Below are 85,133 nucleotides of genomic sequence, written 5' to 3' on the forward strand. Positions count from 1 at the left end.
AATCTCCTCTAGTAGAATATTTCAATTTCTGTCTTCAACCGTACCGTCATGCCTTAAAAAACGGTATAATTCATCGGTTTTTTTGTTGTTTATTTTTTGCTCGGGGAAAAAGTATGAAAATCGTTGAAGTTAAGCATCCACTGGTTAAGCACAAACTCGGTTTGATGCGTGAAAACGACATCAGTACTAAGCGTTTTCGCGAACTCGCTTCCGAGGTGGGGAGTTTATTGACTTATGAGGCCACGGCAACGTTAGAAACAGAAGTGGTTACGGTCGACGGTTGGAATGGTCCCGTCGAAATTGAACAAATTAAAGGTAAAAAAATTACTGTAGTTCCTATCTTGCGTGCAGGCTTGGGGATGATGGACGGTGTTTTAGAACATGTTCCTAGCGCACGGATCAGTGTGGTTGGCGTTTATCGTGATGAGAAAACCCTTGAGCCTGTGCCTTATTTTCAAAAACTTGCCTCAAATATGGATGAGCGAATGGCTTTAGTGGTTGATCCGATGCTGGCAACCGGAGGGTCGATGATCGCCACTATCGATCTGTTGAAACAATCGGGCTGTCAAACTATTAAAGTACTTGTGCTGGTCGCGGCACCTGAAGGCATTGCAGCACTGGAAGCTGCTCATCCCGAGGTGGAGTTATACACGGCGTCAATTGACCAAGGCCTCGACGCAAACGGCTACATCATCCCAGGATTGGGCGATGCAGGCGATAAAATTTTTGGCACCAAATAAGCGCAATTTTATTCCATACCGACCTAATGGTCGGTTTTTTTATCTCTTATTCGGGGGTTACTATGCGTCGAACTATTGAAGTCGATGAGCGCTTACCACTGCATCAAACGTTACCGTTAAGTCTACAACACTTATTTGCTATGTTTGGCTCTACGGTATTGGTGCCAGTTTTATTTCATGTCAACCCAGCCACGATTCTTCTCTTTAATGGAATAGGTACACTGCTTTACTTATTTATCTGTAAAGGAAAAATACCCGCCTATTTAGGGTCAAGTTTTGCATTTATCTCGCCGGTATTACTGCTCTTACCACAAGGGTATGAGGTCGCATTAGGTGGCTTTATTGTTTGTGGTGTGCTGTTTTGTCTCGTTGCACTCATTGTGAAAGTTGCTGGAACGAGATGGTTAGATATTTTATTTCCCCCGGCGGCGATGGGCGCAATCATTGCGGTCATTGGTCTTGAATTAGCGGGTGTCGCTGCGAAAATGGCTGGCTTAGTCACTGACGTGGGAACGGTCGTAGATAGTCGTACCTTATGGGTTTCGATGATTACCCTCGGCGTGACGGTTTTCGGTGCGGTTCTTTTTCGTGGGTTCTTAGCAATTATCCCGATTTTAATCGGGGTGGTAGCAGGCTATGTTGTTGCAGCAGGTATGGGCATGGTGAATTGGCTTCCGGTACAACAAGCCGCATGGTTTGCCTTACCCACCTTTTATCATCCACGATTTGAGTGGGTGGCTATTTTAACCATTTTACCCGCAGCACTAGTCGTGATTGCCGAACATGTAGGACATTTGGTCGTGACGGCTAATATTGTTAAGCGTGATTTAATCCGGAACCCCGGATTGCACCGTTCTATGCTTGCAAATGGGTTATCGACGGTATTTTCCGGCTTTTTTGGTTCTACACCGAATACGACTTACGGTGAAAATATCGGGGTGATGGCTATTACCCGGGTCTATAGCACTTGGGTGATCGGCGGGGCTGCCATCATGGCTATCGCGCTATCCTGTGTGGGCAAACTGGCCGCAGTAATTCAAGCCATTCCTGTTCCGGTGATGGGTGGCGTCTCGTTATTACTATATGGAGTGATTGGCGCATCGGGAATTCGCGTGTTAATTGATGCGAAGGTTGATTACAGCAAAGCCAAAAATTTGATTTTGACCGCTATTATTTTGATTGTGGGAGTGAGCGGTGCGTCGATTCATATCGGTGCGGCCGAACTAAAAGGAATGGCGTTAGCAACGATTGTCGGGATAGTGTTAAGCCTGATTTTTTATCTGATTGAACGCTGGCTGCCGGAAGCGGCGGTAGAAGACTAGTAAAATAGGGGGAGGATAATTACTCCCCCTATTAAGCCTCAGATCGAACAGTTACTCACCCATTCAACACTTCCCCAAATTTATGCTAAACTGGCTAAGATTTTAACTGGCTCCCATTATTGAGGTTATTCTGAACACGCCAGCGCAACTCTCTTTACCACTCTATCTACCTGATGATGAAACCTTTTCCAGTTTTTGGCCCGGGTCAAACTCCGCATTACTTGCGTCGATTACTACGGTATTGAATCAGCCCCAAGGAGGGTATATCTACTTCTGGTCGCGAGAGGGTGCAGGGCGCAGTCATTTAATGCATGCAGCCTGCAGTGAACTCTCGGCGCGTGAGCAGGCCGTCGGATACGTTCCACTGGATAAACGGACGTGGTTCTCGCCTGAAGTGCTGGAGGGGATGGAACAACTTGCCCTAGTGTGTATCGATAATATTCACTGCATTGCTGGGGATGAAGAGTGGGAAATGGCGATCTTTAACCTCTATAACCGTATTCTTGAGGTTGGGAAAACGCGGCTGCTGATTAGCGGTAATGCGCCGCCACGACAGCTTGATCTACAACTGCCCGATCTGGCTTCCCGACTAGATTGGGGACAGATCTACTGGTTACAACCGCTTAATGACGATGAAAAAGTTCTCGCTTTACAAAAGCGTGCTGGGATCCGTGGCTTTGAGCTACCAGAAGATGTTGGCCGTTTTCTTATTAAACGCCTTGATCGTGAAATGCGTACGCTGTTTGAAACCCTTGACCAGCTCGATCGCGCTTCCATTCGTCTGCAACGTAAATTAACGATTCCCTTTGTGAAAGAGGCGCTTGGGCTTTAAGGCAGTATACATAAACTCTGGCGTGTTAACGGTTATCAGTATTCAAGCTACAGGATGGCTGAAAAGGCTCCTCTAAAATAGAGGAGATTTTTATCATTATCCTGTCTATTATGCTGGAGTTAACGATAGTTGCACTCGTCTTCTCCCTATAATAATACTCCTTGCACCGCCTGCATTACGCTTAATGCATATCTGCGCTATTAATCCTCTCTTTTTTTAAAAATAAAAAATTCCACTTTAGAAACTCGTCGGTTACAAATAAATATAAAAATACTCATTAAGTTTATATTTTATTTCAATTTACCACCGCTACATTAATAATTTTATTAATCGTTCATCTGAAAAGTTTTAAGAATATTTCTGGTTGTTGGTGTCAATTCTATAATGATAGGATTTGAGAGGTTGGTACTTGGTTTAGGTTTTTAATTATAATAGTATTCCTTATTCCCCTTATGGAAAAGGAATTCTTTATGGAAGTTGGTAATTTTACTGGGGCTGGAACATACATTGTTGTAGAGAGGTTGTATGATTTCTTGAGCCCAAAATGGAATAATATTGGGATGTCAAATACCCAAGTACATAGCGTTGTTTACCGTATACCTTGATGGTGAAAAAATGGATACTTCGACACTCTCGTTATGGCAAAGGGTTAAAATATTCTCTGGTCACCCATTAGTTAAGAATCCTTCGTTAGATAATTCGGCACTCTTTTCACTAGATGACTCTGGTTCAATAATTTTCACCTCACCCTTGAGATTACCTGATATTCATGAAAAGATTCTTCCAAGATTTATAACGGAAAATTATAGAATCCCTACCGGAAACTTATTCGCTTACGGAACTGATCCAATTCAAAATATACTACTTTATAAGCGTCTAGAAGTGAGATTTATAAAAGATAATGGAGGAATGGGTGAGCCTATTTGTGCAGCAAAATATGATAGTCACACGAAACAGATTAAGTTCATTGACCCTATTAATGAGCTTTCATCGCTGATGAGAGCATTGACTCAATTAAAATAAATGCTTGAGAATTTTATGCAACGGTTACTGGCGGTTTTACGATGTTACAAACGGACGTTTAGTTATCAGGGAGTTGAAAATAGGCGAGTCTATACTCTCTTTTTACTCCTTCAATCCTCTTGGTTTGCTCTCTACTTAAACACTCTCACCTCCACGCTGAATGAGATCTCTCTCTTACCCTTATTATTTTTTTTACTCCCCCTTATATCTATAGCCAGTAGAAGAATCAATGATGCAGGGTATTCACACTGGATAATCCTTTTAGTTTTTTTTATTCCCTATTTATTTTTCATTTTTCTCTGTTTTCCAAAAACAGTTGATAAATAACGCCAAGACATTAACAGTTCGTCATTCTCTATTTTTCTGCTTGAAGGCCTAGAAATTAATGAAAAAGATCGGCACGGGTTATAGGGGAAGTTAAGAGGGATAGCTAAACACAGAGTTATTCGTGATCAAACCCGTGTCATTACCCTTTCTGATATTGCCGAAAACGCTGCTGTAATAATCGCAGCTGGTCGATACGCGCATCGTAGCGTTGTTGGGCGAGGCTACCAGTTTTTTCTTGACCGCTGGCATCGCTTAAGGCCCTGATAGCTTGATCTAATTGACCGCTGAGTGCGAGTCCTTGTGCTTGAGCGAAGCGTTGTTCGTTCGTCATCCCTAAATCTCCCGTGGCCTGCACCATCAGATCCCAACCGATAGGATCATCTGGATAATCCCAAGTATAGCGATGTAGTATCTTGAGGGCATCAGTGGGGCGTTTGGCTTCGAGATAGGCATTGGCTAAGTTAACGCTAATCACCGGATTAGCCTGATTAGCGGAGGCCGCCGTTAATAATTTTACGGCTTGTTCGGGGTGTTTAAGGCCAATATCGACGTCGGTGGCTAAATCGAGAAACCAAGGATTAGTCGGTTGTTGGCTGAGTAATTGAGTGACTAAGCGATGAGCATTATCGAAACTTTTTGCCTGCATAAACATCACTGCACGGCCATAGGTTGCCGCTAATTTCTCGCGACCATTTCCTTTTTCGTACCGATTTAAAAGATCGTCCAATTGGCCGTTCTCACGCTCTGAGCCGTACATGGCCATTATCCTAACCTTAGCGAAATAAAATTCTTGAGAGGATTGGAGTATGGGATGTGGCATTTGGTTGGCACGATTTCGTGCATCCGCCAGTCGGCTATCCGGTAAGGGATGAGTCAATAAAATTTCTGGTGGCAGGGTTGAATAGCGAGTTTGGTCGGCTAATTTTTGCAGAAAATCTGGCATCGCTTGTGGATCAAATCCGGCACGTTGTAATACTTGTAAACCTATCCGGTCAGCTTCTCGTTCATTTTCTTGTGTAAAGCTGATTATGCCTTGTCGCGATCCCGCGAGCGTTCCTGTTAATGCCGCCATTCCTGCTTGTGGGTTGGCCATCGCCAACAGAATAGACCCTAGTGCACCGCCCCAAGTAAGTGGAGCGCTCTTTTGCTGCTCGGCCATCGCTCGGGCTAAGTGGCGTTGAGTAACGTGAGAGATTTCATGTGCCATGACCGAGGCGAGCTGGCTTTCGTTGTCAGTGTAACGAAACAGAGCGGAGTGTAAGACCACATTCCCGCCAAAAAAAGCGAAGGCATTGAGCTGATCATTGTGAATAAGAAAAAAGTGGAAGGGCGTTTTCACCGACCAGGCATTAGCGACCAAGCGCTGACCCAAGCCATTAATGTATTGAGTTAACAATGGATCATCAATCAGTGGGGCGCTGCCACGTAGCTCGCGCACGTAAAAATCGCCCATCTGTAATTCTTCATGAATGGATAGTGTGTCCCCTGCCGTTGTGCCGATATCCGGTAAGGTATCCGCTACATCGGCTAAGGCGAGGCTATGCCAAGTGAGTAAGGCGGCGATCGTCGTCGCGATCAACGTGCTTTTTGCTAACGACACTTCGCCCCCTCGCGAGCCTGATGTTATGGATGTGACTGTACGTAATCTAAAACGATATCATGATGGTTCGAGGTTTTAAAATCGTCGAATACTTTTTCGATACTCCCTTTGCCATCGATCAAGAAACTGATGCGATGGATACCGTCATACTTCTTGCCCATGAAGCTCTTTTCACCCCAAACCCCAAACGCTTCGGACACTTTGTGGTCTTCATCTGACAGTAGCGTAAAGTTTAAAAGCTCTTTTTCCACAAAACGGGACAGCTTTTCCGGTTTATCTATGCTGATCCCTAATACTTGAACGCCCGCTTTCTTCAAGGATGACATATTGTCGCGCAGACCACAGGCTTGTACCGTACAACCCGGTGTCATCGCTTTGGGGTAGAAATAGACGAGAACACGCTCACCACTGAAATCAGATAAACTCACCTCTTCGCCGTCTTGGTCGAGTAAAGTAAATTGCGGCGCGCTATCGCCTACTTGTAAAGGGGACATACGTTATCTCCAATCATTATTTGCTTACAGATGACGTGAGTCATCGGTTATCTATCTCCACGTAGATTAAGGCGGAAGATAGGTTTTTCAATTGTTAGGATAGAGGGTAATTTTATCTGCTTTCAAGTTAATTATGTGTCTCTTGTAAGAAAGTCTTTTTATAAACGTTCAGTTTCTTGGCGACCATCGGTATGTAGAACGCCTTTAGCCGATAATTCATAACAAAGCTGTTGAAAATTCTTCTCTAAATCGACGACTGCACGCGAAGAACTTCCATAAGCGTGGATTCGGATAGAGAGCATGGCCGGTGTCCCAGGATGCGCGCGTGTCATTAATTCTGCGATATGCATTTGATGGTGGGTCAGTAGCGCGGTAAAGCGTTCAATGATGCGCGGGGAGTCGGGCACTTCGACACTTAATGAGAAACCCTCGTGACGAACAGGTGTACAGCCAGTCGGCGTGCGCTTCATCACGATCAATAGTTCGAGTTCAGCCCCTTTAATCGGCAGCGTCGATTCAATCATATTAATCGCATTAGCGGAGCCCGAAAGCAACATCACGAAGGTAAACTCTCCGCCGAGTAATGCCAGTCGACTGTCTTCGATATTACATCCGCATTGACTAACATGTCGGGTAATAGTGTTAACGATTCCAGCACGGTCGCTGCCTAGCGCCGTGATAACTAAATGCACAGGTGAAGATGACAATGTGATATTTCCCAGTGTTTTACTAATTATCTTAAGGTAAACATAAAAAAAACTGCTGACAAGCGGTTGAGTGCATTCACCATCTTGCTTTTAGTGTGATGGACACCTTACCATGAAGACCTTGGGAAATGAGGGGATAGCTATGTTTACCGGAAGTATTGTTGCACTCGTCACACCGATGGACGAAAAAGGGCAAGTTTGTGAAAGTAGCCTAAAAAAATTAATTGATTACCACATTGATAGTGGAACGTCTGCAATCGTTTCTATGGGCACCACAGGTGAATCTGCAACTCTCACCCACGACGAACATATTAATGTCGTTCTGCGAACCGTCGAATTGGCAGCTGGACGCATCCCAGTGATAGCCGGTACCGGTACCAATGCGACCGCTGAGGGCATTGCGCTGACACAGCGCCTAGAAAATAGTGGTGTTGTTGGCTGTTTGACCGTTGTGCCTTATTATAATCGCCCGACACAGGAAGGAATTTTCCAGCATTTTAAAGCGATTGCTGAGAGTACCGATTTGCCGCAATTACTTTATAATGTGCCCGGACGCACGGGTTGTGATATGTTGCCTGAAACCGTTGCGCGCCTTTCCGAAATAAAAAATATTATCGGAATTAAAGAGGCGACCGGGAACTTATTCCGCGTTAGTCAGATCCAAGCGTTGACCAAAGAAGATTTTATTTTACTTAGTGGTGATGATGAAACAGCGTTAGACTTTATGCAGTTGGGTGGGCAGGGCGTTATTTCAGTAACCTCGAATGTGGCCGCTCGCGAGATGGCACAAGTCTGTGCCCTGGCGGCCGCGGGAAATTTTACTGAGGCACGTGTGCTAAACCAACGACTCATGGCGCTTCATCAGCACTTATTTTATGAACCAAATCCTATCCCAGTGAAATGGGTGGCTAAACAGCTGGGATTGATCGCAAATGACACCTTGCGTCTGCCAATGACACCTTTATCGGTAACATCTGAACCGATACTGTTGCAGGCAATTCGTGATGCAGGACTGCGATAAGTTAGGGAGATTTAATGGCTTACTCAGTTAAAAATTCGGCGGTAGTTAAGGTTGCGGGGCTCTCCGTAGCAATGCTATTAGCGGGTTGTTCGCATGACCAACACTACAAGCGTGAAGTGAATGGTAATGAAGAGTATCTCGATGCACCAGCACTGAGCCAGTTGAACGTGCCGCAAGGGATGATTCTACCGCTGGAGTCTGGAAACTATGTCGTGCCACAAGGGCGCAGCCAAGGCGCAGTCGGTAAGCAATTAGATATTCGCCCACCTATGCAGGCATTATCCTTGCTTAATGGCAGCCGTGCTCAGTTCCAAGGAACAACCGGGACGCTACAGATCGCCAATACCGGTTCTTCTTTGTGGGGACAAACTATCGCAGCCCTACGTGCGAATAATTTTGCCATTGCCCAACAAGATGATGCAGGCCAGCAGTTAACCACTGATTGGATTTCATGGAATCGTCCAGACGAAGACCATCAGTATCGCGGTCGTTATCAGGTCTCTGTGGTGACACAGGGGTATGAGCAGACATTAATGGTTAAACCTCTAGCCTTAGAGCAAAAAGGTCAAGCGGTCACTAGCCCTTCAGAAATTCAGCGTTACACCGCCCAATTACTGAATGTTATTTCTGCCCAGATCAATACTGTTGAAACTAATCGTCAAAATGCGGCAGCAGCAAGCCGTACTGGAATGATTGATGTACAGAGTGGTGCAGACGATACAGGACTGGCGAACTTAATTATTCGTGCGCCATTCGATGTGACTTGGCAGCGTCTTCCTAAGGCATTACCGCTGGCAGGGATGACTATTTCGGATAGCAATCGCGCGGATGGTAGTTTACAAGTGAGCTATAGTGACCTAAGTAGTAGTCAATGGGCTGCATTAGGTGCGACGGATCCTCAATTGGTTGAAGGTAAATACAAGTTACAAGTCGGTGATTTAGGTAACCGTAGTAGCTTGCAGTTTATTGATCCGAAAGGCCATATTCTTACGCAGTCACAAAATGACGCGCTGGTGGCCGTGCTGCAAGCAGCGCTCAATAAATAAATGGTATTTAGGCCGGAAATTTCCGGCCTTTTTTATTTTATTTTGGCATAATAGCGCGCAAGTAGGTAAACGATTGCGTAGTTGAAAATCGGCTACTACGCAGATAAATGATTAGAGTCGATGATAAGTGGAGTTAACAAGATGCAAAAGCAAGCTGAGCTGTATCGCGGTAAGGCAAAAACAGTTTATAGCACCGATAATCCGGATCTGCTAATTCTGGAATTCCGCAACGATACATCAGCCGGAGACGGGGCGCGTATAGAGCAATTCGACCGTAAAGGAATGGTGAATAACAAGTTCAACTATTTCATTATGGAAAAACTGGCACAAGCTGGCATCCCCACGCAGATGGAAGCGCTATTATCAGAGACTGAAGCTCTCGTTAAAAAACTCGATATGGTTCCTGTAGAGTGTGTCGTTCGTAATCGTGCCGCGGGTTCGTTAGTGAAACGTCTTGGCGTTGAAGAAGGGATAGTGTTAAACCCTCCGCTCTTTGATCTTTTTTTGAAAGATGACGCGCATCACGACCCAATGATTAATGAATCTTATTGCGAGACTTTTGGTTGGGTCAGTGGTGAGAATCTTGCACGTATGCGGGAATTAACGCTTAAAGCTAACCAAGTATTAACTGAGCTATTCGATGCTGCCGGTCTTATCCTCGTTGATTTCAAACTCGAGTTTGGACTGTTTAACGGCGAAGTGGTACTTGGCGATGAATTTTCTCCCGACGGCGCACGGCTGTGGGATAAAGAAACATTAGATAAAATGGATAAAGACCGTTTTCGCCAAAGTTTAGGCGGTGTTGTTGAAGCCTATGAAATGGTCGCTCATCGATTAGGTGTCAAGTTAGACTAATCTTTAAAGCACTCGCTCAGCGTAGCGAGTGCTTCTTCTTTATCTCCTTCCTACTACAGCAACTTTAGTTTTTCTACTGGTTATCCACGCGCTCAGCTATTACTATTTATGTCATACGATAATAGAAATGGAGAGAAAGGCTATGCGTTGGCAAGGACGTAGAGAAAGTGACAATATTGAAGACCGTCGTGATGACCGTTCAGCGCCTAGCGGTGGTGGCTCTGGCTTTCGTATTCCAGCAGGTAAAGGCGGTATTGTTCTGCTAATTGTCGTCGTGGTTGCCGGGTATTATGGCTATGATTTAACGCCATTGCTCGGCGGAAATGGCCAACATTCCTCAGTGACACAATCCCATTCTTCTTCTTCGCAGACTAGTGATGATGCTCAAGCGGCTAAATTTACTTCCGTCATATTGGCATCTACTGAAGATACTTGGGGCGAAATCTTTCAAAAAATGGGTAAGCAGTACCAAGCACCAAAATTAGTGTTATACCGCAATGCTACCCGCACCGGCTGTGGTACTGGACAGTCAGTCATGGGGCCTTTTTACTGCCCAGCGGATAAAACGATTTATCTCGATCTCTCTTTCTATGATGAGATGAAAAATAAATTAGGGGCAGGGGGGGATTTTGCACAAGGGTATGTGATCGCACATGAGGTTGGACATCATGTACAAAACTTACTCGGAATAGAAAGTAAAGTTCGTCAGCAAATGCAGCAGGGATCGCAAACGCAGGCAAACCAGTTATCGGTAAAATTAGAGCTACAAGCGGATTGTTTTGCCGGAGTCTGGGGGCATTATATGCAGCAAAAACAGGTTCTTGATACCGGTGACCTACAAGAAGCGTTAAATGCTGCGCAAGCGATTGGTGACGATAAACTCCAGCAGCAGAGCCAAGGGCGGGTTGTTCCCGATAGCTTTACTCATGGAACGTCTCAGCAACGCTACAATTGGTTTAAACGCGGCTTTGACAGTGGCGAACCAAGTCAATGTAATACCTTTGCGGGATAATTGTCGTGCAGCCAGCGTTTATCGTTGAGCAAATGCGTCGCAGTGGAGTGCGACGTATTTGCGTAATCAGTGGTTCAGCGGTATTTCGTGCTAAAGCGACCGCTGAATGGCAGGCTGATTATCCGGGGGATTGGCGACGTATTAGTACAGTAGCAACCGGACATCCAAAAGAAATCGTGGCTCAGGCTGCCCGTCAGTTTTTGGGACAAGAAGGATTACATGCTATCTACGATGCGTCGCGAGGTATGCATCTCGAAGTCTTTGCGGCGCTAGCCGGTACCTTAGTGGCAGGCAGCTGGTTATTGCTGCTACTGCCAAGTGATACCGATAAAGACGTAGTGGTCGATGAGGATAGTCAACGTTGGGCTGATTGCGAGCAGCCTATCACGACGCCAGTTTTTAATCGTCATCTTTGGCGCCAACTCACACAGTCTGCCGATCACCTAATCTGGCGAGAAGGATCGATAAAGCCTGATCAACGTCTACTGAATACGCGCGTATGGCAACCACAGGGTAATACCCAACAACAGGCAATTATCGATGAATTAGTGTCGGCAACGGCAGGCAATTTCATTGTCACCGCCCCGCGTGGGCGTGGGAAATCGGCATTAGGGGGAATGTTAGCAGCCAGACAAGCACCGTGTTTGATTACTGGTCCAGCCAAGCTCTCGACGGCAGTCATGGCTGAATTTGCCAAAGAACATTACCATTTTATGGCTCCTGATGCGATTTTAGCCGAAAATACAACGACGTCATGGCGCTGGCTAATTATTGATGAGGCAGCGTCATTACCGAGCGCACAGTTACAGGCACTAGTTTCCCGTTTCCCTCGCTGTTTATTGCTGACGACCACAGAGGGCTATGAAGGGACCGGGCAGGGATTTTTATTAAAGTTTAGTGCGTCGATCGCGGTTAACCATCATTACCGACTCCATAACCCGCATCGTTATCAAGCTGATGATCCACTCGAAACCTTTGTTGAACGTTTGTTAGTGCTGCATAATCCACAGCCATTACCCTCTCTTTTACCTCAAAAAAAGCGATTAACACTCCGGGCTTATCATCCTTCGGATTGGGATTTTCATGTTCAGTTAGCCGCAAGCACTTTTCATCTTTTACAATCTGCACATTATCGTACTACGCCATTAGATTTACGGCGAATGATGGATGCTCCGCAAAGTGGCTATTGGCAGCTCGTTGCCGATGAGCAATGCTATGGGGTAGTAGGGTGGATAGACGAGGGGGGGCAGAGTGCAGAACTGTCACAAGCCGTCTGGCGTGGAGAACGAAGACCCCGTGGTAATTTGATTGCACAATCCTTAGCCGCGCACAGTCGTTTCCCACAAGCAATGCAGTTAGCCAGCCGACGGATCAGTCGTATTGCTATTAACCAATCATTACGTCGAGAGGGTTGTGGACGTCGCTTAGTAGAGGCCGTATTTTCGCAGTCACAAGACAAAGATTTTATCTCGGTCAGCTTTGGCTTCACCCCTGAATTATGGCAATTTTGGCAACATTGTGGTTTTCAATTAGTCAGAATAGGGGGAATGCGAGAAGCCAGTAGTGGTTGCTACGCGGCAATGGCGCTCTTTCCGATTTCGGCTGCGGGACAGCAATTGTGTACACAGGCAGTCGCCCATTTTCAACGCGATTGGCCGATTCAACAATCACGCTTTTGCCCCGAAATAGAGTTACCCATCACCGCACGACTTGATCATCCATTTTCGGTTGCAGACCATCATGAGCTAGTAGGTTTTGCCCATGCTCATCGTCCATTAAGTGTTAGTTTTCCGTCCCTTGTTCGGGCATTGCACGCGTATCCTCAATTAGCGCGTTGGTCACATTTACATCATTGTTTAGTGTCGACGCAGCGACCTGAAGGTTGGAGTCATAAACAGTGGTTAGCACAATTACGCCGTGAAACGGCAGAGTTTCTCATGATTTTATCCGAGGTTTCGGCAAACGAGACTGAGGGTTTATTGTAAGTAAGAGGGGATATATGGCACATATTGATTATGTAATGGTTCAGCAGGGTAGTGGGCCACAGCCACAGCTATTTATACTATTTCATCGTAATGGGGATGACCCTCGTTCAATGGCAGAAATTGGTCAGTGGTTTGGAAAAGCCTTTCCGACCGCTTTTGTGATTTCGGTGGGAGCACCAATCCCGTTGGTCCAAGGGGGAAGTGCATGGTTTATTGAAGAAGATGCGCCGGCTTCCACCACGGTGATGCAACAAAAAATTGACCAGATTATGCCTCTTTTTATGCAAACAGTCCGCGAGTGCCAAAAACAGTGTGGGGTCTCGGCAGAAGCGACGGCATTAATTGGTTTTTCTGAAGGAAGCACGATGATTTTAGAAGCGCTAAAAAATAGTGAGCTGCTTGCTGGGCGCGCAATTATTTTCAGCGGTCGTTATAACAGTGCGCCGAATGCCGCGTCAATGCATACCACCATTCATTTGATTCACGGCGATGACGATGAGCATATCCCATTAATTCATGCGGTAAATGCCGAGCAGTGGCTAAAAGAAGCGGGGGGAGATGTAACGCTTGATATTATCGATGAGTTGCCGCATGCCATCGATGATCAAGGGATTGAGATTGCGTTAAAGCATTTAAGAGAGACCATTCCACAACGCTATTTCGATCAGATTTCACAGGGAGAAGCTCCCGATGACGATGATGTAATCCCAATGGTCTAAGGAAAGCGGACTGCGGGTACTTTCGCAGTCCATCACTGTGGCCTATTTTTTCTTGGGCCAATCGTCATCTTCGTCATCCCACTTATCATTAAAGTCACGATGAGGAGGAAGTTTAGGTTTGTTCTCTAAATATTTTTTTACATCAACGCGTTTTAAGTCTTTGTACACATTGACTAATAATCCAACCATAAAGAGGATGATTAGTATCCACCAGTGCTCTTTTACCCATTCCATGTACGACTCCTTAATTTAGCACTAATTGCATAATCCGTTGATACATTCGGCTCAAGGTTTGCAAGTCGGCTGCACTGACACATTCATTGATTTTGTGAATTGTTGCGTTAACAGGTCCAAGCTCAACCACTTGTGTACCCATTTTGGCAATAAAGCGTCCATCAGAGGTTCCCCCATTAGTGAGTAACTCTGGTTTAATTTCATTATAGTGCTGAACAGCATCGACTACCGCATCGACTAACGCACCTTTTGCAGTGAGAAAGGGTTGTCCGGAAAGATTCCATTCTAAGGTGTAGCGTAATTGATGGCGATCTAACAGCTGTGTCACGCTATGACGAATTTGTTGATCGGTCAATTCTGTGCTGAAGCGGAAGTTAAATTGAACAAATAATTCACCGGGAATAACATTGTTGCTACCGGTCCCCGCATGAACATTAGCGATTTGCATACTGGTTGGGGGGAAGAACTCATTTCCTTCATCCCATTGTGTTGCGGCAAGCTCTTGTAAAGCAGGTAGTGCGCGATGCACTGGGTTATCCGCTAAATGAGGATAAGCAACATGGCCTTGTACTCCATGAATCGTCAGGTTAGCCGTTATCGATCCGCGACGGCCATTTTTAACCACATCACCGACTCGTTCAGTACTCGACGGTTCACCGACTAAGCAATATTCAACGCGCTCTTGGCGTGCCATCAATTTCTCGACCACTTTAACGGTGCCGTTAATGCCACTGGCTTCTTCATCCGAGGTGATTAAGAACGCTAGCCGCCCTTGATGGTTGGGATGTTGTTCAACAAAACGTTCTGCGGCAACCACCATTGCGGCTAACGACCCTTTCATATCTGCAGCCCCGCGACCAAAAAGCATGCCATCGCGAATAGCCGGTTCAAAGGGAGGGTTAATCCATTGACGTTCATCGCCGACGGGGACTACATCTGTATGGCCAGCAAATGCTAGGGTTTGGCCTTGACCGCGGGTCGCCCAGAAGTTTTGGGTATCGCCAAAGTTCATAGGTTCTATATCAAAGCCAATCGCTTTAAGGCGTGCGATTAATAGGGCTTGGCAGCCTGCATCTTCAGGACTTAAGGAGGGGCAACGAATCAGTTGCTGTGCTAACTCAATGACAGGACAAAACATTTTAGTTGGCTCCTTGTAAAAAGGTGGACCAAGTCTCAGTATCGAAACCGACCAGCATCTTACCATCTGCACGGACTAACACCGGGCGTTTAATTACCGCCGGGTGCTTGAGCATAATGTTACGTGCGGCGAGCGGATCGGCCGTACTCTGTTTCTCTTCGTCGGTGAGATTACGCCAAGTGGTACCCCGAGTATTGAGTAATGCTTTGAGCCCAAGCCCTTCGATGAATTGCTCTAGGAGATGCGAATCTATCCCTTGCTGGCGAAAATCATGAAAGGTGACATCGATATGGTTGTCGGAGAGATACTTACGTGCTTTTCTTACTGTATCGCAGGTTTTGATACCGTAGAGGATAAGGGTAGGCGCGGTTTCTTGAGTCATGGGACAGTACTACCTAATTATAAAGTCAAAGGATCACAGTTAATTAAGGATAATGCCGCATTTAAGGTGCATTATCTACCTTTGTGAGGGATTGTCCGGGAATATCCAGAATGTCTCATTTTCGATAACAAAAACTGTGAATCATTTCATGATTTCATACAATCCTTTTTTTGAATGAAAAATGTTATTTATCAATAAATTGTCATTTTTTTAGAGAAAAAACGAAAACGTTATCCTAGATTAATTCTTTACAGGGGTTTACGAATTTAGCGACTTACAGGTAGGATTCACCACCCTCTGGTCAAATTTGCCGATTTTTACCTGTGCTGAGGCGGTAGAGGGGATTTGCTGTAGAAGTGGACAAACAGGAAACCTATGAAAAATACAAAAAAAACAGCGGCTGATTTACAACACGCCAGACGTAAATGGTTAAACTCCCATGACTCCGGATATCGTAAGGAAATGGGAAACCGCCAAGTTCAAATGATTGCTATCGGCGGAGCAATTGGTACCGGGCTTTTTCTCGGCGCAGGGGCACGTTTACAACTCGCGGGTCCAGCCCTAGCATTAGTCTATCTAGTCTGTGGTATTTTCTCGTTTTTTATCTTACGAGCACTCGGGGAGCTAGTGTTACATCGCCCTTCGAGCGGGAGCTTTGTCTCCTACGCCCGTGAGTTTATGGGTGAGAAAGCCTCTTATGTTGCCGGTTGGATGTACTTTGTCAACTGGGCGATGACCGGGATTGTAGATATTACAGCCGTTGCGCTGTATATGCATTACTGGGGCGCCTTTGGTGACATCCCACAGTGGGTCATTGCCTTAGGGGCATTAGCCATTGTCGGTACCATGAATATGGTCGGCGTTAAATGGTTCGCGGAAATGGAGTTTTGGTTTTCGTTGATCAAAGTTCTGGCTATCGTGATTTTCTTAGTTGTTGGCGTTATTTTCCTCGGTAGTGGAAAACCACTTGATGGAAACACGACGGGCTTCCACCTGATTTCTGATAACGGCGGGTTCTTCCCTCATGGGATTATGGCTGCGTTCGTGTTAGTACAGGGCGTTGTGTTTGCGTTTGCGTCTATTGAGCTGGTAGGGACCGCGGCTGGGGAATGTAAAAATCCTAAAATCATGGTACCGAAAGCGATTAACAGCGTGATCTGGCGTATTGGTTTATTTTACGTGGGCTCCGTTGTACTGCTAGTGCTTTTACTACCATGGAATGCTTATCAAGCAGGACAAAGTCCTTTTGTGACATTCTTTAGTAAACTGGGTGTTCCTTACGTGGGCAGTGTGATGAATATCGTCGTATTGACGGCTGCATTATCGAGCCTCAACTCAGGACTTTATTCAACAGGACGTATTTTACGTTCAATGTCTATGGGAGGGTCAGCGCCTCGTTTTATGTCTAAAATGAGTAGCCAACATGTCCCTTATGCGGGAATCTTAGCCACGATTGTTATCTATATCTTTGGTGTGGTACTGAACTACTATGTTCCAAGCCAAGTATTTGAAATCGTACTGAATTTCGCATCTTTGGGTATTATTAGTTCGTGGGCCTTTATTGTGTTGTGCCAATTACGTTTGCGTAAAGCGATTCGTGAAGGTAAAGCGGAAGATATTTCCTTCAAGCTACCCGGCGCACCGTTTACCTCATGGCTGACCCTTTTGTTCTTAGTCAGTGTGCTGGTTCTTATGGCTTTTGACTATCCAAATGGAACCTACACTATTGCCTCAATTCCATTGATCGCGATTTTGTTAGTCATTGGCTGGTTTGGCGTGCGTAAACGTGTTCACGAAGTTTCGTTACGTGAACAACAACATATGTCTCAACATCACGAAGAGTCATAATCTAAGGCTGAGATAGCTGGATGTGATAGTGAGTAAACGGTGTAGCCAATGGCTACACCGTTTTTTTTGATTAACGATTATTTGCTAATGCACTGACCAATTGGTTGGCACCTTCACTCATAGGGGTAAAGTGACTGCCTGGTGCACGGGCGACAACAACGAATACCCCTACATTGCTGCGAGGATCCATCACAATATAGGTCATAAATCCTCCCCCTCCACCGGTTTTTTCCACCAATGCGGGTTGGTTCCCAACGGCATCCATATGCACCCATCCTAGTCCTAGACCACTGGCAGGGCCTGCTACGTCCATACCATTCATTCTAACAAGCTGGCTACGTGGGTAGATCACACGTTGTAACGTGTTTGCGAGAGGCGATCGTGGTCTGAGTGAGCTTGATAAGAACTGCTGCATCCAACGCTCCATATCATCGGGCGTTGAATAAAGTCCACCACTGCCAATCGCCGCGAGTGTATTACCACAAGGGCTCGCATGGTCGCGTGGCACAATGAGACGACGGCACTGATCTGGTGAAGGAGTGAAGGTCGTATCTTTCATTCCCAAAGGACGGGTTATTAATGACTGCACTAATTGTGGATAAGGCTTACCCGTTGCTTGGGAAAGCGCATCCGCCAAATAGTCGAAGCCTAAATTTGAATAAGAGGCGACGGTACCGGGAATCGATTTGAGTTTTGCATGTTGTAGCCACTGCCAACGCACTCCTTTTTCTGGCCAGATAAAGACTGGCCGGTTGGCCCGTCCTCCGGGCATTTCACGTGGAAGGCCTGCGGTATGGGTAGCAAGATTTTGTAACTTAATCGTGTAGCCGTGTAAGGGCGGTACTTCCATTCCCCGTGGGGTATATTTACTCAGTGGATCAGAGAGTCTCACTACCCCTTGCTGGTCCAGTTTAACCAGTGTTTCACTGGTAAAGAGTTTGGTAATAGACGCTAAACGAAAAAGGCTCTCTTTGTTGGGGCGAACACCACTGCCGGGGCGTGTTTCACCTGCACTAGTAAAGTAGTGTTGGTTACCATCAATAACAATCATCGCCATCCCAGCTGCTGCGGTCTGGCGGTAAATTTGTTGTGCATAACGTTGTACGATATCGGCACTCACTTGCGGAGCAACTCTCGGGGTAGCAAAGCTGGTACTGGTCGCCATCAGGGAGAGCGTCGCAAAAAGGGATAATGTCAGTTTTTTCAAGAGAGAGAGATCCATACACAGTAGGCAATAAGAGAATTCAGCATGATAGCTGTTTTACTCAGGGCCCATCGAGAAAACTATTAATAATTATGTTTCTTTTTATGAGTGATAGATTGGACTATCTCGACGGATTACGTCGAGATATCAATATTATAACCACTCACGAACGGTCAGAAACTGTTCGGTCAGCGCTGCTTCAGGGCTCTCTTTTTCGGTTTGATAATCATACTCGAACCGCACAAGAGGGGGCATCGACATCAGAATTGACTCCGTCCGTCCACCACTCTGAATCCCGAATAAGGTTCCACGATCCCATAACAAATTAAATTCGACATACCGTCCTCGACGATAAAGCTGGAATTGGCGTTCTCGTTCACCGAATTTATATGCTTTGCGGCGTTCAACGATCGGTAGATAAGCATCTAAGAAGCCAAGCCCTACGGCTTGTGTAAACTGAAAGCAATGCTCAAAATTGGGCGCATTAAGATCGTCAAAAAATAACCCGCCAATTCCTCGTTGTTCATTGCGATGGCGTAGATAAAAGTATTCATCACACCACTTTTTATAACGAGGGTAGACGTCATCGCCGAATGGCTGGCAGAGTGCTTGCGCTGTTTGATGCCAATGCTTGGCATCTTCTTCAAATCCATAAAAAGGCGTTAAGTCAAAGCCTCCACCAAACCACCAAACGGGATCGGCGCCTGGTTTTTCGGCAATAAAAAAACGGACATTGGCATGACTGGTTGGAACATAAGGATTGTTAGGATGAATAACTAAAGAGACACCCATGGCTTGGAAACTACGCCCTGCAAGTTCTGGTCGATGAGCGGTTGCTGAAGCGGGCATTTCGCTACCATAGACATGAGAAAAGTTAACTCCAGCTTGCTCAAAAATATTACCTTGAGTCAGTACACGAGTTCGTCCCCCCCCACCAGCTTCGCGAGTCCAATTATCTTCGAGAAAAGTCGCTTGGCCATCGATAGCGGCGAGTTGTTGACAAATAGTCTCTTGCAATGACAAAAGAAAGTGTTTGACTTGTTCGATTTGTGTACTCATATTTTTTATACAACCTTTAGTGAACCTAAGGTGAATCAACTAACTCGTCGATTACGGCGTTGCTGTTCATTATAAAAGTTCACGATACCATCAGAAATAGCGCCAGCGATTTTTCTACGAAATGCAGCGGTGCCGAGAAGTTTTTCTTCACTTGGATTAGTAATAAACGATGTTTCCACTAACACAGATGGGATAGACGGCGACTTTAACACAGCAAACGCGGCTTGTTCGGTATGCTGACTGTGTAAATGGTGCACGGGACGAATAGTATCGAGCACATGCTTACCTAATGTCAGGCTATTTTTGATGGTATCGGTTTGTACTAAATCGAATAAAATTTGTTGAAGATATTGATCTTTTTGCTGCACTTTAACGCCACCGACGGCATCGGCTGCATTTTCCCGATCAGAGAGATAGCGAGCCATTGCACTGCTGGCCCCCCGATTTGAGAGCGCAAATACTGAAGCCCCCCGGGCACTGGGATCGGTATACCCATCCGCATGAATGGACATAAACAGTGACGCGCCATGTTGTGCCGCAATTTCTACACGCTGGTATAGAGGGATAAAGTGGTCACTATCGCGGGTTAAACGCGCATCGATATGCGGATGGTTACTTAACAGTTGGCGAACATTATTGGCAATTTCTAGCACAACGTGCTTTTCCATTGATCCTTCTTCGCCGACAGCGCCTGAGTCTATTCCCCCATGACCTGGGTCGAGCATAACGATAAACTTACCAGAGTGATTTTTTTTGGCTGGCGAATGGCGCTGATTAGATACCGAAATCCGCGACTCTTCTGCCAAGACTGCACGGGGAGAAAGCACCGCCAGTGCAAGGCCAGAAAAAAGTAATTGGCGGCGATTAACTAATTGTTTCAGTGAGGCCAATTTTTTCATTAGATTCAGATCCGTGAAGAGTTAATGAGAATTACTATTGATAATAAGGTTATATAATAACATTAGTGATATTGCTAACATTGAAATATTTCAGCCTTTTACGGAGTATTGCCTTTTCTAACACTTGCACTCGCACGCATAATAGATGGTTTTCATAAAGGGGAGGTGAATAATGGAAATTCGTGTTTTTGAACAACAAGATATCGACGAGGTGATTACCCTTTGGGAGCGTTGTGACCTCTTACGACCTTGGAATGATCCCGAACTCGATATTGAACGTAAATTACAGCATGATGCAGATCTTTTCCTTGTTGTCGTTCTTTCTGGACAAATAGTCGGCACCGTCATGGGCGGATATGATGGCCACCGAGGTTCAGCCTATTACTTGGCCGTTCACCCAGATTATCAAGGTCGAGGCTTTGCTAATGCGTTGATGAATCGCTTGGAAAAAAAATTGATTGCGCGCGGTTGCCCAAAAATCAATCTACAAATTCGTGATGACAGTGATCTGGTGCTGGGATTTTATGAAAAATTAGAATACGAAATTAACGAAGTGACGAGTGTAGGAAAACGTTTGATTGAAGATCGTGAATACTAGAGATGCCTCATCATGACTGATCTTCACGACGATGACGGGCGATATGCTCTGCCGTTTTTCTTGTGGGCAATATTATTGTTTCAAGCACGCGCATGGTTATTATTGGTAATGGCAGGTGTCTCACAACAACAAGGTGAGGAACTACTCCGCTTATTTGTCCCTGAGAGTACAACCTTATATTGGGGGCTAGGCCTGGGGCTGCCGGCCTTAATCTGCCTACTGTTAAGCGGTTATCGTCATCGTTACCCTCGATGTTGGCGAGCCAGTCGTTACTGTGTGCTTCTTAGTGGTGCATTGATCTGCCTGTGGCAATTAAGTCAATGGAATCGTTCTGCCTTAGAAGCATCGCCCGTATTACTGCTACTGACCGTGTTTGATATAGTCACTGAGTTAATGTTACTAACGAATTCTCGTCTACGGCATTGCTTCAATCAATAAATACGGTGCCAAACTAAACTTTTCGAGTGAAGATCACTCCTAGTAGCACTGATCCGAAATCCAAGAGGAATTGAAATGAAAGCGTTACCCTGTGCACTGCTCGCCAGTGTGGTATTGCTCAACGGCTGTGCCAGTTCAGGCCATCAGGCTGATACATCGAGCAATGCTGTACGCTGGTGGAATCCACTGAGTTATTCATGGTCATCGGCCCTTCCTTGGAATTGGTTTGGTTCTTCTGTTGCCATCAGTGAAAAGGGGGTCGGTAACATCACTGGCTTAACCGCATTTAACGCTGAGACAATCAGTCAAGGCATTGGCAGTGATTATCAGATACGTCAAGGAATGGGAACACGTAACGGACAGATTGAAAGTTACATTCAGGCGATGAAAGATCAAAAGGTCGCCATGACGTTCTATGGTGATACAACCGTCAGCAAAATTGATGTAACCGATACAAGCGTTCATACGCCAAACGGAATTGCCTTCGGTGCCCCATTCTCCGCGTTATTTCAAAAGGCCTATGGGCATTGTCAACCGGGACGAGATAGTCAACATGTGCAGTGCCAAGTGCCCAATAGCCAACATTTAGACGTCATCTATCATGGCGAATTTAATGGCCCTTCAGGCATTATGCCGGCCGATGACACGTTGAAACAGTGGACCCTGTCAGAAGTTGTGTGGCACGCCTAAGCGCGTTATATATTTTTTAGCAATTACACAGCAGTAATCGGTATATAAAACCATTACTGCTTTCCTAGCCTTATTTATACACTGATAACTTCTTGATTGGCTGACGTTGAGATTGGAATTTTCAGGTATGAAGAGACTTTGTGCACGATTAATGGCGGGATGTGTGGTATTGACTACCCCATTGGCCTATCCAGCTCAGTTACTCAATAGCTCATATGATGTCTCTCGCGAGCTTTACCAATCTCTTAACCCGCTGTTTATTCAACAATGGGATGCCCGGCATCCGCAAGATAAGCTAATAATCCGTCAATCACATGGCGGATCATCCAAACAAGCCTTAGCCATTTTGCAGGGGATGTCCGCGGACGTTGTGACCTTTAATCAGGTACCCGATATTCAAGTTCTGCATGATAAAGGCAATCTTATTCCTAGCGATTGGCAAACCCGTTTTGCCAATAACAGTTCACCTTATTATTCAACGATGGCGTTTGTCGTTCGTCAGGGTAATCCGTTGCAGATTAAAAGCTGGGAGGATTTGGTGAAACCGGGCGTTAAAGTCATCTATCCTAATCCGAAAACCTCTGGTAATGGTCGCTATACATGGCTAGCCGCTTGGGGAGCATTTTCGATTACTCATGGACAGAATTCACCTGCGGTACGTACTGCTATGCGTCAATTAGTGAAAAATACGCAAGTCGCGGATATTGGTGGACGCGGAGCGACGCAGAGTTTTGTTAATCATCAATTAGGGGATGTATTAATTACTTTTGAAGCGGAGGCTCGTGCGTTACAAGCACATTACCCCGCAGAACATTTTCAGGTGATTGTCCCACAAACGAATATTAAAGCTGAATTTCCTGTGACATGGATAGACCGTTATACCGAACGAGCTCGCTCAACCGAAGTTGCAAAAGATTACTTAAATTTCTTGTATCAGCCTGAGGCACAAAATATTTTAACGCGATTTTATTACCGGACTTATCATGCCACTCCTCAAGTAGTGGCGCAGCAGCATTTTCCACCCGTCCATTTTTTTACTGTCGAACAGCAATTTGGCTCATGGCAACAGGCTATGCAGTCACAATTTGCCCCGCAAGGGGAGTTCGATAGATTGCAGGCTGTAGGGTCATCACTATGATTTTTTCACGTCAACGTCGAGTATTACCGGGTTTTGGGTTAAGCCTGGGCACCAGCTTATTTTTTACCTGCTTAATTTTGCTACTGCCGGTCAGTGCTTTATTAATGCAATTATCAAAAATGACCTTAGCGGATTACTGGCGAGTGATCAGTGATCCCCAGCTTGTCGCTGCCTATAAAGTGACTTTGCTTTCTGCAGCCGTCGCATCGTTGTTTAATGCTCTGTTTGGCACCCTAATGGCATGGGTATTAACCCGTTACCGTTTTCCTGGTCGGACGTTCTTAGACGGTTTAATGGATTTGCCCTTTGCTTTACCAACGGCTGTTGCAGGTCTTACCCTAGCCGGACTATTTTCTGCTAATGGTTGGTATGGGCATTGGCTAGTTGAGCATGGGATAAAAGTGACCTACACGTGGTTAGGGATCGCCGTCGCTATGGCATTTACCAGTATCCCATTTGTGATCCGTACCGTACAACCGGTGCTGGAAGAGCTAGGCCCGGAGTACGAAGAGGCGGCAGAAACACTTGGCGCACGACCTTCTCAAGCCTTTTTTCGCGTTATTTTACCGGAAATTGCACCATCATTGTTGGCGGGAACAGCCCTTTCATTTACCCGTAGCCTTGGTGAGTTTGGGGCAGTGATCTTTATTGCTGGAAATATTGCATGGAAAACAGAAGTGATTTCACTGCTTATCTTTGTTCGCCAACAAGAGTTTGATTTCCCAGCCTCTAGTGCCATTGCTTCCGTCATTATGGGGGCATCGTTAATCTTGCTATTTACTATTAATACTTTGCAAAGCCGTTACGGCCGCCGGTTAGGGGGCAAATAATGTCTACGATGGCACGTCCTTGGACGAAATGGATCTTAATCACCGTTGCTGTGTTGAGCGCCGCGATTTTTTTATTGGTACCGCTCGTCTATATATTTTGGCAGGCGCTAAGCGAGGGGGTCGGTACAGCACTCCATAATTTACGTGATGGGGATATGCTTCATGCAATTTGGCTGACCGTATTAATTGCCCTAATTACTGTTCCTGTTAACCTACTTTTTGGCACCTTATTGGCGTGGTTAGTCAGTCGATTCAATTTCCCGGGTCGTCAATTGTTGTTGACCTTGTATGATATTCCTTTTGCGATTTCTCCGGTGGTGGTGGGGTTGCTTTATCTGCTTTTCTGGGGAATTAATGGGCCTGCGGGTAGCTGGCTAGATGCCCATAATATCCAAGTGATGTTTACTTGGCCGGGAATGGTGTTAGTGACGATTTTCGTTACCTGCCCATTTGTGATCCGTGAATTAGTGCCGGTCATGCTAAGCCAAGGAAGCCAGGAAGATGAAGCGGCGATACTACTTGGCGCGAGCGGTTGGCAGATGTTCCGTCGCGTGACCTTACCGAATATTCGCTGGGCGCTTTTGTACGGCGTTGTGTTGACCAATGCGCGAGCTATTGGTGAATTTGGTGCGGTGTCGGTGGTATCTGGAGCGATACGCGGTGAGACCTATACCTTACCTCTGCAAGTTGAGTTACTAAACCAAGATTATAATACCGTTGGTGCATTCACTGCGGCGGCACTATTAGCCGTTATGGCAATGGTAACCTTATGTTTAAAAAGTGTACTGCAATGGCGCCTAGAACGTCAGCAGCACGGCGTACAGGCAGGCGAAAATGAGCATTAATATTAAGCAAATTTCCAAGTCATTTGGTGATACTCAGGTACTTAACCAGCTAAGTCTTGATATTCCCTCAGGTGAAATGGTCGCACTATTGGGCCCATCGGGATCAGGAAAAACAACGTTATTGCGTATCATCGCTGGACTGGAAAATCAGAATTCTGGGGAAATTTTATTTCATGGGCGTGATGTCAGCCACGTTCATGCCCGGGATCGCCAAGTAGGATTTGTGTTCCAACATTATGCACTGTTCCGTCATATGACCGTATTCGATAACATCGCATTTGGGCTGACAGTGATGCCTCGCAAATCACGCCCAAGCAAAGCTGTGATCCGCGACAAAGTGATGAAGTTATTGGATATGGTTCAGCTTAAAGCGTTCGCTAACCGCTATCCCGCGCAGCTCTCTGGTGGGCAAAAACAACGTGTGGCTTTGGCTCGCGCGTTAGCGGTCGAGCCGGCGATTTTATTATTAGACGAACCTTTTGGTGCGTTAGATGCGCAAGTGCGTAAAGAGCTGCGTCGTTGGTTGCGCCAGTTACATGAAGAGTTAAAATTTACCAGTGTATTTGTTACGCATGATCAAGAAGAGGCGATGGATGTCGCTGATCATATCGTCGTTATGAGTCAAGGTAATATCGAGCAACACGGTACACCACAACAAGTTTGGCAAGCGCCAGAAAGTCGTTTTGTCCTGGAGTTTTTGGGGGAAATCAATCGACTGCCCGCAACCGTGAGTGGCCAATGGTTACAGGTTGGCGAGCAGCGTTGGCCATTGAGTCGTCCTTATTGCGTGGAGGGGAATATCGACCTTTTCCTACGCCCTTGGGAGTTAGCGTGGTCAGCACAGGCTGATGCACAACATCGCTTACCCGCTAAAGTGGTCGAAGTGACCCCACGAGGACATTTCTGGCAACTGAGTGTTGAGGTTGAGGGAATGCAGCTCGATCCACTGTCACTGATTAGTCAGCATTCTACCGCCCCTGAGCGTGGAACAACTCTCTACCTTAATTTGTCACAGGCCCGCGTATACCAACAAAACAATCTGTTGGCGCCTCTTGCCTTTGATTAAACGGACTGCTAATTTCGATATAAGCATGATTATCAGCCTAGGTTCTCGCCTAGGCTGATGCCGTTTAAGCGATAGGAAAAAAACGTGATCACCCTAGAAACCACGATAGGTAATACCCCCTTAGTTCGATTACAACGTCTTCCTGATGCCGGAGCAGGAGAGGTTTGGGTGAAACTGGAAGGGAATAATCCCGCGGGTTCGGTGAAAGATCGTGCCGCGTGGTCGATGATACGTGAAGCAGAGTTACGCAACGCCATTAAACCTGGTGATACATTGATCGAGGCGACCAGCGGCAATACAGGCATCGCACTGGCAATGATTAGTGCGCTACTCGGCTATAAGTTGAAATTACTCATGCCTGATAATATGAGTATTGAGCGCCAAGCGGCAATGCAGGCTTACGGTGCCGAGTTGATTCTTATCGATCAAGCACGAGGTATGGAGTATGCCCGTGATTATGCTCAAGAACTGGCAGCGCGAGGGGAGGGGGTGGTACTCGATCAGTTCAATAACCCCGACAATGCACTTGCCCATTTTCGTACAACCGGACCTGAAATTTGGCACCAGACAGCCGGACGGATTACACATTTTGTCTCCAGTATGGGGACAACGGGAACTATCAGTGGCACGGGACGGTTTCTTAAGCAGCAAAATGCCGCAATTCAGGTTATCGGTTTGCAGCCTGAGGCGGGGAGTCAAATTGCGGGAATTCGGCACTGGAAAGCTGAATATCAGCCAAGTATTTATCAGCCACAGTGGGTCGATGACATTGTAATGATGACACAAGTACGCGCCGAGCAGACGACCCGAGCTTTAGCTCAACAAGAAGGAATCTTTGCTGGTGTTAGCTCCGGTGCGGCAGTTTGTGCGGCATTAGCATTGGCTAAACAACATCCTGACAGTGTAGTGGTCGCCATCGTTTGTGATCGCGGTGATCGCTATCTCTCTACCGGAATTTTTAATGCCTCGGTACGTTAAAAGCGTAATAATTGTGTAAATCTAACAGAATATTGCAGGAAAAGCCGTCATGATAAGCAGATTACGTTAGAGGTCATCACATGAAAATTTTATTAGTTGAAGACGATCAAGAGTTAGGCCAAATGTTAAGCCAATATCTGGCTGGCGAAGGAATGAATACCGATGTTATTACGCACGGTAAACGCGCCTTAGAAGTGATTAATCAAACACATTATGATGCAATGATCCTTGATATTATGCTGCCAGATATCAGCGGAATAGAGGTTTTACGTCAGGTACGCCAGCACCACCGTTTACCGATCATTATGCTTACGGCGAAAGGTGAGAATATTGACCGTGTCATCGGCTTAGAAATGGGTGCTGATGATTACATGCCTAAGCCGTGTTATCCGCGTGAACTGGTCGCTCGATTACGTTCAGTAATGCGTCGTTTTGAAGAAATCCCCGCCACGCAGAATGATAGCCATCCACTGGTACTCAAAGAGCTAGTTCTCAATCCAGCCATGCGCTCAGTGATGTGGCAGCAGGACACCATTGACTTAACGGCCTCTGAATTCAACTTGCTGGAATTATTACTCGTTGCGGGTGATCGCGTCGTTTCAAAAGACGAACTTTCCGAAAAAGCACTTGGCCGTACGCGCGAGGCTTATGATCGCAGTGTTGATGTGCATATTAGTAATATTCGTCAAAAGTTAGCAAAAACAACGCATGATCAAATTTTTATCGAAACTGTGCGTAGTATTGGTTACAAAATTCGATGAAGCAATGTTATCCTCGGCGACTATTCACCAAGATGCTGGGCGCTTTTTTATTCGTGTTTCTGGTGATAAGCCAAGTGATTTGGCTTTGTTTTTCGCTATTGACCCACCACGATACTCCCTTTGAGAGGGACCAGCGTAGTTTGCAGCAAGTACAACTTTCGTCAATCGCGGCGGTTATTGCCGAATCAGGGCCCTCAGCAGTGCCGTCGATCGTCAGCCAATGGGATCCTGAAATTCAGCCTAAGGTAGAAATTCTCTCTCCAACAACCTCGCTTCCTGAAGCAGACGACGATAAATGTTGTATACCAATGGTTGTTTCGCAACGGATTGAAGATAAAGCAGGCAAACATTATCTTCTGATGCTCGATTACCGTGAACTGGATCGTTTCGATGGGCATGATCATCGTTCGTGGCATGATGCCATTCATATCCCTACACCCATGATGTTTTTTGCACCCTGTTTAGGCTTATTTTTTAGTCTATTCTTGGCGTGGAACGTGACTCGCCCGATCAGACAGTTACGAGAAGGATTTGCAAAAATATCTCAAGGCGATCTCACCGTCCGACTCTTTCCTTCGATGAGACGTCGTTACGATGAATTATCGCTGGTAGCCAAAGACTTCGATTCAATGGTCGAACGTATCGATGTTTTGGTCAAAGCGCGCGAGGCATTATTACATGATATTTCTCATGAGTTACGCACGCCGTTGGCACGAGTACAGTTAGCGGTAGGGCTTGCTCGTCAGAGTGAGACTAATATTCCACAATCATTGGATCGCATCGATCTGGAAACAGAGCGTTTGGATAGAATGATTGGCGAGCTACTGACGCTGTCGAGAGCAGAGCATGATGGGATCGATATTGATCAATATTTTGATTTTATAGCCTTGTTAGAAGCGATTCTGCTCGATGTTCGCTATGAAGCACAGCAACCTAAAGTCGATGTTGTTGCCCATTACGATAGTCTAAAGTCAGTAACAGTTCGTGGTAATGCTGAATTGATTCGTCGTGCGATTGAAAACGTGTTACGCAATGCACTACGTTATTCCGCACGTGGCCAAGTTATCGTTGTTAAATTAGAGGTTGATCGTGATACCTTGCAACTGACAATTTGTGATAGCGGTCCGGGTGTGGCGGAAGAGAAGATATCCAGTATTTTTGACCCCTTTGTCCGCTTACAGTCCAGCCTTTCTGGCAAAGGTTATGGATTAGGATTAGCGATTGTTCGTAAGGTGATCACGGCACATCACGGTGAAGTTTCTGCTACCAATCGCCCAGAGGGTGGGCTTAAAATAACGATTCGATTACCGCGTTGGCCTGAATAAGTTAACGCTCATCGTAGGATGAGCGTTGACCGCGACTATTTTTGAATCCGCATAATCGGTGTTTCGCCGACCGTAACATGACCGGATAGTTTAGACAGGGATTTAATTTCATCCATGTTGGAAATGACGACCGGCGTTAGGGTTGATTTCGCTTTTTCCTCAAGAAAAGCTAGGTCGAACTCAATAATGGGATCGCCTTTCTTTACTTTTTGGCCTTCTTCCGCGAGGCGTTTAAAACCTTCACCTTTCAGTTCAACGGTATCAATACCAAAGTGCACAAACAGTTCTACACCATTGTCTGACTCGATTGAGAATGCGTGATTAGTCTCGAAAATTTTACCAATTGTACCGTCTACTGGCGCGACAATTTGATTACCGTTGGGGCGTATCGCAATACCATCACCGACAATTTTTTCTGCAAATACGACATCAGGAACATCTTCAATATTCACAATCTCGCCCGACAGGGGGGCAATAATTTCTATGTTACTAGAATCGCTATCCGATTTGTCGCCAAAAAGTTTAGAAAACAATCCCATGATCTTCTCCTAAGCAATAACGTCGAAACACTTATGACAGGTTAGCAAAGTGTTTTTTCTTTAATAAACTTATCAACGAGTTTCGTTAAGTCTTCAGCGGTAGGTTGCGCGAGCGCTTCGGCAGCTAACGCCTCAACATCTTTGAAATTAGTGTTACGAATAATTTTTTTGATTCTAGGGATGGAGATAGAACTCATACTAAATTCATCCAGACCCATACCTAATAGTAACAGTGTAGCACGTTCATCCCCCGCTAACTCACCACACATTCCGGTCCATTTTCCAACAGCGTGAGATGCGTCAATAACTTGCTTGATAAGAAGGAGCACAGAAGGGCTCATTGGGTTGTAGAGATGCGAAATACGATCGTTACCACGGTCCACGGCTAACGTGTATTGGGTTAAATCGTTGGTGCCGATACTGAAGAAGTCGACTTCTTTGGCAAGGTGATGAGCGATGGCTGCGGAAGCAGGAGTCTCAACCATAATACCGACTTCAATGTTCTGGTCAAACGCTTTGCCTTCTTCGATTAGCTGGGATTTTAAGGTTGCCAATTCTGCTTTCAGTATCCGTACCTCTTCGACAGAGATAATCATCGGGAACATGATACGTAACTTCCCAAATGCAGAAGCTCTGAGGATTGCGCGCAGTTGTGCATGGAGAATTTCTTTACGGTCCATACCAATACGAATCGCTCGCCAACCTAAGAATGGGTTATCTTCTTTCGGTAGGTTCATGTAGGGAAGGTCTTTGTCCCCACCAATATCCATCGTCCGAATAATCACTGCTTGGGCTCCGACGGCTTCTGCGACGGCTTTGTAGGCTTCAAATTGCTCTTGTTCAGACGGTAAAGAATCACGGTCCATGAACAAAAATTCAGTACGATAGAGGCCGACACCTTCTGCACCGTTACGCTCTGCCCCCGCAACATCACGTACAGTACCGATGTTGGCACAGACTTCCACATGATGGCCATCTAAAGTAATAGCCGGTAAATCTTTCAGTTTGGCCATTTCGTGTTTTTCATCTAACCATGTGGTTTGAATGTCACGAAGTTCTGCGATCTCTTCTTCAGAAGGATTGACCAATACTTGGTTGTTCACCGCATCAAGAATGAGAAAATCGCCATTTTTCACTGATTGTGTAATCGTACCAATGCCCACAATTGCGGGGAGCTCAAGGGAGCGAGCCATAATCGAAGTATGAGAGGTTCTTCCCCCCAAGTCAGTGATAAATCCCAGCACCTTATCTAGGTTCAGTTGTGCGGTTTCTGAAGGCGTGAGATCTTTAGCTACGAGAATTGATTCTTCCGCGATAGCACTGAGATCGACAATGGTGAGGCCCAGAATATTTTGGAGCAAACGTTTTCCAATATCTCTAACATCCGCGGCACGTTCTTTAAGGTATTCATCATCCAACTCTTCGAGTGCCGTCGCTTGGTCCTCGATGACGGCATGGACTGCAGCATCAGCGCTCTGATGATTTTTACGGATAAGATCAATGATTTCTTGCTCAAGCTCTTCATCTTCCAGCAGCATGATATGCCCTTCAAAGATGGCCTCTTTTTCCTTACCAAATGTTTCGCCCGCTTTCGTCTTAATTGTCTCTAACTGTGAAGAGGCTTTCTGACGGCTTTCAAGAAAACGATTAATTTCTTGATCAACCTGGCTAGGATCGATTTTATGGCTATTGATGACAATGTCATCTTCTTTGAGGAGAAGTGCTTTACCGAATGCAATGCCGGGTGACGCAGGAATACCAGAAATCATAATCTTACCTTTAAATCAACGATGCTTAAGTGTAAATACTGGAAGTAAGCGCCCAAATGTAGCGACTCAACGGGATGATTGAGTGTAAGGCTATGCTTGATCAACAATCAATGGGCTTATCGTATTACGTGCTAATTATTCAAGTTCAGCCATTAATTTCACTAGATGTTCAATCGCTTGCTGTTCGTCTTCTCCCTCAGCACTCAGGGTAATGACTGTGCCTTGTGTTAGTCCGAGCGTTTGCAATTTAAACAGGCTTTTCCCACTGGCTGTTTTGCCTTGAGAGGTCACGGTAATTTCTGATTGGAAAGTTTTCGCTTCTTTTACGAATTGTGCTGCGGGACGAGTGTGTAATCCATTTGGTGCAGTAATCGTGACTTCTTGTTGAAACATATTTTTCCCCAAAATTTTCAAAAAGTGTATCGAGAAACCCTAATCATAAAAAGACAGTGGCATTCGCCAAGTGGCTTAACGGTGATAGCCAAGCTAAAAGTTATACTTCAATTAAGCCTATTACCCTACCGTTTTATTAGGCCGGGATGATCAAACGCATAAAATTTCTAGCATTATTTTGTCGTTGAAAATAAATCTCAGTGTTGATACCAGAAGAGGCAGGAACAAAGCAAATGTGAACTAAGTGGAATTGAGATCTACTGCACAAAAAAAGCACCTAAGGGTGCTTTTTATAATATGCTTTTTTAAAAGCAAGAAGAAAGTCGACTAACTATTGTCTTTTTCTGTGAACAGATCTGCAAATAACGCTGTTGATAGGTAACGTTCGCCTGAAGAGGGAAGGATAACGACAATATTTTTTTCAGCAAATTCGGGTTCTTGTTGCAGTTTTAATGCTGCGGCCACCGCTGCTCCTGAAGATATTCCCGCGAGGATCCCTTCGGATTCCATTAATTGGCGTGCAGTATTGATGGCCTCATCATTCGTGATGGTAATCACTCTGTCAATAAGACTGAGATCGAGGTTTTGAGGAATGAAACCTGCTCCGATCCCTTGGATTTTGTGCGGACCCGGAACGATTTCTTGGCCTGCTAGAGTTTGTGAAATAACTGGGGAATCAGTAGGTTCGACCGCAACCGCATAAAGACTGGTTTTCCCTTTGGTTTGTTTCAAATAGCGTGCAGTCCCTGTTAGGGTTCCGCCGGTACCGACACCAGAAATTAAAACATCGACTTCACCATCGGTATCTTCCCAAATTTCAGGGCCGGTTGTCTTTTCGTGAATTTCAGGATTAGCTGGATTACTAAATTGCTGCAGCATAAGGTACTTAACGGGATCACTGGCGACGATTTCTTCTGCTTTGGCGATCGCGCCTTTCATGCCCTTTGCCCCCTCGGTTAAAATTAACTGAGCACCTAGGGCTTTTAAGAGTTTACGACGTTCAACCGACATGGTGTCTGGCATGGTCAAGGTCAGTTTATAGCCTCGAGCTGCGGCGACATAGGCTAAGGCAATACCGGTATTGCCGCTAGTGGGTTCTACTAGTTCTACACCCGGCTTTAATAGCCCTTTTTTTTCGGCATCCCAAATCATATTTGCGCCAATTCGGCACTTAATACTAAAGCTTGGATTGCGAGATTCTACTTTGGCAAGGATACGTCCATTACCTAGGCGGTTTAACCTCACTAAAGGTGTGTGGCCAATCGTTAACGAGTTATCTTCGTAAATCTTACTCATATCCTGTCCTTAACTCTTTGAATTTTGCGGAACGTAGTGAGAATACGCTTTATATCTTTCCAGTGAAGTGACGAAATGATATATCGATATGTCAGAGTGCAATAACTCCACGTATTTTACGTTATATAGGTGTGACGATAACGGTCGACCCAAAGTGCGGTAGCCCCGCAAACGGCAATCGGCATAATCACCAAATTGATAATCGGGATCATCGTCAGAAAACTAATCAATCCACCAAATTCTAGTTGAAGCTGGCGATCTCGGGAAAGATTTCTACGCATGGTAGCAAAAGCAACTTTGTGATTATCAAAAGGGTAGTCACAATACTGAATCGCCATCATCCAAGCGCCAAAAATAAACCATAAAATGGGGGCGATGAGTTGACCGAACCCTGGGATAAAATGAACCAATAGTAAGCCTATTGCGCGGGGCAGATAGTAGAGAAATTTTTGCCATTCTCGTTTCATTATTCTCGGTAAATCAGCAATCAGTGACCACCAGCTCATTTCATTAAGCGTATGCCCGGTTAATCTTTGCTCAAGTTTTTCAGCCAATAAGCCGAAGAAAGGTGCGGCAATCCAGTTAGCCAATGTTGAGAAAAAATAACTGAAAATCAGCACGATAGATACGACAGCTAAAGGCCATAGTATAACATTTAGCCATGCGAGCCAGTGGGGGACATGACTCATCAATTGAGGGATCCATTGATGAAGTTTGGTAAAAAGCCAATAAAAGGCTGAACCGAGCAAAAGGATGTTAATCAGAAGAGGAACAATGACATAACGTCGAATCCCAGGCAGGCAAACTAAATGGCAGCCTATTTTGACATAAGTAAAGCCAGATGAGGGTAAGGGCTGTTGGCGTTGCGGCATATCTGAATACTCGTAATAGGAAATACAGCTTTATAGTAACGTTTTTTTTGCAGTGGCGAACCCTCTGCTGCTGCTAATTTAATCATTTACACCAGATTAATGGTATTATTCACGATAATTGGCAGTGTAGGCTTGCACTTATTCGCGCTGACCAATACATTTAGTGATATATAGGTGCCTATTATAGGCAAAGTGTTTGAACAACAGAGAATATAGTGATGCAGGATTTGCGTCTGATCTTAATAGTTGTTGGTGCTATCGCGATTATCGCGCTATTAGCGCACGGTTTATGGACTAATCGTAAAGAGCGGTCTCGTGTTTTCCGTGATCGTCCACATAAGCACTTTACACAACGTCGTGATGAGAGTTACGACGAAGAGGAAGAAGTGGCTTCTGTACAGGAGACATCTTCTGTATCGATGCCTCAACAGGCACCGCGTCGTGACACTGCGGCTGTTCAGCGCCGCGAGGCTACGCCATCTTCTTCTCACCCCCCCCATCAACCGTCAGCGAAAAGCAGTTCACTTCGTGACAGCGTGCCTTTACACGGTGATCCCCTGCTCGGTGACGATATACCCGTTGCTAAACAGAGTAAGCAGACGCCTCCTGTTGTGAATGATAGGGGTGATGAAGATACTCACGCTATTACACAACCTGTACCGGTTGATGCCCCCCTGAACGAGGAACCTGTTCAACCGGCTCAGCGCGAAACGGTTAACCCGTCAGCGGTTGCGGCGTCTTCCGAGGTCGCTAAAAGCGAGTCTGAATCGGCGAAGACTGCTTCACAAGGCGCGCCGGAGAGCAAAGAGCGGCTCACCGAAACGGTACTTGTGCTGCATGTCGCGGCTCATGCTGGGAGTGAACTCAATGGCGAGCCTTTACTGCAAGCTATCCTGCAAGCGGGTTTTCAGTTTGGCGAGATGAATATTTTCCATCGCCACCTTAGCCCTACAGGCAGTGGTCCAGTGCTTTTTAGCTTAGCCAATAGCGTTAAACCTGGTTCATTTGACCCAGACCATATGAGTGATTTTACGACACCGAGCATCTCTATTTTTATGATGGTGCCTTGTTACGGTGATGCCCATCAAAACTTTAAATTGATGCTGCAATCCGCTCAGCGTATTGCCGATGATGTCGGCGCTGTGGTGCTGGATGATGAACGCCGTATGGTTACCCCACAAAAACTTGAAGTTTACAAAGCGCGCATTCGTGAAGTCATTGGCCACTAATCTCTAGTGACTTCTCTCAAACTATCAACCCCCGCCTGTCGGGGGTTTTTTATCATGGTGCATTTATTATGGCTAACCTTCAACAACAGTTAGACCGCTTACGTCAGCAACTTCGTTATCACGAGTACCAATATCACGTGCTTGATGCACCCCAAGTACCGGATGCGGAGTATGACCGTTTACTGCAACAATTACGTGAAATTGAGTCATCACATCCTGACTTGATTACAGAGGATTCCCCTACTCAGCGTGTCGGGGCTAAACCACTGAGTGTGTTTGAATCCGTACAGCATGAAGTACCGATGCTCTCATTGGATAATGTTTTTGATGAAGCAAGTTTTCATGCGTTTATACGCCGGGTCACTGAACGACTCTCGGTGTCCGCCAATATTGACTATTGTTGTGAATTGAAACTTGATGGATTAGCCGTCAGTTTGTTGTATGAAAATGGTATTTTAGTGCGAGCTGCTACACGTGGCGATGGGGCGACTGGCGAAAATATTACTCAAAATATTCGCACAATTAGAGCGATCCCACTCTCTTTATCCGGTAGCGATATTCCGCGTAGACTTGAAGTTCGTGGTGAAGTATTTATGCGACAAAAGGGATTTGAAGCGCTTAATGAAAAAGCTCGGAAAAAGGGGGCTAAGGTCTTTGCTAACCCACGTAATGCCGCTGCAGGTTCTTTACGACAACTCGATCCGAGTATTACTCAACAACGTCCCTTGAGTTTTTATTGTTATGGGGTAGGCGTCCATGAAGGGGGAGCCTTAGCGCAGACCCACTTTGATCGCTTGAAACAACTGCGTGATTGGGGATTACCCATGGAGCCGCATGTGACAGTGTGCGACTCAGCACAGGCGGTGGTCGATTTTTATCATCACGTCATTGAACAGCGTACCCAACTGGGTTTTGATATCGATGGCGTAGTGATCAAAGTGAATGACTTATCTCAGCAGCAGCAATTAGGCTTTGTTGCCAGAGCGCCGCGTTGGGCGACGGCATTTAAATTTCCTGCCCAAGAGCAATTGACTTATGTGCGTGATGTTGAGTTCCAAGTTGGCCGTACCGGTGCTATTACGCCAGTAGCGCGTTTAGAACCGGTACAAGTCGCGGGTGTATGGGTGAGTAACGCCACCTTACATAATGCTGATGAAGTGGCACGGTTAGGGTTGAAAATTGGCGACCGCGTAGTCGTACGGCGCGCGGGCGATGTTATTCCACAAATTGTCAATGTGATTGAAGCGGAGCGTCCGATAGAGGCTCGAGACGTCATTTTCCCCCTACATTGTCCCGTTTGTGGCTCCGATACTGAGCGCGTAGAAGGGGAAGCGGTTTTACGTTGTACAGGTGGCTTAATTTGTGGGGCGCAGCGTAAAGAGGCGTTGAAACATTTTGTTTCCCGTAAAGCGCTAGATGTCGATGGCCTGGGCGATAAATTAATCGAGCAGTTGGTTGATAAAGAATACGTTATGACGCCTGCTGACCTCTTTCGTTTAACGGCCGGAAAATTGACGGGTCTTGAACGTATGGGCCCCAAGTCTGCCCAAAACATTATTGATGCGTTAAACAAATCTAAACAGACAACGCTTGCGCGTTTTATTTACGCCTTAGGGATACGTGAAGTCGGTGAAGCAACAGCCTTAGCACTCGCGACCCATTTCGTTACGTTAGATGCGTTTATCAACGCGTCAATGGATGAGTTAATCGCGGTGTCGGATGTGGGAACGGTAGTTGCCACGCATATTCGTCATTTCATGGACGAAGAGAGCAATCGAAAGGTCATTCGTCAACTGATTGATGATGCGGGTATTCATTGGCCGATAGCGGAGAGTGTCGTTGATGCTGAGGTGGCAGACTCCCCGTTTAATGGTAAAACAGTGGTTCTTACCGGAACGCTTTTTCAAATGACGCGTGATGAGGCGAAAGAAAAGCTCTTACAACGTGGGGCGAAAGTGACAGGCAGCGTCTCGAAAAAGACAGATATGTTGATAGCTGGCGATGCTGCAGGCTCCAAGTTAGAGAAAGCGCAGGCCTTAGGGATTACTGTCATTGACGAGCAACAGTTAATTCGATTGTTGGGGGAGTAATGCCAGATAAAGAACAGTTAATAGAGCTTGCCAATTGGCGTATGCCTTTTGGTAAATACCAAGGTCGACGCCTTATTGATTTACCAGAAGAGTATCTTTTGTGGTTCGCCCGCAAGGAAGCCTTTCCTGAGGGACATCTCGGTCAGCTTCTACAACTCGCTCTCGCCATTCGTATCGAAGGCCTCGAGCACTTAGTGATGCCACTTAAAGGTTAAACTGCTTCGCCCGGATGACGGGCGAAGCATCATTAATGACTCGTCACGCTAGCTTGCTCTGCTTCCCCAAACACCGAATAGTGTGGTAGTGAAACGGAGGACTGTTGTTCCCAACCGCCACCAAGTGCTTTGTATAGCGCAACTAAATCGATGACAGTTTGTGCCTGAGCCTTAATGGCCTGTTGCCGGGTGTTGGCTAATTGCCGTTCGGCATCGAGTACTGTGATATAGGTAACAAACCCATTCTTATAGTTCTCGCTAGCAAGTTGATAGGCACGATTTAGAGCATCACTTGAGAGGGTTAGCGCCGTTACTTGTTGTTGATCTGTTTGATAACTGACCAATGCATTTTCCACTTCTTGTAAGGCATTAAGTACGGTTTGCCGATAGTTAAGCACTGCTGCAGCCTGCTCGGTTCGTGCTAATTTAACATTGGAGACTAATCGTCCCCCTTCAAAGATCGGTAAATTGATCCCCGGGCCGATGCTGTAGAAATGACTACTCCAATTGTCCATATAGCTGATATCACTATTTCTAACGCCTAATTGACCCGTTAACGAAACGCTAGGAAATAACTGTGCAACCGATACGCCAATATTAGCGGTTTGGGCGTGTAAGTTCGCTTCTGCCGCACGAATATCAGGTCGGCGTCGAGTGAGTTGTGCTGGAATTCCCACCGATACCCATTTGGGTAAAGCGGGAAGCGGTTGTGAGGCGGTAAGTTCGTTATCTAAAGCTCCCGGTGTTAGACCGAGTAATACCGCCAGGCCATTTTTGGTCTGGGCAATTTGTGATTCATATTGTGGGCGTTGAGCTTGTAACGCCGTGAGCTGAGCCGTGGCACTTTCTACATCACTGCTTGGCGCTAGGCCGTTTTGGCTCTGACTCTGCGTGAGTTCGAGAGTTTGTTGCGCGATAAGGATTTGTTGACTAACCGATGCTTGCAGAGCTTGAGCCGCTCTCAACTGTAGATAGGTGCGGGTCACTTCCGCTTCAAGAGAGACGAGTGCATCATTGTGTTGTTCTATCTGTTGTTGTGCGCTAGCTTGTGCCATCTCGATTGTTCGGCGTGTTTTCCCCCACAAATCCAGTTCCCAACTTGCGTCAAAACCACCTTGATAGAAATTGATGCTCCCCGTCGCTTGATGGGCAATATCGCTAGGTAACGTGTCGTAGAAACCTTGAGATTGGAGTTCGCCTTTAAGCCCTAATTGTTGTTTCGAGTAAGTGGCTTGGCCATTGAGGATCGGGAATAACCCCCCTTGTGCACTCGAAACTTGCTCGCGTGCGCCGGCGATGCGTAACACGCTTTGCTGTAAGCTCAGATTCCCTTGTGTTGCACGTTGGATCAGGCTATTGAGCTCTGGGTCATTGAAATTATGCCACCAACTTACTTGGGGATCGGTCATCTGTAGTTGCGAGGCTTGTGAACCCTTTGCATTATGCCAGGTTGCCGATAAATGATTGTCGGGTGCTCGGTAATCAGGTCCTACTGCACAACCCGAAAGTGCAAGCACGAGTAAAGACAATAATAGTCGCTGAGTCTTCATGTTTTTTGCTTCCATTTAGTGGCCTCCTGCGCTGCCTTCACTCTTCACGGGAGCGAGTAAAAAACAGAAGGGGATCATTATAAGCGCGATCAGACAAAGGCCATTGAATACATCGATATATGCTAGAAAGCGCGCTTGGCCAATCATCTGTTTATACAACTGTGCGGCAGCGAGTTGGGAGCTGTCTCCTACCAAAGAGGTAAAATTATGGATAGCCGCACCGATTTTTTGAAGAGTGAGGTTGAAGGGTTCATTTAGTTGCCCGGTATGGTCGGCCAGATAAGCGGAACGTGTTTGTTGACGTTCGGTAATTGCCGCGGTCGAAAGTGAAATACCGATCGAACCTGCCACGTTACGAAATAAGGTAAACAGTGCCGAAGCATCGGCATTTAATCGCTGTGGAATAGTGATAAAGGCAATCGTAGTTAAAGGCACGAACAAAAAGCCTAACCCGATCGACTGGAGACTTCGCATAATGACCAGTGAGGTAAAATCTAACGTTGGGGTCATCTGTAAACCTGAATACAAAAAAGAACCCATAAGACATAAGAAACCAAACATAATGATTAAGCGAGTTTGCACAATCGGCATTAACTTCAGTACTAAAGGGATGGTGAGAATAATAAATATAGCACCGGGAGTTAATACAAGACCCGCAAGGGTCGCGGTATAGCCTAAATCTTGTTGGGCGAGTTGTGGGATGACGACTGAACTCCCATATAAAATAAAAGCCATTGCCGCCATTAATAATCCAGCAACCCAAAAATTACGATCGCGCATCACGAGAATATCGACCACTGGACGACGTGCATACATCAACCAGTAAACGGCACCGACTAATCCTACCGCGGCGAGTATCGCAAAAGTGATAATAAAAGAAGAGTTAAACCAATCGGCGTCTTCCCCACGGTCTAAAAAGACCTGCAAGCACCCTAAGCCGAGAGTAATTAAACTGATGCCTATATAGTCAATCCGCAATTCCCCTTTTTTCGCCTTGCGTTCCCAAGGCGGATCTTCGAGGAGTTGATAAATGGCTAGTGTAGTGAGAACACCTACGGGGATATTAATAAAAAAAATCCAGCGCCAACTATAATTATCAGTGATCCAGCCACCAAGCGTAGGACCAATAACCGGGGCGACAATGATGGCGATCGATGAGAGGCCGAAAGCCTTACCGCGATCTTGCTTACTAAAATAATCTAATAATACGGATTGTTGTACAGGTTGCAGTCCCCCGCCAAAAAAGCCCTGTAAAATTCTAAATAAGATCAGTTGCCATAATTCAGTGGCAATGCCACATAGAAAAGAGCAGATAGTGAACATCACAACACAAATAAGAAAATAGTTTTTCCGGCCAAACAGTCGGCTAAGAAAGGCAGAAATAGGCAGAACAATACCGTTAGCGACTAGGTAAGAGGTCAATACCCAAGTCGCCTCATCATAACTGGAGGAAAGCGAGCCGGCGACATGGGGGAGGGCAACGTTAACAATAGTTGAGTCCAATACCTCCATAAATACGGCTAAGGTGACGGTGAGGGCAACCAGCCAAGGGTTATAGCGTGGTTGCCAGCGTTGAGAATCACTCATCAACGCGAACCTTAGGCTCTACCGATAAGCCTAAAGGGAGAGGGTGTTGAGGATCAAGGCCCTTATCAATAATGATTTTTACCGGAACACGTTGCACGATTTTTACGAAGTTTCCTGTGGCATTTTCCGCAGGGAAGGTGGAGAAATGCGATCCAGAACCCATTTGAATGCTGTCTACATGTCCTTCTAGCTTAAGATCCGGCCACGCATCGACGGTGATACTGACCTTGTTACCTGGATGCATATATTCAAGTTGTGACTCTTTGAAGTTCGCGGTAATCCAAATTTGCGGTGAGACCAAGGAGAAGAGCGCCGATCCTGCTTGAACAAGACTTCCTACTTGGACATTGCGCTTAGTCACGTATCCGTCGTAAGGGGCGCGAACTTCGGTATAAGAGAGATTCAAGTTTGCGGTCGCTAATTGTGCTTCTGCTTGCGCGACTTGTTGGCGCCGGGTGGCAATATTCGTTTCTTGCTGGTGGAGTTGTAGAGGAACTTGGGAGGCAATTTCAACCTGCGCTTGAGCTTGTTGGAGGTCTGCTTGTGCAGCTCGCCATTGCGATGTTGCGCTGTCGATATTACTCTGCGTGGTTGCTCGTGGATCGACGCCATGTTGGCGACGATAGACGGATTCCGCATTGGCTAAGTTTGCTTTCGCTTTTGCTTGATCGGCTAAGGCTTGATGTAATTGAGCCGGATATTGGACTTTAGCTAACGCATACTGCGCTTGTGCTTGTTGGAGTTGTGCTTGTGCACTACCTAGTTGTGCTTGTGCTTGGTCACGCTGAGCGGTGGCATTACGGGGATCAATAAGGATTAACAGGTCACCCTGATGCACAAATTGGTTATCATTAACCGCGAGCTTTACCACATAGCCGCTAGTTTGTGGGGAAATTGTCGCCGCATTGCCATCGGTAAAGGCATCATCGGTTGTTTCAATCCCCCGGTTCATCAACCAAAAAATAAGCGCTACGATGAGAACAATTAATGTAATCACCGCTAAAATAACAAGTGGCTTTTTACCCGGACGTTGCCGCGGGGGTGTTTCAGTATTATCTGCCGACGTGGACGGCTGATCTTGCTCAGCATTATTCTGTGCGCTTGCGTCTCGCGTAGTGTCTGTCATGGCTTATTCCATCCTAAAAATAACCAGAAAGTGACGTTGTCCACGTCTTCTTTGAAAGAGTGTAGATAGAATATAACCTTTTAGCGTTAAGAATGGAGAGAAAGTTTTCACCCAGTGAATCGGTCACTGAGTGAAACAATCCCTCGAGGGATCAGTCGTTCTGAGCCTGTTCAGCGGCTTTCTTATAGCGCTGGGCAATCCATGAACAAGTCATTAGCTGAATTTGGTGAAAAATCATTAATGGCAAAACAATAATCCCAACACTACTCGCAGGGAAAAGAATGTTTGCCATCGGTACACCGTTAGCCAAACTCTTTTTCGAGCCGCAGAAAAGAATGGTAATTTCATCGGGACGGCTGAAGCCAAAAAGACGTGCGACCAGCAGGTTGATAAGTAGGGCGATGGCTAATAACAAGATGCAGCCCACAAAAATCCATCCGAGTGTCGTGGCATCCACTTTATGCCAAATACCGTTGACGACGGCCTCACTAAAGGCGGTGTAAACAACCAGTAGAATTGAGGTTTGGTCGGTTTTACCGATTAAACTACGATGGCGTTCTACCCATCCGCCAATCCAACGGCGTGCAATATGGCCCAGAACGAAAGGTAAGAATAACTGAAGTAAAATTTTGCCTATCTGTTCAAGCCCATTACCTGGCATACCACTGTGTACGTTCATCACTAAATTGACCAATAGTGGTGAGATAAACACGCCAAGCAGGCTGGATGCTGAAGCACTACAAATCGCTGCGGCAACGTTTCCACCGGCTAATGAAGTGAAGGCGATCGCGGATTGGACGGTAGCCGGTAAAATACACAGATAAATAAATCCCGTATAAATATCATTGCTGACATTGACGGGGTGCCACCAAGTGAGTAGACAGCCAAGGATAGGGAATACCACAAAGGTACTGCACATGATCCATAAATGCAGTCGCCAATGGCTGCTTCCTGCAATGATTTTCTCTCGCGAGAGTTTAGCGCCATGCATAAAGAATAGTAGGGCGATAGCCGCTGTCGTGAGTAACTCGACAATCGGTACAAACCCCCCTCGAGCGGGGAAAAAAGTGGCGAGTAATACGGTAATAATTAATTTGACCATCATTGGGTCGAGACGAAGAAAGCCCATAAGTGTTTCCATGCAGTAGATAATAATTGGATTGTGCGTCAAATTAAGTTAGAAATATAATTGATTTATTATATGAATATATGAAGAAAATAGATGAATTATAGTTTACGACAACTACGGATTTTTGTAGCCGTTGCCGAACAGCAAAGTTTCAGTCGCGCGGGTGAGTTGATTGGGTTAAGTCAATCGGCGGTGAGTCATGCGGTTAAAGAACTCGAACAAACATTATCACTGCGTCTGATTGATAGAACGACGCGAGAGGTCGTATTGACCCTTGCGGGTAAACAGTTGGCATCACGTATGGCGCTATTAATTGATGATATGGATAGCTTGATTAAAGGTCTGCATAGCTATGGTGAACAGCGAACTGGAACGGTAAGAGTTGCCGCGAGCCAAACTATCTCGGCCCAGTTAATGCCGCATTGCCTCGCTGCCTGTCAACAACGTTATCCTGATATACGGTTACTGCTACAAGACAGCGTTCAGCAATCCGTTGTGCAAGCTGTGCGACAAGAAGAAGTCGATTTCGGGATTGTGATCGAACTACAAAATACCGGTGATTTTGAAACGCAGCCTATTTTGCAAGATTCCTTCTTATTGCTTTGCCGTGAAGATGACCCTTTGGCGAAACAATCATTAGTGACGTGGCGTGATATTGCACAGCGGCAATGCGTATTACAAGATTATGCGTCAGGAAGCCGCGTGTTAATCGATGCGATTTTCCAACAACAAGGCGCTTATCCTGATGTTGTTCAACAAGTCGGACATCCGAGCACATTGTTTACAATGGTCGATGCGGGAATAGGAATAAGTATCTTACCTGCTCTAGCGCTTCCCTTACCACGCGAAAGTGAGCTAGTGGTCAGACATATTGAACCGGAAAGAGGGCGATTATTAACCCTTATTCGGCGTAGAAACCGCTCTTTAACTCCCTCGGCAGAAGTCATTTGGCAATTAGTGGTAGAGCAAGCACAGCAATTGGCGAAAAGGCGGAAGATTTCGGTAAGGTAGAAACGAAAAAAGCACCCAGAGGGTGCTTTTTTACTGAATTTGGTGGGTCGTGCAGGATTCGAACCTGCGACCAATTGATTAAAAGTCAACTGCTCTACCAACTGAGCTAACGACCCGAAGTGGTGGGTGATGACGGATTCGAACCGCCGACCCCCTCCTTGTAAGGGAGATGCTCTACCAACTGAGCTAATCACCCCCGCTGTGTGGAGTCGCATTATAGGGATAGTTGATGTTGAGTCAACGCTTTTTATCAGTTAATTTTCTGTTCGGTTTAAATTTCACCATTCTGTCTCCCAATTAACCTATTTGATGGAAATTGACCCAACAATTTCATCCCGGACTGAGATTAGTCATCTCTTGTCATTGAGGAATAAGCGCTAACTGTTACACTGTGCAAAGCGTAATTCTCTTCCACACGGTTTTATCGGGTCTTCAACCCTATGTACGTAAAGGCAAATCTCAAATGAAAATCAAAACACGTTTTGCACCTAGCCCTACAGGCTACCTTCATGTCGGTGGCGCGCGCACCGCACTCTATTCGTGGCTCTACGCACGTCATAACCAAGGTGAATTTGTACTGCGTATCGAAGATACCGACCTTGAGCGTTCGACCCCCGAAGCGATTGAAGCCATTATGGACGGGATGAATTGGTTGAGTCTGAATTGGGATGAAGGCCCTTATTATCAGACCAAACGCTTTGATCGTTATAATCAAGTTATTGACCAAATGCTTGAAGCAGATACTGCTTACCGTTGTTACTGCTCGCGTGAGCGTTTGGACGCGCTGCGTGAACAACAGATGGAAGCCGGTGAGAAACCGCGTTATGACGGATGTTGTCGCGATACCGACCATGGGCATACGGCAGATGAACCTCATGTGGTACGTTTTCGTAATCCCCAGGAGGGATCGGTAATTTTTGATGACCAGATCCGTGGGCCAATTGAATTTAGTAACCAAGAGCTTGACGATTTGATCATCCGTCGTACAGATGGATCACCGACCTATAATTTCTGTGTCGTTGTAGACGATTGGGATATGGGGATCACGCATGTTATTCGTGGCGAAGATCACATCAATAACACGCCACGTCAAATTAACATCCTTAAAGCGATTGGTGCAGAAGTCCCGGTTTATGCACACGTCTCAATGATTTTAGGTGATGATGGTAAAAAACTGTCGAAACGTCATGGTGCGGTTGGTGTCATGCAATATCGTGATGATGGCTTTTTACCTGAAGCGCTGCTGAATTATCTGGTAAGAATGGGCTGGGCGCATGGCGATCAGGAAATCTTCTCTGTCGAAGAGATGGTTAATTTGTTCCAACTTGAAGCCGTGAGTAAATCGGCCAGTGCCTTTAACACCGAAAAACTGTTGTGGTTGAACCATCACTATATTACGACGCTGGCTCCAGAATATGTCGCGACGCAGCTACAGTGGCATATCGATCAACAACAGATTGATACTCGGACGGGACCAGAGCTCGCGAAGTTAGTCACGCTATTAGGCGATCGCTGTAAAACATTGAAAGAAATGGCAGAAACTTGTCGTTACTTCTATGAAGACTTTACGGCGTTTGATAGTGATGCAGCGAAAAAGCATCTTCGCCCGGTTGCTCGTCAGCCGCTTGAATTGGTTTCGCAGAAATTGGCAGCAATTACTGAATGGAATACAGAAGCCGTACATCAAGCAATTGAACAAACCGCAGCAGAGCTTGACGTTGGAATGGGTAAAGTCGGTATGCCATTACGCGTTGCCGTGACAGGGGCTGGTCAATCACCAGCTTTGGATGTAACGGTTGAAGCGATTGGTCAACAGCGAAGTGTCACGAGAATTGCTCAAGCATTAGCTTATATTACCGAACGCGAAAGCCAAGCGTAATATTCTGATTTACCGGCAGTTTTTACTGCCGGTAAGTATTAAGAAGTGATCCCAAGACGATGTAATATACCGCTAATCCCCTCTCGCAATAACAGTGAAGTAAGCTGTGCTTTCTCTTCCTCACTCATTTGCTGAAGCGTACTTAGCAATATTTGAGTCAATTGATCTTTGCGAACCGTATAATGATTTCTGGGTTCCGCAGCGTGACGTAATGATTTTAGAAACTCGGTGACTTGATAGTCGATATGCACTAGCCGCGCTTTTCCGCCTTGTACACCCGGTTTTGCGACAGTGGTCCATCCTTCACGTTTAATCCATTTATTGATCGTTTGGCGCGAGTAACCCGTTTCCTGTGCAATTTCTTCAGGTGTCATCCATTCCTTATTCACAATCAGTCCCTTCTAGTTGATTGTTTAACGTTAACTCGTAATTATGAAAAATAGCGTGAAGCGGGATAAAATAAAAGGGTTAATCATAGAGATTATGCGTTTACTCATATTTTCTTGAATTAACACTGTCTATAAATGAGAAAAAGGCTAATAAGCGTTTTTAGGGTAACTTCCTCATTTTTTGCTGTTATTTTAAGCGGTTGCACTGCGCTAATAAAAATGACGTTGACAGAGATTAACGAGTTACCTATTATTCCGGCGTCGGTAACATGACACCTTCGTTGAAGGGGCTATAGCTCAGCTGGGAGAGCGCTTGCATGGCATGCAAGAGGTCAGCGGTTCGATCCCGCTTAGCTCCACCAAACTCTTTTATGGGTTCGGGTAATGAAGATCTCAGATGTGGGGGTATAGCTCAGCTGGGAGAGCGCTTGCATGGCATGCAAGAGGTCAGCGGTTCGATCCCGCTTATCTCCACCAATTCATCATTTTTCCTCTTTATTTTTAATCTCTTAAAAAAAATTATTTGTTTACTTCAGTGGCATTTATTACTTAATCAGTAATAATTAACAGGTGAGCCATTGAAGGTTTTACAACACATATCTAATTTTTATCTGTTAATTGAGATTATCCTATGAAGCTCAAGGGAATTAATGAAGGTTTCTTCATACTATTGCTGCTGTTAACCAGCGTTGCATTCTGCTTGGTTCTAAAAGCCTACTATTCGTCTATCTTCTGGGCAATTATTTTATCGGTCTTATTCTATCCTTTAAAAACACGGTTACGTACATGGCTTGGGGATAGGAATACACTTGCCTCTTTTATCACTCTCTGCCTGATCTGTTTAATCGTATTTATCCCATTAGTATTGGTGACTACCTCTCTGGCTTATGAAGGAAATCAGCTTTATCAAAGTGTTTCACAAAATCGGGGCAATTTAGCCGGGAGTATTACTCAGTTAATCCAACACTTACCGGGTTTTGCACAAAACTTTCTTGAACGTTATGGATTGACGGACGTCAATACGTTGCAACAGAAAGTTTCCGGATTAGCGATGCAAGGGAGCCGTACACTGGCTAACAGCGCATTAATGATCGGTCAGGGAACATTCAGTTTTACCGTTGGTTTTGGCATTATGCTGTATTTGTTGTTCTTCACCCTGAAGGACGGTTCCTATCTTGTTAGTTTATTGCTGGATGCGGTCCCGCTCACTCAGCATGCTAAGCATCACTTGTTACTAAAATTCGCCGCCGTATCCAAAGCGACCGTGAAAGGAACCGTGGTTGTTGCTATCGTACAGGGTGCTTTAGGTGGTATAGCTTTCGCATTCCTAGGTGTTGAGGGAAGCGTGTTATGGGGGGCTTTGATGGCGTTCCTTTCATTAATTCCTGCTGTGGGCTCCGCAATTATCTGGGCCCCTGTCGCTATTTATTTTTTAGTGCTCGGCCCGGTATGGAAAGGCGTATTTTTAATTGCTTTCTTTATTGTCGTAGTAGGGTTAGTTGATAACTTCTTAAGGCCACTTCTCGTCGGTAAAGAGACGAGAATGCCAGATTATTTAGTATTGATTTCTACGCTAGGCGGTATGGAACTCTTTGGCATTAATGGCTTTGTTATTGGTCCGCTCATCGCAGCATTATTTATTGCGTGTTGGAATTTGCTGTCTGGAAGAGAAAATAAAGATAATGCTCAAGAAATTGATGCGGATTTCATCGCTGAAGGCAAAGATGACACTGAGGTGTTGAACGCTAAATCAGCTAAAGAAGAAGCCAAGTAAAGTAACGTTAACTTGTATTGAAGTCTTACTCTAAGAGTCCATTATTTATGGGCTCTTTTTTTTGCGTGTAATTTGCTTATTCAACTGAACTACGTTCTGTTGGGGGATCTATAAGCTAGAAATCTCACACACACGGCGGTGAGCGCCATGTGTGTGAGAGATAGGGAAGGCTATAGGACAGCCCCTGCAAACGCGGCGGATAATAGACTGACCAGTGTCGAGCCATAAATCAGTTTTAGACCAAACCGAGAAACAATATTTCCTTGTTTTTCATTTAATCCTTTGATTGCACCGCTAATAATGCCAATGGAGGAGAAGTTGGCGAAGGAAACTAAGAAAACAGAGAGGATCCCTGCAGAGCGCGGAGACAGCTGTCCCGCCATTTTTGTTAAATCAAACATAGCAACGAATTCATTCGACATTAGCTTAGTTGCCATAATGCTACCAACGCGTAGCGATTCATGGGCAGGAACACCAATAATCCAAGCCAGTGGATAGAACAGGTAGCCTAAAATATTTTGAAAACTTATTCCGAAAATAGCGGTAAACAGGGCATTGATAGCAGAAATCAGCGCGATAAAGCCGATCAGCATAGCGGCTACAATCATCGCAACTTTAAAGCCAGCAAGAATATACTCGCCTAACATCTCAAAGAAGCTTTGTCCCTCATGCGTATTTTTCAGTGAGAGCTCTTCTTCTTGTTGTTCTTGATAAGGATTGATTATCGATAAAACGATAAAAGTACTGAACATGTTAAGTACTAATGCAGCCACCACATATTTCGGTTCTAACATTTTCATGTAGGCGCCAACAATAGACATTGAAACCGTTGACATCGCGGTGGCTGCCATCGTGTATAAGCGGCGTTCAGACATTTTTCCCAAGATATCTTTATAGGCAATAAAGTTCTCCGACTGCCCAAGGATGAGTGAACTTACGGCATTGAAGGACTCTAATTTTCCCATACCGTTTATTTTAGACAGTAGGGTACCAATAATTTTAATCACCAGAGGAAGGATTTTAAAATGTTGTAAAACTCCAATTAATGCAGAAATGAAGACGATAGGGCAGAGTACATTAAGGAAGAAGAAAGCCATTCCCTTATCGCTCATCCCGCCGAAAACGAAGTTTGTTCCTTCTGCGGCAAACTTGAGTAACGCGGTGAAAAAGTTAGAGAATCGCTCAACAACATATAAGCCAGAGTTAGAATGCAGGAAAAACCATGCCAAAAGCAGTTCAAAAACAAGAAGCTGCACAATATAGCGGTAACGTATACTTTTACGGTCTTTACTTACAATCAGCGCTAGAACGGCTATAACTATCAGAGCGAGTACAAAATGGAGTGCTTGTGACATGCTTAGTGCCTTAAAACTAAAGGGATAGATCGTGGGAGGCTATTCTAGGGCAGAGTTGATTGAAAAACGAGTGTAGTTGTCCGTTATAAGCAATAGATCTCAATGTTTTTTTTTAAAGAAAAAACAACTTTGTACTATTTGTTATCAATAATGCATTCATAAGTGAAAGACGGGCGCGTAAGTGAGTTTTCAAGTAATAAAACTGTTGCTGATCAGCGAGTGAACGGGTACCTTAGCAGAAAGTATAGCCTTTGCTATACTTTATCTTTAACGCTATCAGAGTGATTACTCATACCTATTTCTCACCGCGAGTAGGATGACGTAAAGTTGGACACAATGTTAAACAGGATTCATTTATGTCTACTCGGCACAAAACGACAGAGAATGCAGTGGTTCAGCGTAAGATAAAAATGTCGTTATTGGGACCCGCATTTATTGCTGCTATCGGCTACATCGATCCAGGTAATTTTGCTACCAATATTCAAGCGGGTGCCAGTTACGGCTACCAACTGCTATGGGTTGTCGTTTGGGCCAACATTATGGCGATGTTGATTCAACTGCTCTCGGCAAAACTGGGTATCGCAACCGGGAAGAATCTTGCTGAACACATTCGCGATCGTTTCCCTAAATCATTAGTTTGGTTTTATTGGGTGCAAGCAGAAATTATTGCAATGGCGACGGATATCGCTGAATTTATTGGTGCCGCACTTGGATTTAAGTTATTGTTTGGCATAACTTTGCTTGAAGGTGCATGCATTACTGGAGTAGTCAGTTTTCTGATATTACTGTTGCAAAGTCGTGGTCCAAAACCCTTAGAATGGTTAATTGGATTGATGCTGTTATTTGTGGCAGGTGCTTATATCGCTGAGTTATTTTTTTCTCAGCCTAATCCACATGCACTATTAATTGGAATGGCTGTTCCAACATTGCCGGATACTAATGCGCTTTATCTCGCAGCGGGAGTTTTAGGGGCCACGATAATGCCGCATGTTATTTACTTACATTCAGCATTAACACAGCGTGGCGATGATAAGAATAAAGCCCAGCGATACGCTGCAACGAAATTAGATGTGGCAATTGCGATGACTATCGCCGGCTTCGTTAACTTGGCTATGATGGCAACGGCTGCTGCAGTCTTTCACTTCAACGGCCATACTGGGATTAGTGAACTCGACCAAGCGTATATGACATTAAAACCGCTATTAGGGAACGCTGCTACGCTAGTTTTTGGAATAAGCCTGGTCGTTGCGGGACTCTCTTCTACAATTGTGGGAACTTTAGCGGGCCAAGTTGTAATGCAGGGTTTCGTTCATTTCAGTATTCCGTTATGGTTACGTCGTTCAATTACTATGTTGCCTTCGTTTATTGTGATAGTGGCTGGTATGGATGCGACAAAGATATTGGTTTTGAGTCAAGTTATTCTAAGTTTCGGTATTGCACTTGCTCTGATTCCATTGTTGATGTTTACTAATCAAACTGAAACTATGGGTGACCTGGTCAATACACGCTGGATAAAGTTCGCAGCATGGGGGATCATTCTGGTTGTTGTTTGCTTAAATCTAGGATTATTATTCGGGGACTTTTTGGGACTCACCGATTAATGGTTATCCTGTAATGAATTTGAGTCGTTCACTCTCGTCATCGACGATTGCTTGGTGTCTGACTCCAAACTTAGCCTAGATAGTATCGCTATCAGGTATGAACTATCCCGAGTGGAGCATTAAAATAATGACTAAATATGCATTAGTCGGCGATGTGGGTGGCACCAACGCACGGTTAGCTCTTTGTGAGGTGGCTAACGGGTCAATATCGCAGATTGATACTTTTCCGACATCAGACTATCCAAGTCTTGAAGCAGTTATCCGCCACTATTTAACACAGCAACATGTTCAAGTTGTTGATGCCTGCATCGCGATAGCTTGCCCTGTTAAAGGTGATCTTATTGCGATGACCAATCATCATTGGGCATTTTCAATTCAAGCGATGAAAGACAATCTCAATTTTGAGCACTTTGAAGTTATTAATGACTTCACGGCAGTTTCAATGGCTATCCCTATGTTAGGGGAAAGAGACGTATTAAAGTTTGGCGGTGATGAGCCTGTTGCGGACAAACCGATCGCAATATATGGAGCAGGAACCGGATTGGGTGTCAGCCATCTTGTTCACGTCGATAAGCGTTGGGTTCCCTTATCCGGCGAAGGCGGTCACGTTGATTTCGCACCGAATAGTGAAGAAGAAGACCAAATTCTTGAAGTCTTACGCGAAGAAATGGGACATGTCTCTGCAGAACGGGTTCTATCTGGTGCGGGATTAGTTAATCTTTATCGCGGAATCGTTAAAGCAGATAATCGTGAACCTGAAGATTTAAAACCTCGTGAAGTTAGCGAACGTGCATTAGAGGATAGTTGTACGGATTGCCGTCGCGCCTTGTCACTTTTCTGCGTCATCATGGGGCGTTTTGGTGGCAATTTAGCTTTAACACTCGGTACCTTCGGCGGCGTCTATATTGCCGGTGGGATAGTCCCACGTTTCCTCGATTTCTTTAAAGCATCAGGTTTTCGTGCAGCCTTTGAAGATAAAGGCCGCTTCCGCGATTATGTAAAAGATATCCCGGTCTATATGATTACGCATGAGCAGCCAGGCTTGCTCGGTGCAGGCGCGCATTTGCGCCAAACATTAGGTACTGTGCTGTAATAGAATATGTTAAACAGGGCTGAAGCCCTGTTTACCTATTTAAGAAGTAGAATGAAAGTCCCTAGCCATAACGCAAAAAAAAACGAAATTCCCATTAGTGCATACTTCATCAGATATCCTCAATTATCTTTATATAGTGCTGAATACCTTGTTTACTGCTTGTCAGTCGATATTACTCGGTGATCCGTATCACGATATTGACCTGGCATAATGTACGTCTATTTAACGCATTAAGATACATTTAATTACTTAAAATTAACATTGGTAATGTTATATCTACTGTTACAAAACAACGCAATAAACTACCTCGTTGAAAGAGAAATGACTTGAGTCATGACAAAAAAAAACAGTAAAGTGAAGGTTGTACTAATCAATGGATGATGCAATGAATACATTATTAATGGCGATTGATCATCGAAATACACTCTCTTCAAGTATTGGTCAACTTACCCTCGACGAAGCGCAGAGTCGCAAGGCATCGGTGGTGATTATTTGTTGTATCGAGGCCGAAGACGATGTTGAAGGGGAAGTGATGACCATCGATTGTGCGATTGATGAAAATTCACACCATACGCTGCAACGTAAAGATCTGTTAAATTGTGCAGAAATGGCGGTTAGGGCAGCATTAGTGCCTTTTCAACAGGCCGGTATTCCTGCCCGTGGAAAGGTTTGTAGAGGAGATGCCGCTCGATATATCGTTGATCAGGCAAACCAATTATCTGCATCGATGATTATTATGGGACGCCGACATCTTTCACCCTTTAACCGTTTTCTCCGTGGTTCTGTCAGTGCGGCTGTTCTGGAAACGGCCAGTTGCCCAGTATTAATTGATTTAAGCCATGTCGCAGAGTAAGAGATTTACACATATTGCTAATGCTCATCAAGGGCGCTTATTTTGTCCCGGTATTTCTGCGTATTTTTGAGTTCTAATGGATACTATTCGTGCGTAAAGTTCCCCTTACTTTTATCGTACTTATTGCGCTTTTCGCAGTAGGTTATGGCTTCTATGCAGCTACGTATAAACCTCATCAAGCTGTTGAGCAACAGGCTTATGAGCGCTTTACTCATCTCCCAGGTTATCGACTTATTAAGCAGCAAGATCCAGAACTGTGGCATGACCTGAGTGAGACATTTCGACGCTCTTTCGCTGAAGATGCTTCTTTTCAAAAAGCAGTGGGTGAGGTAAGGGGGCAGTTAACCGCGCTGGTGAATTTACGCATTGTGAAAGCCGATGACACGACAGTGACGAATTATATCGCCGTAGCAGTGCAGCAAATGCAAGCCTTGAATAACATTTCAGCAGAGAGTTGTTTTCGATTCCTCTACCCGCAGGTGTCAGGAGGGGTGAATATTGGTGTGTTATTAAGTCCTGAAATGAATGATGCGGATCAACAGGCGCTAGAAGCGTTATTTACGCATAGTCTTGGCCACGAATATCCGCGAGATGTTGCGGCTGCTCACGCTAGCTTAAGCCAGGTTGTCAGCGAACTCTATCCACAATGGGGAAATCAGCTCCAACAACTTAATCAATCTGAAGATCTTGCAACGGATCATCAGAAATTATGCATTATGTCTATTGACCTTTATCGCACTATCCTCAAATTACCTAAGCCGGCAGCGGCGAACCTTATTCGACAGATGGTCGTTGGCTAGCGATTCATCAGAATTGACTGATAATTAAGATAATTTATAAATAAACGTGAAAACCATAAAGCGGCTCGGTTATAGTGGCCGTAGATAGCGTTCTGAGTGGAGAGTGAAGACGTTGAAAAGAATTATCGCTTTATTAATCGTTTTGACTTCATGGTCTTTATTAACCGGATGTGCGAAACAACAACCCGGTGGGTTTAGCCAAATAGGACATGATCCTATTGCGCATAGTTACCAATTCCGTTACCAGCCGACTCAGCTTGATCATGCAGCCTTAAATGCTTACCTACAAAAACGCTGCTCGCAAGAAGGATTCGATAAAGTTGAAGCGTTACCGGAAGAAGCGGGAGTACTATCTGGATACAAAACACGTTGGTTCCAATGTAACTACAAAATAAAAAATTAGTATTATTAGCCAGCAATTTGCTGGCTATATGTTGATCTTTTTTACAATTTATAAACAATTTAACCTCCTTTAATGATCTTACCCGTATTTCTAATTACATGCCCATTACCTCCTTTTTACCACTTATCTATATTACCTATTTACTTAAGTAAAAATTCTTAAATAATCATTATTAATTCTGTTCATACGAAATGATAAGCGTAAAATAGTTTGATATAAATCAACGTGTTAAATGAAGTTATTATTTGTTAAGTAATTTCGTTAATTATCTTTTAATTGTAATGTAAGGGGTGGCAATGTTCGGGCTTGATGCATTTCATCTGGCAAGATTACAGTTTGCGTTTACTGTATCTTTCCATATTTTGTTTCCAGCGATCACGATCGGGCTAGCGAGTTTCCTCGCAGTGCTAGAAGGTCTGTGGTTAAAAACGAAAAACGAAACCTATCGTGACTTATACCATTTCTGGGTAAAAGCTTTCGCGGTTAACTTTGGTATGGGGGTTGTGTCGGGTCTGGTCATGGCCTACGAATTTGGGACAAACTGGAGTGGATTTTCCCAATTCGCAGGAAGTATTACTGGGCCAATGCTGACTTATGAAGTCTTGACCGCTTTCTTCCTTGAAGCTGGATTCTTAGGCGTCATGCTTTTTGGTTGGAACCGTGTTGGACGGGGGTTACACTTTTTTGCAACCTGTATGGTCGCTTTAGGGACTATCCTTTCAACCTTCTGGATTTTAGCATCAAATAGCTGGATGCAAACCCCACAGGGTTACAGCATCCAAAACGGTGTAGTGGTTCCAGAAAGTTGGATGCAAATCATTTTCAACCCTTCTTTCCCTTTCCGCTTATTACATATGAGTACCGCAGCATTCTTAGCAACGGCGTTTTTCGTCGGTGCCTCTGCGGCATGGCATTTACTGCGTGGTAATAAAACGCCTGCAGTTAAAAAAATGCTCTCTATGTCATTATGGATGGCATTAATTGTTTCTCCTATTCAAGCATTTCTAGGCGATGCGCATGGGCTGAACACCCTTGAGCACCAACCGGCTAAAATTGCTGCGATTGAAGGACACTGGGAAAACCCCCCTGGAGAAGCTACACCGCTTATTTTGTTTGGCATACCTGATATGGAACAGGAAAAAACAAAATATGCGGTTGAAATCCCTTATTTGGGAAGCCTCATCTTAACGCATAGCTTAGAGAAGCAAGTTCCAGCGCTTAAGACTTTCCCGAAAGAAGATCGTCCTAATTCAACCATCGTGTTTTGGTCATTCCGTGTGATGGCGGGGCTGGGAATGCTGATGATCCTCTTAGGGGTTACCAGTCTTTGGTTACGCTACAAAAAACGTCTGTATGATTCACGTCCATTCCTCTGGTTTACCTTATTAATGGGACCATCAGGTTTGCTGGCGATGGTAGCAGGATGGTTTACAACTGAAATTGGTCGTCAACCTTGGGTCGTTTATGGTGTATTACGCACTCGTGACGCTGTATCACCGCATAGTGCGCTACAAATGACTTTTAGCCTTATCGCGTTTATTGTTATTTATGCATCGGTATTTGGCATAGGTTACGTATACCTGATTCGCTTAATTAAGAAAGGCCCAGTAGAAGGTGAGGGTAAGGAAGAGATCCACGGTGGTCCAGGTCAACACCATACGCCATCTCGTCCGTTGTCTGCTGTAGATGCCTCTAAGAAGAAACCTGAGGGGAAAGAATAAAATGGGTATCGATCTCTCTATTATTTGGTTCACCATCATTATCTTTGCCATTCTGATGTATATCGTGATGGACGGTTTCGATCTTGGGATTGGTATTATCTTCCCATTTATCAAAAACCCAACTGAACGAGACATGATGGTTAACACTGTCGCCCCAGTTTGGGATGGCAACGAAACGTGGCTAATTCTTGGTGGTGCGGCATTATACGGTGCATTCCCACTGGCTTACTCCGTGATCGCTGATGCGTTATCGATTCCTATTACGCTGATGTTGTTTGGCCTGATTTTCCGTGGCGTAGCGTTTGAATTCCGTTTTAAAGCTACCGAACATCACCGTGCTTTCTGGGATAAAGCCTTTATTGGTGGTTCCTTCTTAGCGACCTTTATGCAAGGTGTTTCAGTCGGTACTATTCTCGATGGTATTCCAGTTACCGGGCGTGTTTTCAGCGGTGATACCATGGGATGGCTATCGCCATTCCCGCTATTCTGTGGTGTTGGCTTGTTATTAGCCTATGCACTGTTAGGAAGCACTTGGTTGATCATGAAGACGCAACACGATCTACATGACAAAATGTCCCAGATAACTAAACCATTAATTATTGCTCTGTTAATTGTTATTGCGGTAATTAGTGCTTGGACACCTGTCTCGCATCTGGCTATCTCAGATCGTTGGTTTACCTTGCCGAATCTTTACTGGTTCTTACCGGTACCGGTGTTAGTAATTCTGTCTGGGATAGGCATTCTGCGTGCGGTTAAACGTCGTGCTGATTATGCTCCTTTCTTGCTGACGTTATGCATCATTTTCCTTGGCTTTACTGGTCTTGGAATTAGCGTATGGCCAAATATTATTCCACCTTCAGTCACGATTTGGCAGGCAGCTTCACCGCCGCAAAGCCAAGGCTTTATGCTAATCGGTGGTTTACTGGTTATTCCAGTTATCTTGATGTATACCTTCTGGAGCTACTACGTTTTCCGTGGAAAAATCTCTGAAGATGAAGGATACCACTGAGTTGTCAATGAAAGAGAAACATCCTCAATCAGAGGGCAATTCGCCCTCTGGTAAAATAGCGCAATGGCGTTGGCTGTTATTGCTGTGGTTAGGCAGTGTAGCTGCACTCGGCGTGCTGGCAGGGATTATCTGGTTATTGATGTACAGTGCAGGAATGACGCGTTAAAAAGGCCCATTGGCTCGACTATAACGAATAAACCCCGTAGTTGCCGTTCAGTGACTACGGGGTTTTTATATTCAAGTTAACAGTTACAACGGCGCTGTTTGAATGGTAGGTAACTCATAGCAGACGGTCAGTAGACTCAAGTCCTGACAGAGATGCCAAGACTTGTTAAGAACGGTGTAGTGAATATTATTGCAAACTTAAATCGGTGTAACGTTGCATTTTGACAAATTCAATACCGTCTTTAATGAAAGGCTCACTGCAGATTTGAAAGCCAGACTTTTGGTAAAAGCGTATGGCGGTACGGCGGCTGTCTAAACTTACTTTTTTTATACCCGCTTGGTCAACGATAGCTAATGTCTGTTGTAATAGTTGGGTACCATAACCACGGGATTGGTACTCCTCTAAAGTGGCAAACTTACGAATAACCCAACAATCATCGTTAGACATAAACAACGATACACAGCTAATCAATTTATCCTGAACGAATAAGCCGAAATGGCGGGCAGTATCCTTATCATCTTCTTCTAGGCGTAATGATTCACGAGGACGATCTGGCCACAACACGTGTTGGCGGAGATCTAGGCATTGTTCAAGAGTAATCGGCTCAATTTTCACAGTTATCTACCACAAGCAAAGAGTTAAAGACACACAGGCTAATGTGGACATAACTGCAAGAAAATTCAAGTAACTTATGTGCTGAACCACTGAATTTCTTGAATAAAGCGTAGGTGTGATCATCGAGGTGAGCGATTGGGAAAAACGAGAGGGTTTCCCCTCTCATCGCGATAGTTAGAAATCGGCTTTCAATACGACACGGAAATTTGCTTTCCCCTGACGGACATGGTCCAGTGCATCGTTAACCTTAGACATCGGGAAGGTTTCAATCTTCGGTGTGATGTTTTTGCGTGCGGCTAACTGCAGCAGCGTGCGTAATTCACCTGGAGAACCTGTTGACGAACCACCAATTGATTTATCGCCGGCGATCAAATCGAAAGCGGCAACTTGAATCGGTTTCATTACGGCGCCGACAGTGTGGAATTTACCTTCAGGCGCGAGCGCATCGAAGTAAGGTTTCCAATCAAGATCCACCGCAACGGTACTCACGATCAGGTCAAAACGCCCAGCTTGTGCTTTTAATGCTTCCGCATCACGGCTATTGACCACTTCGTCGGCCCCCAAATCGAGAATCGATTGCTTCTTACTGGGGTTAGAGCTAAAGGCCACTACTTCAGCCCCGAGGGCTTTAAGTAATTTTATGGCAAGATGCCCTAAGCCTCCAATACCGATAACCGCAACGCGGCTCATAGCATTGATTTGGCTCATGAGCAGGGGTTTAAAAACGGTGATCCCGCCACAAAGTAGAGGCCCTGCTACAGTCGGATCTAAGGATTCTGGCAGTGGGATTACCCACTGCCAGTCGGCACGCATCTTTTGAGCAAAACCCCCACGATTCATAATGGTCGGTGTTGTGCCTGCGGCACAGTTGGAATGGTTACCACGGATACAAGCGTCGCAGTGTTGGCAGCTTTTTGCTGTCCAACCGATACCAACCATTTGCCCAATTTTCAGTCCCTTGTTCTTGGCGTTTGCGCCGAGAGCTGAAACACGTCCAGAGACTTCATGACCAGCAATGAGAGGATAGCTGGAGATCCCCCATTCATTGTCGATCATTGAGAGATCAGAGTGACAAACCCCACAGTAATCTACAGTTACTTCAACTTCTTCTTCACCCAAGGGGGCTGCCTCATATTCGTAGAGTTCTAACGGTTTGCCGGCAGCAGGAGCAGCATAACTTTTGATCTTCATCTCTTTTCCCATTTTGGTGATGGATAACAAATATTAATCAGAATAATAGGGCAGCTATTCTGCCATTAGAAAAGTGTAGTCGACAAAGCCACTTTGTGCGGCAAGTTGCGTAATATCGGACGCTACACTAGCCTTAAAGGATATTTTTAAATTTTGTCGTGACGAATGCGGCGAAGTCTATTCTTTAGTCAGAGTATTTCAGGAGGAGTTATGAGCAAGAAGACGGTGTTAATTACCGGTGCCGGCAGTGGATTTGGTCGAGAAACTGCCTTCCTTTTAGCGAAGAAAGGTTTTGACGTCATTGCTACGACGGAAATTATTGCTCAAGTTCAAACTCTTAAGAATGAAGCGCATGCATTGGGGCTAACCCTGCAGGTTGAAAAATTAGATATCACTGATGAGAATGACCGGCTACGCGCCGCACAATGGTCGATCGATGTGTTGATTAACAATGCGGGTATTTCAGAAGGCGGGGCAGTTGTTGATTTGCCGGAAGACAAGTTACGCCGACAATTTGAAGTCAACGTATTTGGTACCATTCTGTTGACACAGCTTTTCGCTCGTCAGTTTATCGAGAAAAAACAGGGTAAAATCGTTTTTATCTCATCGGTAGCAGGAATTACCACCGATCCTTTCGCAGGCGCTTATTCTGCCTCTAAGCACGCGCTAGAAGGTTTTGCTGAGGCATTGAATACTGAGCTTCAAGAATTTGGTGTTCAAGTCGCAACGGTCAACCCTGGTCCGATATTAACCGGTTTTAATGACCGTATGTTTGAATCTTGGACGCATTGGTGGCCAGAAGACAAGTTAGATACTGTTTTTGATTACCAAGAAATTGCATTTCCGCATGAGCAGTTTCATCCCTATCAGGTTTCAGAGGTGATTGCTCGGGTAGTCAGCGGTGAAATCACTCAATATCGTAATGTTGTGCCAGAAGAAATTATTGAGGGTACGCAGCAACAAATGAATGAGGTTTGGTCTCGTCAGGTGACAGAAAAAGCCTCGCGGCACCCATTGGTACAGAAAGCCTATGAGATCGATCCTGAAACCCCTAATGGCCGATAACGGGTGGGGAAAATTTAGTCATAGCTGATGGGATCAATAGTATTGTTGCGCGATATTTAAGGCTCTGTTATAGATATTATTTTGGACAGAGGACTCTTAATGAGTGTAATAATTCGTCCGGTAACCCGATACGACGCTTCGCGGTTGGCTGAAATCTATAGTCAACCCGACGTCCAGCAGAATACGTTACAACTTCCTTATCCTTCTACGCAGCTTTGGGAAGAACGAATCCTTAATTATCCCAATATTGGCCATATTGGTTTCGTTGCGGTGATTGGGGAAGTGGTGGTTGGCAATATCACTCTCTTTACCGAAAAAGTTATCCGGGTAAGACATAATGTCTCGTTTGGTGTTGCGGTTGATGCCAGTTATACGCGACGTGGGATAGCACAACAATTAATTGATTTTGCGCTCGATTACGCATTCAACTGGTTGGCAGCACAACGTGTTGAGCTACGGGTTTTTAGCGATAACCTTCCAGCTATTTCCCTCTATCAAAAATTGGGGTTTGTCGTGGAGGGGACACTTCGACAAGCGGCATTTAAAGATGGTCGTTATCAGGACATAATCGTTATGTCGAAACTTGTGAGTGAATATTTCTGAGTGTCGTATCTTACTCTCCCATCTTGTTTGTCGCTATCTTGATAATTCAGGCTATTTCCCCTTATTGTTTTATTTTGGCCGAGTTTATTTACGTACTACTTATCATCTATTTTCTCATCGTGTATTGCAATCTCACGGTATAACCGGAGGCGTTAGTGAAAAAAAGTCAACTTCCGACTAAAATTTGTACTGTTTGTGGGCGTCCTTTTACGTGGAGAAAAAAATGGGAGAATTGTTGGGATGAAGTAAAAAAGTGCTCAGAACGTTGTCGACGCAAGTCATTGGGCAATTAGACGCACACTACTAGTATTTCCAGCTACATACCCTTTTTTATTCGGTACACAATCTGTACATAGAGGCAAGCAAACGAAGCGGCACCAAAGCGAAGCAAATCCAGGACATTAAACTGAGAAGTCATTGATAATAAGCCAGTAAATGCGGTATCATCGAAACAAGGTGAAACACTACCGCGCAATGTCTCCTTAGTTAAACGGATATAACGAGCCCCTCCTAAGGGCTAATTGCAGGTTCGATTCCTGCAGGGGACACTTTTCACGCTTCCACCGACCTCCGCCTACCTCCACAGGATTCCCGCCAACCCTGATTAAATCAAAATTAACTTTCCACTGACCTCCATCAATGTCCATTGATAGCCGCACTCTATTTTGGGTAAAAGTTGGGTAAAATAATTTACCTGAGATTTTTTACCCATGCTGACGGTCAAACAGATAGAGGCAGCCAAGCCAAAAGATAAGCCCTGTCGACTGCTAGACTCTGACGGACTTTATCTATACATACCTGCTTCAGGAAAAAAGGCCAACAGTACCGTACCACCAATATGGACGTGTTAACCCAGTTCAAAGTGGCGCGTAAGTTACTCCCGGTACTAGCAGAGATGGTAACCGGGCGACTGGCGCAGAAATTCCCCGAACTGAATAAATTCCTCCAGGCGTCGAAAGAGGAAGTAACAGCGCTATGGGATGCGTTTGTAATGCTGTTTACCGATCCGCTGCAATTCCTTGAAAACCTGAAAGGCGAAATCAAAGGGCTGCTGGATTCTCTATTGTGGGAGGGTGCTGGCAATACGATTTTTGATTTCCTCACCAGCGCAGGCAAAGAAATAACCGAACTGTGGAACGGACTGGAAAAGCTGATTGATAAAGTGGTGGGTATCGCCCTGAAAGGCTTTGGCGAAATCGGCAAAGCGTGGCAGAAGGTAAAACGCTGGTTCGGTATGGGCGAGGACGAAGTAGCGAACCGGCAGGTTTCGCAGCGTACAGACGTGCGGATTGACAATATCGAGATCCAGACGCAGGCCACCGATGCGAAAGGTATAGCGCAGGAGATCCCCGGCAATTTGAAAGATGCCACTTGGCATTTTGATGATGGTCTGAGAGCATAAAGCGTCCACTATCCCCCTGCCCGGAATCTGCAAAAAATTATGGGCAGAGGCTGTACAACGTTTACACTTCAACCCACCAGTGCGTATTATTCCCTGTGAAGACCTCCACGGACGATAACACAAGGAATGTATCACGATGGCCGCACTACAGCTCCCCTGTACTTTATTCAAAACTCAAAAATGGATGGACGATTACAGCGCCAGTGATATGCGCTGCGGGGATCTGACCGAAGCACAGTTAAAATCCCATTACCGACTGGATTATATTTCTGACCGGGTTGATCCCTGGACGCTTACCCGGCGTTCCTCAATGGATCGTCCTCAGTCCATGTTCTGCTGCAATCTGCGCGGCCAGGGTGAAAAGATTACCCGCCAGCAGTGTGCCACAATGCTTTTTGATGAATTCCGCTCATTATCCCGTAAATTTTCTCTTTACGGGCCGTACAGTCACCTGATCGAAAAGATGATCACTCACATGCAGAACGGCAACGGTACACCTTTCAGGGATATGTCGCTGGACAGGGCATTGAAAGAGCAGATAGTTAGAGATATTTCGGAGAGAAACAGTACACGCATTTTGTTATCGAAAGCCTTTAGAACAAACATAGACTGGGAAAGCAAGCATTTTCCAGTAGAAAACCGAGACAGATTAAGAGATGCAGTGCTAAGTGGTAAATTACCAAAGTTTGACAGATTCCAAGATAACTTTAACGGGATGGGGATCACTGTTCATGATACCTGGGCAACGCATATCACTATTAAATCACTGCATATTGAAAATGACCGATACCGGGCAGTGGTGCATTACAAAGTACAGGATCACTTTGGCCTCGACAGTGACGATATTATGGAAGCCACTGTAGAGATTACCGGGGGCCGTTATGAAATCTAAAAATAAAAAAATTATTTGTGCGTTATTACTGGTTATTTGCGCCCTGCTGAGTTACTTCCTCTGGTTATCGTTGCGCCCCGTGGAGATCATAGCCGTTCACCAAAGACGTAACTATAGCGATGTTTTGGTGAAAAATTTCCCATTAACCGAACAAGGGAGAATCAATTGGTGGTTGAAAAACAAGAAAATGCTCAAGGACATGTATAACATCCCCAAACCTGCCCAAGATGGTTTTTTTACCATCATTTTTTGGTATTTTGGTGATGGATATAAAGAAACTGATGGGTATGACAGACTCTGTTTTGATGATATGAAACCACCAATAAATTGCATTGATAAAAATTCGCTCATTATGGTGAACAACAGTAAGAATACCGGGCTTTATTTCATTTTAGATAGCGGAACATATCGTATAAATGACAGCGGTAAGAGGGTAAAAAATAAGTCAGATTAGGTTTTCCCCTCGCGTAGAGACAGCAATAAAACCATCGCCCCTACCCGGCTTGCGGTATTCGCCTGGCTTCGCTGAAAGGCACTGAATACGAGGACGATGCAAAAGCGTTATGGCTGGAATATAGCACCCGTTCTCCAGCATACAGAGAGAACTACGCCGAAGAAAAATGGGAAACCTTCGTCGCCGAGCGCTCCAGCTATCGGGGAATTTTTGCAGATTCGCAGGCGATGGGCTGGGAGAACGAAGCGACTAAACGCGCTGCTGCCCGTCTGCAACCACGGATAGAGGCCAGAACCAACGGCCTTTATCACGTCACGCCGAAAGTTAACAAACAGACCGGAGAGATTGAAGAACCCGCCGTGTGGATGTGTTCCCCCCCTCGATGTGATTGGGCGGGGTACAGACGGCTCAGAGGAATACCTGACCCTTTCATGGGCGTGTAACGGGCGCAAAGTGACAGAGGCGATCCCGCTCTGTGACATTGGCGAACGCGATGGCTGGCGGCGTATGAAAACGGGTGGGCTGAACGTGACGACAAAAACCCGTGTCCGGGCAGTGCTGGGGGATTATCTGCAACTGCACGGCGATTCGACCCGCTGGAATGTGGCAAAAACTACAGGCTGGCAGTACGGCGCGTACATCATGCTTTTTTCAGCAAGTTTCAGATAGACCAAGCCTTAGAAGGGTACTGAAACAGAAAAACAGGTGAAACAGGTTTTTTTGAGTCTACGTATATAATGGAATCTTAAATTTTATAAGGTGTATATCGCTATCTGTGACAGAGGGGCGATGAACGTAAAATTGTTGAGAAATGTTGAGGTGCAAAAAAGCGTAGCAAAACGTAGAGATTGAATTGGTTCTGTGTTTGAAGTTCGGTTTAGCATCGAACATAATACAGGGGCAAAAAACATTAGGGGGCATAAAAAGGGGCACCAAAATCATAATTCAATTAAATTACTCTTGATTTCATCGACCTACAGAAAAGGACGATTCCTGCAGGGACACCATACCCACCTCTCCGTGACGGATGTTGTGAATGGTTGCACAATCAGTCCGGTATCCTCCAGCTATATACTCATCGACTCCTGAAGTTGCCTCATTCTAAGGAATTATGATACTGACATGATGCTCTCTGGCCGTCACAGACGTGTTGTAGCATCGAGATATTGCTGCTGCTTTAAATGTCTCAACAGAACCCGCCCCTCCGGCATAAACTCAGTGCCATAGCGCACCAGGCCAATCCCCCTGAGTTCAGCATCAATGGCATAGCGCAGCTCGCCGGGAGTATGCTGGTCGAGCAGGGTGACGTTGATGCTTTTCAGGCGCGGCTCATATTTGAGTAACACCTAGGAAAATGTCTTCAATAACTGATGTGCGGTGCCCGGCATGCCTTGTAAGATTTTGGTCATATCCGGCAGGCCATAGTCCGGCAGATGTGCCAGCGTGCCGACGCGGCAGTTAAGGATCCGCTGCATGTTGTCGAGCACAGATAAAATCATCTGGTTTTGTTCATTGACCTGATGAAGATCGAGGCCGCCAACAAAATTACCGTAAAGCATCTCGTATAATGAGGGCGAATTGCGTGGCATGATTAGTTCCTTTCCCTAGGCGTCACAGCAAATACGCTGCCATCATTATCTCTTTCCAGCAGCGACCAACGGGCCGGGTGAATCTGACCCTGTTTATCTTCAAACTCCGGCATAATCTGCCGCCATGTACCACGAATCAGTTTCTTGTTCTGTTAGGTTCAGATATTCCTGTCGATTTTTTGGGTAGTCTTTGTCTGTAATAGATACCCATTTAGGGGTGAGTGTTTTAAGTTGAGACTTACACTCAGCGTAGTAACGATCCACACACGCAACCATGTTATGACGAACCTCAGTTGTATAACCCTCTTTAAAAAATACGGTGATTATCAGGTCAAGATTCACTGCCTGGCTGCCGTCCTTGTAATTAACAGGCGCTTCTGGCAACCTCTTTTCGATATAATTCATGTTTAGTTCCATTATCGTTCCTTATTGGGTTGCCAGCGTGCCGACGCCTCCCAAGCAGTTATGGCCACATTCGTCAGTGCCTACACCCAGTCGATCTGTTTCAGCATCTCCAGCGTCATATTGGTGGCTTTCTGGATTTTAAGTCATGCAGCCCGAAGTTGTTTATCCGTCCATGAAACCGCAGCATATCGACTCGGGCTGACTGAACTTTTTCTGCAGCTTTTCTGATAGTGCACGCCAGCTGGCGGCGATATTGTTGATAGCTCCTTCGCTGAGCTCAGCCACGGCTTCGAGGCTTAGGTCCACGGATTGGCGCAGGTGGATGAGGAGTAAATATTGGTGGGCATATCACGCTGATATTTTATCGCCTCCGGCATCAATGCATCTGCCGGAACATCAATAAATTGCTGGTGTCCCCCGGTCAGGGTGGATCATTGTCCTGCCAGTCTGGCAGGTAATCCGCTCACCCAGTACATCATCCAGAAAATACTCTGACTCATCCGGGATAACGCCATCACAGTAGCGCGTATCTTCCCAGACCAGACGCCAGTCAACATAGCGGTAATCAATGGGGTCATCGGTAATAAGCATCTCCGTATCACTTTCCATCAATACGTCGTAATAAACTTGCCGGGGAGCAGTCGTACCGCGAATAAAATAGTTGTAAGCCCCGAGGTTTTTTAAACCACGGATGCCGTCTTTAATCACCAGAAACTTATGGTTGTACAAAATCTTTACCGGCTCCCAGATGCCGTCACAGGGCACCAGGTCGTCAGTCTCAATAATAATATCGCTACGTTCAGGAACGGGGGGAAGGTTTTGGGGGAATACCGGGTAAGGTAACGTTTTCAGGGTATGGTGATAGTTTTCAGGCTTCAGTAAATATTCAGCATCAAAAAAATTACATACACTGTTTTGAGGTGGATATAGCAGATTATCGCCCCGGTATTCTGCAGCAATTTTCAGTTTATTCAGTTTTTCTATTTTTGGCGGATAAGCTATTTCTTGCCCACCCCGCTCATGGCATGGTAAATAAAAAAATGAATTAACTAAACTCACCGGCCGGAAAAGTTGATCGAATTCACCGGTTTTAAACTGCCATACCTGTCGGTTGCCCATCGCCAGTTCAGGCAATCCTTCATCATAAAGACGCAGTGCATCGTATGCCCAGATAATAACCTCTTTATCAAATCCCTTGGTGATTTCCTCCGGCCAGGTTTTCAGTGCCTGTTCATATTGTTGGGTAAAACAGGCCCAGGCATCCCGTTTGCGCTGCCACAGACTGTAGCTGCTCAGGCGCTGTAACAGCCAGAATAGCTTGCGACGTACCTGCTCATCGCTCATCGGGTATTTTGTTTTTTCGATGCTCATCATTGTTCACCTCCTTTTGTTGTCTGGTGCTCCACACGGGCAGCGTTAATTATTGTTCTCTCTTTTATCTTGCTGCGCAGTTCATCGTCATGCAGCTTTCGTGTATAGGTGGCATAGGGTGGGTCAATACCCTCAGGTTTGTTATAACCGTGTACGCCTTCCACATCTTTCCAGCCGGTAGGATAAAACTCCGCTTTTACCCCGTTTATCTCGACGCTGGCAGATTGCCCGGTGGCTTTTACCTGCTCACCGATGCGGTTAAGCTCTGCTTTCAGCATTTCATCCAGATTAATTATCACCTGCTCGCCGCCACCTTCAAGGTACTGGTTGGTTCTCTTTTGTCCGAACTGTTCAGCTATTTTACCGTACCAAGCATTAGTCCCCGGCATCCGCATAGCAAGGTCTTCCGGCAGATGTAATACCACCAGAAAACCGTTGCCGTTCCACTCATCCAGTACCGCTGAGAGCTGCCGCCACTCTTCCGCACTGTTAGGCACTTTCTGATAACCCCAGAATCCTCCCGCCGCCCAGGAGCCACCAGGCGCTGTTGTCAGCGCAGTGTCGTTGCCAAAAAGTCAATATCGGACTCACTCACTGAGAAACTGATAAACTGCTGATTATCCGTGTTGGATTTTCGTAAATAACTTCGCATACCAGGGCCCATCTCAACAGTGATCGGGCCGTCCGGTACATTATCGAGATGCAGATACCCGGCTCCATCGAGATTCCCGGTACGTAACCGTCCGCCAGTGTCGCGGTAAACGGTGCACCAATCACCGGTGCATCATCGTGGTAGAGGTACTGTATCAGTGCGTCATTACGGTCTTTCAGAGGAGCAGCTAGCCACGGAACATCCGGGATCTTTGACACCCCACTTTCCGTATCCAGTCGGCTAGCTTTACGTGTATAAGCCATTCCTTCGAGTACTGAGACCGAGCAGCTCCTAGTGAAGCACTGCTTGCCAGTGGAAGCCGATTTTACGGGCATGCACTTGTAGGCTGTCGTTTTCAAGTTTATGCCAGGGAGCAGCAATGCCCGCAAACCCGACAACCGTATCAATATGAATGATTTTGTCAGCCTTAAGGCCAGGAGCATATGTTTCGCGGGCCTTGCTGAAGATATCGCCGGAGGCCATCTGGCCACCGCTGGTCCAAGCCCGATTTAGACTAATTTTATCAAGCCCTGACCACATCATTACGCGTTCAAATGCCAGATTCAGGTTACCATCGCGACAAATCTGCGGCCGGTGAATTTTGACTGACACGTCCGGGATATCCTTCAGACGGCAGTTGGTCAGCAGTAACACGGAAATGGCTTCACCACTGTCCTCTGGCGGGTGTTCGTAAAGCTGAGCGCTGACTACAAGTAAGGCAGCAGCACGGTCATAATGGCAGTCCAGCCAGTAGTCGAGAAGTTCCAGTCCCGTTAGATCGCGAATACGCACTCTGGACGTGGGCGATTATCTCCTGAAGATAATGCGCCTCCCGGTCAGCCATTTCTCCGGTGGCCGCCAGCGCGCGGTGACGAACCGGATAGCCCCCATTAATGGGCTCACAGGGCATCATCAGCGGTTTTCTAGCTAACACAGCCTTGTGCGTCGCTGGACTGGCAGACACTAGCCCGTTAATCAATACTTCACCGATAAGCCAGGTAAAACGTTGACCGAGCACAACGTCTGCGCGGTAACGGGCGGTAGTCGTGGCATTTTTTCTTTCACAACGCCCACGGAGAAGTGCGTAGCCAAGAGAGCGTCCGACAACCAGCAGCCCCCACAACACGACAGGTAACCCTGTTGCTAGCCCCCAGAACGCGACGCCTGAGTGCTCGTCCTCCCATAACAGGAATGTGGCCGCAGCCCCTGTTAGTAGCATCACAAGTCCTAGGAGCAGCCAGCGTTTGAAACGTGGTTGAGGAGGGGGATTCTCCTGCGCGGGGATGCGCTCAAGTTCAACCGGCATGTTTACCCCACCAGAGCATTAGGTAGTGAGCTGATAAGCGTACAACCGCAACCACACTTGTGACCGTGGAAGGCCACAGGGACCCCCCGATCGCGATAATTTGGGTTACCTTCGATGATAGTTGCATCGCCATGTTCCGGGCAGGAAACACAGTCACCTTTACGGGCCACGCCGATATCGCCAAAAGACATGGTTGTGGAACAGGATAGCACTGCACCACCGTGAGTGGTTTTATCACCAAGACGAATTATCCCTTGCATATTAATCCTTTAAATTAGTGATTTCCGTTGATAGATATATATTCTGATGGTTATCTGAAACCCTCGACTATCAGAACGTCAATTCTTTGTAGTATCGTTTTTATTTGATATTCTTTTTTATTGAGATAAATTTTACTTTTATCGAGTCATTCAATCTTGCCGGAGATTTTATTGTCTAGTCACCTCATCGTAGCACGAGCTCTGGGTATTGAAATTATAATTAACACTTACATTATCACCTGGCGCTATAATAATTAAATAAAATGTGACAGTCCTTATTTTATATTTTTTTAAAAGGGTTCCATGTAATAACTAAATTCATAGTCTCATCGGGAGAATCAGAGTCACTAAACATATCAATTATTTTGTTAGAAGGGTTCTGAAAAAGCATTATTAAATGTATGTTCTTTGAATGGAACTTGGGCCATTATACTGGGGTTATCACTCCAAACATAAATTAATGTTGACGTTAATAGAAAGAGCAATAGAAAGTTGTTAATACTATAAAACCCCATACTCAACCCATAACAATTCAGTTGAATTTTTTGAGGTATTCGATCCACATATTTGTTTTATCCAACAAGCATTTCTCATATATACTGGAAAATGCAGTCCCTGTTTTGAATTCGTAACCGTGCTGGCAGCGCATGACATACTTGCAATACTACAAATAGCGCAACAACAAACACAATAATTCACTTCAGTTCAAAACTCTCAGACCTTATCCAATACGACAGCTGTTTCCCAGATGATGTTGTATATTCAATTTGATAAAACGAACCATCATCGGACATATCAGAAAGTTTAAACTCATCACCCTTAACTAAATATGCCTTTATTTTAGCTTGCTCATTGGGTTGTGAATACAAAGAAATTTTTTGAACTACAACAACACCATTTAAAGGCTTCCTTGTTGATAAATCATCACCTTCTGACATCAGCTCCTGCTGACTTCGTATACCGTCTTTATAATAAACTCGCTTAACCTGCTGACAATTAGCGAAAAAATCAGAAAACAGCAGTGTCCAGGGCTGCCCTGATTAAACTTAAAGCGGTAAGTGTTATTATTTTCTTAAGTAACATTACTCTAACCCCCATTCCTTTTTAATTGCATTACTCATCACCGAAGCGATTAACTCAGAGTTTGCGACACAATCAATGCCAGAATAACTAGAGAAACGTCGATAGTTATTCTTCCATGTTAACTGAATGAGTCCTCTGCCTTTATAACGAGGGCCGTCACCAATAACTGTATTTCCATTCTTAATGGCATTTTTATGCTCCCCTGGATTATAATTATGTCTAGAACACAAACTCTAGTGTTGTGTCAAAGTGTGCAGACTCATGCAAATATTGGGAAAGGAAATGTGCTTTATGAAAAGCGCCAGTAATACCATATGTAATTAATTGCTCATTAAATTCGCTCACAAAACTTTGCTTATCAAATTCATAAACATTAGGATAATTATTTTTGAAATAGGTCGAAAATACCTTCCCGCCCCTTTTGCCAGCAAACCAAGGATTTTTGTGCCCTAACAATTATTCGATTAGCTCAACAGTAACTTCTTACTCCACACCTGTGTTGATTGCATCCAAAAACACCACCGGATGCATATGCCAGACAGGCTCATCACTGCTGAATCCTTCCACCTTGCTCATCCATTCCATGTCGTCAAACCATTGTCTGACATAGCTGATACACAGGGGGTCTAACTGTATTAAAAACGTTCTCCATCGATGATGGCTGCTGCCACCTAACCATTCACTGTCATGTTTGACCACCATCCGTGCTGCAATGTCCCTGACATCCAGCTCTGCGTAATTCACCGCGTGACGTAGTTCTTCGCCGGAAAGGTCACCGCTGTTATCACTGTCCATTTTTCTCAGCGGGGCTTTGTAGTAGTCCGATACCTGTTTTTCCCGGATACCGCGTTTAGGGCGTACCCACTCCGCCATTCTGTTAAATCCGTTTTTAATCCACCCTTCATGCAGGGATTTCGTCATATCGGATGTGGGCTGCTCTTCAAACGCTTTAAAGCCCAGTTTATCCAGGTCGTACTGCCCGATATCCGCTTCGACATCGTCTTCGCTTATCCAGGCACCGTCTCCGATATCAAACCAGCGCTTACCGCTGCTATTGGTGAACGGATGACATTTGTGCTGCGGCATAATTTTGTGAATATCTTTCTTTACCTGTGCCTTATTGCTCAGGAAATCGACCATCCGGCTGTCGGTGCTGAGCACTTCAATGTGCACAAAAGCACTTTTCTCCACACCGTGTAAGTTACAAAACAGAACAGGACTTCACTACGGTGGCGCTTTTGTCACCGAGACAACAGACTTTCATTCTAGGAAGAATTTCAATGAGTATTAATCAAGACATTTGTTGTTATTGGCACCCAAGAGAGCTTCCTTTATCACATTGAAGCTTACTAATTAAATCAGAAAGTTTATCCACACCTTCACCCTTACAATTATAAGTATATTCTCTGTTATTTTTCATATTGGTGACAGTAACTCCTTTAGTGCTCTCCCCATCTTCGTAATTACTAAATACAGTATATTTGAAGTTATCTTTAGTAAACGCTACATTTATATAGTCAGTTTGATACCGCGAGTAATGATTATATAAAAAATCACTATAAGCGGGAGATGAAGATGAAAATACCTTGCCATTAGCATTTTTCATCTCATATACCAACTGATCGGTATTAGACTGTAAGGATAGTTCACCCTTCGATGTTGAACATGAAAAGTAATTCTCAGCACCCAATGCGAACGAAGACAAGGATAGCAATCCACTTATCAACAAGATGCTATTTACTCTTTTCATAATTATTCCTCATTCTTGAATCGTATCCTTTCTGCCTCGGCCCATTATATCTCAAAGCAAAAGACAGCTAATCCTTATTTCTAATTGCATTCAAAAGTACAGAATCAGAATTGATGAAATTAACGAAAGCTGCCAATTGATTTTTTTCTGACTCTGAAATCAACTTAACAAACTCTTCTGGCGATGAATAACCTGCTGCTTATAGTTTGAAGCAAGGATTTGAAACTTGCCCCACGATGTTGCCATTAACGCTGAACGCTTATCAAGCGCATACGCTTTCAAGTTTTTTAGACATTGCTCTGAATTTTTACCTTACGCACCTGCATTTTTATTTCAAATATCCGATTGAGAATAAAAACTGCCATTTGTATATTTATGGAAATGATGCCTTTCAAACAAAATTGCTGGAACATAATCATCATGACTCTTAAATTTAAAATAACTGCCTTAACTGCCTCTCTCAGTATTAGCTACAGCTTTTATTGCAGCAACTTCGCATCTCAATTTATTTGCCGCCAATTTGTAATCTGGTTCATCAATAACCTCGCCATTATAAAAATTAACGAAATCCAACGACACCAATTCACCATTAACTGGCGTTTTTGGAAGACTAAGGGCATTGATTGAACTTAAAAACACCACCGGATGTATATGCCAGACAGGCGTACCGCTACTGAATTCGTCCACCTTGTTCATCCATTCCATATCGTCAAACCATTGTCTGACATAGCTGATACACAGGGGGGGGCTAACTGTTTTAAAAACGTTTTCCATCGATGATGGCTGCTGCCACCGAACCATTCACTGTCCTGTTCAACAACCATTCTTGCTGTATGGTTGTTGAACAGGATAGCACTGCACCACCGTGAGTAGTTTTATCACCGAGCCTGATTATTCCTTGCATATTCACACCTATTCTCAACAAATCAGCAATTTCAATCGTTAGTATCTAAAGAAAGATTAGTTAAAAAGATTCAAGTCCTGACAAGAAATGTATCCATCAATAATTTTATTCTTAGTATTAGTATATTCAATCAAACACCCATTCTTACCGATGTTTAAGAGGGTTATTTTATCACCCTTGACCAAATAAGATTTCATCTTCTTCCCAGTCGATGACACAAAATAAGCTTTTGAGGATTTAACTTCAAAGGATGAATGCCCATCAGCAACCAAATCTACTTTTTTAGCATTAGCTTTCTCAAAAGTAGACTTGCCATTTGAAATCTTCAAGACATCAAAGTCTATAGATGGATTTGGCGCATTCTGAATTACCACCCAGGTATCACTTCCATATAGCTCACAAGCTCCGCTATTATTTTCACAAGAAATTATTTTATAGTTCCCATTTTCTAAGTCTCTTTTGCTTTCATATAACTTATATACATATCTCTTTTTATTCTGAAATAAGATTATTGGCAAGTATTTAACCGTGTCATTCATAAAGTACGATGTCTGGATTTTATTATTGTGATTAATGATTCCATTGATAAAATCGTCGCCTTCGCCCCCTGAAATAGATGATTTATTATCAATTTCCTTATCTAATCCACAAAGCCCCTCTTTGGACACAATTCCATTGTTGCCGCTTTTAAACTCCGCATAAACGCAGTTAATTCTAAAGTTAATATTATCTCGTTCGATTACTGAGAACACAGAGTAAGAGTCTAAAGAATCACTATCATGCACAACAGCAGAGTTTCCTCCAAAGTAGTCAAAATAATACGCTGTATTCCCTTCATCCCGCTCTTCAAAATTAAGAAATGACCGACCATCATCTGACTTTATTTGCTGCAAACCTTTATCGTAAGATAATTTAGAACCTGTATCATTGTCTGCAAATGATACACTTGTGCTACAAAAAAAGAAGCCAACAATAAATGCACTGGTTTTTTTTATATCAAAATCCTTTAGGTGCTGATGAAGTTTGTTCCAAAATTTCTTCAAATCGCTTCGCATATGATGCAATCAGGGGAGTCAACAAAATTTACACCAAACTTATCTTGAGCTTTCTTATAATTATTTTTCCATGTTAGATGCACACAACCACGGCCTCGGTATTTAAAACAGTCACCTTGTGCTGTATTGCCGTTCTTGAACGCTCTCTCTCTTCTTTTTGGTGTATCAGCTGGCACGGGGTCATATTTATTAAAATAGCTCATACCACCGATTTCAGGTTACATTGTATAAATGATCATACACAGCATTAAAAAGAAAGTGCTGCTGCTTTTTAGTTAAATACTGGTCCGGTATCCTCCAGCCATATAGTCATCTGCTCCTGAAGCTGCCTCATTCTCAGGAATTATGATTTTACTGACATGACGTTTTTCGGCCGTCACGGACGGGTTGTACCATCGAAATATTGCTGCTGCTTTAGATGTCTCAACAGAACCGGCCCCTCCGGCATAAACTCAGTGCCATAGCGCACCAGGCCAATCCCCTTGAGTTCAGTATCAATGGCATAGCGCAGCTCGCCGGGAGTATGCTGGTCGAGCAGGACAACGTTGATGCTTTTCAGGTGCGGCTCATATTTGAGTGACACCTAGGAAAACGTCTTCAGTAACTGATGCGCGGTGCCCGGCATGCCTTGTAAGATTTTGGTCATATCCGGCAGATGTGCCAGCGTGCCGACGGCTACAGCATCGTGGACGGCTGTCAACGCCTCCCAGGCAGTTATTGCCAGACGAACAATCAGTAAAATGTCGCTAGTGGAGTTTCCAGAACTCCTAACTTCGCCACTATCCCCCAGCTCAAAGGCTATTTATTTAACTCAAAGGACTCGTAACCATTTTTTCCCGGATAAAAGAGATAATGTTTTTCGTTGTAAATATATTCAATGCTATCAGAAGCGCCTAGGTTTGAGGTACCATAAAAAATAGAGGGTTTAAATATAATGCAGTGATTTTTATCGTAGAGAATAAAATAGTAATTTTCGTTTTGTAGGAGCTTGTAAAATGAATACGGTGATATGATTTTTGTTCTATACACTACGGCTGTAAATTTCTTATCAGGACTGATATGTGAGAAAACCTCATCACGATCACTCACGAATAATGTTGATGGTAAAAAAAACCATATTATAAATAGGATGGCGACAATAATTAACGCTTTCAGCCTCATAACTTTATTACCTTTTTGTTAGGTAATGGCTCAGTCCAGTATACGTCGGAGAAAACGATGTAGTCCCCTCCAGAGTTATGCTTTTTCTGCCATTTTCGGAAATATTCATTAAATACAGGAACAAACCCTGAAAATTTTCGGAATAGAAGCCCCCAAAAGCCTGACAAATAAGATGATAGATATACAGATGATTCTGCCTTGCTGAGAGTTCGGTCTTTACTCCAAATGCCTAAAGGTTCAGGATATCCATTATCAATAAAATCGTAAGTATCTTTTAAATAATAGCCAACCGATTCAACAATTTAAAATACACCTTCCTTACGTATTTCAGTATTCCCACGAATGCAGACCTTTAAGTTGATATTTCCTATAGCTCCATACCACTCATTAATAGTGTCTGTTTTTTTCCTATTAATGTTACATTGACTTGTGCTGTATCTTCCAGTTTCCTGATATTATCAGTGTAACCAATTGATACGTTCTTTTTTAGATAATCATCTTTTGGGGATAGTCTTTTTTTTAGTAACTCCCTACCTTTTGGGCTATCCCACGTGCTGCTTAAGGATTCGATTCCTTTAATTACTTGTTCAAACTGAATGGCCCAAGCCATTTTGACAATATCACAATTAACTACTCCATCAGGAATAGCCTGCGCCTTGCCATGCTGATATTGATCTTTGGTCTTTAAGGTAAAAACCAATGCTGGTTTTGTATTAAACCAATGCCTCATTAGCTTTGCAGCTACAGGCCATTTCATTTTATCCATGGCATCCGGGATCATGTCGATATGGAAAAAATTAACCTCAACCTTTTTTTCCTGCTTTTCTTTCTCATCTGTCGTTGCTGTCGTTGCCTGAACCATTATCGTGTCCCTGCTCTAATTTGAAAAACATAATCCAGAGCAACTGGCTCTGCGGCATCAGTATTCACTGAGCGAGTCAGTGAAGAGTCAGTAGTTGTCTGGATCACACCCGTTGTGGTGCTTACCCCAAATGATAAAAGGCAAGCCTAGGGCTGTTACCCATAATGAAACCCTGCGGTGATTTCCGGACCATTGCTATGCCGTCAGCGCCATGCCCACAACAATGATGGCAATCAGAAGAATCACCCAACGTAATATTGTTGGACGGGAAAAATTGTCTTGAGCTTCAGGGATTTCATCCAGATAAAACGGCATATTTAGTTAACATCTGCCATAGAAAAGGAGCTTATTAGCGTACAGTCACAGCTGCATTTATGACCTTCAAACGAAATAGGGATCCCATCTTCATCAAGATAGTGTGGGCTACCCTAATAAATAGTGGTATCTCTATGCTCAGGGCAGGAGACTTTATCCCCTTTACGAATAATTTTTAGCATTTGAGCTCCAATTTTTACTCGGCGATTAATGTTAATAACCTTATGCAGATAATAACCACTTCGCTTTAACCCAATATACTTTACTTTTTTCGCTGCTTAGCTTGTTATTAGGCTTATAAAAAATCTCAGAATTATCAATAAATGAGAAACTATCCCATTTTAATCAAATGAACTTTTATTTTTATTTATCAGGTAGAGTGTAAAATGATTTTCTATCAGAGAATTTATTCTTTAATGATTTCTATTTTTATCATTATTACCTCCAGATGTTAGCTCCTCATGATTTTTAATGTAATTTTATACGGTATATTATTTTTACTTGCTGGAAGTCGGTAAAAAGTATGTGAAAAATAATCATTCATTAGAAGAAACCGGATAAACATAAATTTACCAAAGGTTTTGATTTTTTTGGATTTTATTAATTATTTATTACTCTCAGTTACATTATGTATTTTACCCTCTGTGCCCGCAGGTAGAATTTTTATATGCAATTATTATTCACCTTAAAAATCATCAAGGCATTTTTTAATATCGTTATTACTCCTCAAATATAGATATTTAGTATTATTGAAAATAAGATATCATGGATGTATTCGAGTGATTTTTAAATACGAAACCCTTCACAATTTCAGGCAGTATTAGTTCATCATATGTCGTAAGAATTTTTTCTGTTTAGTCGGGAAATTTATTGAGAGTTATAAGACTTAGTAAGGTTAAAAATAAATCTAAGTTTATGTTATTATTTTAAGCCCAGCCATCCTGCTTTTAATCTGTCGATAACCCGGGTTATTGCTAGCTAAAAGATTCACTCTTTGAATATTTTATTTAAATATTTTTTAATCAATGTAGTATTTTTATAGTTGAACTTAGTTCCGTTTCCTTCACATCCGGATAGATTAACATCATCATTTATAGCAATGTTTTTCGAGATATCTCCTTTGTTATCGTAAGTATAAGCATAGACTTTATAGCAAATCCTATCATGAGCACTCCCCCATGATATTAAGTTTATAATATTCATTTCAGAAGAAAGAACCATGAAAAAAACAGATAAATTCACAGGAGACAGGTTGCCTTTAATTTTATAAGTATCAATAGTAGCATCGCCCAACTCGCTTTCTTTAACAAGATTTAGCCCCTTATCTGTAACATATTTTATATGTACATTTGGAACATCTTTCAAAACAAAGGGACCATCAGCAATAACTTCATAATTCTCTACGTAATCTTTACCCGTCCGGTTATCTTTTTTTACGCCTTCCCTCTCATGTCTACAGACCGAGTGATTAAGTGAAAGTGGCGTGTAAGGTGTTTTTGAATTCATTACAGCATAGGATTTTGCGAAAATATTAGATAGTTTCTTATCAAAAAAATAATAAGAATAAATAGTCATTACACCGTCACCTGTTTGTGACGACATTCCAATACTTATACCATCAGCCGTTCCCCACTTACAATAAAATTTAAGGCGGTCTCTAATAGTTACTGTATTTGCATTTCCTTCTAAAGCAATATCAATATTTTTTTGTCCATTAGAGTTTTTTGCTGTCAGTGTATAATATTTCGTACCATCAATATCTTCCATTCCTGGTTTTAAATAAAATTCTGTAGCATAAACATTTGTAGAGATAAAAATAAAAGTTAATAAGCTAAAATACTTCATTAAAGACTCCGTCACGTAACAATCTATTTAAATTTTCAAACCGATCATCGTAGTGATCATCATACTTATTAACTAATAGTTCATCTGCAGTCGCTTCCGACATCGCCTGTGCGTCCTGCCAGATTTCCAGCGCACTCAGCTCGGACACCGGGTTCAGATTAATTTTTTCAAACAGGGACGCATTAACCCCATCTGCAACAGAGCGTTCCAGTACCACGCTTTCGCCACTCGTCCCTTTCTCATTTTTTACCGACATCAGCATCTTCCCTCGGTTTATCGCTGTGCGCACTTTCAGACTAAAGTGATTTTCACACGATAATAGAATAATGATCGAATTAAGATCAGATAAACCGAATATTAAATGAAATATTTAAGAATTTTACACTAAAAGATAATGGTTGATTAAACTCTTATGAAAGTAAAATGAACTACCACTAGCTAACAAAGCAAAATATTTATATTGCAGTAGTAAAAACAAACGGATAATTGTTATCGAAAAGATTTTGAACTGATTCACATTAACATCAGGAGGGGGTTGAAACGCCCACGTCTTTTAAATATAGGATTTTAGATTAGAAATAGATAAAAGATGTAGAGAGCTATAGCCATAATAAAAACTCCAGAAACATAAGTGATTTTATATTTCAGCGAAGAACGTTTCATGAAGTCTTAGGATTGTATTGCGATCCTGTCAGGATTTCAGGGTATTATATTATTTTTAAATAAAGAGAAAATAATGTCCTGGTTATATCTTTCAGCAACAATTATTGAAGATGATAGAAAGTATGAGTTCTACTAATGTGGTGCGCACCGTCGGCGACCGGTCCGGATAATCTTTATCGGTTTCAACCGCTCTAAGTTCGCTGACCGGAAAGCCCATCCCCGGCCATGGGCGAAAACGTACCGGATCTGCGGAGAGTTTTTCGGTACTGCCGAGCTTTGGTGCTTCCGGGTTCTCCTGCTCCAGTAGCTGACAGAAGCGGTAGAAGTTAACCCGCCAGATATCGTCACGAAGCTGCTCCGTCAGCCCGGAATGTGCTGGCTGTGATTCTCTTTCCATCGTAGTCGTTTCCCTGTAGGTTGCAGAACCAGTGTGAGCTGATTAAAGAGGTGGACATCGGCATAGAGGGAAAAGAAGCGGTGCAGCATTTCCCCAAATAGGGTGACATCGCCTTCTCCGGAAAAATTGTCCGTATTAAGGGTGATTTCAATGTCCACTCCGCGCAGCATAAAGCCCTTCTCGAAGCGGCGGGTAAGGGTGTGTTTTACCGCCACAATCGCCTCCAGACGGCGACGGTTCATTTCATCATCGGTCCAGTCATAGAGTGCCAGCGTACCGCGCAGTACTTCCGGGTTATCCATCATGCTTAAAAAGCTTGAGCCTAGGTGGCTCATCACCCGCCAGTGGAAGCGGTCGTTCGCCGGTGGATACAGCGGCAGGGTCGGCACTTTCAGGTTCAGGACACTGACTGGCACTTTGCCTGCCTTCATTACCCGGTCAAGCAGGGGACTTTCCAGCGAGCGACGAGGCAGCTGGCCGTTGGTGCCGGTGATACGAATAGAGAGCGACTCCGGAGCCTGTGAAAGTTGCTCCCACTCGAATGACTTCCCCCCAGGATAAGCCAGGCGACTACCGCAGTAATAATTATTGTCAGCCCGAAACGCCCCCAGTTCCCACGCCATACAGTATCCTCAACTGCTTTCATTCTCATTCCCTGTTGTCACGGTATTAATAAAACGCTGCCCTTCACCTTCCGATAACATCAGACAGTCTGTCTTCAGTAGCTGTACCGCATCACTGACTATGGCAGTCATTATCCAGGGGGAAAATGGCCCGCAGCGCCCGGCATATGTCTCAAGCCAGTGCAGTTGTTCTGTTTTCCAGTACCCCTGATATAACTCACTGGCTTTAAGCATCAATGAAAACGACTGCCCCCAACGAACGTGGTCACCAATGACATGCTGAGTATTGATAGACTGGGTCTGAGTAGAAAAGTAGAGATCAAACTCACTGAGCATGTCATCGTCTTCCAGAGACATAGGACGGAGCAGACGTACGTTGTGGCCTAGTTCATATTTGGTCGCAACATCATCAGTTGTCAGCAACAGCGTAGCAAGCGCATCGCTATATCGATCACGACCACACAGCTGTTGCACTATGACAAGCTCAACAGAAATATCTGGCGTTTTAATTCTTTGTTCTACAGAATCAAAAGAAAGAGATCGCAGCACTGACAATGTGGGGGCAGGGCGCTCCGCTGGCATCAATTCACGCCAGCATTCATCAAAGATCGCTTTTAGCGCAGCGTCTTCCTCAGGTGAATCAGTTAGCAGAAATGCCTTCAATGCTATATCTGTTGGTAATCGGATCAGCGCAACTTTAACGCCGTCGAGCTGTTTTAATGACGCTGCTATGGCTGGGCTAATATCAAGCCGCCTGACCAACCCGTTGAATTCCTCTAATTCGGTACTTCCAGGTAAGAACATTGGCACTGTCAGTGACTGAGGCAGGATCACTTCACTGCCCATTACAGCCAGATAACGCCCGGCCCATTCGGTCCATCGCTGTTGAGAGTAGTCAGCTTCTTTCGATTCAAATTCGTGCTTATCAACACCATTGTTATAGAGCCAGGCTCTCAAGCAAATGCAAAAAATCCAGATAAGTGGTGGAGAGCCGGACACAACCCAAATATTGTAGCTCTGTCCTGCTCCCAGCAACTGATTAGCATGGAGAACGAAGATCAACCCTCCTGCGATCAAGGCAGCGAGGCCACCGATAAGCCAGATAAGAAGAGAAGGTTCTTCCGGCATCGGAGTAACATGTGATTTTTGACGCTCCCAACTCATTAATTATCCTATAGCGCAATCCGGCGCGCTGGAGATTACCTGACAACCACATTCACAATGGCAACCATCCACGACAACTGAATTACCATCAGAGGACCATTCAGGCGAACCCTCTATAATGGCATTTATTCCGTGGCCTTCTTTATGACAACTTACTTTATCTCCTACTAAGGCCACCTTTTTGTTATTAACTATCATAGTTGAAGAAGCAGAGATCACTTCTCCACCATGCGTTGTTTTATCTCCCAGCAATACAAAACCGTTAGACATATTGAAACCTCCGCAACCATTTACGATCTAAAAATAAAGCCAATAGCAAAATCAATTCAGCTGTATTTAAATCTTACACACCATTTAATATCGATATATTGACCAACTATTACGATAAACGGAGCAGATATCCACATCCAATAGCCTAAGGCATAAGAGATTATTAATCTGTCTCGACCTCCAGCGTCTACAATAATGCTTTTCACTCCTAAGAAAGAATCTGATACGGACTAACATTGCTGTCGTCCTGGCAGCTGTTCGGACTAACATTGCTGTCGTCCTGGCAGCTGTTCGGACTCATCATGAAGCCGACGTGGCGCAATAAGCTCTTTTACGGGTTTGGAGTCCCAGAGGGAAATCGTGCTGCCACGTCGGGTAGAACGCAGTAAAACTAATCTTTGTACAGCAACTACAAACATACAATAGAAAATATAAAGCAGCTAAAAAATATAGTGCTGAAATCCCGTAGAGAATTATTGAAAAATATTTCATAACCACCATATATTTTGATCGATAATTCAAATTTAAAATCATTATCTAAATACAAATAATAATCAATCACTACCTTTTGCAAGCAACTGAAGCTTTTTGTAATTAGGGAAACATGGCCCATTCTCAACGGTTCCATCTGGGTACAACACTGACATATATACCCCGACCTTTTGCACCGATGGCTCTGTGGCGCGTAAGGCTTTTAAAAAATGAAGCCTAGGCTCAAAAATAACTTCCTTTACCGATGTTGATTTATAAATCACATCAGGTGAGGACCTGACAATGGAATATTCAACGGAACTACCAATTTTCCTACGCTCTGTTATTAAAGGGAAATAATCCTCATTCAGAGTGACATTTCCATTAATAACTTCATATGATCCACTTAGCCGTTGAGGTGAATTTTCATCAAATACAATAATTTCTTTAATTGGAATGTTTTCAATTTTTTCATTTTTATCTGATGGGGGTTCTTTTAAATTAAACCCTAAGGTTATATTGCTTAATCGCCAATTACACTGCCCGCCACCATCGCGTGAAACGTCTAGATTAAATATACTGTCACCAGATACATGATTGAATTCTTTCTTGATAAAATGATACCCTGGTTCTTTTACTACATCTCCATTTGAATTTTTACGGCTCTTCAAGCAACTGGTTGAACGATACATAATTTCCAATGGCAGTATTTTACTGTCAGTAGGCATCTTTGCAATTACAGAAACCACTTCACTATCAGGCGGAGGATTCAATGACTCATCTTTATCACAGCCTAACAAAAAAAAAGGAAAGATAAATGCCATATTCTTAATTAATATTTTCATGTTCTTCCTTTGCAGTATTTTTAAATCTGACCAATGCATTCACCCAATTGCTCTCGGTCTTTGATATCCCTAATGTTTTTGGCATCATTTGTTGCAATGATAAAAAAATCTTATTCCTTTCCACTTCGTTTTTCGAGGTGTTTTCTGTTGATTTCGATGCATTATCAACAGTGCGTGAGAATTTATCTCGATTCGTTTTCCTTTCCATTTTCCGTTCAGGATCTAACAACTCAATCAACTCATTATTGATAAATGGCATGTATTTATTTGACATAGAGTGATTTTCTGGATTTGTCCAAGAGTCAAGATTTGGATTGGTATTTTTAGGAAAGTAATGCCTTAAACTCTCAGGAGATAAACATTTTACAAATTTATGTTGCTCTTCTGCTGTAGTGCAAAACATTTGTTCATTAAGTTCTGGAACAAGATATAGCTTACATTTATAAAATGAGATCTCTCTTATTGACATATAAGGGTTGCTAACGTCCATGCCTATAAGTGGCATTATTCTTTTTGAATATTTAACAATAGACTGCTCAGCCTTAAAAAAGCAGACAGTACTACCATGATGCCAATAAGGATCACCAAACTTAATTCCAGCACCTTGAATTTCCATAGCCCAAACAGAACCAATGAATCCATATACGACACCGTAGAGCCCCCAAAGGTCATAAAGTTTATTATCTAACTCTAGTTCCGGTGGAACGCTTGTCACTGAGTCTGAGTCGTTTACATGCCTATAATGAGAAATATTTTGCATCTCATTAATAGTCGATGCCGTAAACACTCGTGGCATCCCATATGTATAAATTACTGGTTGATAATCACGCAGTACAGTAGCATGAATTAGTGTCAACGCCCCGCCTAAACTATGCCCAGCAATAAAAAGCTCACGTCCATTGGATAAGCTCTGAATTTGCTTGAATTGGTCCCCGAATTTTTTTCCAACTAAATTAAAAGCATCTAAAAAACCTTTATGGCAATGACCTGCAGGCACTATATCTGGGCATGGTACCGGCCTGAATGTTCCATCAGCACTAAGATCTGCTAGTTTATCTGGCTCAGTACCTCTCCATCCTACTATTAGCTTAGTTAAATTACTGACGAAGAAAAGCTGTGTTCCTCCTTCCCCAATATCACCTTCCGTAGTATCGAGAAATACTGGATTTACATAACGTTCTCTGAACGGCACATCCACAGAAATGGTTTCATAGAGCATATATGGAACTTTAGATAAGTCTTGGCATTGGTCATTAAAAAAAGATAATACTTTTTCTTTGTCAGAATAAGCAAACTCAGCTAAAAGCCCCAAATTAAATGCATTTATAATAGAGTAATCTTTGGTATGATGAAGAAGGATATTCCATGCTCTAAATGGACATACCTTCACTATAACCCTAGAATTAAAGTAAATATTTGAAATGGTTAACCCGGAAAAATCAGGGTCAGGGAAATGAAAAGCCGGTAATTCTTTATTATTCCAGTCAGGAATGTTTGGTGCTTTATGGCACAATTGCCCTACAACAACATAATAACAAATATTATGAGTGTTGGCATCGACAGTCACTGGCGACATTTTCATAGAATAGGAGTATGTTCTTTCTATACTTAAAGGCCTTTGCTCCATTTCATCAACAAGTGCTTGAGCTTCAACAAAAAGAGTCAGATCAGGATGAAGCAAATCATCGATTCTCAAAATACCTTCTGAATCAGTAACTCCGCTATAAGGCTGAATAACTTTATCTCGGCTAGCCTCGTTTTCTCCCCGCCATGGCATGTTAGCTACTGCGTTATTATTCTCATCAATCAATTGAATCTCAATCCAGCATTTCTTTTGCGCTGGAGCTTGAGCTTTTCCGAATGTCCCTACCGCTGATGTTCTTGATTCACTCATGATGATACTTCTTGCTCGCTGTCAGTACTGCTTAAGGGAAACTCAATTTTCATTGATGATGGAGACGCAGTATAAATTGGCATAGTATTTCCGAGCTTATCTGTTGTCCCTGAGTAAACATCACCTTCAGCGGTGGTAACCTTATAATAGGTGTAAGGCATCACTTCACCCGTTTCCTGGTTAGTTATTGCAAATCCGCCTTTAAATCCTTTAGGCAGTTCCTGAGGAGACAGATTAAGATTTGCCGCCCCCATTTTTTGCACATTCGTTGCTTTCAGCAGGATATTTCCCGGACATCCAAGTTCAATATTTCCGCCACTGATCTTGATATAAGCCCCATTACAAACAAGGGTTAATTCCTTACTGGCATTTACCGTAACGTTACCGTTATTGCTGGTAACTGTGACATCCTTCAATGCCTGAATATTCAATGCATCGCCTTGCGCCTGCACATCCACTTTTCCCTGCCCTGCAAAAAGTTGTATCCCTGCTCGTTGTGCAAATAGGCTGACAGTTTTCGACGCCGCAACAGTTACCGACTGAGCTGCGCTTATGTCTGTATTGAGACCAGACACTATTCCTACACTTTGGCTTCCAGACGCAATCCGAACGGCTTCGGGACTGACCATCCCAATTCCCATCGGTGAATGGGCTAATATCCCTGGCTTTTGCAGTCCGGAGAGCGCATTATTCAGACTCGATTGGCTATCTGAATCTGCCGAAGTTGCTTTTGCTGTCTCAGCTGCTTTGCTCAGACTTTTTGCGAGGGCAAGAGCCTGTTCCAGCTGCTGTACAGCTTTACGCATATCGAGCATTACACCTTCAGCATTCGGTTGAGAATCAGCACTTAGTAAAATCCCTTTTCCCCCCCGAACAGCTACCCAATCATCAGTGCGTAACTCTGCACCTTCTCCTCTAACAACGCGCTCCTCATCGACGTTGTGCCCTAAATTAAGTTGGGTCTTACCACCGTACTCTGTACTAAGCTTGACGTGCTCTTCTCCGCGCTTGTCCTCCATCCGCAGCTTGTTCAGGCCAGCTGTGCGGATAACGTTACGCGT

88 protein-coding genes, 5 tRNA genes and 8 pseudogenes are annotated in these 85,133 nt (G+C 44.4%); 47 read left to right on the forward strand and 54 right to left on the reverse strand.

The window, feature by feature from the left end; genetic code table 11:
- Positions 1–113: 113 nt before the first annotated feature.
- The 5 genes from upp (at position 114) to HGT73_RS09690 (ending at position 4,244) form a co-directional block, all read left to right on the forward strand.
- Positions 114–740, forward strand: coding sequence for a uracil phosphoribosyltransferase (gene upp, locus HGT73_RS09670; RefSeq protein WP_214214215.1), 627 nt, complete (start codon positions 114–116; stop codon positions 738–740).
- 62 nt (positions 741–802) lie between these two features.
- Positions 803–2,062, forward strand: coding sequence for a uracil permease (gene uraA / locus HGT73_RS09675; RefSeq protein ID WP_214214217.1), 1,260 nt, complete (start codon positions 803–805; stop codon positions 2,060–2,062).
- Positions 2,063–2,177: 115 nt separating this feature from the next.
- A complete protein-coding gene (gene hda / locus HGT73_RS09680) occupies positions 2,178–2,894 on the forward strand; it encodes a DnaA inactivator Hda (protein ID WP_304374017.1) in 717 nt (238 codons plus the stop codon).
- Between the two features lie 615 nt (positions 2,895–3,509).
- Positions 3,510–3,917 (forward strand): hypothetical protein, encoded by a 408-nt coding sequence (locus HGT73_RS09685; protein WP_214214219.1) that lies wholly within the window; start codon positions 3,510–3,512, stop codon positions 3,915–3,917.
- A 15-nt stretch (positions 3,918–3,932) separates the two neighbouring features.
- Positions 3,933–4,244, forward strand: coding sequence for a DUF805 domain-containing protein (locus HGT73_RS09690; protein ID WP_214214221.1), 312 nt, complete (start codon positions 3,933–3,935; stop codon positions 4,242–4,244).
- A gap of 139 nt (positions 4,245–4,383) precedes the next feature.
- Here HGT73_RS09690 and bepA read toward each other — a convergent pair whose 3' ends face one another.
- From bepA to HGT73_RS09705, 3 genes are all read right to left on the reverse strand, one after another.
- Positions 4,384–5,844 carry a beta-barrel assembly-enhancing protease gene (gene bepA, locus HGT73_RS09695; protein WP_214214230.1) on the reverse strand — a complete coding sequence of 487 codons (1,461 nt, stop codon included), beginning with the start codon at positions 5,842–5,844 and terminating at the stop codon, positions 4,384–4,386.
- A gap of 23 nt (positions 5,845–5,867) precedes the next feature.
- Positions 5,868–6,338 (reverse strand): thioredoxin-dependent thiol peroxidase, encoded by a 471-nt coding sequence (gene bcp / locus HGT73_RS09700; protein ID WP_214214232.1) that lies wholly within the window; start codon positions 6,336–6,338, stop codon positions 5,868–5,870.
- 158 nt (positions 6,339–6,496) lie between these two features.
- Positions 6,497–7,045: an ACT domain-containing protein gene (locus HGT73_RS09705; RefSeq protein ID WP_214214234.1), complete on the reverse strand. Its 549-nt coding sequence runs from the start codon at positions 7,043–7,045 to the stop codon at positions 6,497–6,499.
- Positions 7,046–7,187: 142 nt separating this feature from the next.
- Here HGT73_RS09705 and dapA point away from each other — a divergent pair, with 142 nt between their 5' ends.
- The 6 genes from dapA (at position 7,188) to ypfH (ending at position 13,683) form a co-directional block, all read left to right on the forward strand.
- Entirely contained in the window at positions 7,188–8,066 is an 879-nt protein-coding gene (gene dapA / locus HGT73_RS09710; protein ID WP_214214426.1) for a 4-hydroxy-tetrahydrodipicolinate synthase, read from the forward strand.
- A 14-nt stretch (positions 8,067–8,080) separates the two neighbouring features.
- On the forward strand, positions 8,081–9,112 hold the full coding sequence (gene bamC, locus HGT73_RS09715; RefSeq protein ID WP_214214236.1) for an outer membrane protein assembly factor BamC: 1,032 nt from the start codon (positions 8,081–8,083) through the stop codon (positions 9,110–9,112).
- A gap of 141 nt (positions 9,113–9,253) precedes the next feature.
- Positions 9,254–9,967, forward strand: coding sequence for a phosphoribosylaminoimidazolesuccinocarboxamide synthase (purC, locus tag HGT73_RS09720; protein ID WP_214214238.1), 714 nt, complete (start codon positions 9,254–9,256; stop codon positions 9,965–9,967).
- A 142-nt stretch (positions 9,968–10,109) separates the two neighbouring features.
- Positions 10,110–10,979 (forward strand): KPN_02809 family neutral zinc metallopeptidase, encoded by an 870-nt coding sequence (gene ypfJ, locus HGT73_RS09725; RefSeq protein ID WP_214214240.1) that lies wholly within the window; start codon positions 10,110–10,112, stop codon positions 10,977–10,979.
- 5 nt (positions 10,980–10,984) lie between these two features.
- Positions 10,985–12,964 (forward strand): tRNA(Met) cytidine acetyltransferase TmcA, encoded by a 1,980-nt coding sequence (locus tag HGT73_RS09730; protein ID WP_214214251.1) that lies wholly within the window; start codon positions 10,985–10,987, stop codon positions 12,962–12,964.
- A gap of 14 nt (positions 12,965–12,978) precedes the next feature.
- On the forward strand, positions 12,979–13,683 hold the full coding sequence (ypfH, locus tag HGT73_RS09735) for an esterase (RefSeq protein WP_214214253.1): 705 nt from the start codon (positions 12,979–12,981) through the stop codon (positions 13,681–13,683).
- Between the two features lie 42 nt (positions 13,684–13,725).
- Here the strand turns inward: ypfH and HGT73_RS09740 are convergent, their stop codons facing one another.
- From HGT73_RS09740 to HGT73_RS09750, 3 genes are read right to left on the reverse strand one after another with little or no spacing between them, the layout of a single operon-like run.
- Positions 13,726–13,917 carry a YpfN family protein gene (locus HGT73_RS09740; RefSeq protein ID WP_214214255.1) on the reverse strand — a complete coding sequence of 64 codons (192 nt, stop codon included), beginning with the start codon at positions 13,915–13,917 and terminating at the stop codon, positions 13,726–13,728.
- A 10-nt stretch (positions 13,918–13,927) separates the two neighbouring features.
- The gene (gene dapE, locus HGT73_RS09745; RefSeq protein WP_214214257.1) at positions 13,928–15,055 is read right to left on the reverse strand and encodes a succinyl-diaminopimelate desuccinylase; all 1,128 of its coding nucleotides are present in this window, start codon (positions 15,053–15,055) and stop codon (positions 13,928–13,930) included.
- A 1-nt stretch (position 15,056) separates the two neighbouring features.
- Positions 15,057–15,437, reverse strand: coding sequence for an ArsC family reductase (locus HGT73_RS09750; protein ID WP_214214258.1), 381 nt, complete (start codon positions 15,435–15,437; stop codon positions 15,057–15,059).
- 375 nt (positions 15,438–15,812) lie between these two features.
- Between HGT73_RS09750 and ansP the strand changes: the two genes are divergently transcribed.
- Positions 15,813–17,285: an L-asparagine permease gene (gene ansP, locus HGT73_RS09755; RefSeq protein WP_214214260.1), complete on the forward strand. Its 1,473-nt coding sequence runs from the start codon at positions 15,813–15,815 to the stop codon at positions 17,283–17,285.
- A gap of 70 nt (positions 17,286–17,355) precedes the next feature.
- Here the strand turns inward: ansP and ampH are convergent, their stop codons facing one another.
- The 3 genes from ampH to amiA all read right to left on the reverse strand — a co-directional run bounded on the left by ampH (position 17,356) and on the right by amiA (position 20,447).
- Complete coding sequence (ampH, locus tag HGT73_RS09760) at positions 17,356–18,507, reverse strand: D-alanyl-D-alanine-carboxypeptidase/endopeptidase AmpH (RefSeq protein WP_214214262.1); 1,152 nt, start codon at positions 18,505–18,507, stop codon at positions 17,356–17,358.
- Positions 18,508–18,642: 135 nt separating this feature from the next.
- Positions 18,643–19,548, reverse strand: coding sequence for an oxygen-dependent coproporphyrinogen oxidase (hemF, locus tag HGT73_RS09765; RefSeq protein WP_214214264.1), 906 nt, complete (start codon positions 19,546–19,548; stop codon positions 18,643–18,645).
- 35 nt (positions 19,549–19,583) lie between these two features.
- Complete coding sequence (amiA, locus tag HGT73_RS09770) at positions 19,584–20,447, reverse strand: N-acetylmuramoyl-L-alanine amidase AmiA (RefSeq protein ID WP_214214267.1); 864 nt, start codon at positions 20,445–20,447, stop codon at positions 19,584–19,586.
- A gap of 172 nt (positions 20,448–20,619) precedes the next feature.
- Here amiA and HGT73_RS09775 point away from each other — a divergent pair, with 172 nt between their 5' ends.
- The 10 genes from HGT73_RS09775 (at position 20,620) to HGT73_RS09820 (ending at position 29,116) form a co-directional block, all read left to right on the forward strand.
- Positions 20,620–21,045 carry a GNAT family acetyltransferase gene (locus tag HGT73_RS09775; RefSeq protein ID WP_214214270.1) on the forward strand — a complete coding sequence of 142 codons (426 nt, stop codon included), beginning with the start codon at positions 20,620–20,622 and terminating at the stop codon, positions 21,043–21,045.
- A gap of 12 nt (positions 21,046–21,057) precedes the next feature.
- Positions 21,058–21,483 (forward strand): DUF2919 family protein, encoded by a 426-nt coding sequence (locus HGT73_RS09780; protein WP_214214272.1) that lies wholly within the window; start codon positions 21,058–21,060, stop codon positions 21,481–21,483.
- A gap of 75 nt (positions 21,484–21,558) precedes the next feature.
- Complete coding sequence (locus HGT73_RS09785) at positions 21,559–22,173, forward strand: RpoE-regulated lipoprotein (RefSeq protein ID WP_214214274.1); 615 nt, start codon at positions 21,559–21,561, stop codon at positions 22,171–22,173.
- 127 nt (positions 22,174–22,300) lie between these two features.
- Entirely contained in the window at positions 22,301–23,311 is a 1,011-nt protein-coding gene (gene cysP / locus HGT73_RS09790) for a thiosulfate ABC transporter substrate-binding protein CysP (RefSeq protein ID WP_214214276.1), read from the forward strand.
- The gene (gene cysT, locus HGT73_RS09795) at positions 23,308–24,141 is read left to right on the forward strand and encodes a sulfate/thiosulfate ABC transporter permease CysT (protein ID WP_214214278.1); all 834 of its coding nucleotides are present in this window, start codon (positions 23,308–23,310) and stop codon (positions 24,139–24,141) included. Before cysP ends, cysT begins: the two co-directional genes overlap by 4 nt.
- Positions 24,141–24,986: a sulfate/thiosulfate ABC transporter permease CysW gene (gene cysW / locus HGT73_RS09800; RefSeq protein WP_214214280.1), complete on the forward strand. Its 846-nt coding sequence runs from the start codon at positions 24,141–24,143 to the stop codon at positions 24,984–24,986. The genes cysT and cysW overlap by 1 nt, the downstream gene beginning before the upstream one ends.
- Positions 24,976–26,052, forward strand: a complete 1,077-nt coding sequence (gene cysA / locus HGT73_RS09805) for a sulfate/thiosulfate ABC transporter ATP-binding protein CysA (protein ID WP_214214287.1) — start codon at positions 24,976–24,978, stop codon at positions 26,050–26,052. The genes cysW and cysA overlap by 11 nt, the downstream gene beginning before the upstream one ends.
- A gap of 84 nt (positions 26,053–26,136) precedes the next feature.
- Positions 26,137–27,030 (forward strand): cysteine synthase CysM, encoded by an 894-nt coding sequence (gene cysM / locus HGT73_RS09810; RefSeq protein WP_214214289.1) that lies wholly within the window; start codon positions 26,137–26,139, stop codon positions 27,028–27,030.
- A gap of 80 nt (positions 27,031–27,110) precedes the next feature.
- Positions 27,111–27,791, forward strand: a complete 681-nt coding sequence (locus HGT73_RS09815; protein ID WP_214214291.1) for a response regulator transcription factor — start codon at positions 27,111–27,113, stop codon at positions 27,789–27,791.
- Positions 27,788–29,116: an ATP-binding protein gene (locus tag HGT73_RS09820; RefSeq protein WP_214214293.1), complete on the forward strand. Its 1,329-nt coding sequence runs from the start codon at positions 27,788–27,790 to the stop codon at positions 29,114–29,116. Before HGT73_RS09815 ends, HGT73_RS09820 begins: the two co-directional genes overlap by 4 nt.
- Positions 29,117–29,151: 35 nt before the next feature.
- Here HGT73_RS09820 and crr read toward each other — a convergent pair whose 3' ends face one another.
- From crr to cysZ, 5 genes are all read right to left on the reverse strand, one after another.
- Positions 29,152–29,655 carry a PTS glucose transporter subunit IIA gene (gene crr / locus HGT73_RS09825; RefSeq protein WP_214214295.1) on the reverse strand — a complete coding sequence of 168 codons (504 nt, stop codon included), beginning with the start codon at positions 29,653–29,655 and terminating at the stop codon, positions 29,152–29,154.
- Between the two features lie 41 nt (positions 29,656–29,696).
- Positions 29,697–31,424: a phosphoenolpyruvate-protein phosphotransferase PtsI gene (gene ptsI / locus HGT73_RS09830; RefSeq protein WP_214214297.1), complete on the reverse strand. Its 1,728-nt coding sequence runs from the start codon at positions 31,422–31,424 to the stop codon at positions 29,697–29,699.
- Positions 31,425–31,559: 135 nt separating this feature from the next.
- Positions 31,560–31,817, reverse strand: coding sequence for a phosphocarrier protein Hpr (gene ptsH, locus HGT73_RS09835; RefSeq protein WP_214214301.1), 258 nt, complete (start codon positions 31,815–31,817; stop codon positions 31,560–31,562).
- 327 nt (positions 31,818–32,144) lie between these two features.
- Positions 32,145–33,113, reverse strand: coding sequence for a cysteine synthase A (gene cysK, locus HGT73_RS09840; RefSeq protein WP_214214303.1), 969 nt, complete (start codon positions 33,111–33,113; stop codon positions 32,145–32,147).
- A gap of 116 nt (positions 33,114–33,229) precedes the next feature.
- Entirely contained in the window at positions 33,230–33,985 is a 756-nt protein-coding gene (gene cysZ / locus HGT73_RS09845) for a sulfate transporter CysZ (protein ID WP_214214305.1), read from the reverse strand.
- Between the two features lie 215 nt (positions 33,986–34,200).
- Between cysZ and zipA the strand changes: the two genes are divergently transcribed.
- The 3 genes from zipA (at position 34,201) to HGT73_RS09860 (ending at position 37,519) form a co-directional block, all read left to right on the forward strand.
- Positions 34,201–35,214 carry a cell division protein ZipA gene (zipA, locus tag HGT73_RS09850; RefSeq protein ID WP_214214314.1) on the forward strand — a complete coding sequence of 338 codons (1,014 nt, stop codon included), beginning with the start codon at positions 34,201–34,203 and terminating at the stop codon, positions 35,212–35,214.
- Positions 35,215–35,282: 68 nt separating this feature from the next.
- Positions 35,283–37,304 carry an NAD-dependent DNA ligase LigA gene (ligA, locus tag HGT73_RS09855; protein ID WP_214214316.1) on the forward strand — a complete coding sequence of 674 codons (2,022 nt, stop codon included), beginning with the start codon at positions 35,283–35,285 and terminating at the stop codon, positions 37,302–37,304.
- Positions 37,304–37,519 (forward strand): DUF3820 family protein, encoded by a 216-nt coding sequence (locus HGT73_RS09860; RefSeq protein ID WP_214214318.1) that lies wholly within the window; start codon positions 37,304–37,306, stop codon positions 37,517–37,519. Before ligA ends, HGT73_RS09860 begins: the two co-directional genes overlap by 1 nt.
- Positions 37,520–37,551: 32 nt before the next feature.
- Here the strand turns inward: HGT73_RS09860 and HGT73_RS09865 are convergent, their stop codons facing one another.
- The 4 genes from HGT73_RS09865 to HGT73_RS09880 all read right to left on the reverse strand — a co-directional run bounded on the left by HGT73_RS09865 (position 37,552) and on the right by HGT73_RS09880 (position 42,911).
- Positions 37,552–39,084, reverse strand: coding sequence for an efflux transporter outer membrane subunit (locus HGT73_RS09865; RefSeq protein ID WP_214214320.1), 1,533 nt, complete (start codon positions 39,082–39,084; stop codon positions 37,552–37,554).
- Positions 39,085–40,656: a DHA2 family efflux MFS transporter permease subunit gene (locus HGT73_RS09870; protein WP_214214322.1), complete on the reverse strand. Its 1,572-nt coding sequence runs from the start codon at positions 40,654–40,656 to the stop codon at positions 39,085–39,087.
- Positions 40,649–41,782 (reverse strand): HlyD family secretion protein, encoded by a 1,134-nt coding sequence (locus HGT73_RS09875; RefSeq protein WP_214214325.1) that lies wholly within the window; start codon positions 41,780–41,782, stop codon positions 40,649–40,651. The genes HGT73_RS09870 and HGT73_RS09875 overlap by 8 nt, the downstream gene beginning before the upstream one ends.
- Before the next feature lie 151 nt (positions 41,783–41,933).
- A complete protein-coding gene (locus HGT73_RS09880; protein ID WP_214214327.1) occupies positions 41,934–42,911 on the reverse strand; it encodes a bile acid:sodium symporter family protein in 978 nt (325 codons plus the stop codon).
- Positions 42,912–43,004: 93 nt separating this feature from the next.
- Here HGT73_RS09880 and HGT73_RS09885 point away from each other — a divergent pair, with 93 nt between their 5' ends.
- The gene (locus HGT73_RS09885; protein WP_214214329.1) at positions 43,005–43,922 is read left to right on the forward strand and encodes a LysR family transcriptional regulator; all 918 of its coding nucleotides are present in this window, start codon (positions 43,005–43,007) and stop codon (positions 43,920–43,922) included.
- A gap of 40 nt (positions 43,923–43,962) precedes the next feature.
- Here the strand turns inward: HGT73_RS09885 and HGT73_RS09890 are convergent.
- Positions 43,963–44,038 (reverse strand) — tRNA-Lys (locus HGT73_RS09890).
- A gap of 4 nt (positions 44,039–44,042) precedes the next feature.
- A tRNA-Val gene (locus tag HGT73_RS09895) sits at positions 44,043–44,118 on the reverse strand.
- Positions 44,119–44,385: 267 nt separating this feature from the next.
- On the opposite strand from HGT73_RS09895, the gene gltX reads away from it, so the two are divergent.
- Positions 44,386–45,801 (forward strand): glutamate--tRNA ligase, encoded by a 1,416-nt coding sequence (gltX, locus tag HGT73_RS09900; RefSeq protein WP_214214337.1) that lies wholly within the window; start codon positions 44,386–44,388, stop codon positions 45,799–45,801.
- 38 nt (positions 45,802–45,839) lie between these two features.
- On the opposite strand, the gene HGT73_RS09905 is transcribed toward gltX, so the two are convergent.
- A complete protein-coding gene (locus tag HGT73_RS09905) occupies positions 45,840–46,190 on the reverse strand; it encodes a YfeC-like transcriptional regulator (RefSeq protein WP_214214339.1) in 351 nt (116 codons plus the stop codon).
- Between the two features lie 286 nt (positions 46,191–46,476).
- Here HGT73_RS09905 and HGT73_RS09910 point away from each other — a divergent pair.
- From HGT73_RS09910 to HGT73_RS09920, 3 genes are all read left to right on the forward strand, one after another.
- Positions 46,477–46,552 (forward strand) — tRNA-Ala (locus tag HGT73_RS09910).
- A 39-nt stretch (positions 46,553–46,591) separates the two neighbouring features.
- A tRNA-Ala gene (locus tag HGT73_RS09915) sits at positions 46,592–46,667 on the forward strand.
- Between the two features lie 154 nt (positions 46,668–46,821).
- Complete coding sequence (locus tag HGT73_RS09920; protein WP_214214341.1) at positions 46,822–47,964, forward strand: AI-2E family transporter; 1,143 nt, start codon at positions 46,822–46,824, stop codon at positions 47,962–47,964.
- Between the two features lie 170 nt (positions 47,965–48,134).
- On the opposite strand, the gene HGT73_RS09925 is transcribed toward HGT73_RS09920, so the two are convergent.
- Positions 48,135–49,319 (reverse strand): NupC/NupG family nucleoside CNT transporter, encoded by a 1,185-nt coding sequence (locus HGT73_RS09925; protein ID WP_214214343.1) that lies wholly within the window; start codon positions 49,317–49,319, stop codon positions 48,135–48,137.
- Between the two features lie 356 nt (positions 49,320–49,675).
- Between HGT73_RS09925 and HGT73_RS09930 the strand changes: the two genes are divergently transcribed.
- Both HGT73_RS09930 and glk read left to right on the forward strand, forming a co-directional pair.
- Positions 49,676–50,920, forward strand: a complete 1,245-nt coding sequence (locus HGT73_RS09930) for an Nramp family divalent metal transporter (protein WP_214214345.1) — start codon at positions 49,676–49,678, stop codon at positions 50,918–50,920.
- A gap of 127 nt (positions 50,921–51,047) precedes the next feature.
- Positions 51,048–52,013 (forward strand): glucokinase, encoded by a 966-nt coding sequence (gene glk, locus HGT73_RS09935; protein ID WP_214214347.1) that lies wholly within the window; start codon positions 51,048–51,050, stop codon positions 52,011–52,013.
- Between the two features lie 35 nt (positions 52,014–52,048).
- Here the strand turns inward: glk and ypdK are convergent, their stop codons facing one another.
- Positions 52,049–52,123, reverse strand: a complete 75-nt coding sequence (ypdK, locus tag HGT73_RS15065; RefSeq protein ID WP_214214428.1) for a membrane protein YpdK — start codon at positions 52,121–52,123, stop codon at positions 52,049–52,051.
- Positions 52,124–52,398: 275 nt separating this feature from the next.
- Between ypdK and HGT73_RS09945 the strand changes: the two genes are divergently transcribed.
- The 6 genes from HGT73_RS09945 to HGT73_RS09970 all read left to right on the forward strand — a co-directional run bounded on the left by HGT73_RS09945 (position 52,399) and on the right by HGT73_RS09970 (position 56,965).
- Positions 52,399–52,866, forward strand: a complete 468-nt coding sequence (locus tag HGT73_RS09945) for a universal stress protein (protein ID WP_214214349.1) — start codon at positions 52,399–52,401, stop codon at positions 52,864–52,866.
- A gap of 89 nt (positions 52,867–52,955) precedes the next feature.
- Positions 52,956–53,666 (forward strand): hypothetical protein, encoded by a 711-nt coding sequence (locus HGT73_RS09950; RefSeq protein ID WP_214214351.1) that lies wholly within the window; start codon positions 52,956–52,958, stop codon positions 53,664–53,666.
- A gap of 112 nt (positions 53,667–53,778) precedes the next feature.
- Complete coding sequence (locus HGT73_RS09955; RefSeq protein WP_214214353.1) at positions 53,779–54,069, forward strand: lipoprotein; 291 nt, start codon at positions 53,779–53,781, stop codon at positions 54,067–54,069.
- Positions 54,070–54,365: 296 nt separating this feature from the next.
- Positions 54,366–55,790 (forward strand): cytochrome ubiquinol oxidase subunit I, encoded by a 1,425-nt coding sequence (locus HGT73_RS09960; protein ID WP_214214356.1) that lies wholly within the window; start codon positions 54,366–54,368, stop codon positions 55,788–55,790.
- Position 55,791: 1 nt separating this feature from the next.
- Positions 55,792–56,799: a cytochrome d ubiquinol oxidase subunit II gene (gene cydB, locus HGT73_RS09965; RefSeq protein ID WP_214214363.1), complete on the forward strand. Its 1,008-nt coding sequence runs from the start codon at positions 55,792–55,794 to the stop codon at positions 56,797–56,799.
- Positions 56,800–56,806: 7 nt separating this feature from the next.
- Complete coding sequence (locus HGT73_RS09970; protein WP_214214365.1) at positions 56,807–56,965, forward strand: DUF2474 family protein; 159 nt, start codon at positions 56,807–56,809, stop codon at positions 56,963–56,965.
- Between the two features lie 186 nt (positions 56,966–57,151).
- On the opposite strand, the gene HGT73_RS09975 is transcribed toward HGT73_RS09970, so the two are convergent.
- Positions 57,152–57,580: a GNAT family N-acetyltransferase gene (locus tag HGT73_RS09975; protein WP_214214374.1), complete on the reverse strand. Its 429-nt coding sequence runs from the start codon at positions 57,578–57,580 to the stop codon at positions 57,152–57,154.
- Positions 57,581–57,754: 174 nt separating this feature from the next.
- Entirely contained in the window at positions 57,755–58,771 is a 1,017-nt protein-coding gene (gene ahr / locus HGT73_RS09980) for an NADPH-dependent aldehyde reductase Ahr (protein WP_214214376.1), read from the reverse strand.
- 210 nt (positions 58,772–58,981) lie between these two features.
- Between ahr and HGT73_RS09985 the strand changes: the two genes are divergently transcribed.
- From HGT73_RS09985 to HGT73_RS10020, 9 genes and pseudogenes are all read left to right on the forward strand, one after another.
- Complete coding sequence (locus HGT73_RS09985; RefSeq protein ID WP_214214378.1) at positions 58,982–59,836, forward strand: SDR family oxidoreductase; 855 nt, start codon at positions 58,982–58,984, stop codon at positions 59,834–59,836.
- 99 nt (positions 59,837–59,935) lie between these two features.
- A complete protein-coding gene (locus HGT73_RS09990) occupies positions 59,936–60,439 on the forward strand; it encodes a GNAT family N-acetyltransferase (RefSeq protein WP_214214380.1) in 504 nt (167 codons plus the stop codon).
- Positions 60,440–60,594: 155 nt separating this feature from the next.
- Positions 60,595–60,732 carry a DUF2256 domain-containing protein gene (locus HGT73_RS09995; RefSeq protein WP_214214382.1) on the forward strand — a complete coding sequence of 46 codons (138 nt, stop codon included), beginning with the start codon at positions 60,595–60,597 and terminating at the stop codon, positions 60,730–60,732.
- Between the two features lie 183 nt (positions 60,733–60,915).
- Positions 60,916–60,987 (forward strand) — tRNA-Arg (locus HGT73_RS10000).
- A gap of 162 nt (positions 60,988–61,149) precedes the next feature.
- Positions 61,150–61,254: pseudogene (locus HGT73_RS14830) on the forward strand (Arm DNA-binding domain-containing protein); the annotation flags it as partial.
- 23 nt (positions 61,255–61,277) lie between these two features.
- Positions 61,278–61,841, forward strand: a complete 564-nt coding sequence (locus tag HGT73_RS10005) for a hypothetical protein (protein WP_214214384.1) — start codon at positions 61,278–61,280, stop codon at positions 61,839–61,841.
- Between the two features lie 136 nt (positions 61,842–61,977).
- Positions 61,978–62,733: a YPO3983 family protein gene (locus HGT73_RS10010; protein WP_214214386.1), complete on the forward strand. Its 756-nt coding sequence runs from the start codon at positions 61,978–61,980 to the stop codon at positions 62,731–62,733.
- On the forward strand, positions 62,723–63,187 hold the full coding sequence (locus tag HGT73_RS10015; protein ID WP_214214387.1) for a DUF943 family protein: 465 nt from the start codon (positions 62,723–62,725) through the stop codon (positions 63,185–63,187). Before HGT73_RS10010 ends, HGT73_RS10015 begins: the two co-directional genes overlap by 11 nt.
- Positions 63,188–63,640: 453 nt before the next feature.
- Positions 63,641–63,856 carry a hypothetical protein gene (locus HGT73_RS10020; protein WP_214214388.1) on the forward strand — a complete coding sequence of 72 codons (216 nt, stop codon included), beginning with the start codon at positions 63,641–63,643 and terminating at the stop codon, positions 63,854–63,856.
- A 470-nt stretch (positions 63,857–64,326) separates the two neighbouring features.
- On the opposite strand, the pseudogene tssE reads toward HGT73_RS10020, so the two are convergent.
- The 29 genes and pseudogenes from tssE to HGT73_RS10150 all read right to left on the reverse strand — a co-directional run.
- A pseudogene (gene tssE / locus HGT73_RS10025) lies at positions 64,327–64,776 on the reverse strand (type VI secretion system baseplate subunit TssE).
- A gap of 99 nt (positions 64,777–64,875) precedes the next feature.
- A complete protein-coding gene (locus HGT73_RS10030; RefSeq protein WP_214214389.1) occupies positions 64,876–65,181 on the reverse strand; it encodes a hypothetical protein in 306 nt (101 codons plus the stop codon).
- Positions 65,182–65,577: 396 nt separating this feature from the next.
- Entirely contained in the window at positions 65,578–66,555 is a 978-nt protein-coding gene (locus tag HGT73_RS10035; RefSeq protein WP_244968518.1) for an Imm72 family immunity protein, read from the reverse strand.
- Entirely contained in the window at positions 66,552–67,049 is a 498-nt protein-coding gene (locus tag HGT73_RS10040) for a hypothetical protein (RefSeq protein WP_241609547.1), read from the reverse strand. The genes HGT73_RS10035 and HGT73_RS10040 overlap by 4 nt, the downstream gene beginning before the upstream one ends.
- A 94-nt stretch (positions 67,050–67,143) precedes the next feature.
- Positions 67,144–67,467, reverse strand: a complete 324-nt coding sequence (locus tag HGT73_RS10045) for a hypothetical protein (protein WP_244968519.1) — start codon at positions 67,465–67,467, stop codon at positions 67,144–67,146.
- A gap of 28 nt (positions 67,468–67,495) precedes the next feature.
- A complete protein-coding gene (locus HGT73_RS14835) occupies positions 67,496–67,996 on the reverse strand; it encodes a hypothetical protein (protein ID WP_241609549.1) in 501 nt (166 codons plus the stop codon).
- The gene (locus tag HGT73_RS14840; RefSeq protein ID WP_244968520.1) at positions 67,935–68,510 is read right to left on the reverse strand and encodes a hypothetical protein; all 576 of its coding nucleotides are present in this window, start codon (positions 68,508–68,510) and stop codon (positions 67,935–67,937) included. Before HGT73_RS14840 ends, HGT73_RS14835 begins: the two co-directional genes overlap by 62 nt.
- Positions 68,511–68,512: 2 nt before the next feature.
- Entirely contained in the window at positions 68,513–68,770 is a 258-nt protein-coding gene (locus HGT73_RS10055; protein ID WP_214214391.1) for a PAAR domain-containing protein, read from the reverse strand.
- Between the two features lie 695 nt (positions 68,771–69,465).
- On the reverse strand, positions 69,466–69,708 hold the full coding sequence (locus HGT73_RS10060) for a hypothetical protein (protein ID WP_241609551.1): 243 nt from the start codon (positions 69,706–69,708) through the stop codon (positions 69,466–69,468).
- A gap of 628 nt (positions 69,709–70,336) precedes the next feature.
- Positions 70,337–71,026, reverse strand: a complete 690-nt coding sequence (locus tag HGT73_RS10070) for a hypothetical protein (RefSeq protein ID WP_244968521.1) — start codon at positions 71,024–71,026, stop codon at positions 70,337–70,339.
- 133 nt (positions 71,027–71,159) lie between these two features.
- The gene (locus tag HGT73_RS10075; RefSeq protein WP_244968522.1) at positions 71,160–71,459 is read right to left on the reverse strand and encodes a hypothetical protein; all 300 of its coding nucleotides are present in this window, start codon (positions 71,457–71,459) and stop codon (positions 71,160–71,162) included.
- 211 nt (positions 71,460–71,670) lie between these two features.
- Positions 71,671–71,885 (reverse strand): annotated as a pseudogene (locus HGT73_RS15070) (N-acetylmuramidase domain-containing protein).
- A 165-nt stretch (positions 71,886–72,050) separates the two neighbouring features.
- The gene (locus HGT73_RS14850; RefSeq protein WP_244968523.1) at positions 72,051–72,377 is read right to left on the reverse strand and encodes a hypothetical protein; all 327 of its coding nucleotides are present in this window, start codon (positions 72,375–72,377) and stop codon (positions 72,051–72,053) included.
- Positions 72,361–72,507, reverse strand: a complete 147-nt coding sequence (locus HGT73_RS10085; protein ID WP_214214396.1) for a PAAR domain-containing protein — start codon at positions 72,505–72,507, stop codon at positions 72,361–72,363. The genes HGT73_RS14850 and HGT73_RS10085 overlap by 17 nt, the downstream gene beginning before the upstream one ends.
- 56 nt (positions 72,508–72,563) lie before the next feature.
- On the reverse strand, positions 72,564–73,562 hold the full coding sequence (locus HGT73_RS10090; protein ID WP_244968524.1) for a hypothetical protein: 999 nt from the start codon (positions 73,560–73,562) through the stop codon (positions 72,564–72,566).
- Between the two features lie 376 nt (positions 73,563–73,938).
- A pseudogene (locus HGT73_RS10100) lies at positions 73,939–74,286 on the reverse strand (hypothetical protein).
- A gap of 74 nt (positions 74,287–74,360) precedes the next feature.
- Positions 74,361–74,723 carry a DUF6201 family protein gene (locus tag HGT73_RS15075; protein WP_407073154.1) on the reverse strand — a complete coding sequence of 121 codons (363 nt, stop codon included), beginning with the start codon at positions 74,721–74,723 and terminating at the stop codon, positions 74,361–74,363.
- The gene (locus HGT73_RS14945) at positions 74,720–75,025 is read right to left on the reverse strand and encodes a DUF6402 family protein (protein ID WP_338111607.1); all 306 of its coding nucleotides are present in this window, start codon (positions 75,023–75,025) and stop codon (positions 74,720–74,722) included. The genes HGT73_RS15075 and HGT73_RS14945 overlap by 4 nt, the downstream gene beginning before the upstream one ends.
- A 65-nt stretch (positions 75,026–75,090) precedes the next feature.
- Positions 75,091–75,585, reverse strand: a complete 495-nt coding sequence (locus tag HGT73_RS14955; protein ID WP_338111606.1) for a DUF6402 family protein — start codon at positions 75,583–75,585, stop codon at positions 75,091–75,093.
- Between the two features lie 317 nt (positions 75,586–75,902).
- Positions 75,903–76,118 (reverse strand): annotated as a pseudogene (locus HGT73_RS14855) (PAAR domain-containing protein).
- 769 nt (positions 76,119–76,887) lie between these two features.
- Positions 76,888–77,745 carry a hypothetical protein gene (locus tag HGT73_RS10110; RefSeq protein ID WP_214214400.1) on the reverse strand — a complete coding sequence of 286 codons (858 nt, stop codon included), beginning with the start codon at positions 77,743–77,745 and terminating at the stop codon, positions 76,888–76,890.
- A 73-nt stretch (positions 77,746–77,818) separates the two neighbouring features.
- Positions 77,819–78,007: pseudogene (locus tag HGT73_RS10115) on the reverse strand (type VI secretion system contractile sheath large subunit); the annotation flags it as partial.
- 531 nt (positions 78,008–78,538) lie between these two features.
- Positions 78,539–78,805, reverse strand: a pseudogene (locus HGT73_RS10120) (type VI secretion system baseplate subunit TssG); the annotation flags it as partial.
- Positions 78,769–79,359: pseudogene (locus HGT73_RS10125) on the reverse strand (type VI secretion system baseplate subunit TssF); the annotation flags it as partial. The pseudogenes HGT73_RS10120 and HGT73_RS10125, both read right to left, overlap by 37 nt.
- A 78-nt stretch (positions 79,360–79,437) precedes the next feature.
- Positions 79,438–80,592, reverse strand: a complete 1,155-nt coding sequence (locus HGT73_RS10130; RefSeq protein WP_214214410.1) for a hypothetical protein — start codon at positions 80,590–80,592, stop codon at positions 79,438–79,440.
- A 3-nt stretch (positions 80,593–80,595) separates the two neighbouring features.
- Entirely contained in the window at positions 80,596–80,862 is a 267-nt protein-coding gene (locus HGT73_RS10135) for a PAAR domain-containing protein (RefSeq protein ID WP_214214412.1), read from the reverse strand.
- A gap of 554 nt (positions 80,863–81,416) precedes the next feature.
- Positions 81,417–82,178, reverse strand: a complete 762-nt coding sequence (locus HGT73_RS10140; RefSeq protein WP_214214414.1) for a hypothetical protein — start codon at positions 82,176–82,178, stop codon at positions 81,417–81,419.
- Entirely contained in the window at positions 82,162–84,072 is a 1,911-nt protein-coding gene (locus HGT73_RS10145) for a lipase family protein (RefSeq protein WP_244968525.1), read from the reverse strand. The genes HGT73_RS10140 and HGT73_RS10145 overlap by 17 nt, the downstream gene beginning before the upstream one ends.
- A partial coding sequence (locus HGT73_RS10150) for a DUF2345 domain-containing protein (protein WP_214214416.1) occupies positions 84,069–85,133 on the reverse strand: 1,065 nt, incomplete at its 5' end. The genes HGT73_RS10145 and HGT73_RS10150, both read right to left, overlap by 4 nt.

It is taken from the genome of Rosenbergiella australiborealis, assembly GCF_018494035.1.
Lineage (GTDB): Bacteria > Pseudomonadota > Gammaproteobacteria > Enterobacterales > Enterobacteriaceae > Rosenbergiella > Rosenbergiella australiborealis.

Bases quoted from the DNA above. Each gene is read 5' to 3' on its own strand.
- upp (WP_214214215.1), top strand. From the start codon at position 114: ATGAAAATCGTTGAAGTTAAGCATCCACTGGTTAAGCACAAACTCGGT.
- uraA (WP_214214217.1), top strand. From the start codon at position 803: ATGCGTCGAACTATTGAAGTCGATGAGCGCTTACCACTGCATCAAACG.
- HGT73_RS09685 (WP_214214219.1), top strand. From the start codon at position 3,510: ATGGATACTTCGACACTCTCGTTATGGCAAAGGGTTAAAATATTCTCT.
- HGT73_RS09690 (WP_214214221.1), top strand. From the start codon at position 3,933: ATGCAACGGTTACTGGCGGTTTTACGATGTTACAAACGGACGTTTAGT.
- bcp (WP_214214232.1), bottom strand. From the start codon at position 6,338: ATGTCCCCTTTACAAGTAGGCGATAGCGCGCCGCAATTTACTTTACTC.
- dapA (WP_214214426.1), top strand. From the start codon at position 7,188: ATGTTTACCGGAAGTATTGTTGCACTCGTCACACCGATGGACGAAAAA.
- bamC (WP_214214236.1), top strand. From the start codon at position 8,081: ATGGCTTACTCAGTTAAAAATTCGGCGGTAGTTAAGGTTGCGGGGCTC.
- purC (WP_214214238.1), top strand. From the start codon at position 9,254: ATGCAAAAGCAAGCTGAGCTGTATCGCGGTAAGGCAAAAACAGTTTAT.
- ypfJ (WP_214214240.1), top strand. From the start codon at position 10,110: ATGCGTTGGCAAGGACGTAGAGAAAGTGACAATATTGAAGACCGTCGT.
- ypfH (WP_214214253.1), top strand. From the start codon at position 12,979: ATGGCACATATTGATTATGTAATGGTTCAGCAGGGTAGTGGGCCACAG.
- HGT73_RS09740 (WP_214214255.1), bottom strand. From the start codon at position 13,917: ATGGAATGGGTAAAAGAGCACTGGTGGATACTAATCATCCTCTTTATG.
- dapE (WP_214214257.1), bottom strand. From the start codon at position 15,055: ATGTTTTGTCCTGTCATTGAGTTAGCACAGCAACTGATTCGTTGCCCC.
- HGT73_RS09750 (WP_214214258.1), bottom strand. From the start codon at position 15,437: ATGACTCAAGAAACCGCGCCTACCCTTATCCTCTACGGTATCAAAACC.
- ansP (WP_214214260.1), top strand. From the start codon at position 15,813: ATGAAAAATACAAAAAAAACAGCGGCTGATTTACAACACGCCAGACGT.
- ampH (WP_214214262.1), bottom strand. From the start codon at position 18,507: ATGGATCTCTCTCTCTTGAAAAAACTGACATTATCCCTTTTTGCGACG.
- hemF (WP_214214264.1), bottom strand. From the start codon at position 19,548: ATGAGTACACAAATCGAACAAGTCAAACACTTTCTTTTGTCATTGCAA.
- amiA (WP_214214267.1), bottom strand. From the start codon at position 20,447: ATGAAAAAATTGGCCTCACTGAAACAATTAGTTAATCGCCGCCAATTA.
- HGT73_RS09775 (WP_214214270.1), top strand. From the start codon at position 20,620: ATGGAAATTCGTGTTTTTGAACAACAAGATATCGACGAGGTGATTACC.
- HGT73_RS09780 (WP_214214272.1), top strand. From the start codon at position 21,058: ATGACTGATCTTCACGACGATGACGGGCGATATGCTCTGCCGTTTTTC.
- HGT73_RS09785 (WP_214214274.1), top strand. From the start codon at position 21,559: ATGAAAGCGTTACCCTGTGCACTGCTCGCCAGTGTGGTATTGCTCAAC.
- cysP (WP_214214276.1), top strand. From the start codon at position 22,301: ATGAAGAGACTTTGTGCACGATTAATGGCGGGATGTGTGGTATTGACT.
- cysT (WP_214214278.1), top strand. From the start codon at position 23,308: ATGATTTTTTCACGTCAACGTCGAGTATTACCGGGTTTTGGGTTAAGC.
- cysW (WP_214214280.1), top strand. From the start codon at position 24,141: ATGTCTACGATGGCACGTCCTTGGACGAAATGGATCTTAATCACCGTT.
- cysA (WP_214214287.1), top strand. From the start codon at position 24,976: ATGAGCATTAATATTAAGCAAATTTCCAAGTCATTTGGTGATACTCAG.
- HGT73_RS09815 (WP_214214291.1), top strand. From the start codon at position 27,111: ATGAAAATTTTATTAGTTGAAGACGATCAAGAGTTAGGCCAAATGTTA.
- HGT73_RS09820 (WP_214214293.1), top strand. From the start codon at position 27,788: ATGAAGCAATGTTATCCTCGGCGACTATTCACCAAGATGCTGGGCGCT.
- crr (WP_214214295.1), bottom strand. From the start codon at position 29,655: ATGGGATTGTTTTCTAAACTTTTTGGCGACAAATCGGATAGCGATTCT.
- ptsI (WP_214214297.1), bottom strand. From the start codon at position 31,424: ATGATTTCTGGTATTCCTGCGTCACCCGGCATTGCATTCGGTAAAGCA.
- ptsH (WP_214214301.1), bottom strand. From the start codon at position 31,817: ATGTTTCAACAAGAAGTCACGATTACTGCACCAAATGGATTACACACT.
- cysK (WP_214214303.1), bottom strand. From the start codon at position 33,113: ATGAGTAAGATTTACGAAGATAACTCGTTAACGATTGGCCACACACCT.
- cysZ (WP_214214305.1), bottom strand. From the start codon at position 33,985: ATGCCGCAACGCCAACAGCCCTTACCCTCATCTGGCTTTACTTATGTC.
- ligA (WP_214214316.1), top strand. From the start codon at position 35,283: ATGGCTAACCTTCAACAACAGTTAGACCGCTTACGTCAGCAACTTCGT.
- HGT73_RS09860 (WP_214214318.1), top strand. From the start codon at position 37,304: ATGCCAGATAAAGAACAGTTAATAGAGCTTGCCAATTGGCGTATGCCT.
- HGT73_RS09865 (WP_214214320.1), bottom strand. From the start codon at position 39,084: ATGGAAGCAAAAAACATGAAGACTCAGCGACTATTATTGTCTTTACTC.
- HGT73_RS09870 (WP_214214322.1), bottom strand. From the start codon at position 40,656: ATGAGTGATTCTCAACGCTGGCAACCACGCTATAACCCTTGGCTGGTT.
- HGT73_RS09875 (WP_214214325.1), bottom strand. From the start codon at position 41,782: ATGACAGACACTACGCGAGACGCAAGCGCACAGAATAATGCTGAGCAA.
- HGT73_RS09880 (WP_214214327.1), bottom strand. From the start codon at position 42,911: ATGGGCTTTCTTCGTCTCGACCCAATGATGGTCAAATTAATTATTACC.
- HGT73_RS09885 (WP_214214329.1), top strand. From the start codon at position 43,005: ATGAATTATAGTTTACGACAACTACGGATTTTTGTAGCCGTTGCCGAA.
- gltX (WP_214214337.1), top strand. From the start codon at position 44,386: ATGAAAATCAAAACACGTTTTGCACCTAGCCCTACAGGCTACCTTCAT.
- HGT73_RS09920 (WP_214214341.1), top strand. From the start codon at position 46,822: ATGAAGCTCAAGGGAATTAATGAAGGTTTCTTCATACTATTGCTGCTG.
- HGT73_RS09925 (WP_214214343.1), bottom strand. From the start codon at position 49,319: ATGTCACAAGCACTCCATTTTGTACTCGCTCTGATAGTTATAGCCGTT.
- HGT73_RS09930 (WP_214214345.1), top strand. From the start codon at position 49,676: ATGTCTACTCGGCACAAAACGACAGAGAATGCAGTGGTTCAGCGTAAG.
- glk (WP_214214347.1), top strand. From the start codon at position 51,048: ATGACTAAATATGCATTAGTCGGCGATGTGGGTGGCACCAACGCACGG.
- HGT73_RS09945 (WP_214214349.1), top strand. From the start codon at position 52,399: ATGAATACATTATTAATGGCGATTGATCATCGAAATACACTCTCTTCA.
- HGT73_RS09960 (WP_214214356.1), top strand. From the start codon at position 54,366: ATGTTCGGGCTTGATGCATTTCATCTGGCAAGATTACAGTTTGCGTTT.
- cydB (WP_214214363.1), top strand. From the start codon at position 55,792: ATGGGTATCGATCTCTCTATTATTTGGTTCACCATCATTATCTTTGCC.
- HGT73_RS09970 (WP_214214365.1), top strand. From the start codon at position 56,807: ATGAAAGAGAAACATCCTCAATCAGAGGGCAATTCGCCCTCTGGTAAA.
- ahr (WP_214214376.1), bottom strand. From the start codon at position 58,771: ATGAAGATCAAAAGTTATGCTGCTCCTGCTGCCGGCAAACCGTTAGAA.
- HGT73_RS09985 (WP_214214378.1), top strand. From the start codon at position 58,982: ATGAGCAAGAAGACGGTGTTAATTACCGGTGCCGGCAGTGGATTTGGT.
- HGT73_RS09990 (WP_214214380.1), top strand. From the start codon at position 59,936: ATGAGTGTAATAATTCGTCCGGTAACCCGATACGACGCTTCGCGGTTG.
- HGT73_RS10005 (WP_214214384.1), top strand. From the start codon at position 61,278: ATGGACGTGTTAACCCAGTTCAAAGTGGCGCGTAAGTTACTCCCGGTA.
- HGT73_RS10010 (WP_214214386.1), top strand. From the start codon at position 61,978: ATGGCCGCACTACAGCTCCCCTGTACTTTATTCAAAACTCAAAAATGG.
- HGT73_RS10015 (WP_214214387.1), top strand. From the start codon at position 62,723: ATGAAATCTAAAAATAAAAAAATTATTTGTGCGTTATTACTGGTTATT.
- HGT73_RS10030 (WP_214214389.1), bottom strand. From the start codon at position 65,181: ATGAATTATATCGAAAAGAGGTTGCCAGAAGCGCCTGTTAATTACAAG.
- HGT73_RS10035 (WP_244968518.1), bottom strand. From the start codon at position 66,555: ATGATGAGCATCGAAAAAACAAAATACCCGATGAGCGATGAGCAGGTA.
- HGT73_RS10045 (WP_244968519.1), bottom strand. From the start codon at position 67,467: ATGGCTTATACACGTAAAGCTAGCCGACTGGATACGGAAAGTGGGGTG.
- HGT73_RS14840 (WP_244968520.1), bottom strand. From the start codon at position 68,510: ATGCCGGTTGAACTTGAGCGCATCCCCGCGCAGGAGAATCCCCCTCCT.
- HGT73_RS10055 (WP_214214391.1), bottom strand. From the start codon at position 68,770: ATGCAAGGGATAATTCGTCTTGGTGATAAAACCACTCACGGTGGTGCA.
- HGT73_RS10060 (WP_241609551.1), bottom strand. From the start codon at position 69,708: ATGTCAGAAGGTGATGATTTATCAACAAGGAAGCCTTTAAATGGTGTT.
- HGT73_RS10075 (WP_244968522.1), bottom strand. From the start codon at position 71,459: ATGAAAAATGCTAATGGCAAGGTATTTTCATCTTCATCTCCCGCTTAT.
- HGT73_RS14850 (WP_244968523.1), bottom strand. From the start codon at position 72,377: ATGGAAAACGTTTTTAAAACAGTTAGCCCCCCCCTGTGTATCAGCTAT.
- HGT73_RS10085 (WP_214214396.1), bottom strand. From the start codon at position 72,507: ATGCAAGGAATAATCAGGCTCGGTGATAAAACTACTCACGGTGGTGCA.
- HGT73_RS10090 (WP_244968524.1), bottom strand. From the start codon at position 73,562: ATGCGAAGCGATTTGAAGAAATTTTGGAACAAACTTCATCAGCACCTA.
- HGT73_RS15075 (WP_407073154.1), bottom strand. From the start codon at position 74,723: ATGAGGCTGAAAGCGTTAATTATTGTCGCCATCCTATTTATAATATGG.
- HGT73_RS14955 (WP_338111606.1), bottom strand. From the start codon at position 75,585: ATGGTTCAGGCAACGACAGCAACGACAGATGAGAAAGAAAAGCAGGAA.
- HGT73_RS10110 (WP_214214400.1), bottom strand. From the start codon at position 77,745: ATGAAGTATTTTAGCTTATTAACTTTTATTTTTATCTCTACAAATGTT.
- HGT73_RS10130 (WP_214214410.1), bottom strand. From the start codon at position 80,592: ATGAGTTGGGAGCGTCAAAAATCACATGTTACTCCGATGCCGGAAGAA.
- HGT73_RS10135 (WP_214214412.1), bottom strand. From the start codon at position 80,862: ATGTCTAACGGTTTTGTATTGCTGGGAGATAAAACAACGCATGGTGGA.
- HGT73_RS10140 (WP_214214414.1), bottom strand. From the start codon at position 82,178: ATGAAAATATTAATTAAGAATATGGCATTTATCTTTCCTTTTTTTTTG.
- HGT73_RS10145 (WP_244968525.1), bottom strand. From the start codon at position 84,072: ATGAGTGAATCAAGAACATCAGCGGTAGGGACATTCGGAAAAGCTCAA.